This is a genomic window from Mycobacterium parascrofulaceum ATCC BAA-614 (assembly GCF_000164135.1).
GTDB lineage: Bacteria > Actinomycetota > Actinomycetes > Mycobacteriales > Mycobacteriaceae > Mycobacterium > Mycobacterium parascrofulaceum.
This window is the reverse complement of sequence record NZ_GG770555.1, coordinates 860,009-960,128: the sequence shown is the minus strand read 5'-3', so window position 1 is coordinate 960,128 and position 100,120 is coordinate 860,009. Positions and strand designations below refer to the sequence as shown.

The following is a 100,120-nucleotide window of genomic DNA, read 5'->3' as shown; positions in this document are numbered from 1 at the left end:
TTAGCACGGGATTACCCGTCATTCGAAGGTAAAGACCGAACAACGGCACCAATTGGCTCGGCGTCACGCTCACGACCAGATCGTTGTCAGCGACATCATCCCGTCCGGCGGTGGGCGCAGCGGTCACGATGACATCAGCCCCAGTTGCCCCTGATGCGCTTGCTAGGGCTGCGGCACGGTGGCGATCCGCGAGAGTGATTCCAGAGTCGTCGGAGTACCCAGAGCGGGCAGCTTCGTCAAGCTGTGCGTAAACGCTGAAGAAGTGCCCGGAGGTCGCCAAAGTACGTCTGCCGTCCTCGTAGCCGGAAACTCCGACCGTCGATGAGTCCATGAACTTCGGCGCCTCGGTAACCGTCGTGAATGTGAACTGGTACCAACGGCGACATCCGAGCGCCTGCATCCATCTCGTGGGCTCCGACTCGTCGTTCTGGACGAGAAGAAGCGGTTCGACTTCCTCATCCCGAGCAAGGATTCGCACCAGCTCCAGGGTGGGCTCACCCAAGGTCTGCACATCGACGGCGACGCGTAGCTTGCGTGTACTCGGTCGGAGTGGAAACAGTGGCCCAGCCTCACGTTGTGCGCTGGTTCGATCCGCAGGCGGTCGTACGTACCGCATGAAGCGGTGCAGGGGTGCATCATTGGGCACGTCGAGAGTCACAGCGTACTGATAGCACGTGACACCGACATGCTGATCTGTTTCTGCTTTCCCAAAAAACGCTCCCGTGCACAGCGCCAGTGGCTGGCCTGATCCGTTAGGCGTCCACTGTCCACCTGCCTGGAACTGGGTCGCCGGGGGCGATACTGGAGGTCCTGGTCACCCGCAAAGCGCATCTGTGGGAGGCGCGCTGTTACTGCCCATCGCGAGGTTGACCCACATTCTCGGTGCCTGAATCCCGTTCACGCCGTCAACACGAAGCCCAATCGGCATCAGCAAACACAGACACCCACTTCAAACCAGTTCAGACAGATTTTGAATCTGCGTAGCTAAGAAATTGTGTCCGAGGGGGGACTTGTCCGTCTACGACACGGGTCGTGGTCTGGCGATTGGGGCGCTGACCGCTTCGGTCAAGCACCGGTCCACCTTTTTCGCTCAATCGCGACGCCGAGGAGCTCGCCCATCGGGCGGCCAGCCGTCGGTACCGGACTCAAGCGGAATATTCAGAGATCGAAGCAGGATCGAAAAGAGCCGCCAATTGGCGATTGCTCCGACAAGTTCGACCAAAACCGCGTGATCGCTATTGAACGCCTTCTGGCACCCAGCCCAGTTTTCCTCGGAGATGACCCCGTCGCGTACCACATCATCGGTCGCTGCGAGGACCGCACGCTCGACTGGCCCGAGGCTTTCGGAATTCTGCCAGTCGCGCACCGCGAGGAGATCACGCTCAGGCACGCCGAGCAGTGTGGCGATTCGCCAATGTTGAGTCCATTCGTATTCGGAGCCAGTGATCCAGCCGATGCGCAAGATGACCAGCTCGCGTAGCCGCGCGTCAAGGGAACCGCGGAAGAGTAACGCGTCCAGCAGCCCATACAGCGCAACCGCCACACGCGGCTGATGAAGTGCCACGCGGAATACCGACAGCTCTGCCAACTCTTCGGGCAACCCACATTCGGCAGCTCGCAGCTGGGCCTGCTCACGGTCGAGCATCGGTACGCGTTCCGCCATGGTCACGGGTGGCCCTCTCTGTTGAACCTCTGCACCGCCGTTAGGGCGTGGGCAAAAAGACGTTGTGGAGCGCCCCACTTGATCGGGCACTTTCATCTGCAAGCGAAGTGAGCAGCTGTGCGAGCCCAGCGAATCCGGTTGATTCTCTGGTGATCCGGTCGAACGGCCAGCGGCCCATGGCGAGAATCTCGAGGGCTGCCCGGTAGGCGGGATACTCCACGCCGAGTGCGCCTACGACGTGTAATTCTTTATAGACCAACAAGTCTGGTTCAAACCGGGGCGCGCCGCCTCCTCCGCGGGTGCCGGCCACCACAATTGTGCCGCCGGGCCTGGCAAGGCCGACGGCATCGGCGAACGCGGAGGGTGCTTTGGCGGTGACGTCGACGACCACGTCGGCAAGCCGTCCGCCTGTCTCACGCTGAAGCGCGGTCGCTGCATCGTCCTGCGATACATCGATGGGCAGGTCGACACCGAATGATCTGGCGATGGCCAGTCGTTGTTCGTCGCGTGGGCCGACGCCGGTCATCGCGACGAACGCGGCTCCCGCCTCTTTGGCCGCCACCGCCGCACAGATTCCGCGGATGCCGGGCCCCAGGATCGCTACGACGTCCCCGGCCTTGGTGTCGGGAAGAGTCGCCCCCCATTGGATACCGGCCCCGAGAGGGTTGAACAACGTGGCGAGAACGGGGTCCATGTCTTCGGCAATCGGGAGCAGCATCGCGTCCCACGGAAGCTCCACATGGGTGGCGTATCCGCCCCATAAGCCCGCGCCGATCTCCACGTCGACGAACCCGAACATGGTGGCGATGCCGTTCACCGCGCACCGCCGGTATTCGCCGCGGCGGCACTCGGGGCAGTCTCGGCAGGACCGGAACACCTCAACGGCCACGCGCTGGCCGGCTTGTACACCCCAGCGTTGGCCGGCCGCAGCGCCGACATGTTCGACGATGCCGACGATTTCGTGCCCTGGAACGAATGAGAAGCCGGCAGGCAGGTGTCCGGTGAATTGTTCGTGATCTGTTCCGCACAGACCGCATGCTTCAACTCGCAGGATCGCACCCCGGTCGCCGACGTCGGGGATGATCATCTGGCGCCGCTGCAGACTCCGCGGTCCGGTCAGCACCATCGCCTCGGCGATCATGGAAGCTCGAATCCGGTGAACGACCCTGTGTTTCGGAGGCACACCGTTTTACCTACATACATTTCCCCGCCCATCGCCTCGGCAATCTGCGGATCGTCGCTGCGTGCGACGACTCTTCGCCCGTCGGACAGGTGCGCGATGATCGGAGTCCATCGAGGTTGCCCGTCTCGGTCGTAGACGACGGTGTATCCGTCCACTGTCGCGCAACCGGTCGCCTCGTCGACGCCTGCGACACCCAACCTCGATGAATCGATCTGAGCTTGCTCGACCGCCGTGTCGAGCAGTCGCCACCCGGTTGGTGGCGGGGTGGCCGACCACAGACCGACCGAATGCTTCGTCGAATACCACCCGAGGCCGGTGACGAGTCCGACATCGGTTGGGTCGCGTCTACACCGTCGGACCATCTCAACGATCGAGTGGCTGACGTAATTGTTTCCGGGACCGCCGTGATACGGCAGGCCTCCGGTTACTGTGAGGCCTCTGTCGTCGAGGGGGTCCAAGTCGAGAGCCTCGGCAGTCATCTCAATTGCCGACGGGAAGCAGGAGTAGAGATCGAACCACCGGATGTCGTCGATGGTCAACCGCCCCGCATTGAGAGCCTTCCGTGCCGCTACCTCGATACCCGATGAGCGACTGAGGTCCGGCCGTTCCACGGGGAAGTACACGTCGTTGCAAGTCGCTGCTGACCAGGGAAAGACCCAACGATCGCGCGCGACGCCCAATTCGTCCGCCACCTCGGCCGCCATGAGAATGAAGGCGGCAGCCATGTCGACGGACATGATGCTGTTGAGCAACTTGGGATAGGGCAAGCAGACCATGCGGTTTTCCGCGGTGACTTCGCTGAGTTCGGTGGCACTTCGTGCGCGTGGGAACCAGGCCTGTTCCGGATGGCGTGCCGCCTCGGCTGTGAACGGTGCCATCAGCGTGCCCAGCCACTCCCGTTGAGCATCGAAGTCGCGGCCGTGGCGCGCGGCGATCGCGGACTCGAAGATGGGATACACCTCGTGCGGCCAACTCAGACCCACCGACAATTCGGCTTGACTCAGCCCGGGGCGGGCGTCGCCCAGGGATTCGTCGCCGGAGCGGGGTGGGGGCGGCGAGTCGAGAAGTGCCCTGCCCTGAAGCTTGCGTGCGGAATGCCCGCTCTCCGCCCCGACGACCAGGACGACATCTGCACGGCCTTCGCGTATTTCGCCACCCAACACCTCGACGAGATACTGCGGGGTGTTTCCGCCGACGGGACAGCTGATGCGGCGGGCGGGACTGATGTGCATCGCTTCGGCGATCCTGCTGGCGGGATTGTCGCGCGGTATGACCAGGATGCCGGGAGTCGCGACGGTGTCGATGCGCCGCTCGACCGGGCGACCTGCGTCTTTGACCGCGCGGCGTGCGGCTTCTACCGCCAAGTCGATCGGGTCCACGAAGTCGTTCCCGCGATGGGTAACTTCGCCCACGCCGACGACAACCGGGGTACGCGCTTCTACCAACATCGGCATCGGCATCCGCTCAGGGCCACGGGGCTGACTTGAGACATAACTGCGATGGTGTCATGTGCGTGGGCAAGTCACAATGGTGTGCGCGCGCGGCATACTGGCTGTGTGTCGACGAGGTTGTTGAGATGGGGCGCCGCCGCGCCGACAGATCGTGGGTCCGCTCGCGACCGGTTGCTCGATGCTGCCGAGCGGTGCCTCGAGAGTTGCGGTGTGGTGGGCACGACTATGGAGGACATCGGCAGAACAGCGGGTGTGTCCAGGGCAACGGTGTATCGCTACTTCCCCAGTCGGGAGGCGGTGATGTCGGGCGTCATCATTCGCGCCGCCGAGCGCTATCTCGACCGCATCAGCCCGCGGATCGCGGCGCACGCCGACCTGGGCTCCGCGCTCGTCGACTTCGTGGAATACACGGTTGAGGCCGCGCGCCGCGAAGAGATCATCGGATTGTTGTTCGGCAGCGACGAGGAACTAGCCGGCGTGGGTCTCGCGGCGGGGACCTCGACGTCCCTCTTCGAAATCGTCACCGAATTTCTGCGTCCCATCTTCACCAGACACTGGAGTTGCGTGGAACCGGGCGTCTCCGTCGACGACGCCGCCGAGTGGGTTGTCCGCACGATACTGAGCCTGCTGACTGTTCGAGGGCCGCGGGAGCGCAGTCGTGACGGACTCCGGGCGTTTCTGTCGAGGTTTCTCCTTCCGGCGATCCTGGCGGGTGACCACGCTCGACCGATGTGACATCTATGGAGTAATGTCTCGACGGCAGATGAGGTAGGAGGGCCTGTGCAATTCACCACGTTCAACGAACAGGTCGCTGAGCAACTCAAGAGCGCAGCAGAAACCACGGGCGGGTTGGCCGGTTACCTCGGCTTCCGTCACACCGAATTCGCTGCGGGACGGCTCGTCGCGGAGATGGACGCACGCGACGACCTGAAGACGCCGTTCGGCAACCTGCATGGGGGCTGCTTATCGGCCATGGTCGACCACTGCCTCGGCGTGGTGTTTTATCCCGTGATTCCACTGGGATCTTGGGTCGCGACAACGGAGTTCAAACTGAATCTGCTTCGTCCGGTCTCCAGCGGCACCTGTGTAGCCACAGCTGAGATCATCGCGCTGGGCAGAACCAGCGGGGTGGCGCGGATCGACATCTGCAACGACGGCAGAGCGGTGTGTGCGGCCCAGGGAACCGTCACCGTCGTCGCACCGAAGACGAGCTCCTGATGTCGGCAAAGAGAACAGGCGATTCGTCGGCTCCTGTGGTCGAGCGCGTGCCCACGGCAGACGGGCTGGCGCTGGCCGTCGACCTCTACCACTGTGACGCACCGCGGGCGGTCGTGTTGCTCCTTCACGGCGGCGGTCAAAGCCGACACGCCTGGGACGTCACCGCCCAACGCCTGCACCAGCGGGGATACACGGTGGCCGCGTACGACACCAGGGGACACGGGGACAGCGACTGGGACCCCGACGGACGCTACGACATGGACCGGCTGGGGTCCGACCTATTGGCCGTGCGCTCATACGCCGATTCCGGCCGCCCCGTCGCCGCGATCGGCGCATCTCTGGGCGGGTTGACCATTCTCGGAACACACTTGCTCGCCCCGCCGGATCTATGGCAGGCCGTCGTGCTGGTTGACGTCACTCCGAGAATGGAGATGGACGGCGCCCGACGAGTCGTAGCGTTCATGTCGGCACACCCCGAAGGTTTCGACAGCCTAGAGTCGGCCGCTGACGTGATCGCCGCCTACAACCCGCACCGCCCTCGCCCCGAAAACCTCGACGGGCTCCGAAAAGTCCTCGCCCGTCGCGAAGACGGTCGCTGGTCCTGGCGATGGGATCCAGCCTTCGTGACGTCGAATTTCCAGTTCCTGCAGGGTGATCCAGACGAGGGCGCTGAGTACTTCGAGATGATGAGCGCCTTCCTTCTCGATGGTGCGCGGCAGGTGTCCGCGCCAACGCTGCTGGTCCGGGGCCTACTATCTGACATCGTCTCCGAAGAGACAGTAAGGCATTTCCTGACCGTCGTTCCGCACGCGCAAACCGTTGACGTGTCGGGCGCGGGACACATGATTGCCGGCGACAACAACGACGCATTCTCGACGGCGGTCGTCGAATTCCTCGACAGGACCATATGAACCCTGCTGTCGGTTGACTGCCCATGTAGGGCTGGCGCCTATCCTGCTCCTATGCCAACTGAACCAGTGCGGGTGTCTTTCCGCCGGCATGTGCGCGAAAAGGTTTTGAGGGCGACACGAGAACTCGCCATCGAGAAGGGCTGGGATCAGGTCCGGATGAGCGAGGTTGCCGAATCGGTCGGCGTCTCCCGCCCGACGTTGTACAAAGAGTTCGGCGACAAACAGGGGCTCGGCGACGCGCTTGTGGTGTCGGAGGGCCAGCGCTTTATGGAAGGCATTCTTGCCGTCCTTGCCGAACACGTGGGCGACGTGCGGGGCGGCATCACCGCAGCGGTGCAATTCACCCTCTGTGAAGCAGAAGACAGCCCGCTCCTCAAGGCAGTTCTGACGTCCAACGCTTCGGGGAATGATCGCGGTGGCTCGTCGTCTACTGGAGTCCTACCTCTTCTGCCGACGTCGGCTTCCCTGCTTCAGCTCTGCTCCGCGGCTCTGATCACGTGGTTTAACGACCACTTCGACGATCTCGATCCCGAAGACGTTGAGGAGGTCGCAGATGTTCTGGTGCGACTGACAGTGAGTCATGTTGTACTCCCCGCCGCGGACATCGCCACCACCGGTGAGCGGATCTCCCGCGTAGCACTCAGGTACCTGGGAGTTGTCCACAGTTTGTAGCCAGCAAGCTCTCGTGTCAGATCGAGCCGGCGAGGAGCTCTGAGCGGTCAACTCGGAGCTGCTGGCTGATGGCCCGCTTACTGGACATGAAATCGCGAGGACGATTGACGCAGTCGGCGGCGATGAGTTCGCCCTCGCGGAAGTAGAAGCAGCTGAAGTCACGGTCACGCGACGGGTCACCACTGAGCAACAGTTCGTCGTATCCGGCGTTGAGACCGGCAATCTGGAGTTTGAGATCGTACTGGTCGGACCAGAACCACGGAAGCGCAGCGATTGCGCTGTGTTTTCCGCAGATTGTCGCCGCAGCGATCTTGGCCTGCTCGCCGGCGCTCGATACGGATTCCAAACGAATACGCGAGCCGTATCGAGCCATGGTGTGGCTCGTGCAGTCGCCGGCGGCCACGATGTCGGGGTCGCTGGTGCGGGCCTGGTCGTCGATCACGATGCCGTTGTCGACGGATAATCCTGCGGCCGAGGCGAGCTCGGTGTTCGGCACCACACCGACGCCGACGATGACCAAGTCGGCGGGGATCGATTCGCCGTCAGCCAGCACGACCTCCTGCACCCCACCGTTACCGGAGAAGGCTTCGACGAGGGCGTGTGTTCGGATCTCCACTCCCTCGCCGCGGTGGATTCGCGTGTAAAACGCGGAAACCTCCGGCGCGGTGACCCTTTCGAGTACACGCTCGGTTGCCTCGAGGACGGTGACGTTCATGCCGAGCGAACACAGCGAGGCCGCCGTTTCCAACCCGATGTAACCGCCGCCCACGATCACAACCCTCCGACCCGGTGTGGCGGCGGCACGGATCAACTCGACGTCTGCAGCGGTACGCAGGTAGTGAATTCCGGGAAGATCCACCCCTGGTGTGGGGAGTCGTCTGGCCCTTGCGCCGGTGCACAACGCGAGCTTGGTGTACGTCAGCGTGTCGCCGGTGCTCAGAGACACACGCTTGGCACTCCGGTGGATCGCCTCCACGGTCGCATTCAAGAGTCGAATGTGCTGCTTTTCGTAGAAATCAGCGCCGCGAATCAGGAGGTCGTCGAGGCCGTTCTTGCCGGCCAGGTATCCCTTCGACAACGGAGGCCGGTGGTAGGGCAGTCCCCCCTCGTCGCCGATGAGCACGACCTCCCCAGACCACCCCTCCCTTCGAAGATTAGCTGCCAACTGCGCGCCGGCGTGGCTCGCGCCGACGATCACCGCTCGTTCGGGAGTCATGCACTCGGCCTGGGAGTGAGGCGAACCATCAGCTTGCTGATACCCCTGACGAAATTCGATTGCACATACTCGGGTTCGCCGACCACCTCGATGTTCTCAAAGCGAGGGAGCAATTCCTCCCACAGGATTCGAAGCTGCAACTCAGCAAGTCGGTTTCCCATGCACCTGTGCACGCCGAACCCGAACGAGATGTGATTGCGGGCGTTGCTCCTATCGATGATCAACTCATCGGCCCGCTCGAAGACACGCTCATCGCGGTTACCAGAGGCGTACCACATCACGACCTTGTCGCCCTTGCGGATGAATTGCCCGTTCAACATGATGTCTTTTTTCGCGACTCGGCGCATGTACGCCAACGGGGTCTGCCAGCGAATGATCTCGGACACCATGTTGGGAATCAGGTCAGGGTTCGCCTTCAACTTCTCGAACTGATCGGGGAACTGGTTCAAGGCGAGAACCCCTCCGCTCATCGAGTTGCGAGTCGTGTCGTTTCCCCCGACGATCAGCAATACCAAATTGCCGAGGAATTCCATCGGGCGGTCGATGAGATCCTTAGTGTCCTCGTTGGCCTGCAGCATCGTGATCAGATCGAAGCCCGGTCGCTCCCCGTTGGCGGTACGGGCCGCCTTGTCATGCCAGAGAGCGCTGAGCCCCTTCGCCATGTCGACCATGCCACGAAACACTCTGTCGTTGTCGGAAGGACCGCCATTGGCTTGCTCCATGGAGGTGGCGAGGTCCGACCATTCCACGAGCTTGTGCCGCTGCTCGTACGGGAAGTCCAGCAGGGTCGCGAGCATGCGCGCTGTCAGTTCGATGGAGACGTGGTGCACCCAATTGAACGGCTGATCCACCGGTAGATCGTCCAGCACTTCCTGGACACGCGAGCGGATCAGCCCCTCCATCTCGCGCAGGTTCTTCGGCGCGACAACCCCTTGGACGGAAGCGCGCTGCAAGTCGTGTTGTGGCGGATCCATCGCGATGAACATGGCGATGTCCATAAAACGAGGCGGTCTCCCGATGATGATGAACGGCTCTGCGGAGAAAGCCTCGTGGTTCTTGTCGACGGCGATGATGTCCGCGTGGCGGGTCACCGACCAGAACGGGCCGAACGGACTGCGAGCCTGGTAATGCACCGGCGCCTCGTTGCGCACGCGTTCGAAGTAGGACTTCCAGCGGCCTTGGCGGTAGAGGAACGGGTTGCTGAGATCGATGTCGGCGATATCGACGTCCTCGACCGGAGGAATGGGCGTCTCGGTGAAGATCTTCTTACCATTGGTTCCGGTTACCCACCGACGTGTCTTGTCGTAGAGGTGTGCGCCGCGGATTTGCAGCTCCAGAGGCACGGCAGACTGGGCTTTGGCGGCCACTGCCGCGGGAATACTCATTATTGTTTCCTCCAAATCCATGACGTTGTTTCAGAGCTGGAACTCAGGTAGCTCGACCGTCAAGCCATCCCATGCCTCGGAGGCGGCCATCTGGCAGGACAGCCTCGACGTCCGCTGACGCTCGGGGTTCATCGCGAGCATCTCCTCTTCGTTGGCGCCGCAGAGTCCCACCGTGTCCGACCACTCGGGAGCGACGATCACGTGGCATGTTCCGCATGCGGCTTCCCCTCCGCAATCGCCGTCGATGCCGGGCACCGCGTTATTGACCGCAATCTGCATCAAGGACTGCCCTTCGGCCAAGGGGGCTTCGTACTTCTCGCCGTCATGAGAGACGAAGGTGACGACTGCCATGATTAACTCTCCTCAATCTGGAACTTCTCTTTTTAGTGTTGTCGCGCGTGACCAGCGTCGCTAGACTCGCAGGAGTCAAAGAGTTGTGTTTTTAGCTCACGCGCAGGGAGGCACGTGAAACTCGACGACTCGGGTATGCCAGCGCTGGCTTTCCTGCAGATGCTGGACAGTGAGGCGCTGGGGCATGACGCCAGCATTGCGCTGCGCAGCATCATGGTTCGCGAGCACGTCACCGAGTCGATGTTGGTGGGCCGCGACGCGCAGGTCCCCTTACGGTGGTTCAGGGAGATATATTCCGATTTCGATTGTGATCAGGGAACCCGTCTGGGTTTCGCGTTCGCTGAACACGCCAAACTGACGTCCTTTGGGGCACTCAGTGTTCCCTTGGTCAGCGCGGGCTCGGTAGCCGAGGTTGTCGAGTTGCTTGCTTATCTGCCGGTGATCACCACAGCCCTCAGCCCGTCGTTCCATTCGACGGAACGCGGCCTCACGATCGGGCTCACCGGTCGCACCGGTGACGCGGGCCTGAACTGCCTGGCCGTCACCTACGGTGGGCTGGCGCTGTTGCGTCTGCTCGACATGCTCGCGGGTGCCGTACCGAATATTGAACTGCATCTGAGTCATTCAGCGCCGGAGTCGTGGGTTCTTCATGACGAAGTGTTGGCGGGTCGGATCTTCTTCGACGCCCCCAGCTCGTTCGTCCACGTTCCCGCGGCTACGCTGGAGGAGGTCTGTCGATTCTCCGATCCTGTGGCGTACCGGATTGCCGTCACCGATTTGCAGCGAACTCTCGATCAACGACGTGACACGTCGGTCTCCGAAAAAGTAAGGGACCTGCTCGAGAAAGATCCCGGAAAAACGAACATCAGCCGGACGGCGGGCGAGCTCTCGATATCCCCGAGCACGTTGAAGCGGCGCCTGCGCGAAGAGGGGACCACCTTTCGAGAATTACGTCAGTCGTTCTTGCAGGAGCGAGCAATTCTGCGAATTCTCGACAGATCGGTGTCTGTAAGCGAGATCGCGGCAGAACTCGGGTACGCGGACCTCACGAACTTCACACATGCGTTCAAACGGTGGACCGGTCGGTCACCGCGCCACTTCAGAAAAACGCGCGACTGAGCGCGCAAAGTTCCGCCCGGGCGCGTGCCGGGCGTCCACCGGAACCAGCGGGCTTCGCGATCGGCCTCATCTGTCACCTGGACATCGTCGAGAAACGACACGATCGGCGCGGGTTTCGGTCATCGCAGCACCCTCTTGGGAAGAGGCGCAACGACATCCAGAGAATCCATACCGCGCTGGCGGCGGGTGCGGGCCGGGGGTGACGCGGACCCCCTAGTCACGCTATGCTAACCGTCGTTCACGTCGGGACCGGCGTTGAACGCGTGGTCGGAAGGAGTCCGGATGCCACACGACCAGCCGGCCATCATCGGTGCCGCCGAAGTCGCTCCAGGAAGAAACGTTCCGTACACCTCCACTGAATTGCATGTGCGCGCCGCGGTCGCGGCTCTCGCCGACGCAGGGGTGGTCCCAGACGAGGTCGACGGTCTCGTGTGCGCCGGGCCGATGACGAACGAGGGTTCGATCTTCCTGTCCGAGGACCTCATGGACTATCTCGGGCTGCACAACCTGAAACTTCAGATGACCTGTCAGCTTGGCGGCGGGACCCATCTGGCCATGACGCGCATGGCGAGTAACGTCATCGCCCGGGGCGAGGCCGAGACGGTGCTGGTCGTGTCGGCGGGCAAGTTTCCACCGATCCGCGATGGCGGGCGCGAACTGATGGCGCTGGTGTGTGACCACGCGTTCGAGATGCCCTACGGACCCTCCGTGCCGGCGCTGTACGGTTTGATCGCGCAGGCCTGGATGCACGAGACGGGACAGGGCAAGGCGGACATCGCCGAGGTCACCGCGTCGCAGGACCGGTGGGCCGCGCTGAATCCCGCGGCGATCGCGCACCGCTCACAACGCCTGACTGTGGAGGACGTGCTGGCGTCCCGCCCGATCGCCGGGCCGTTCCACTTCTACCACTGCTCGATTCCCTGCGAGGGCGGTGGCGCGCTCGTGCTGGGCTCGGCCCGCCGGGCTCGCGCGGGCAAACACCGGCCGGTACACCTGCTCGGGTTTGGAGAGGGTCACACCCACGGTTTTCTGACCTCGCTGGCCCGCCCGGGTCGTACCGGGGCCGCCCGTTCGGGTCCGATGGCCTTCGAGCGCTCCGGACGGGCGCCGGCCGACATCGACATCGCCTTGCTCTACGACGCCTTCGCCTCAAACCCGGCGATGATCCTGGAGGAGGCGGGCTTCGTGAAGCCCGGCGGGGCAGGCGATTTCTACCGTGACGGCCGCGCCGATCCGGGGGGCGACCTTCCGGTGAACACCGACGGCGGCCTGATCCGGTTCGGGCACACCGGGACCTCCTCTGGCATTTCGCAGATCCTCGAGGGTTATTGGCAGTTGTCCCGGTCGCGCCGAGGGCCGTCAGGTCTTCGGGGCGGACACCGCGTTCGTGCACAGCTACGGCTCGATGCTGTGCAGTCACGTCAGCATGGTGATGGAGGGAGCGTCATGACCGCAGCTTCGAGTTCCCTCGACGGTCTGCACGATCCTGAGGCGCTGCCGCCGCTGACCGATGTCAACCGTCCCTACTTCGCAGCAGCGGCCCGCGGCGTACTCGTCTTCCAGCGGTGCGCGAACGGCCACCCGTTCCTCTACCCGCGGCTGGTGTGTCCCGTCTGCCATGACGGTGAGTTGGCCTGGGAGACCGCGGCGGGTACTGGTGAGATCGTCAGTTTCGCGCCGGTGTACCGCCCCCCGTGGGACTCGTTCCCGCGCAGCGAGCCGTACGTCGTCGTGCTCGTTCGTCTGGACGAGGGGCCGCAGTTGTTGGCCAGTCTCGAGGGCGTGGCCCCCGATGAAGTTGCGATCGGCGCAAGAGTGCGCGCAGTGTTCGAGCGGGTGAACGAGGACCTTGGGCTGGTCCGATTCAGGCCGGCGGCGTCGTGAGCACGTACGGGGTCTCGGTGCTCGGCGCGGACTTGGCCACCCTTGTCGAGACCGCCGAGGCTACCGACCTCGCCGGCTTCGACGCCGCCTGGGCCTCGGAGTTCTACTCGCGCTCCGGCTCGATCTCGATGGCCGCGATGGCCGCGCGCACAAAGCGCTGCCGCATCGGGTCGTCGATCCTGTATGGCGTCGGGCGCAGCCCGCTCGTGCTCGCCACCGAGGCGCGTGACCTCGACGAGCTTTCAGGCGGGCGCGTCGTGCTCGGGCTCGGCAACGGCACACGCCGCATGATGAGCGACTGGCACGGCGTGGAGGACACCTCCGCTCCCGCTCTGCGCATGGAGGAGCTGGTCCCGCTCGTGCGTCGGATCTGGAACCTGCACGAGGGCCCCGTGCGCCATGAGGGTCGCTTCTATCGGATGAATCTCGTCCCGACCGGCGACGTCGCGCCGCCGCAGCGGGCCATCCCGATCATCACCGCGGGCGTGCGTCCGCGGATGTGCGAGGTGGCAGGGCGCGTCGCCGACGGGTTGGCCGGTCATCCGCTATTCACCACGACCTACGTCGAGGAGGTCGCCCGCCCAGCCGTCGTGCGCGGTGCGGAGCGGGCCGGACGCGATCCCGCCGACATTGAGATCGTCTCGATGGTCATCTGCGCGGTGCACGACGACCCACAGATCGCACGCCGTGAGGCCGCGCAGCAGATCGCGTTCTACTCCTCGGTGAAGACCTACGAACACGTTCTCGATGTGAGCGGCTTCGCCAGGCAGGGGGCGGCGATTCGCGACGCGTTCGCGCGGCGTGACCTGCCGGCCATGTTCGCAGCCGTCACCGACGACATGATCGACGCGATGGCGGTGGCCGGCACCGCCGCCGAGGTCCGAGAAGGGCTGCGCCGCTACGAGGGCGTGCTGGACCACATCGTTCTCTACTCACCCTCGATCGGCCTCGCGCCCGAGCGCATCGCCGAGAACCTAGGCAGCCTCATTCGCGATTGTGCACCGGCCTTCGCCGGCGGGAAAGGTGACCAGAGTGGCTGACGCATCGCTCATCGGGACGCAACTCGGGAGCACCACATTTCCCGTCGACCGGTCCAAAGTGCGCGAGTTCGCGCTGTCCCTCGACGACCACGACCCGATCTACCAGGACGCCGCAGCGGCCCGCGCCGCCGGCTTCGGCGCGATCCCCGCTCCGCCGACCTTCGTCGTCTCCTCGGCTCACTGGCGCGCCGACGACGACATGTTCGGCGCCCTCGGGCTCGACCTGCGACGCGTACTGCACGGTGAGTGCGGCTGGGAGTATTTCGCGCCGGTGGTCGTCGGCGACGAGCTCACCGAGACGCGTCGGGTGTCGAACGTGACCAGCCGCGAGGGCAAGCGCGGCGGCACCATGACAATCGTGACGATCGAGACCGACTTCACCAACCAGCGCGACGAACTCGTCGTGCGCCAGACCGACGTCTTGATCGAAACCGGAGGCTCCACCCAATGACGACATCCCCCGCGCCGGTGGCGTTGGCCGCCGGCGACGAGATGCCGAGCTCACAGTTCGGCCCGCTGACGCGCTCGCACATCGTCCGCTACGCCGGGTCCGGCGGCGACTTCAACCCGATCCACCATGACGAGGAGTTCGCCCGCGCGGCCGGCATGCCCGGTGTGTTCGGTATGGGACTGCTGCACGGCGGTGTGCTCGCCCAGCGGCTGACCGCCTGGGTGGGGCTGGCCAACATCCGCTCGTTCCGCATCCGGTTCACCGGTCAGGTATGGCCCGGTGACCTGCTCAGCTTCGGCGGCAGGGTCACCGGCGTGCGCGAGGCCGGAGGGCAGCAGGTGGCAGACCTCGAACTCGTGGTCACGCGCCAGTCCGGCGAACCCGCGATAAAGGGGAGCGCCGTCGTGCAGGTGGCCCGGTGAGCGCGCCAACGAGCGACGTCACCGGCCTCGGGATGACATTCGGGACCTTCGACGAAGGCCGGGCGTGGGTCGGTCATCGCTCCGAACCGCGGCGTGCGTGGTTCCCGATCGACCGCTCGATGGTGTTGTACTACTGCTCGCTCGTCGAGGACGCGAACCCCCGTTACTGGGAGGGTGAGGACTGCCCGCCCGGGCTGCTGATGAGCCTCGGCTTCGCGCCGCAGTGGGTGCCCGGGTACCTAGCGCGTGCCGACATGATGTTCGCGCTCAGCGTCCCGTTGCCGGGCCACCACATCATCAACGCCTCGACGACGACGGAGTTCGAACGCCGGCCCCGGGTAGGCGATCACGTGTCGATCGTGGAGGAGATCGCCTCGATCTCCGAGCCGAAGACGACGCGGGTGGGCACCGGCGTGTTCATCACCACGGTGAGTACGTTCTCCGACCAGCACGGTGAGGTCATCGGCCGCAACACCAACGTGCTCTTCCGATACGACACCGCCGATAGTGAAGGCGCATCATGAACGGATCCACCGAGCACAGCATGGTCCGCTTCCCCGTGCGGTTCGAGGACATCGCCGTCGGCGACACCCTGACGCCCGTCTCGATCGAGATCAGCTACAAGCGCATCTGCATGAACGCGGCTTCGACATGGGACTGGTTCCCCGGTCACCACGACCCCGACTACGCGCGCAGCCAGGGCCAGCGCACAATCTACCTGTCAACCCTCTTCTTCCATGGCTTCATCGACCGCGGCCTCAACGAATGGGCCGGACCCGACGCGCTCATCCGGCGCCGCAGAATCTCAATGATCCGGTCGATCTACCCGGGCCAGACCGCGACCCTGAGCGGCAAGGTCGTGGCCAAACGCGACGATGGCGGACGGCGCCTCGTCGACCTCGAGTTGCTCGTCTCGAGCGAAGATGGTCCGTGCGTGCCGAGTGAAGCCACCGTTGAGCTGGCCGACCCGTTTGTCGAGGTGCCGGGGTGAACTGCCACTCACATGCGAGACGACGGTGAGGGACGGAGGCTCGGTGGCCGAGCAACCGATTCGCTACGAGGTCGTCGACAGCGTGGCCTGGCTGACGATCAACCGGCCCGAGGCGCGCAACGCGCTGAACAACGCTGTGCGCACGGGGCTTATCGACGCGGTACTCCGCTTCAATGACGACGACGCGGCGAAGGTGCTCGTCCTCACCGGCGTGGGCGATAAGGCGTTCTGCGCCGGCGGGGACTTGAAGGAGATGGCGCAGAACGCGCTCAAGGTGCCCCCGAAGGACTTCGCTCCGCAGTTCGGCCGCAACATCGATGTCGCGAAGCCGACGATCGCGGCCGTCAACGGTGTCGCGTTCGCCGGGGGCTTCCTGCTCGCGCAGCAGTGCGACCTGGTCGTGGCCGCCGAACACGCGACCTTCGCCGTCAGCGAGGTCAAGGTCGGCCGCGGTTCGCCGTGGGCGACACCCCTGTCGTGGCTGGTGCCCCCGCGCGTTGCCATGCAAATCCTGCTGACCGGCGACCCGATCACCGCCGCGCGCGCCCACCAGGTCGGCTTGGTCAATGAGGTGGTGCCGGCCGATCAGTTACGCGAGCGTACCCAGCAGTTGGCGCTCAGCATCGCCGCGAACGCACCGCTGTCCGTGCTCGCGTCCAAGCGCACCGTGTACCTCTCGGCGCAGCACCACCTCGCCGCCGCGTACGACCTGGCCGACGAGATATGGGAGCCGGTCTATCTGAGCGACGACGCGCAGGAAGGCCCGGCGGCGTTCCGCGAGAAGCGCGCGCCGCAGTGGAAGGGACACTGACATGGCGGTGAGCATGCAGTCGGTTATCACCGACATCGAAGCGGAGACGGCAGCCCTACGCGGATTGGTCGCGCCGCTGACCGAAGGTCCGCGCGGCTGGGACGCGCCGACTCCGGCCGTGGGCTGGACGATCCGCGACCAGATCAGCCATCTGGCGTTCTTCGACGACGTCGCGGTGCGCTCGGCCACCGACCCCGACGGGTTCAGCAGCGACTACCTGCCGATGATGGCCGACGGAGCCATCTCACCCGACGTCATCGCCGAGCGCTACCGTCAAATGCCGGCTGCCGACCTGCTCGCGTGGTTCGACACGTCGCGTGCCGCCCTCGTTGCGGCGTTCGCGGACATTGACCCGGCGACCCGCCTGCCGTGGTTCGGGCCGCCGATGAGCGCGGTCTCGTCGCTGACAGCGCGACTCATGGAGACCTGGGCGCACGGCCAGGACGTCGTCGACGCGCTCGGCGCGACCCGCGAGGCCACGGCACGGCTGCGTCACGTGGCCCACATCGGGGTGGGTGCACGCGCGTTCAGCTACCTGGCCAACGGTCTGGACCTGCCCGCGGACCCGGTACGCGTTGAGCTGACCGCTCCGGACGGCAGCGTCTGGACGTGGGGGCCAGCCGACGCGGCCAACCGCGTGAGCGGGCCGGCGCTCGACTTTTGCCTGTTGGTCACCCAACGCCGCCACCGCGACGACACCGCTTTGGTCGCCGACGGCCCGCTGGCCGACCAGTGGCTCGCGATCGCCCAGGCCTTCGCGGGGCCCCCTGGCGGCGGGCGCGTGGCGGGCCAGTTTGCAGGGCGTCAGCGGTGAGCGTCCCGGTCCGCATCGGCAACTGCTCCGGCTTTTACGGCGACCGCATCGCCGCAGCCCGCGAGATGGTCGAGGGCGGACCGATCGACGTCCTGTGCGGTGACTATCTGGCCGAGCTGACCATGCTCATCCTGGCCAAGGCCCAGGCCAAAGACCCGTCCGGCGGGTACGCGCGGACTTTCCTCACCCAAATGGAACAGGTGCTGGGCACCTGTCTCGATCATGGCATCAAGGTCGTCGCGAACGCGGGCGGGCTGAATCCCGCCGGCTTGGCCGCCGCGTTGCGCGAGCTGTCCGCCCGTCTCGGCCTCACCGCGCGCGTCGCTCACGTCGAGGGCGACGACCTACGTGGCGACCTCCACGCAATCACGCCGCCCGTCGGCGACATCAAACCGGTATCGGCCAACGCGTACCTCGGCGCCTGGGGCATCACCGAGGCGCTGCGTTCGGGCGCCGACGTCGTCGTGACCGGCCGGGTCACCGACGCATCCCTGGTCGTCGGTCCAGCCGCCTGGTGGCACGCCTGGGCACCCGCCGACTGGGATCGGCTCGCGGGCGCGGTCGTCGCCGGGCACGTGATCGAGTGCGGCCCTCAGGCGACGGGCGGCAACTACGCGTTCCTGGACGAGATCACGGACCGCCGCTACCCGGGGTTTCCGATCGCCGAGGTCGCCGAGGACGGCTCTTCGGTGATCACGAAGCATCCCGGCACCGGGGGACTGGTCTCAGTCGGCACGGTCACCGCCCAGCTGCTCTACGAGACCGCTGAACCTGCCTACCTCGGCCCCGACGTCGTCGCCCACTTCGACACCATCCGGCTGGCTCAACAGGGTGAGCACCGCGTCGCGATCAGCGGTACGAAAGGCAGTCCGCCGCCGGACACGTTGAAGGTGGCGTTGAATGAGGTGGGCGGCTTCCGTAACACAATGACCATGGTGCTCACCGGCCTCGACATCGGGGCCAAGGCGGCTTTCGCCGAACAGCAGCTCTTCGACGTTCTCGGCGGACGCGACGCCTTCGACGAAGTCGACGTGAGGCTGTTGCGTTTCGACGTCTCCGACGCACCGACGAACGAGCAAGCCTGCGCGCACCTGCGTGTGACGGTGAAGGACGCCGACCCGCGCAAGGTGGGCCGAGCCTTCTCCGGGGGGGGGGGTCATGGAGATCGCCCTGGCTGGTTTCGCCGGCTTCCACACCACCACGCCACCGTCCTCGGAGACCGCCTTCGGCGTCTACCGGCCGGCCTACGTAGCGCGGTCGGCCCTCACGCACGTACTCGTCGACGCCGACGGCACACGGCACGAGATCCCCGACCCGCCGACCGGTGCCGTCCCGCCGGCTAGGATCGCCGCGCTCGCGAAGCTGCCAGTGCCGTCCGGGCCGACACGTCGCGCGCCGCTCGGGTCGGTACTCGGCGCGCGGTCCGGAGACAAGGGCGGCAACGCTAACCTCGGCCTGTGGGCACGGGATGACCCTGGGTACGCGTGGGCGCGTGACTACCTCAGCGTCGAGCGGCTGCGCACTCTGCTCGGGCCGGAGACGGCGCACCTGCCCATGGAGCGCTTCGAACTGCCGAACCTGCGCGCCCTCAACGTGGTGGTGCACGGCTTGCTCGGTGACGGGGTGGCCTCCTCGACCCGGCTGGACGCACAGGCCAAGGGGCTCGGGGAATACGTGCGGTCCCGCATGGTGGACATTCCCCAGTCGCTGCTCGACACACACTAAATCCGGTGCGGGGCGCCGTCTACCTGCTGTGTAACCGCGCGGCTGAACAGCGCCGCAACGGCCGCGGCGGCCAGCATCGCCTCAATCGTCGCGTCGTCCAGCGACGCCGGCATGTACGCGGACGCGTTGAGCAATGACAGCACGGCGGCGACCAGGCCCTGTGCGCGCTCACGGTCCAGATCGCCCCGTGCTCGTACGAGTGCCTCGACCCAAAAGGACTCGTAGCTGTGCTGTCGGCGTCGCAGGGCACGGGTCGCCAGCGGCGACAGCGAGCGGTGCTCGCGGGCGTAGACGGCCAACAGGCCGCGTCGTCGCGCGCCGAAGGCCGCGTGCAGGTCGACAAGGGCGTGCAGGACCTCCGTCGGTGTGCCGGCCGTGGTGGCGCGCCGGGCGCCGGCCAGCAGCTCAGTCATGGCGGCGTCGCATAACTCGCGAAGGATCGCGTCCTTGTTCTGAAAGTGCCGGTAGACGGCCGGCCCGCTCACCCCTGCTGCGGCACCGATGTCGTCGATGCCCACGGCGTGAAAGCCTTGCCGCGCGAACAGGTCGGCGGCGGCCTCGAGGAGCAGTTTGCGGCGCAAACCGGCCACTTTCAGGCCTCCTGTCGATTTGTGGTTACGTTGTTCGCCGTCCGATCCGCTGGGCTGGGATCCTACCGACGCTGGGGTTGCCTGCGTCGGCACCCGCCGCACCGAATCGAGGGAGGTGAACGAAACCGCTAGCCCCCGCCGATGCTGTCGATCCTTTTCTCAGTTCATGATTTAGGGGCCCTGCTCCGAACCCGCGATGTGCAGCGGCACGACTCAGCGCAAAACGACTCCGCCCTCGATGCCCGTGAACTGCGCGCGCAGCTCGGTCTTGAGCAGCTTGCCGGTGGCGTTGCGCGGCAGTTCGGCGACGAAGTGCACGTCACGCGGACACTTGAAGTGTGCCAGCCGCTCCCGGCACCACGCCACGATCTCCTCGGCGCTCGGCGCCTGCGTCGCCGGGTCGGCAACCACGACCGCGACGACGCGTTCGCCCCACTTCGCGTCCTTACCGCCGATCACGGCGGCGTCGAACACCGCCGGGTGGCGGAAGAGGACCTGCTCGACCTCGATCGGGTAGACGTTCTCGCCGCCGGAGATGATCATGTCCTTCTTGCGGTCGACGAGGGTGATGAAGCCCTCCGCGTCCATGCGCCCGAGATCGCCCGTGTGGAACCAGCCCCCGCGCAACGCCTCGGCGCTCGAATCGGCCTTCATCCAGTAGCCGGTGAACACATTCGGACCGCGCACGATCAGTTCGCCCACGGTGTCGGTCGCGACGTCGCGGTCGTCGTCGTCGACGATGCGGGCGTCGACATGCATCGCGACGCGGCCGATCGACCCGGCCCGCGTGCTGATGTTCTCGGCGTCGAGGACGGTCACCAGGGGAGCGGTCTCGGTCATGCCGAAGCCCTCGGTGAAGGGCACGCCTCGCTCGCGCATGAAGTCGATGACCGTGAGGGGGACGGGCGACCCGCCGCCCATGGCGAAACGCAGCGCAGACAGGTTGAAGGAGTCGAAGTCGGACACCTGTGTGAGAGCGGTCCACATGGCCGGCACCATGAACTGAACCGTGACGTGGTGGTCGGCCATCGCCTGCAGCGTAGCTCGCGGCTCGAAGGACGGCATGATGACGCTGGTGCCGCCGACGTAGAGCAGCGGCAGGGTGTGTACTCCCAGCCCGCCGATGTGGAACAACGGCGCCACCGCGACGGTGACGTCCTCGCCCCGCAGGCCGATGTCGGTGCCGAGGACGTTGATCGCGTTCCATAGCAGGTTGTCGTGGGTGAGGATCGCGCCCTTGGGTCGGCCCGTCGTCCCCGACGTGTACATGATGAACGCGGGGTCGCTGCCGTCGACGTCACCGTTGAGCGGTTCGGGCGCGGCGCCCGAGACGACGTCTTCGTAGCCGAGCTCGCCCGGCGCCGGCGCCCCACCGGCGCGTACGACATGGCGCACGCGGACTCCGGACTCGGTGACGGCGCTCTTGGCCTGCGCGGCGAACGGCTCGTGGAAGACCAGAACATCGGCGCCTGAGTCGGCCAGGATGTAGCCGATCTCGGGTCCGGCAAGGCGCACGTTGAGCGGAACTGCAAGTGCGCCGATTTTGGCGCAGCCCAGCAGCACCTGGATGAACTCGGTCGAATTGACCAGCAGCATCGCGACCCGATCGCCCTTGCGCACGCCGAGGGCGATGAGTGCGGCGGCGACCTGGTTGGTGCGCCGATCGAGGTCGGCGTAGGTGATGTGCGCGCCGTTGCTGATCAACGCGGTGCGCCCGCCGTTGAGGAAGGCGCGCCGGGTCACCCACTGACCGATGCCGAGTTGCATGCGATTCCCTTTCCGTCCGCGGCGACTCAGTAGGACGCGGGCAGTTTCAGGCTGTGCTGCGCCACGAAGTTGAGGATCATTTCGCGGCTGATCGGCGCGGTGCGCATGAGCCGGGCCGGACCCCACAACGTGGCGAGGCCGTACTCGGTGGCCATGCCGTTGCCGCCGTGGGTCTGAATCGCCTGGTCGAGCGCCAGGATGCCCGCCTCGGCTGCGGCATATTTCGCCATGTTCGACGCCTCACCCGACCCCGGATCGCCGGCGTCGTGCAGGGCGGCGGCACGCTGGGTCATCAACCGGGCCAGCTCGACCTGGATCTTGGCGTGGGCGAGGGGGTGCGATACGCCCTGGTGCGAGCCGATCGGCGCTCCCCACACGTGGCGGTTGCGGGCGTAATCGGCGGCTTTATCCAGCGCGTAACGGCCGATGCCGTTGCCGAGCGCTGCCCCCATGATTCGCTCCGGGTTCAGGCCCATGAAGACCTGGCGCAGGCCCTCGTTCTCCGTGCCGATAAGGTTGGCGGCCGGCACGCGGACGTCATCGAAGAATAGAGTGAACTGCTTCTCTGGAGTGACCGCCTGGACCGGGATGAGTGACTTGGTGAGCCCGGGGACATCGGTGGGCACGACGAGCAGGCTGAGTAGTCCGCGACCACTGTCGTTGGTAGACGTTCGGGTGACGACCAGGATCGCTTCGGCTTCGTCGACACCGGAGATGTAGTACTTGGTGCCGTTGATGACCCAGTCGTCGCCGTCGCGTTTCGCGGTCGTGGAGATGTTGTGCGAGTTCGAGCCCGCGTCCGGCTCGGTGATTGCGAATGCCATGATCGTCTCGCCGCTGGCGATGCCCGGCAGCCACTGCTGCTTGAGTTCCTCACTGCCGAATGCCTGGATGATCGTGCCGCAGATGGTTGGCGAGACGACGGTCATCAGCAGCGGGCAGCCCGCCGCGGCGAGCTCCTCACCGACGATCTGCATGTCGTAGATGCCGCCGCCGCCGCCGCCGTACTGCTCGGAAAGGTTCACCCCGAGGAAGCCCTGTTTGCCCACGGCCTGCCACAGCTCGGTGCTCTTCGCGCCGGCCAGCGATTTTTCCAGGTAGTACTCGTGTCCGAAGTCCTTGGCGATCTCGGCGACCGCCTTGCGCAGGTCCTGACGTTCCTCTGTCTCGTGCAATTCCATGACACTCCTCACATCGGTATCGACGCGCCACCGATCGGGAGCGCGCCGGGTTCATTAGAGCTCGGTGGCGTCCGACGCCACTTCACCGCCGTCCACCGCCTCGACCACGGCGAGGACGTCACCGCTCGAGACCTGATGGCCGACCTGGACCGGCAGGGCGCTCAGCACCCCGTCGATCGGGCTCGCGACGGTGTGCTCCATCTTCATCGCCTCCAGGACGACAAGGGTTTGGCCCGCCGAGACCGTCTCGCCCTCGGCGACCGGTAGTCGGATCACCGAGCCCGGCATCGGCGCGGTGAGCGACCCGGGCGGGTTGAGAGTGCTCGGGTCGACGAAGCGTGGCGCCAGCCGCAGGGCGGAGTAGCCGGCGACCGAGTCGAGGTGGGCAACATCGCCGTCGAGGACGACATCATAAGTGCGGCGCACCCCGTCGACGCGCAGCACCACCCGCTCGCTACTGCCCTCGACAACCTCGACGTCGGCCAACGGCTCGTCGTCGACCTGCAGGCAGGTCCCTGTCGAACCTAACGTGTACCCGACGCGCACTTCGCGCCCACCCTGGGTCTGCCAGGTCGTGGTCTGCGGCTGCGAAGGGTTGTTGCGCCAGCCGGCGGGCAACGTGGCCTGCAGAGTTGCGACGGCACGCCGCGCGGCCACCCCGGCCACGGTCGCCGCGACGGCGTGCAGGCGCTCGGACTGCGTGTCTGGGAGGGCAGCGCCGAGTTGGGCGACGTCGTGTCGGTCAAGGAACCCAGTGTCGGTGCCCCGCCCGGCGAACTCGTCATGGCGCAGGACGCGAACAAGCAGGTTGCGATTGGTGGTCACGCCGTGAATACGGGCGCCGGCCAGCGCCGCCGAGAGGCTGGCAAGTGCCTCGTCGCGCGTTGGTGCCCACGCGATGACCTTGGCCAGCAGCGAATCGTAGTAATGACTGATGACCGAACCGGCACGAAAACCCGAGTCAACCCGCACGCCGGCAAGCGCCGGGACATCCAAGGTGCGCAGGGTGCCGGTACAGGGCCGGTAGTCATCGGCCGGATCCTCGGCGCACAGACGGGCCTCGACCGCGTGACCGCGAATTCGCGGGTTGTGCATCTCCTCAGGCAGCGGGCGGCCCATGGCTACGAGCAGCTGGGCACGCACCAGGTCGAGGCCGGTGATCAGCTCGGTAACCGGGTGCTCGACCTGCAGCCGGGTGTTCATCTCGAGGAAGGCGAAGGAGTCGGCTTTGCCATCCTGAGCGGCGTCGTAGACGAACTCGACCGTCCCGGCGCCTACGTAGCCGACGGCGCGCGCGGCGGCGATGGCGGCCTCGCTCATCCGAGCGCGCAACGCGTCGTCGACGACCGGTGACGGCGCCTCCTCGATCACCTTCTGGTGTCGACGCTGCACGGAGCACTCGCGCTCGAACAGAGAGACGACGTTTCCGTGCGTGTCGGCCATGATCTGGATCTCGACGTGGCGTGGGCGCTGGACGTAACGCTCGAGGAAGACGGTGCCGTCGGCGAACGCGGCGGCGGCCTCACGCGAAGCGGAGGTGACCGCTTCGTCGAGCTCGTCCGGCGACGCGACAATGCGCATGCCTCGGCCACCGCCGCCGGCGCTGGCCTTGACCAGCACGGGGTAGCCGACGTCGGCGGCCAGCTTCGCCAGCTGCTCGGCCGATAGCCCCGTCGTGTCGCCACCGGGCAGCACAGGCACCCCCGCGTCGGACATCGTCTTCTTGGCCTGCAGCTTCGAGCCCATCGCGTCGATCGCCCCGGGCGGCGGACCGATGAAGACGAGGTCGGCGGCGGCACAGGCGCGCGCGAACCCGGCGTTTTCCGAAAGGAAGCCGTAGCCGGGGTGTACTGCGTCCGCGCCGGTGAGCGAGGCAGCGGCGATGATCCGGTGGATGTCGAGGTAGGTCTCAGCGGCAGACGAGCCGGGAAGGTGCACGGCCTCGTCGGCGTCGGCGACGTGCCACGCGTCGGCGTCGGCGTCGGAATAGACCGCGACGGTGGCGATGCCGAGATCGCGGCAAGTGCGGAACACCCGCCGCGCGATCTCGCCACGGTTGGCGACCAGGACCTTGCGGATCTTGGGCATCGCCATCACATCCGGAACACGCCGTAGCCACGCTGGCCACGGACCTCGCCGTTGTGGATCACCGACAGGCAGAACCCGAGAACGGTCCGCGTATCGCGGGGATCGATGATCCCGTCGTCGTAAAGTCGGCCGCTGTTGGCCAGTGCGACGGATTCGCGCTCGATCTGTTCCTCGACGGCGGCGCGCATCTGGGCGTCGGCCTCCTCGTCGAAGGGCAGCCCGCGGTCGGCGGCGGACTCGCGCGCCACGATGGACAGCACTCCGGCCAGTTGCGCCGGACCCATCACGGCCGACTTCGAGTTAGGCCAAGCGAATAGGAAACGCGGCGAGTACGATCGCCCGCACATGCCGTAGTTCCCGGCACCGTAGGACGCACCCATGGTGATGGTCACGTGGGGGACCGTGCTGTTGGATACGGCGTTGATCATCTTGGCGCCGTCCTTGATGATGCCGCCCTGTTCGTACTCGGCACCGACCATGAAACCGGTGGTGTTCTGCAGGAAGATGAGGGGGGTGTCGATCTGATTTGCCAGTTGGATGAACTGCGAACCTTTCTCGGCCTCCTCACTGAACAGGATGCCCCGTGCGTTGGCGAGGATGCCGACTGGGAAGCCGTGGATCGAGGCCCAGCCGGTGACGAGTGACGTGCCGTAGAGAGGTTTGAACTCGTCGAAGGCCGAGCCGTCGACCACTCGGGCGATGACGTCGCGGGGGTCGAAGGGCACCTTCGGATCGACCGACGCGATGCCGAGCAGCTGATCGGGGTCGTGCACCGGTGGGTGCGGCGGCGTGGTGGGTCCGGGGCCGTTCTTCCGCCAGTTGAGCCGCGCCATGATGCGACGGCCGATGCGGATCGCATCCTGCTCGTCCTCGGCCATGTAATCGGCCAGCCCCGAGGTGCGGGCGTGCATGTCGGCGCCGCCGAGCGACTCGTCATCGGAGACCTCGCCCGTGGCCATCTTGACCAGCGGCGGACCCCCGAGGAACACCTTGGAACGGTTGCGAACCATCACGACGTAGTCGCACATGCCCGGGACGTACGCACCTCCAGCGGTGGAGTTGCCGAAGACCAAGGCCAGTGTCGGCAGCCCCGCTGCGCTGTGCTGTGTCAAGTCGTGGAACAGCTGTCCGCCGGGCACGAAGATGTCTGCCTGTGTGGGCAGGTCGGCGCCGCCAGACTCGACGATGTTGATGATGGGCAGTCGGTTCTCCCGCGCGATGGCCATGCCGCGGAACACCTTGCGGAAGGTATAGGGGTTCGATGCGCCGCCGCGGACGGTGGGGTCGTGGGCGATGATCATCGACTCGATGCCCTCGACTACGCCGATGCCGACCACCACGCTACCGCCGACGGGGAACTTACTGCCCCAGGCGGCGAAGGGACATAGTTCGAGGAACGCCGTGTCGGGGTCGAGCATCAGCTCGATGCGCTCGCGGACGAGCAGCTTGCCCCGCTTGCGGTGGCGCGCAACGTATTTCGCGCCTCCGCCGCCGTTGACCAGCGCCAGTTGCTCCACGATGGTGTGGAGTTGCGCGCTCAGTCCTTCGCGGTTCTTGAGATACCCGGGCGCGGTGTCGTCGACCCGGTCGGGCAAGACCTGTACCAAAATTTTCCCTCCGGGCGAGCATCGACGTCATCTGCTAGGCGCTGATGTTAGCCGCAATTAACATCAGGTGACAACGGCGGCAGGGCTTGCGTCAGATTTGTTTCCCGCGCCGCGATTCCGTCGAAGCGCGATGGATCGAAGCGGTGCGCTTCGCTGCAGATCGAGCGATCAAAGGAATTGACTGCGGGCGCGACGGCACACACAGGGCCCTTGCTAGGTCGTATCGAGTTCCTCGTCCGGCGCGCGTGGAGTCTACGGTCGCGATCTCGGGTGAACGCCAGCAGTGATTATCAGCGTCGCGCCATGCGCCTCAGCCAACCGAGTCGTATATAAATCCGGGTCGGTCAGAATCTATCGGGTCTCGTCAACTGCGGCCAGCCGCGGAGCGGCCTGATCAGGCGCCTGCCCGAGGGTATATAGGCCGAGACTGCCGAGAAAACCCGCACAGTGCTCGATAAGCATTTCAGTCGAGAGGTTCAGTTGTCCGTCTATCCAGCGACGGAGTATCTCGAACAGGCCCCCGACACCGTAGGTGGCGGCGAGATCTGCGACTTGAAGCACCTCGCTGGGTATATCGAGGTGCAAGCGGGCCTCTCTGAGCACCAGCTCCGCAAAATCGGTCATCAGCTCGCTTCGCAGCTGCCGAAGGAGGGGTTCTGCGCCCGATTCGACAAACAGTATGCGGGCCATGCTGGGATCGTTCTCGATCACCTGAACCAGGGCCTTGATCGGAGCGTAAGCGAGTTCTTGAGGAGCAACCGTGTCGTCCGGAATGGCGCTGGTTATCACCGCCTGGAAGGTGGCGGAGATCTTGGCAAATACCGCGCGCAAGAGTGCGTCTCGGTCGCGAAACTGCTGGTAGAAGTACCGGCTCGTCACTCCTGACTTCGCACACACGGCGGTCACGGTGCACGCGGTAGCTCCGTGGGTGCCCATGATTGAGACCGCGGCATCAATCAACATCACGCGGCGCTGCGCATCGCGTTGAGCTGCGGACAGCCCGCCATAAACACGTGCTGGACTCATGTCCTACAGTCTGGCAGTCTTATCTGACAAGGCATAAAGTCAGATCCAACTTCGAGGAAGGACCTCCAGTGTCGGAAGATCAAGCCCGGACCAGGACCCGCGTGCTGCCAAAACCCAGGCGTGTTCGTTTTCCGATGCCGACCTCCACGAAGCGGCAACACTTCGTGGATGGCGACCTGGTGATGAGCCATTTCATCTCGGTGCTTTCTGCGACGTTCCCGGAAGGCGAGGATTTCTTCATCCGATCGGTCAGGAACTTCCAGAGCTCCATCGACGATCCCCAATTGGATACAGCGGTCAAGGGTTTCATCGGACAAGAGGCCACACATCGACACCAGCATCGTCTCCTCAACGAGCGACTCCAGGTCATGGGGTATCCGACGGCGCGAATCGACCGTCATGTCGCACGCCTGATCAAGCGATTGGAACGGCGCTTTTCGCCGGAAATGCGGCTGTCCATGACCTCCGCGTTGGAGCACTACACCGCTACGCTGGCAGAAATCATTCTTACCAGCGAAGACGCCCAGAAGCTCATCGGACAGACAGAGGTTCGACCGATTCTGCTGTGGCATGCCTTCGAGGAGTCGGAGCACAAAGCGGTTGCCTTCGATGTCTATCGGCTCGTGGGAGGAACCGAGCGCACCCGTGTACGCGGCATGCGGATCGCTTCAGTAATTCTGTTCGGCGAACTCATTCTGCAGACTGCCCTGTCCATGGCCGCTGACAAAGCCTCATATAACCCGGTCACGTTGGTGCGCAGTCTGTACCGCTTCAGTCGCACCCCGATGTTCACCGCCGATGCGCTGCGGCGTTTCCGTTCCTACAATCGCCCGGGTTTCCATCCTGATGATTGGGACAGCGCCGCGGTCCTGGAGCATTGGAGCAAAGAACTGTTCGACCAAGACGGTTCACAGCGAGTTATCGCTTCGTCGGGATAGCAAAGATGCGGAAGTGCGGCGACGCAGGAGCACCGTTCCTGCGTCGCTCCTTCCGAACAGGGTGCGACGCGTCGGTCGACTCACGGATTCGGTGCTCGGTGGCCGGTGAAGGTGGCGGTCGGACCCGCAAATGCGGTTCGCAGCGATCGCCACGGGGCTGGCTGGCCCTGTTGTGAGCCTCGATCAGTCGCTGATGACATAGCGTTGAGCCAGGGTTTCAGCAAGTCTGCTGGTGTGCGCGACCACTTCTTTCTCGGTCACCGCAAGCAAACCGGAGTGCCAGGCGGTGATGACTTCGACGAATCCCCCGACAGCGATCAGGGTGTCCATGCGAAGGGCTATCTCGTCGGCATCTTGTCGGAGGTGTGGCCGGCTTGCCTCAACGACCAACTGCGTTGCTTCCTGTAGCGCCACGGCGCGGCGGTCTTGTAGCGGTGAGCTACCGACATGCTGAGCGAGGAGGATGCGTGCCCGGCCGGGATCGCGTGCGATCCGGTCGACCACGATGGTGATCGCCGCGGTGATGGTTTCGATCGGCGGCCGATTCGCACGCTCGTTGAAGAGCGCGGCGACCTCGCCGAGCATGTCATTGCGGACGCCATCCCACGCAGCAACGAGCAGCTCATCGCGCGTCTTGAAGCCCTCGTAGAAGTATCGATCGTTCAGCCCTGTGCGGGCGCATACGCCGCGCATAGTGACCGCGGCCCAACCGCTCTCACTCCAAATCTCGGTTGCGGCCTCGATCAATTGCTGCCGTCGCTCGGCACGACGCTCGGCCCCGGTCCGACCACCCCAGCGCTTGTTTCTCGACCGCACCTCTCCATCTTGACAAGGTGCTCGTTCCACCACCAAACTGGTGGCATGCGACACCAATGGTGGCTGGTGCCCCCAGATGAGAGTTTCCCCACAGCAGACGTCCATGTCGCGACCCGAAAGGCAGACGGATGAGATTGCTGCCCTTCGGCGGCGCACCAGGCAGAACGCACCGCGCCGATGCAGTCGTCACGGGCGCAGGAAGCGGTATCGGCCGCGCATTCGCCGTGGAGCTTGCGCGCCGAGGTGGACGCGTGGTGTGCGCCGACAAAGATCCCGTCACTGCAAAAGAGTCGGCAGAGTTGGTGAGGCAGGCTGGCGGCGAGGGCTTCGACATCGCATGCGATGTCACCGATCTTGAGCAGGTCCGCAACCTCGCTGATGTGAGCGAAGACTGGTTCGAGAAGGCTGCGAGCCTCGTCATCAACAACGCCGGAATCGGTGCGGGCGGCAACCGCATCGGCGCGACGTCGATCGAGGACTGGAACGCGGCGATTTCTGTCAACCTCTGGGGCGTTATCTACGGCTGCGAGACTTTTGTGCCTCGGCTCCGCAGCAATGGGCATGGCGGAGTCATCAATGTGGCGTCGGCAGCGAGCTTTGGCTCGGCCCCTCGGATGGCGGCTTACAACGTGAGCAAGGCCGGGGTGCTCGCTCTGTCGGAGACATTGGCGGCCGAACTGAGCGGTACTGACATCAACGTCACAGTGCTTTGCCCCACCTTCGTGAAGACGAACATCGTCAACAATCCTCAAATCGACGAGGCGGCTGCAAGACTCGCGGCCAACCTGATGAAATGGACCGGCATTTCGCCACAGCACGTTGCTCGAACGACGTTGAACGCGCACGATCGCGGACAAATTTATGTAGTACCCCAACTCGATGCCAAAGTCTTGTGGCAACTCAAGAGAGCCCTACCCGGCCCCTTTACTCGCACGCTGGGCCTCGTGGAGCGCATGGCCTCATGGAACGATTCAGCCGAGTAGAGGAGCAGGGAAAATGGCTTTCGCATACAGTGACATGCTCGAGACAATCAAAAACAAGCAATGGGCTCTTGCCGATATCGATTGGAACGCCCCTGGCGCGGAACTGATCACCGATGAACAGCGTCCCAAACTCAAGCAATTCATGTCCGACGTGGTGTGGATTGAGCATGTTGGAGCACGTGCCTTCGCCGCGATGGCTCCAAAGGCGCCATTCGAAGCGCTCGGAGACATTTACCGTTACTTTCACGCCGAGGAGCAGCGTCACGCCAATGCCGAACTTGCCTTGATGCGTCGCTGGGGCATGCTCGAGGAAGGCGAGAAACCGGTCCCGAACAAGAATATTCGGCTGGTCATCGAATGGCTGGACCGTTATGCGGAAGCCCTGCCCCTGACCGTCATCGGGGCCGCGATTCCGGCACTGGAGACTGCGCTCGATGGAGCGCTGCTGAAGTTTCTCCTCGATGAGGTTGACGACCCTGTGTGCGGGGAGGTGTTCAACAAGGTCAACAGCGACGAATCAAGGCATCTCGCGGTTGGCTTCCAGGTCTTGAATGACCTGGGCGCCAGCCCGATGCGAATCCACGCCATTCAAACTGCGGGTGCTCTTGTCGACCCGCGAATTCTCACCGGCGCTTTGCTGTATATCCCGCTCCTGACGCGCATGTTGATGAATCTCAACGCTATGGGTCTGTCCGAGGAGAAGTTATACAACGCAGTGACGCGGTATGCCAATGTCGGCGATCGCAGTGAGCATACGCGGAGGGTGCCCGGCTATCACATCTTGAAGGCGCACATGTCGTCGTCCATCAAGCGGTCCCAGCCTCTGCACTTCGTGTCTCAGCGCCTTGGCAATGCGATCGATGTTTTCCCTGTTCAGATTTTCGGTCGGCCGCCATCCTGGACGGACGAACTGACCTACGAACCGGTTGCCAAATGACAGGCACCACGACGACGTTGATCGTCGGCGCCGGGTTCGCAGGTATCGGTGCGGCGATCAGACTGCTTCAAGAGGGCACGGATGACTTGGTCATCCTGGAACGGTCAGATCGCGTCGGAGGCACCTGGCGAGACAATACTTATCCCGGTGCGGCCTGCGATATTCCCTCGCTTCTCTACTCCTACTCGTTCGAGCCGAATCCGGGCTGGACTCGTACCTACTCGGGGAGCGCTGAGATCCTCGAATATATCGACGATATGGTCGCCAAGTACGATCTTGCCCGGTTCATCCAGTTTGATACCGACGTGACTGCCTTGGAATTCGATGAGAGTGCCGGCATCTGGATGGCCGACACGGCAGATGGAAAGCGGTATCACACCCGGTCAGTTGTGATGGCCAGTGGACCACTTGCCAACGCCAGCTTTCCCGATATTCGGGGTATTGACTCGTACGGTGGAAAAAAGATCCACAGCGCTCGATGGGACCATGGCTACGATCTCGGCGGTAAGAGGGTTGCAGTCATCGGGACAGGCGCGAGCGCGGTTCAGATCATTCCCGAGCTCGTAAAGTCGGCTGCCTCGGTCAAAGTCTTCCAGAGAACGCCCGGCTGGGTGTTGCCCAGGGTGAACTTCAGGCATCCGGCCTGGGCGCGTTCGACCTTCACACACCTGCCGGTGAGCGAACAAGCGCTCCGCGACGCGTGGTTTTGGGCCCACGAAGTGATGGCAGTGGGTATGGTCTGGAACACCGCCGCGACGTCCGCGATACAGCTGGCGGCCAAGGCTCATCTCCGTCGGCAGGTGAAAGACTCCTGGTTGAGACGTCAGTTGACGCCCCATTTCAGGCCTGGATGCAAGCGCATGCTCATGACCAGTGATTATTACCCTGCGCTACAGGCGGATAACTGCAAGCTGATCAGCTGGCCGATCGCCACATTGTCACCCAACGGTGTTCGGACCGCCGACGGTGTCGAGCACGAAGTGGACTGTATCGTATTTGCCACTGGCTTCGATGTGGCCAAACGTGGCACCCCGTTCCCGATTAGCGGCCTCGGCGGTCGGAAGCTCGGCGATGAATGGTCTCAGGGGACATTTGCCTTCAAGAGCGTGAGCGTGGCCGGGTATCCGAACTTATTCTTCACTTTCGGACCGAATTCGGGGCCAGGCCACAACTCGGCGCTCGTATATATGGAGGCTGCAATTGACTATATAGTCAAGGCGATCAAGCTCCTTCAGCAAAATGACATCGGCACTTTGGATGTGAGGGAGGATCGTCAGGACCGCTATCACTCCGAAATTCAGCGCCGCCTTCGACGAACGACTTGGAATTCGGGGTGCAGCAGTTGGTATTTGACCGAGGACGGCTACAACGGCACGATGTACCCAGGTTTCGCGACCCAGTTTATGAGAGAACTATCCCGCTTGGATCCTCATGATTACGTGATAACCCGGCGCGACGATACACACGTCGAGCTGACGCAATCACTCTGAATACAAGTTTGCAAGGCTGACCGTCAGAACGGTGAAATACAGGAATGGATCGCAAGTCCGACCGTAATTACGAGATAATTATCATAGGAGCTGGATTTTCCGGCATCGGGTCTGGCATTAGCTTGATGAAGGCGGGATTTACCGACTTCTTGATGGTTGATGACGCCGATGGCGTAGGTGGTACGTGGCACTGGAACACCTACCCGGGTATCGCTGTCGATATACCGTCGTTCAGTTATCAATTCTCATACGAAATGCGGCCCTCTTGGTCGCGCACGTACGCCCACGGCAATGAGCTCAAAGCCTATGCCGAGCGATGTGTTGAAAAGTATCGGCTCTGGGACCATATTCGTTTCAACACAACCATTACCGAGGCTTGTTTCGACGAGAACGCAACACGGTGGCATTTGACCAGTGCCAATGGTGAGGAGTTCACGGCACGCTTCGTGATAAATTGCTCCGGCGTTCTCAGTCGGCCAAAGTGGCCTGAAATCAAGGGGGTGCGAGATTTCGCCGGCGTTACGCTCCACACGGCTAGATGGGACAATGCCAAAGATCTCAGCGGGAAGAGGGTTGCAGTAATCGGTACCGGTGCATCGGCGGTGCAACTGATACCCGAAGTCGCAAAGAAAGCAGAGAGTCTGACGGTATTTCAGCGAACTCCAATTTATTGTCTGCCGAAGCCAGACTTCCCCATACCGACGTGGGGTGGAAGGCTTCTACATTTCCTGCCGGGGGCACAATTGGCGACCCGGACCGCCAGCCAGGCGTTCGTGGAAATCACTTTCCCAATCGCCGCTCACTTTCATACGGTGATACCGTTCGCCGATGTCATGGAGAGCGCCGCAAAGCGGTACATGCGGCGTGAGGTCCATGACCCGACGACGAGAGAACAACTCATTCCGCGCTACTCGTTGGGCTGTAAACGACCCAGCTTCCACAATTCCTATCTCGCAACCTACAACCGGTCCAACGTTTCGCTCGAGACGAGCGGCATAACCCATATCGACCATGCATCCGTCCATACTCGAGACGGCAAAGCTCATCCCATTGACGTCTTGATCCTGGCCACCGGCTTCAAAGTGATGGAGTCGGGCAACATGCCTACTTACGTATTGAAGGGACGCGGCGGGCTGGAGCAGGCTACATGGTGGGGCGAGCATCGACTGCAGGCCTTCGAAGGGGTGAGCGTCCCGGGATTTCCGAATCATTTCAACATCTTCGGCCCGTACGGCTACAACGGTTCCTCGTACTTCACGCTCATCGAGGCGCAGAGTCGGCACATCGTCCGGTGTCTTCGTCGCGCGCGGGCGCTGGGTGCTAACTGGGTGGAGGTCAAGAAGGAGGCGAACGACCGTTATTTCGCCGAAGTGCTAAGGCGGCGTCACAGACAGGTTTTCTGGCAGCCGAGCTGTTCCAGTGCCAACAGCTACTACTTCGACAGGCACGGTGACGTTCCACTCCGTCCATCAACGACTCTGGAGACCTATTGGCGGAGCCGCACCTTTCGCCTCTCGGACTACCGATTCGAGAATCGGCCCGAAGAGGTGTGTCCCCGGTGACCAGAATGGATGCCCCTGACTGGCAGCCCAGTCTTGCCAGTCATCTCGTCGCGATGTCCTCGCGAACCACGCTGCGGCCACTGGCGCAGCTGATGCCATCAAACGCCTACGGACTTGCGGTGATGGATCGCGTGCTTCGAACAGCGCTCGTAGCCTCACGGCCTCGGCGCGGCGTCACAGTGCGCAAGGTTGACACTGTATTCGCCGGAGGCCCGGTTCGTGGGGACTGGATCACCACGCCTGCCATTAATCCGCATGCCAACCCTTTGCTGTACATCCACGGCGGCGCCTATTCTATGTGCTCGCCGGAGACGCACCGCGGTCTTCTTGGTGAACTCGCCTCGGCGAGCGGGCGCCCCATCTTCGCAGTGAAGTATCGTCTTGCCCCGCGGTATCCCTATCCCGCAGCCGCGGACGATGCGCTGAATGCGTATCGCTGGCTTACCAGCGGAGGGTCCCCGGGTTCTTGTCAGCGCACCGTCGCGGTTGCCGGCGATTCAGCGGGCGGTCAGCTCACGATGGCCACGGCCTTGGGCGCTCGTGCAGTTGGATTGCCGCTCCCTGATGCGATGCTGCTGATGTCTCCCGTCCTGGATCTCAGGTGCGAACTTGCCAGAGCGCGTGAACTTCGCCGCCGGGATCCTTTTGCCTCCGCTCAATCAGCGGCGCGCGCTCTTGACCTCTACGTAGGTGGCGCAGATCGCGGAGATCCGCGCCTCAGCGTGCTTGACGCGGACCTCACCTCGATGCCGCCGATCCTCATTCAGGTGGGCGGGAGAGAAATGTTGATCGATGACTCGCGCCGTCTCGCCGAGCGACTTCAATCAGCTGGATCCCACGTCGACATCCAGGTATACCGGGGACAGATCCATGTATTCCAGGCTATGTTCCGGATTCTTCCCGAAGCCCGAGACGCGATTCATCGAGCGGGACGCTTCCTTGAAGCCTCGGAAGTCAGGTGAAAGTGTCCGAACAGGCAATGCTCCTACACCTACACCACCTCGACCGCCGCAGCGTGAAGTCAGTCGTCTCTGCCTCATGAGCAGCAACTTCGCGACGGCCTGTCGCGCGTACGATCCGTCGATCGTGATCATCGGGGCCGGCTTCGCCGGGGTTGCGATGGCCCACCGGCTGAAGAAGGACGGGTTCACGAACTTCACGATCCTGGAAAAGGCTGCAGACATCGGGGGTGTTTGGCGTGACAACACCTATCCGGGAGCGGCCTGCGACGTGCCGTCAGCGTTGTACTCACTCTCGTACAAGCCCAATCCTCGTTGGTCACGGCGATATGCCGAGCAGCCCGAGATACTCAAGTACCTCCAACAACTCGTGGAGAGTGGCGGACTGGCCGCGCATCTGCGTACCCAGACCGAAGTTGTCGCAATGACCTTCGATGACCAGCCAGGGCGTTGGACCCTGGTTACGAACTCGAACGAGACAATAACCTGCGATGTCGTCGTCTCGGCCGTGGGTCAGCTCTCCTTGCCCCACGTACCCGTTATTGCCGACGCAGACACCTTCCAGGGGCCGCGCTTTCATTCGGCGCGTTGGGACCGATCGGTTTCGCTTCGCGGCAAGCAAGTAGCCGTCATCGGCACAGGAGCTAGTGCCATCCAATTCGTGCCACACATCGCCCAGGAGGCGGAGCATGTCACGCTATATCAGCGCACGGCTCCGTGGATCTTGCCGAAGTGGGACAGCAGGTATGGAGTCCTTCACGACAGGGTGAGCGAGTTATTGCCGATGGCGCTGCGCCTCGAGCGTTTCGCGGTATGGCTAATTTTCGAGTTGCTCGCTGTGACGCTAGTCGACGCGAAGCCCCTCTCACGCGTCCTCGGTGCGATCGCGCGCCGCCACCTACATCGGCAGGTTGCTAGCCCATCTTTGCGCGAGCAATTGATGCCTTCGGACGCGCCAGGGTGCAAGCGAGTGCTGTTCTCGAATGATTACTATCCAGCAATCGCGAGTGATCGCGTGTCGTTGGTGCCGAAGGCTATCGCAGAGCTCTGCGACAACGGTGTCAAGACCGTGGATGGAAAGTTTCGTCCTGCAGATGTCGTGATCTACGGAACCGGGTTTCGCGCCACCGATTTTCTCGCCCCGATGTCCGTGCGCGGCTCTCGCGGAGTCTCCTTGGCCGAGGGTTGGAAGACCCAGGCGTACGCATATCTGGGCATCACTGTCCCCATGTTCCCGAACCTGTTCCTGCTTTATGGTCCCAACACGAATGTGGGCTCGGGGTCGATCCTCTACATGATCGAGTCACAAGTCCGTCACATCGCAACGCTCATCAAAGCCGTGGCTGCTCATCCGGGTCATGCGATCGATGTCAGGGCGGAGAGCGCGCAACGCTACAACACGCGCTTGAGAAGGCGACTACGGAGGTCGGTGTGGGCGCTGTGTGCGAGCTGGTATCGAACCTCGAGCGGGGAAATCCCGACGAACTGGCCGGGGCCTACCTTGGTTTATCGACTCCTTACCCGGAAGCCGCACAGCGGCGATTACGTCTTGAGAAACGTCGGGCGTCTAAAGGTCGGAGACCCTGCAGAACCGAGCCTGGCCGACTAAGGGCACGAGACGCGCACTTAACCGCTAGGCCAATAATGTCTAGATATTGACATCAATGGCATCTTTGTAAAGACTGGTGGACGCCGTCAAAGCGGCCCAGCGTCCAGGAGGAACCATGACGAATCACCTTCTCGCACCTGCGCACCACGTGAAGGAGCGGTTGTCCTCTGTGATCATGGTCCCCGCGCCTCACGCCGTCGACGACAGATGGCGTCGATGGAGCCGGGACTGGCCGGTTCGTGAACTGGCACCGGCACCCGCGGGCAGTGGATTGAAAGCCGTCCGGGGGGATGCCGGACTGCCCTTCGTAGGTCACACGCTCGACTACATCCGATTCGGCTCGGATTTCAGTCGAGAGCGCTACGACCGTCTGGGTTCGGTGTCGTGGATGGGCGCGTTCGGCACCAAGATGGTGGTCATCGCCGGCCCTGACGCCACTCGAGAGGCGTTCACGAGCGAAGCGAAGGCATTCTCTCAGGATGGCTGGTCCTTCCTGATCGACGCCTTCTTCCATCGCGGTTTGATGCTCATGAGCTTCGACGAGCACTTGATGCACCGGCGCATCATGCAGGAGGCGTTTACGCGTCCGCGCCTGACCGGATACGTCGAACAGGTAACGCCATGCGTTCGCTCGGCAGTGCCTGCGTGGCCGGTGGGCCCGTCGGTTCGAATCTACCCACTGTTGAAGGAACTCACCCTCGACATCGCTACCGACGTCTTCATGGGCGGCCGCGGCAAGGACGAGAGCGATGCTGTCAACAAGGCGTTCGTCGCTACGGTCCGGGCGGCGAGTTCCCTTGTGCGTGCTCCGCTTCCGGGAACCAGATTCCGCGCTGGTGTGCAAGGGCGGCGCGTTTTGGAGGACTACTTCTTCCGGCATCTGCCGGCCGCGCGAGCCGGTGAAACGGAGGATCTGTTCGCTGCTCTCTGTCAAGCCACGACCGAAGACGGGGAGCGGTTTTCCGACGAGGATGTGGTGAATCACATGATCTTCTTGATGATGGCGGCCCACGACACCTCGACGATCACCACCACAGCGGTCACCTATTTCCTTGCCAAGTATCCGCAGTGGCAGGAGGCTGCGGCTGCGGAAGCCGCGGCCATCGGTGACGGGTTGCCGGACATCGAGGCCCTGGAGAAGATGACGGTCATCGACCTCGTGATCAAGGAAGCGCTCAGACTGCTTGCACCTGTTCCGCTGGTGATGCGCAAGACGGTTCGAGATGTCGCCATCGATGGATATCACATCCCCTCGAACACGTTATGCGCTATAACGCCTGCCGTAAATCACTTCGATCGAACGATCTGGAGTGATCCGGGGCGGTTCGATCCCTCACGTTTCGACGAGCCTCGGCGCGAAGACCAACACCACCGATTCGCCTGGGTTCCGTTCGGAGGTGGAGCGCACAAGTGCATCGGCATGCAATTCGGGACGCTCGAGGTCAAAGCAATCCTGCACAGGATGCTGCGTTCGCTCACCTGGACGGTGCCGGAGAACTATCACGTCCGATGGGACAACACCTCCCTGCCCATTCCGGTGGACGGACTTCCGTTGCAGTTGAAGCGCCGATGACCGTCGACCACAGGCCCTACCTCGAACCCACGGAGTTTCTTGACTGGCAACAAGATTCGGTACGTGACTTCGTGTCATCGACGATCCGTGATGCCTGCGGCGACACCGAGAAGGCCATCGCCATCTTCACCGCGGTCCGTGACTCCATTTGGTACGACCCCTACACGGTGACCGACAACCCGCACGCGTATCGCGCCAGCACCGTCGCGACCGCAGAACGGGCCTACTGCGTCCCGAAGGCCGTGCTCTTGACTGCAGCGTGCCGAGCGGCGGGAATCCCGGCGCGGCTGGGGTTCGCCGACGTCCGAAACCACCTCCAGACCAAGGCATTGCGCGAGCGGATGGGTGGTAGCGACGTTTTCGTCTACCACGGCTACAGTCTCATGTTCCTCAACGGTGCGTGGGTAAAGGCCACCCCGGCGTTCAATCGCGAGCTGTGCGCACGCTTCGGTGTCTCGCCGATCGAGTTCGACGGCCGTAGCGACGCGCTACTCCATGGTTTCACCGCTGACGGCACCCAGCACATGGAGTATCTGCGCGACCGGGGAGCCTACGACGATCTACCCCTAGCAGACATCCTGCAAGCACTGAGAACGCATTACGGCACATTCATCGATCAGCCGAACAGCCGTCCCGACCTCTTCGCCTGAAAGGGCACTACACGATGCAAAGCACAATGCAAAATGTTCCGCTCACGGTGTCGGCGATCGTCCAGCATGCGGCAGCCATACACGGTGACAGCGAGGTCGTCACTCCGACCGGAAATGGATATCGGAGAACGCCTTACCGCATTGTGCTGGCGCGAGTGGCTCGCCTTGCCAATGCGCTGCGCAGTCTTGGCGTCACGGCAGACCAACGCGTGGCCACCTTCCAGTGGAGCAACCAGGAACATCTGGAGGCCTACTGTGCGATTCCCTCCATGGGCGCGGTCCTGCACACGCTCAACATTCGTTTGGCCCCAGAGCAACTGGCGTACATCGCCAACCACGCGAGCGATCAGATCGTCCTAGTCGACGCTTCGGTTGCCCCGTTGTTGGCGCGCGCGCTCCCAGCGATGGCGTCGGTGCACACCGTCATCGTCACCGGAGAGGGCGACCTTGCCCCGCTACAGGGATGCGGGAAGACCGTTCTGCGTTACGAGGAAGTGCTTGCCGGCCAAGAAGAATCATTCGACTGGCCTGAGCTCGACGAGCTGTCCGCCGCGGCCATGTGTTATACGAGCGGTACCACCGGAGATCCCAAAGGCGTCGTCTACAGCCACCGTTCGACGTACCTTCACTCCCTGACCGCCTGCACAGCTAACGCTTTGTCAGTCAGCGAGGCCGACCGTCTGCTGGCCATCGTCCCAATGTTTCACGCCAATGCGTGGGGGCTTATTTACGCAGCGTTGATGTCCGGTGCGGATCTGGTACTGCCTGACCGGTATCTCCAAGCCGAACCGTTGGTGTCGATCATCGAAGACACCAGACCGACCTTGGCCGGTGCAGTGCCGACGATCTGGAACGATGTCGACCGATATCTGGATTCGCACCCTGAGCGGGACATTTCTTCGTTACGGCTGGTCGCGTGCGGGGGGTCTGCTGTTCCGCTTTCGTTGATGCGGGCATTCGAAGAGAAGTACGACGTGCCCATTGTGCAGGCCTGGGGTATGACCGAAACCTCTCCGTTGGCGACCGTTGCACGTCCGCCTCACAGAGCCGACGCGACGCGGCGCTGGGAGCTGCGCGCATCCCAGGGCCGGCCGATCTGCGGTGTCGAAATCCGGTTGCGGGACGACGACGGGAAAGACGTGCCGTGGGACGGGCAATCAGTTGGGGAGATCCAGGCGCGCGGTCCCTGGATCACCGGGTCCTATTTCGGAGACAACGATACGGAGAAGTTCGACGAAGGATGGCTGCGTACCGGTGATGTGGGCAAGATCGAGGCCGAGGGCTATCTGACACTGACCGACCGCTCGAAAGACGTCATCAAGTCAGGTGGCGAATGGATCTCCTCGGTGGAGCTGGAAAACACGCTGATCGGCCACCCTGCCGTGTACGAAGCGGCGGTAGTCGGCGTCGCGGACGATAAATGGCAGGAAAGGCCGTTGGCGCTTGTCGTCGTCCACCCCGGAACCGATGTTGACATTGACCAACTCCGATCGTTCCTTGCGGACAAAGTCGCCAAATGGTGGATTCCCGAGCGATGGAGCTTCGTGTCCGATATTCCGAGAACGAGCGTCGGAAAGTACGACAAAAAGGCCATCCGTGCGCGCCACTCTGCCGGCGAATACCTCATCGAAATCGAAACGTCATAACGTCAAATCCCTGAAATTCCAACTGTCGGAAGGTAATCATGTCCTCACCAATCTCTCCCTGGATGAATGCCGAATTACTCGAGCTTCGTGACCTCGCTGCGAAGTTCTTCTCGGCCGAATTGGCGCCGCATGCGAACCGCTTTGCAGACCAGCACCACGTCGACCGAGAACTGTGGAACCGAGCAGGCGAGCTGGGCCTGCTCTGCATGTCTATACCTGAGGAATACGGCGGAGGCGGTGGCACTTTCGCGCACGAAGCGGTCGTGCTTGAAGAGCAGGCCCGCATAGGTGACAGCTCATGGGGCGCGGGACTGCACAGCGGAATCGTCGCCCACTACATCCTGCAGTACGCGACTGAAGAGCTGCGCGCGCAGTGGCTTCCCAAGATGGCGTCCGGTGAAATGATCGGGGCGATCGCCATGACAGAACCGGGGACCGGGTCCGATCTGCAGAGCGTCAAGACAAAAGCCCTCCTGGACGGTGACGAGTACGTGATCACCGGCTCCAAGACTTTCATCACCAACGGCCAACAGGCCGACCTCATCATCGTTGTTGCCAAGACAGATCCGAGCCAGGGCGCTGCGGGCATCTCTTTGATCGTTGTCGAGGCTGACCGGGCGGGATTCCGGCGCGGCAAGGTTCTCGACAAAATCGGCCAGCGCGGCCAGGACACCTCCGAGTTGTTCTTCGATGAAGTGAGAGTTCCGCGCTCGCATCTACTGGGCCAGTCTGAGGGACAGGGCTTCATTCAGCTGATGACGCAGCTGCCACAAGAGCGACTCATCGTCGCGGTGGGGGCTGTCGCAGCGATGGAACTTGCCCTGGAGCAGACGCTCAAGTACACCCGTGAGCGGGAGGCGTTCGGTCGGCCTGTCTTTGGCTTTCAGAACACTAAGTTCACGCTGGCTGAAGCCGCGACAGAAACGCGCATCGCACGAGTGTTCCTCGACTACTGCATCGACCTGCACCTTGCGGGTCAACTCGACGTGCAGACCGTCGCCATGGCGAAGTGGTGGACCACTGAGCGAGCGATGAAGGTACTCGATGACTGTATGCAGCTTCACGGCGGATATGGCTACATGACCGAGTACCCCATCTCGAGGTTGTGGGTGGATCAGCGCGTGCAAAAAATCTATGCCGGCACGAACGAGGTGATGAAGGAAATCATCTCGCGTTCCCTATGACTCAGAGGAGTTGCCGCCCGCACGTTAGTCATCTAGAGGAGGAGGACTGATGGCATCGATGGTGGTGCCGTATCGCCACGACATGGGCGGCCACTGCGGATCGGGGGCTCTTCGGGATTTGACCGAATGGGCCGGGATCCGTTGGGGTGATGACACCCCGGACGAAGGCATCGTGTTTGCTCTCGGCGGGGCCCTCGACTTCTCGTATGTTCGCTCGGCCCACCTACGTCCACCGATCTACCTCGTTGGACGCAGCGCGGACCTCGAAGACGAATACTTGACCCGGTTGGGCGCGCGCTTCGAGTGTCGTTCGACAGACGACCCCGATCTCGGGTGGAAATGGGTGACCGAACAGATCGATGCCGGTACGCCGGTCATGGTGTGGACTGACATCGCCGAATTGCCCTATCTGAGAACGCGTCTGAGTATGAGCCGGCACGATGTCGTGATCGTAGGGTACGACGACGACGAGGAACTCGCCTTCGTGGTCGATAACGATCGCGATACACCTCAAGCCGTGCCTTACGAGAATCTACGGAAGGCGCGGGCATCGACGGGATTTCCCGTCCCCACGCGGCACACCACCTACGTAGTCGAGTGGCCCGGCGCGGCACCAGATCTCGGCAATGCTGCCCGGTCGGCCTTCCGTAGGTCCGCGGACGCGATGCAGGGTTCGTGTGTGAGCGCGCCGATCACCGAGGACTCCGATTGTGAAATTCAGGTGCGTGGGCTACCAGGGGTATCGACTTTTGTGGAGGATCTCAAGCGGTGGCCGAAGATCTTTGACGACGACACCCTCGACGGAGCCTTGTTTGCGCTGAGCGCCTTCATCGAAAAAGCCGGAACCGGAGGCGGTCTGTTCCGAGATCTGCAAGCACGTGGATGTCGGCGCGTCGCTGAAGAGTTGAGTTTCGAACCTGCGTTTAAAGCAGCGGAGGCTGCAAAGACCGCATCTGAGTTGTGGACCGCGGTTGCGCACGCCGCTTATGACCGCGGTGCAGATCCGCACCGAAGAGCGAGCGGCGCCGCGTCCGTGGCTGCGCAATTGCCGACAGCCGAACGTCGACTCGCGGAGGCGCTGAGGGAGGCAGGAGATCTACTCCTATGAGTTCTGATTGCTTCGGAGCAAGCCGAACTGGTTGCGACCCAGCAGATTTATTTGAGCGCTTTGAATTGTGTCATAAGAAGGGAGAATCACGATGGCTGTCTTCGCTGATGCGGAAGAGGTTTACCGCTACCTCGCCGGCATCTTTCGACGAGGTTTGGAGAACGAAGACCTTGCGAACAGACTTGCCGGGTCCGGGGTGGTGTTACGGATCCACTACACCGATCCGGATGCGGTACTAACCGTGGATATGCCGGAGAAGGTCGTAGAGACCGGCGCGGACAGTGGCGTTACACCGAATGTCGAATTGTTCATGTCCGCGGATACCGGCAACAGGTTCTGGTTGGGGAAGGTGAACTTGACCATGGCGATGGCGAAAGGAACTGTACGAGCGAAAGGTCCTGTCACCAAACTGATCAAGCTCATACCGCAGGCAAAGAACCTCTTTCCGGAATACCGGGCAATCCTTGAGGCCGACAAGCGTCACGACCTGCTCAATGTGTGATGTCGGTGCGGTACCGCGCCCGGGCACGGGTGAGCGGCGCGGGCCTCTGGGCGATGTGCCCGGAGATCATCCAGGACAGTTCGCGCGACCACCGTGCGCGGTCGGGATAACTACTCGAGAAGCGTAATTCGATAGAAGGGACTTCAACATGAAGACACGTGCGGCTGTTTTGTGGGGCTTGGAGCAGAAGTGGGAGGTCGAAGAAGTCGATTTGGATCCGCCAGGTCCCGGGGAGGTCCTCGTGCGGCTGGCGGCCACCGGCTTGTGCCATTCCGACGAACATCTGGTGACCGGCGACCTCCCGATCCCATTGCCGGTAGTGGGGGGTCATGAGGGTGCTGGCACAGTCGTGGAGTGCGGCGAAGGGGTTGAGGAACTGTCCGAAGGTGATTCTGTCATCTTGACCTTCCTTCCCTCGTGTGGGCGCTGCTCGTACTGCGCGCGCGGCATGGGCAATCTCTGTGAGTTGGGAGCGGCGCTCATGATGGGACCGCAGATCGACGGCACCTATCGCTTTCACGCACGAGGCGAGGACGTCGGGCAGATGTGTTTGCTCGGGACGTTTTCCGAGTACACAGTGGTGCCGCAGGCGTCCGTGGTCAAGATTGACGGCGGAATCCCCCTGGATCGGGCAGCCTTGATCGGTTGCGGCGTCACGACCGGTTACGGATCTGCGGTGCGGACTGGGGAGGTGCGCGCCGGGGACACCGTCGTGGTAGTGGGAGCGGGCGGAATCGGAATGAATGCGATTCAGGGCGCGCGAATCGCGGGAGCGCTGGCGATTGTGGCGGTCGATCCGGTGAAGTTCAAGCGAGAGCAAGCGAGCGGGTTCGGTGCGACGCACACCGCGGCCTCGATGGATGAAGCTTGGTCGCTGGTCAGCGATATGACGCTGGGCAAGCTGGCTGATGTCTGCATCCTCACCACCGATGTGGCTGAGGCCTCCTACACCGCGGAAGCGCTGGCCTTGGTCGGAAAGCGCGGGCGCGTCGTGGTCACGGCCATCGGGCACCCCGACGACTCATCGATCTCAGGATCACTGCTTGAAATGACGCTTTACGAGAAGCAGATTCGTGGCGCTTTGTATGGCTCATCCAATGCGCCGCACGATATTCCGCGACTGGTCGAGCTGTACTCCGCTGGGTTGTTGAAGCTCGATGAATTGGTCACCCGCGAATACTCCCTCGACCAAATCAATGAGGGCTACGAGGATATGCGTTCAGGAAAAAACATCCGAGGGCTGGTCCGGTTCTGAAGAGCATCATGCCCACTGCTGGTCTTCATGTCCTTGCGTCGCTGCAGATCATGCGGCCGGGCCGCTTGGGTGGTTGGCGTCGCGTCCTTCTTTCCCGTCGTGAGGACGGCAAGCATCAGACACCTCATAGATCATTTATCAAATTCTCTGGAGGCTGAGATGACGGACGCTGGCACGACCACGGCAAGCGGGGATGGGGCTGCTCGTTTCGCTATCGCCCCGGAGGTGTGGACCACGCCGGAGCGACGAGCGCTGAGCCAAATGGCGCGGTCTTTCGTGGAACGTGAAATCGCGCCGAAGCTAGCGGAATGGGAGCACGTGGGTGAGATTCCGCGCGACCTGCATCTCAATGCTGCCGAGGTGGGGCTTCTCGGAATCGGGTTCCCGGAAGAAGTCGGCGGCAGCGGCGGCAATGCGATTGACTCTGCACTGGTCACTGAGGCCATCCTGGCCGCAGGCGGGTCCACTGGCGTCTGCGCCGCCTTGTTCACCCATGGCATTGCCCTTCCCCACATTGCCGCCAATGGCTCCGACGCCCTGATTGAACGATATGTCCGTCCGACGCTCGCAGGAAAGATGATCGGCTCGCTGGGCGTTACCGAGCCTGGGGCAGGTTCAGATGTCGCGAATTTGCGCACACGCGCAGTGCGCGACGGCGACACCTACGTGGTCAACGGAGCAAAGACGTTCATCACCAGCGGAGTTCGGGCGGACTTCGTTACTACGGCGGTACGCACCGGCGGACCGGGTTACGGTGGAGTTTCATTGCTCGTGATCGACAAGAATTCGCCTGGATTCGAAGTGTCCCGCCGGTTGGACAAGATGGGATGGCGATGTAGCGACACCGCCGAGTTGTCTTTCGTCGACGTTCGCGTACCGGCTGAGAACCTGGTGGGGGCAGCAAACAGCGGGTTTTTGCAGATCATGCAGCAATTTCAGGCTGAACGGCTCGGCATCGCCGTCCAGGCGTACGCGACGGCGGGTCGGGCTCTCGATCTCGCCAAGAGTTGGGCGCGGGAGCGTGAAACGTTCGGTAGACCCTTGACGGGGCGCCAGGTCATTCGCCATAAGCTCGCGGAGATGGCTCGACAGGTCGACGTGGCGTGCACCTATACCCGTGCGGTCATGCAGAGGTGGCTAGCGGGGGAGGATGTCGTTGCCGAGGTGTCGATGGCCAAGAACACCGCTGTGTATGCGTGCGACTACGTGGTCAATGAGGCGGTTCAGATCTTTGGTGGGATGGGCTACATGCGTGAGTCTGAGATCGAGAGACACTACCGAGACTGCCGGATTCTCGGAATAGGCGGCGGCACCAACGAAATCATGAATGAGATCATTGCCAAACGTATCGGACTCTAGTTCTTGATACCAGTAAAGAAAGTTCTCACATCGCAGGTCAACGACGGTCAGGCGGCTGTTGGTCCAGCCTGCCGCTCGCGGCGTCTCGATGCGGCGAGGAGCGAGGGCAGCTGCGCTTCGTCGTGATGCCAGAGCTGTGGTGGCCTGCGACTTAGTTCCGGCGCCGGTCGTGGGTGCATGTGTGCGTGGCGGCGGACGGAGGGCGAAGCGCAGGGAGCGGCGCGGACGGGAGCGCCAGCGTACGGGAGCAGAGCGAGCGTAGCGAAGCCTGCAGGTAGCCGCCGTTCCTCGCAGATCCTGGCCTCCAGGATCTACGTCATAAGCTGCGAGGGGGCTGCGTCATGGTGCTGTGGCTCGTAAGCTGGCGGCTGTGAGCGGGGTTCTGACGCAGCGTGCACGGCGCGAGACCGAGACGCGGCTGGCTGAGCAGCCGCGGCGGTTGGCGCATGTCCGGGGCGTCGCGGCGACTGCCGAGCGGTTGAGTCGGCGTTTCGATCCCCAGACAGCGGACTGTCTGGTCGCAGCGGCGTGGCTGCACGATATCGGTTACGCATCGTCGTTGCGCCGGACCGGGTTTCATCCGCTCGATGGAGCGGAGTACGTGCGAGCGGCCGGCTTCGGGGAGCTGGCCGCCTCCTTGGTGGCCTTTCATACCGGAGCGCACGCGGAGGCTGCCGAGCGGGGCTTGTCAGGCTTATCCGCGTTCAGTGATCCGCCCAGCGATTTCCTTGATGTGCTGACTTTTTGCGATCTGACGACCGGACCTGACGGGGCGCCGATATCACCGCGCGATCGGTTACGCGACGTGCTGTCGCGTTATGGATCCGAGGACCCGGTGCACCGGGCGGTCGACGCGGGCCGCGACGAATTGTTGGCGGCCGTCCGGCGAGTACGCGACTGGCTATAAACCCAGCCGGTTAGCCGAGGTAGGGGCCGTCGCGGTGTTGCAGGTAGTGCTCGATGCGCAGCCTCATCGACGGATGCATATCCAGGTTAGGGATCTCGTCGGGTGCAGTCCAGGCGATGTCCGTGCTTTCGTGGTCGATGGCAAGGGTGCCGCCGAGCACCGTGGTGGTGAACAGGAGCGAGAATTGCTGGCGGACTTCGCCATCGGTGAACGCGACCACGTGGCGGGGATTGGTGTAGACACCGACCAGACCCGTGACTTTGACGTCAAGCCCGGTTTCCTCTTTGACTTCCCGCACGGCGGTGTCGGCGATAGTTTCGCCGATGTCGTGGCCGCCGCCCGGTAGCGCCCACAGGGTGTTGTCGCGGCGTTTGATCAGCAGAATGCGACCGTGTTCGTCGGTGACGATGGCCGAGGCCGACGGAACGACACTGTTGGGCGCCGGGGCGTTGGGGTCGTTGTAGTAGTCGGTGCGCATCGGGGTCAGCCTTTCGAGGTCAGCGGTCTGGCATGGTCCCAGACCTGGGTGAAAGCGTCTTCAAGGGTGGCCCAGAGCCGTGGCTCGTGGTGACGTGACAGAACCAGCACAGGGTTGTTGCGCCCGGCTGAGCCGTAGATGTGGAAGTTGACGATCATGGCGTCATCGACCCGAAAGATCGACGTGTAGAGCGCGGTGTCGTGGGTGCGGATGTCCAGCCCCGGGGTGCCGGCGTGAGGGGCGAGCAGTTCCACGGACGTGCGGCAGCGGGCGATGACGGCCTCGCCGATCCCTTCCTCCTCGCCGCGCAGGATCGTGGTGGGGGTGTCGGGGTCCCCGACGAGAAACCGCACCGTCACACCGCGGGCGGCGGCGGCGAGCAGGGTGTCGAGGAATCCGTCGAGGGTGTCGAACAGGAACGTGGCCGCCAGGACGAGGATGTCGATGCCGGTGGTGGCGTCGGCGAAATGCTGCTGCCACATGGTGATGGGTAGCTGGGTGCGGCTGGCATACAGGGTCGCGGTGAACGGCCCACCCGCAGACGCTGTTGCCACTGCGCTCGCGGTGGAGGGTGGGTACTGGTTGGGCCACAGGTCATGCGGGGTGCAGTCGAGCACCTCGCTGGCTCTGTGGGCGTTGTGTTCGCGAATTCTGTAGTCGCTATCGGCCAGCCAGCGTCGCACCGACTTGATATCGACACCCACCGCGGTGGCGAACCGCTGCGAGGACAGACCTTTGGCGTGTAGCCGCTGCACGAGGCGATCGTTGGGAGTGATGGCGGCCTCGGTGCCGTCCTGCTCGTCCATCGTGCCAGCGCACATCTTCCCGTGTCGTCCGTATCCATCCCTCAGCGCGTGGTGTCTAGTTTGCCATGCGACTGCCGCCACCCGGCGGCGATAGTGCCGGTGTGATGTCCGTGGGTATGTCCGGGCCGTGTCCGAAATGCCCGTGGATGTGTCGGAAATGTCGGCATATGTCTCTCGCAACGTCCGTGATGTCCACGTGAACTGAGTCCAGCGCCGGACCGGCGTCAACAGCTCACGAAAGGACCAGTAGGACAATGCGTTTGAGAATCGATACGTCTGGGACTCGTTTTATCGTCACCCGCGCTCCTGAGCCACGGCTGAACTTCGAAACCGGCGCCCCGAAAGTCGACACCGCCACCGGGATGCCGATGTACGCCACCCAGGTCCTCGCGCTGGATGACTCCGGCGGCGAAGTGCTCATTGTCACTGTGGCAGGAGACCCCAAAGTGACAGTCACGCAGCCTGTTTCGGTAGTTGGTCTGGTGGCCATCCCGTGGGCCCAAGGTGATCGCAGCGGGGTGGCGTTCCGTGCTGATGCCCTCACCGCCGCCACCGCCAGTGGTGCTGCGCCGAGTGAGCAGACACGCCCGCAGAAGTAACAACCCCCAAGCGGGTGTGGGGTGCGGTGAGCAGATCATCGCACCCCGCCACCCCGACACCCCGGGCATTGCTGTTGACCACACGCTCACGGAGGGCATCTCTCATGACATCGAACAAGAAGAACACCACCAACAGTGGATCAGGCGATGACGACTGGTTCGGAGAACTGGTCATGTCGCTGTTCACCGCATCCGGGTATGTGCTGTGGTGGGCGGTGCTGTTCCCGGCGATCAGCGTGCCCATCATCGCCAGCCTCGTCCTTGCTATCAGCCACGGCCCACGCGTGGGCCTGATCTGCGCGATCGTGTGCAGTGCCGGGTATGCGGGCTGGGCCTGGCTCCAACCGGGGTCATTTCGCGCCTGGGTGACCGAACCGGTACGGCGGCGCTGGCTCACGTGGTCGCGCTACACCCGCACCTGGGAATCGACCTGCACCTTGCACGGCCTGACCGCCACCCTCGGCGGACGCACTCTCACTCCCACCCTGCGCACGGTGACGATCGGTAAAACCACCGATGTGCTCGTGGTGCGGATCGTCACCGGCCAGTCCGTGGCAGATTGGCATAAACAGTCCGACGCGCTGGCCGCCGCGTGGCGCGCCGGCCGCATCAGCATCACCGCCATCTCGCCCGGCGAACTGCGCATCACGTTAATGCGCGCAGACGTGCTGGCTGAACCGATCGCCCTGCCCATGCCAACCCCGGCCACCCCGGTCGATCTGGTGTCGGTGCGGGTCGGGATCACCGAAACGCGACATTGGTGGCAGGTGCCGCTGCTCGGTCACCACGTGCTGATCGCCGGGGCAACCGGCGCAGGCAAAGGCTCAGTGCTGTGGTCGTTGATCGCCGGCATTGCCCCCGCGGTGAAGACCGGGCTGGTCCGGTTGTGTGTCATCGACCCCAAAGGCGGCATGGAACTCGGTGCCGGAGCACCCCTGTTCACCGTGTTCACCCACGACGCCACCGACACCACCCTGGAGTTGCTACGCCAGCTCGTCACGGTGATGCACGCCCGGGCGAATCGTCTGCGCGGCCACACCCGCCTACACACCCCCACGACGTCGGAGCCGTTGTTCGTTGCGGTGATCGATGAGATCGCCGCACTGACCGCATACGTGACCGACCGCAAGGTCCGCACCGAAGTCGAACAACTCCTGGGCCTGCTGCTCTCCCAAGGCCGCGCAGTCGGCATCAGCGTGGTCGCCGCGGTCCAAGACCCGGCCAAAGACACCCTGCCGGTACGGCAGCTGTTCACGGTGCGGATCGGGTTGCGGCTGACCGAAGCCACCCAAACCACCATGGTCCTCGGCCAAGGGGCGCGCGATGCCGGGGCAGAATGCGACCGCATCCCCGACACCACCCCCGGGGTGGGCTACATGATGGTTGACGGCACCGCCCACGCCCAGCGGGTGCGGGCCTTTCACGTCACCGACCACGACATTACCGCCCTGGCCAGCCGGTTCCGCCGAACCGCGAGGCGACCGAACAAGCCCCACCAGCCACACAACACCGATACCGGCCACACCGCGAGTGAGGGCAGCGGTGAATAGCTCCACGACATCGGCGCAGCTTGTCCTACCGGGTGTTCCGGATACAGCTGACACCGCCCGGGTGGTCGAGCAGATGGTGCGGCGCGCCGCCTCGATGGGATACGAATCCTGGTGGCGACGAGCAGAATCCGTCGGATTCTGCGCCCACCCCATCCAGCTGATCGGTGCCGATGAGTACGGGCGTCAGCGGGTGGTATGGACGCGCTGCAACAACCGTCGCGCCCACATCTGCCCCTCCTGCTCGGATCTCTACGCCCGCGACACCTGGCAACTCGTGCACGCCGGTGCCGCTGGCGGTCACCACGGCATGCCCACCACGGTGGCCGATCATCCGCAAGTGTTTGTCACTCTCACCGCACCGAGCTTCGGGGCCGTCCACACCGCCACGAAGTCACGGGAGAAGGCAGCGCAGGTGTGCCGCGACCAGCACCGGGTCGGCGGCTACCGACGCTGCCCGCATGGAAAACAATTGTGGTGCAGCATGTCCCATGATCATGGCGACGAGCGGGTCGGCCAGCCGCTGTGTCCGGAGTGCTACGACTATGCCGGGCATGTGCTGTTCACGTGGCACCTGCCCGAACTGTGGCGACGCTTCACCATCACCCTGCGGCGCGCCCTACGCAAAAGCCTGAAAGCCGCCGGAGTTGACCCGGATACGGTGCGAGTGAGCTTCATCAAGATCGTCGAACTGCAAGCCCGCGCTATCCCACACATCCACGCACTGATCCGCCTGGATCCCCACGACGACCTTGACCGCCCCGGGTGGGAATCACCTATCGGTGCAGTCGAACTCGCTAAGGTCATCCAGTACGCCATCCGCACCGTCACACTCACCGTCAACGACCCGACAGCCGATGGCGGTGGGCAGACGATACGGTTCGGCACACAGATCGACACCCAACCGCTAACCGCATCGGTGGATCCGCCGCCAAATGAGCACAATTCAGGCTCAAGCCGGTCCATGTCTAGCCGGCTGGTGGCGCGCTATCTCGCCAAGTATGTCACCAAATCCTTGGCAGCCCTCGGAATCAGCGCACGCCGCCTATCTACGGAAGCCATACCCGACCTGGACGTGTCCGAGCATGTGCGGACCATCCTGACCACCATCAGCGATCTCGCGGACAAAGGACTGTCCGGCATCGGGCGGTGGTTGCACACCCTCGGATTCCGCGGCCACATCACCAGCAAATCCCGCCGTTATTCGACTACCATGACCGTGCTGCGCGAACAGCGCGCCATTTGGACGCGTCAGGAAAGCTCGAAAAGCACTGCATACCAATACGATCCCGACTGTGACTTCGCCGGTGGCGATGATCTGGTGGCGTGGGAGTTTGACCGTGCCGGCCCCGGCAGCCTCGGCGATCGCAGTCTCGTCTATTCCGCGGCCCTCCAACGTATTCACATCCGCCGCATCGGACTAGTGGAAGCCCGTCGCCACACACGCAGCCAGCATTGGGATCCACCAGGGGCAAGCGATGGCTGAACGATGCCCAACCCCACATGCTCGCTCCGAATGTGACGCTCGAATTAATGCACCGAGCATGTCAGAGGGAGGTGTTCAAATTGACCTGCCGAACCGGAATCGGCTTCCGCGCGAGGCCAACCGCGCGCTGGTAAACGTCATACTGGCTGTGCGGGACCGGACCCGCGGATCACGAAGGGAAGTGGCATGAGCCTCAGGTTCGCTTTCTATGGCCGAGTGAGTACCGAGGACGCTCAAGATCCCGAGGCGAGCCGCAGCTGGCAGAAACGTCGTGCCATCGATCTGATCACTCCGCATGGCGGAGTCCTCGCTGTCGACTACTTCGATATAGGTCAAAGCCGTTCGCTTCCCTGGAAACGCAGACCGGAGGCTTCACGTCTGCTTGCAGATGTCACTTCTCGTGACCGTGGCTTCGATGCCGTGGTGATCGGGGAACCTGCTCGCGCGTTCTACGGACCGCAATTTGCGCTCACTTTCCCGGTGCTCACGCACTACGGGGTTGGCCTATGGGTGCCTGAAGTCGGCGGAGCGGTTGATCCCGGATCCGAGGCACACGACCTCGTGATGACGCTCTTCGGCGGTATGAGCAAGGGAGAACGCGCACGAATCCAGATGCGCGTCCGTACCGCGATGTCGGCACTCGCGCAGGACACAACCAGATACCTCGGCGGTCGCCCACCGTACGGGTATCGACTCGTCGATGCCGGCCCGCATCCCAACCCTGCCAAGGCAAGTCTTGGGCAGCGGCTCCATCGTCTCGAACCCGACCCCGCGACATGTTCGGTCGTCGAGCGGATCTACCGCATGTACGCCGATGGTGCTGGCTTGCGCTTCATCGCACAGCAGCTCACCGACGATGGAGTGCCATCACCAAGCCAATATGACCCGGAGCGGAACCGGCACCGTGATCCGCGCGGATGGTCCCATTCGGCGATCCGCGCAATCCTCGACAACCCGGCGTACCGCGGTATTCGTGTGTGGGGCAAGCAGGAGAAATACGAGGTCTTGGTCAACCCCGACGATGTCGCTGCCGGGTACGAGACTCGCATGCGGTGGCGTGACGAGGTCGACTGGATCGCACCTGACCGGCGAACGCACGAAGCGCTGATCACTGACGAGCTGGCGCGGGCTGTCCGACTTCGGATGCAGGCGCGGCGGGGTCCGGGTCTTGTGTGTAGCAGAGAATCGACGGTGCCATATGCGCTGCGCGGGCTGCTGTTCTGTGCCGCATGTGGACGCCGCATGCAGGGCGCCGCCCGGCCGGGGAAGCAAACAACGCGGATCCTCTACCGTTGTGAGTTCGGCAAGTCACGTTCTGTACCTGTGGACCTGAGTGATCATCCGCGCACCGTCTATCTCCGCGAAGACGCAGTGACAGCGCGACTCGACGAATGGATCGCCACTCTGGCCGATCCAGAAGACCTCGCACGCGGGCAAGACGTGGACCCGGCGGCCGGACCTGGCTACGCCGCCTTGCAGCGCCAGCTGAGCGAGGCGAATGCCAAAGTGGCTGCCTTGATCACCGCCGTGGAGTCTGGCGTGGCCGTTGAGGATCTAACTGCTGCGTTGCGTCAACGTACCGCCGAGCGCGACGAGCTGAGGGCACGCGTTGAGCGAGTGGCGCGGCCCCGCGCCATGTGTGCCGCCGAGATCAGTGAGTTAGTTAAGGAGTTAGGCGGACTGTCGGTCATCCTCGGCGCGGCAACCGGAGCTGAGCGCGCCGAGGTGTACGCAAGCTTGGGCCTGCGTCTCGACTACGACCCGCATCTTCGGCGAGTCACGGCGACTGCCGACCTGAGTCGTGTCGCCGGATGTGTCCGAGGGGGGACTTGAACCCCCACGCCCATTAGTAGGGCACTAGCACCTCAAGCTAGCGCGTCTGCCATTCCGCCACTCGGACAGGACCAACCGCATGGGTTGGCAGCTAAGGCTATCGGATTGTCGCACGCGCGCCCAATCCAGTCGGGCCGCGCAGCGCCGCGCCCGGCGGCCTTGGCAATGGTAGGAAAGGTGGTTGTGACCGCGCGCACCGAGAACCCGAACGACCCGAGTGACGATGTGGTCGAGGTCGTCAGCCGGCTGATCCGGTTCGACACCACCAACACCGGCGAACCGGAGACGACGCGCGGCGAGGCCGAGTGCGCGCAGTGGGTCGCCGAGCAGCTCGCCCAGGTGGGCTACCTGCCCCAATATGTGGAGTCGGGTGCGCCGGGCCGCGGGAATGTGATCGCCCGGCTCGCGGGTGCGGACAGTTCGCGCGGCGCACTGCTGATTCACGGGCATCTCGACGTGGTGCCCGCCGAGCCGGCCGAGTGGAGCGTGCACCCGTTCTCCGGAGCGGTCAAGGACGGCTTCGTCTGGGGCCGCGGCGCCGTGGACATGAAGGACATGGTCGGCATGATGATCGTGGTGGCCCGGCAGCTGAAACGGGCCGGGATCGTGCCCCCTCGCGATCTGGTGTTCGCCTTCCTCGCCGACGAGGAGCACGGCGGCAGCTATGGGGCGCAATGGCTGGTCGACAACCGGCCCGACCTGTTCGAGGGCGTCACCGAGGCGATCGGCGAGGTGGGCGGCTTCTCGTTGACCGTGCCGCGCCGCGACGGGGGCGAGCGCCGGCTCTATCTGATCGAGACGGCCGAGAAGGGCCTGTCGTGGATGCGGTTGACCGCCCGCGGTCCGGCCGGACACGGGTCCATGGTGCACGACCAGAACGCCGTCACCGCCGTCGCCGAGGCGGTCGCCCGGCTGGGCCGGCACCAGTTTCCGCTCGTGCTGACCGACACGGTCGCCCAGTTCCTGGCGGCCGTCAGTGAGGAGTCCGGGCTGACGTTCGACGTCGAGTCGGGCGACCTGGCGGGCGTCATCGAAAAACTCGGCCCGATGGCCCGCATGCTCAAGGCCGTCCTGCACGACACCGCGAACCCCACGATGCTCAAGGCCGGATACAAGGCGAACGTCGTCCCGGCCGTCGCCGAAGCGGTGGTCGACTGCCGCATCCTTCCGGGCCGCAAGGCGGCGTTCGAGGCCGAGGTCGACGAGCTGCTCGGCCCGGACGTGACGCGCGAGTGGATCAAGGACTTCTCGTCGTACGAGACGAGTTTCGACGGTGACCTGGTGGACGCCATGAACGCCGCCGTGCTGGCGCTCGACCCGGACGGTCGCACGGTGCCCTACATGCTTTCCGGCGGTACCGACGCAAAGTCGTTCGCGCGCTTAGGTATTCGGTGTTTCGGCTTCAGCCCGCTGCGGTTGCCGCCTGACCTCGATTTCACCGCGTTGTTCCACGGCGTCGATGAGCGGGTACCCGTGGACGCGCTGAGGTTTGGCACCGATGTGCTGGCTCACTTCCTGACACACTGCTGAACGACACTCAAAACGAAAGGATTCGCCATGAGCACCGCGCCCGACCCGTACGCCGCGCTGCCGAAGCTGCCGACGTTCACCCTGACGTCGGAGTCCGTGACTGACGGCCAGTCGCTGGCCATGCCCCAGGTCAGCGGGATCATGGGCGCCGGCGGCGAAGACGTCAGCCCGCAGCTGAGCTGGTCCGGATTCCCGGGGGAGACCCGCAGCTTCGCCGTCACCGTCTACGACCCCGATGCGCCGACGGCCTCCGGGTTCTGGCACTGGGCGGTGGCCAACCTGCCGGCCGACGTCACCGAACTGCCGGCCGGCGCGGGCGACGGAAGCAACCTGCCCGGCGACGCGCTGACGCTGGTGAACGACGCCGGGATGCGCCGCTACATCGGTGCCGCGCCGCCGCCGGGACACGGGCCGCACCGGTACTACATCGCGGTGCACGCCGTCGACGTCGACAAGCTCGACCTCGACGAGGACGCCAGCCCCGCCTACCTCGGTTTCAACCTGTTCCAGCACGCGATCGCGCGCGCCGTCATCCACGGGATTTACGAACAGAAGTAGGGCGGCGGGCCCAGGCCCGAAATCACTTGCGCCACTTTCGTCCCGGTGCTTTCGCCGTGGCGAGTTCCTGTCGGTGGGCGGGCTTAGTATTCGAACATGCGTTCGATAGATGCTTACTGCTTGTTTGGGTGCCGGGTTGGGCGGCGCGCATGGGGTTGACCGACCGTGAGCAGATTGCGGCCGACGTGGAGGCGTTGTGCGCGGCGGCGGCTCGTTTGCAGGGGCATTCGTATGCGGCGTTGACCACTCCGGAGCGCTTGGGGATCTTGGAGACACTCGAAGGTGTCACTCGCAAGCTTCAGGCGCCGAGTCATGAGTTGATCAATCAGCTTGGTGAGCAGGCGGATTCGGCGGAGTTGGGTGGCAGGTTGTCGTGGGCGTTGGCCGATCGGCTGCACATCAGTCGCGGGGAGGCCAGCCGTCGTGTCGCCGAGGCCGCCGAGCTGGGTCCGCGCCGGGCGCTGTCGGGTGAGCCGTTGGCGCCGGTGCTGGCGGCGACCGCGGCGGCCCAGCGCGCCGGGGCCATCGGCGCCGAGCATGTGGCGGTGATCCGGCGGCTGTTTCGCCGGCTGCCCGAGTCGGTGGACCTCGACACCCGTGAGCACGCCGAAAGACACCTGGCAGCCGAGGCCCGGCACTATCGCCCCGATCAACTGGCCACGCTGGCCCGCCACCTGATGGACTGCCTCAACCCCGACGGCCACTACACCGATGCGGACCGGGCACGGGCGCGCGGACTGGTGCTGGGCAATCAGCAGGCCGACGGCATGTCGAAGCTGAGCGGGTGGCTGACGCCCGAGGCCCGCGCGACGTGGGAGGCGGTGCTGGCCAAGCTGGCCGCGCCCGGGATGTGCAACCCCGACGACGAGGCGCCGGTCAGCGATGGCGCCCCGAGCGAGGAGGCGGTGCAGCGCGACACCCGCAGCCCCGCCCAGCGCAACCACGACGGCCTCAACGCCGCGCTGCGCGGAATGCTGGCCAGCGGCGAGCTGGGTCAGCACAACGGGTTGCCGGCGGCCATCGTGGTGACGACCACGCTTAAGGAGCTGGAGGCCGCGGCGGGTAGAGGCTTGACCGGCGGGGGCACCATCTTGCCGATGTCCGACGTGATCCGCCTGGCCCGCCACGCCCACCACTACCTGGCGATCTTCGACAACGCCAAACCAGTGGCGCTCTATCACACCAAGCGCCTGGCCTCACCGGGACAACGAATTGTCTTGTACGCCCAGGACCGCGGCTGCTCGCACCCAGGCTGCGACGTGCCCGGCTACCTCTGCGAAGTCCACCACGTCACAGACTGGGCCCACACCCACCGCACCGACATCGACCAACTCACACTGGCCTGCGGACCCCACCACCGCCTCCTCGACAACGGCTGGACCACCCGAAAACGCGCCAACGGCGACACCGACTGGATCCCACCACCCCACCTCGACCACGGCCAACCCCGCACCAACACCTTCCACCACCCCGAAAAAATCCTGGCCGAAAACAATGAAGAGGATGACGAGGCGGGCGCGGCTTAACTCGCCGCCCCGCCGGCCCTAGGCGCCGCCGAGCCGACTGCATCGCTGAGCGAGGCGAAGCCGCCCTCGCGCAGCCGGCGCGCGATGCCGTCGTGAATGCGCTTGGGCCACAAGCCCCCTCCGTAGATGAAGCCGGTGTAGCCCTGCAGCAGCGACGCGCCCGCGGTGATCCGCTCCCACGCGTCGTCGGCCGTTTCGATGCCGCCGACGCTGATCAGCACCAGTCGATCACCCACCCGGGCGTAGAGCCTGCGCAACACCTCGGTGGCGCGCCGCGCGACCGGCGGCCCGGAGATGCCACCGGGTCCCAGCGCGTCGACCCCCGGCGTCTTCAGGCCGTCACGCGACACGGTGGTGTTGGTGGCGACGATCCCGGCCAGCCCGAGCTCGACGGCCAGGTCGGCCACGTCGTCGAGGTCGGCGTCGGATAGGTCGGGCGCGATCTTCACCAACACCGGTGTGGAGGTGACGGAGGCCTCGGCGAGGACGGCCGACAAGATGGGCCGCAGCGACTCGACGGCCTGCAGGTCGCGCAGCCCTGGCGTGTTGGGCGAGCTGACGTTGACCACCAGGTAGGACGCCAGCGGCCCGACCAAACGGGCGCTGGCCCGGTAGTCGCCGACGGCGTCCGCGGCCGGCGTCGTCTTCGTCTTGCCGATGTTCACCCCGATCGGGATGTCGGGTCGATGCCGCGCCAGCTGGACCGCCAGCGCGCCCGCCCCCAGGTTGTTGAAGCCCATCCGGTTCAGCAACGCACGGTCGGCGGGCAGCCGGAACATGCGCGGGGGCGGGTTGCCGGGCTGGGCGTTGGCGGTGACCGTCCCCACCTCGGCGTAGCCGAACCCCAGTGCGCCCCAGGTCATCAACCCTTTGCCGTCCTTGTCGAACCCGGCGGCCAGCCCGAGCGGCCCCGGGAATCGCACCCCGAACACCGTGCTCGCCAGCGCCGGATCGCCGGGGCCGAGCAGCCGGTGCAGCAGCCGCCGTTTGAAGCCGAGGACGGTGGCGCCGCGCAGCACCGCGAAGACCATGGTGTGGATGCGCTCGGGCGGCAGCAGGAAGAACAGCCGCCGCACGAGGCCGTACACCACGCCTTCGCGCGGTGGGGTCGCCGTCACAGTTCCGGTTGGTCGGGCCGCCGGTTGTCCAAACGAGACTTCTTGCGGCGCAACAATACTCGTCGGCTGCCGTCGGTGTAGAGCCGCACCCGGGTCAGCTCCCAGCCGCGGTACTCGGCCTCGATGGACAGCCGGATGGACGCGCTGAGGCGGGTCACGTCGGGCGGCAGGCGCAGCGGCACCCACTCGTATTCGTCGGACAATTCGGTGTCCCAGCCCGCGGGCAACTGACTTCGGCGCGACGCGGTCAACGCGGACCCGCCGCGTGTTCGATCACCTGGACCCCCGCACCGGACCCCGACACCACGTACAAGGTGTCTGACGCTTCGCCGAAGGCCAGTGAGTTCGGTTGCTGCACGGTTGGGTAACGCACCTTTTCGACGGGAATTCCGGTGGACAGATCGTAACCAATAACGATATTCGAAGCGGTCTGGGTAACCCAGCTCAACGCGCGGGATCCGGCCAGACCGTATGGCGCCCGGGGCACCGGATAGGCCTGGCGCAGGATCAGCGGGTCGACGCCGTACACCAGCAGCTGGCCGCCCCGGGTGTCGGCGACCAGGATCCGGCCCCACGGGTCCGCGACCATGGTGGTCGCGCCCTCTCCCGCCCGCAGCGCCTGGCGGGCTTGACCGTCGGGGCCGACCGTGGTCACCGAGGTCTGCCCCCGGTCCAGGACCGCGGTCGTATTCCCTTGCGTGGCAAGCGCATCCACGCGCGCAAAGATCTTGTTCCGGCTGTCGACGGTCGCGCCGGCGACGGCGCCGGGCGTCGTCGAGCCAAGGGTGTAGACGGCCCCGTCGGCGCTGCCCAGCACCAGCTTGCCGTCGGCGCGCTGGGCGACCGCGGTGAAATCCGTCTGCTGCGCGTCGTCGACGTTCACCTGCCTCGTGTGGCCGGTGGCCACATCGACCACGAAATAGCCGCCCCGGGTGGCCAGGTAGAGCGTGCCGTGGGCGTCGTCGCTCATCGCCGTCGCGGGCCCGGGCAGGCCGATGACGCGCGGCGCGGCGCTCGGGTCGCCGAAGACGGTGACGCTGGCAGGCCCCGTCGGGTCGGCGCCGGGCGCGAGCACCGCCAGCTGGTGCGTGCCGCCGTCGAAGGCAGCCGCGACCGCGTGGCCGGGGAGGGGAAGCACCCGGCCGGCGGGGTGCTGCGACACCGGGGGAGACACGGCTGCCGCGGCCGGTTCGATGGTGGGCGGCGCGGATTTGAATGTATTCGACGAACATCCCGCGACCGCGCCCAGCAAAAGCGCGAAGCTGAACGCGGCCCGATGAGCTGTTGATCGGTAACGCTTCTGCCGTGACAGCAATTATTTTCCTTCGCGTAACGACGGTGGACTTCCCAATCTAAGGAACGCCTTCGCATCCAATATCGCCATGTCTCCCACATCAAGTCCCGCGGGCGAGGTATCGTCGGCTCATGGCCGTCATCGCTGACCGGCATATCGCTGAGAAAGAGTTTGCTGTCGAGGACTTCTCGACAGGAATTTTCGCCAGCGGTTACGGACAAGTCGGTGATGGACGCAGTTTTTCCTTCCACATCGAGCACCGTTCGCTCGTCGTCGAGATTTACCGCCCGCGCCTCGCCGGGCCGGTTCCGCAGGCCGAAGAGGTGGTCGCCACCGCGGTCCGCAGCCTGGTCGACATCGACCTCACCGACGAACGCAGCCTGATCGCCGCCGTGCGCGACTCGGTGGCGCACGCGGTGCCGGTCTCGCACTAGTCACCCGCCGGCACGCGCTGGTCAAAGAGTCACACCGGGTACGGTCGTGGTCGTGGTCCTGATCGTGGTTGCCCCGACGTCTCGGACGTCCCGGTCGGGCGTCGCGGCATGACGGTCATCCTGTTGCGCCACGGTCGGTCCAGCTCGAACACCGCCGGTGTCCTGGCCGGGCGGTCCGAGGGCGTCGACCTGGACGACAAGGGCCGCGGCCAGGCCGCCGGGCTGATCGACCGGCTCGGTGATCTGGCCATCCGCGGGCTGGTCAGCTCGCCGCTGCTGCGCTGCCGGCGCACCATCGAGCCACTCGCCGAGGCGCTGTGCCTCGACCCGGTCATCGACGACCGGCTCGCCGAAGTCGACTACGGGGAGTGGACCGGCCGCAAGCTCGCCGAGCTGGCCGGCGAGCCGCTGTGGCGGGTCGTGCAGGCCCACCCGAGCGCGGCGGTGTTTCCCGGCGGCGAAGGGCTGGCGCAGGTGCAGGCGCGCGCCGTGGCCGCCGTCCGGGAACACGATCGACGGCTGGCCCAGGAATACGGGGGAGAGCACGGCGGCGACGCGCTGTGGGTGGCCTGCACGCACGGCGACGTCATCAAGGCGGTCGTCGCCGATGCGTACGGGATGCACCTGGATTCCTTCCAGCGGGTCACCGCCGACCCGGCGTCGGTGAGTGTGATCCGCTACACCGAGTTGCGCCCGTTCGTGGTGCACGTCAACCACACCGGCGCGAAGTTGGCCGCGGCGCTGCGGGCCGGCCCGCCCCCGCCCCCGGACCAGGCGCAGGACAAGGGCGAGGACAAGGCGCAGGACAAGGCGCAGGACGGGGCGCACGACAAGGGGGAGTCGAAGACCGACGGCGAGTCCCCGGCGGCCGCAACGGAACAGGCGGCCGCGGCCGTGCCGTCGGGCGACGCCGTGGTCGGCGGCTCGACGGATTAATTCCGCTGTTGCGGGGCAATCGAATCGCACGGCGAAGGCAACAGCCGGTATTTTGGAGGTGCCATGCCCCGCGCAATCCACGTCTTCCGCACACCCGACCGCTTCGTGGCCGGGACCGTCGGCCAGCCGGGAAACCGCACGTTCTACATCCAGGCGGTGCACGATTCCCGGGTGGTGTCGGTGGTGCTGGAGAAGCAGCAGGTTGCGGTGCTGGCCGAGCGCATCGGTGCGCTGCTGCTCGAGGTGAATCGCAGGTTCGGCACGCCGGTTCCCCCGGAACCCGCTGAGGTCGAGGATCTCAGCCCACTCATCACCCCGGTCGACGCCGAGTTCCGGGTCGGCACCATGGGGCTGGGCTGGGATTCGGAGGCCCAGACCGTGGTGGTCGAGTTGCTGGCGGTCACCGACGCCGAATTCGACGCGTCGGTGGTGCTCGACGACACCGAAGAAGGTCCCGACGCGGTGCGGGTGTTCTTGACGCCGGAGTCGGCGCGGCAGTTCGCGACCCGCTCCAATCGCGTCATCTCAGCGGGGCGCCCGCCGTGCCCGCTGTGCGACGAACCGTTGGATCCCGAGGGCCATATCTGCGCGCGCGCCAATGGTTATCGGCGCAGCGCGCTGCTCGGGCCTGACGATGAACTTGAAGGCTGACGACCGTGAGGTGTTGCGGAACGGCGAGCTGACGGTCCTCGGACGCATCCGCTCAGCCAGCAACGCCACCTTTCTGTGCGAGTCCGCGCTCGGCGAAACGACCGTGCACTGCGTCTACAAGCCGGTCTCCGGTGAGGCGCCGCTGTGGGACTTTCCCGACGGAACGCTGGCCGGCCGCGAACGTGCGGCGTATCTGGTCTCGACGCAGTTGGGCTGGAACATCGTGCCCTACACGGTGATTCGGCACGGTCCGGCCGGCCCGGGCATGCTGCAGCGTTGGGTCGACCAACCGGGCGACGCGGCCGACTCCGAACCGAGGCCCGGCCCCGACCTGGTCGACCTGTTTCCCGCCCACCAGCCGCAGCCGGGCTACCTGCCGGTGCTGCGGGCCTACGACTACGCCGGCGACGAGGTCGTGTTGATGCACGCCGACGACATCCGGCTGCGGCGGATGGCCGTCTTCGACGTGCTGATCAACAACGCCGACCGCAAGGGCGGCCATGTCCTGCGCGACGTCGAGGGCCACATCTACGGCGTCGACCACGGGGTGTGCCTGCATGTCGAGAACAAGCTGCGCACGGTGCTGTGGGGCTGGGCGGGCAAGCCCGTCGACGAGAAGATGCTGGAGGCGGTGGCCGGGCTCACCGAGGCGCTCGACGGCTCGTTTTGCGACGAGCTGTCCGAGCTGATCACGCGGGCGGAGATCGCGGCGCTGCGGCGGCGCGCGCACGCGCTGCTGAACGACCCGGTGATGCCGGGACCCAACCGGCACCGGCCCATTCCCTGGCCGGCCTTCTGAGGCGATGGCAAGCGCGGCGGAGCCGGGCGCGGCCGGTCGCCGCCACGGGTTCGAGCCCCGCGCGGGCGTCGGAGATACTGGACCGGTGAGCCAGGGCCCGGACGAGCTGACCGACGCGGAACTGGCCGCCGAACTCGCCGCGGACGCGGGGGAGCTGCTGCTGAAGGTGCGCGACGAGATCGGCTTCGGTTACCCGTGGGCGCTGGGCGACGCCGGCGACAGCCTGGCCAACGAGCTGATCCTGCGGCGGCTGCGCGCCGAGCGGCCCGACGACGCGGTGCTCAGCGAGGAGGCCTACGACGACCTGGTCCGGCTCAAGCGCGACCGGGTGTGGATCATCGACCCCCTGGACGGCACCCGGGAGTTCTCCACGCCGGGGCGGGACGACTGGGCGGTGCACATCGCGTTGTGGCAGCGTCCCGCCGGCGACCCCACGAACGGCCGGCGCGAGATCACCGACGCCGCGGTGTCGCTGCCGGCCCGCGGAAACACGGTGTACCGCACCGACACCGTGACCGCCGACGCCGCCCGGGTCGGCATCCCGCACACGTTCCGCATCGCCGTCAGCGCCACCCGGCCGCCCTTCGTGCTGCATCGCATGCGGCAGTCGCTGGCGATTCAGCCGGTGGCCATCGGGTCGGCGGGCGCCAAGGCGATGGCCATCATCGACGGCGAGGTCGACGCCTACCTGCACGCGGGCGGCCAGTGGGAATGGGACAACGCGGCGCCGGCCGGGGTGGTGATGGCCGCGGGCATGCACGCCTCCCGGCTGGACGGCTCGCCGATGCGCTACAACCAGTCCGATCCGTACCTGCCGGACTTCGTGATGTGCCGCGCCGAGGTGGCGCCGATCCTGCTCGCGGCCATCCGCGACGCGTGGCGCTGAGTTGGCGCGTTTAGAGTCGTGGGCATGCAGTCGTGGGATTCTCCGCCGGTTCCGGTGGTGCCGGGACGCGGCCCGGAGCTCCGGCTGTACGACACCTCCGACCGGCAGGTGCGCCCGGTGGCGCCGGGATCCACCGCGACGATGTACGTCTGCGGCATCACGCCGTATGACTCCACCCACCTCGGCCACGCGGCCACCTATCTGACGTTCGACCTGGTCTACCGGCAGTGGCTGGACCTGGGCCACGACGTGCACTACGTCCAGAACGTCACCGACGTGGACGATCCGCTGTTCGAACGGGCCGAGCGCGACGGAGTCGACTGGCGCGAGCTGGGCGATCGCGAGGTCGCGCGCTTCCGCGAGGACATGGCGGCGCTGCGGGTCCTGCCGCCGCGCGAGTACGTCGCGGCCACCCAGGCGATCCCCGAGGTGGTCGAGCTGGTCGAGAAGATGCTGGCGTCGGGCGGGGCCTACGTCATCGACGGCGACTACCCGGACGTCTACTACCGGGCGGACGCCACGCCGCAGTTCGGCTACGAGTCCGGCTACGACCGAGAAACGATGCTGCGGCTGTTCGGGGAGCGCGGCGGCGACCCGGAGCGGGCCGGCAAGACCGACGAGTTGGACGCGCTGCTGTGGCGGGCCGCGCGCCCGGGCGAGCCCAGCTGGCCGTCACCGTTCGGTGACGGGCGGCCCGGCTGGCATGTCGAGTGCGCGGCGATCGCGTCCAGCCGCATCGGCAGCGGCCTGGACATCCAGGGCGGGGGCAGCGACCTGATCTTCCCGCATCACGAATTCACCGCCGCACACGCCGAATGCGTCCGGGGCGAGCGCAGATTCGCCCGGCATTACGTGCACGCGGGGATGATCGGCTGGGACGGGCACAAGATGTCCAAGAGCCGCGGCAACCTGGTGCTGGTGTCGACGTTGCGGGCCCAGGGCGTCGAGCCGGCGGCCATCCGGCTGGGCCTGCTGTCCGGCCACTACCGCGCCGACCGGTTCTGGAGCCCGCAGGTGCTCGAGGAGGCCAACACCCGGCTGGGGCGCTGGCGCAGCGCGACCGGGCTGCCCGCCGGCCCGGACGCCGCCGACGTGATCGCCCGCGTTCGCCAGTACCTGGCCGACGACCTGAACACGCCCAAAGCCCTTGCGGCGCTTGATGGGTGGGCTACCGACGCGCTCGAATACGGCGGTCACGACACCGACGCGCCGCGATTGGTGGCCACCGCGATCGACGCGCTGCTCGGGGTGGAACTGTAAAACTGGACCGCTGGAAGCGGTACCTTATCGGCCATGACGTCGCTGCAGGACCAAGTCGTTTTCATCACCGGTGGTGCCCGGGGCATCGGCGCCGAGGTCGCGCGTCGGCTGCGCAAGAAGGGCGCCAAGCTCGTGCTCACCGACCTCAACGACGCCGAGCTGACCGCGCTGGCCGCCGAACTCGGCGAGGACCACGTGCTGACCGCGGTCGCCGACGTGCGGGACCTGCCGGCCATGCAGGCCGCCGCCACCCGAGCCGTCGAACGCTTCGGCGGCATCGACGTCGTGGTGGCCAACGCCGGAATCGCCAGCTACGGGTCGGTGCTGCAGGTCGACCCCGAGGCGTTCAAGCGGGTGCTGGACATCAACCTGCTCGGCGTCTTCAACACCGTGCGCGCCACCCTGCCGGCCGTGATCGAACGCCGCGGCTACGTGCTGATCGTGTCGTCGCTGGCCGCGTACGCCGCTTGTCCCGGCCTGGCGCCCTACAACGCGTCGAAGGCCGGCGTCGAGATCCTCGCCAACGCGCTGCGGCTGGAGGTCGCCCACCGCGGCGTCACGGTGGGCTCGTCGCACATGTCGTGGATCGACACCGCCCTGGTCCGCGACAGCGAGGCCGACCTGCCCGCCTTCGGGAAACTGCTCTCCAGCTTCCCGTGGCCGCTGAACAAGACGACCACCGTCGCGAAATGCGCCGACGCGTTCGTCAAGGGCATCGAGGGACGCCGGAGCCGCGTCTACTGCCCGGGCTGGGTGGCCCTGTTCCGCTGGATCAAGCCGGTGCTGTCCACCCCGGTCGGGGAGCTGCCCCTGCACAAACCCACGGCGGAGCTGCTGCCCCAACTCGACGCTCAAGTCGCCGCACTCGGGCGCTCCACCAGCGCCTACAACCAGGACTTGGGCAAGAAGGCTTAGCGGCGGGGGCTTAGCGGCGGGGTTTACCGGCCGAACCCGGGCCGGCGACGACGCAGGTAACGCTCGAACTCCGCGGCCAGCGCGTCGCCGTCGATCTTCCCCAGGGCCTCGTTCATGTCGACCTCGGCGTCGCCGCGCTGTTCGAGCGACAGCACGTATTCCGCCAGGTCCTCGTCCTCGGCGGCCATCTCGGTGATGGCCTGCTCCCACTCCTCGGCATCCGTCGGCAGATCGCCCAGCGGAACCTCGATGTCGAGCACGTCCTCGACGCGGCGCAGCAGCGCCACGGTCGCCTTCGGGTTCGGCGGCTGCGACACGTAGTGCGGCACCGCCGCCCAGAACGTCACCGCCGGGATCCCGGCCGCGACGCAGGCGTCCTGAAACACCCCGGCGATGCCGGTCGGGCCCTCGTAGCGGCTCTCCTCGAGCCCGAAGCGTTTGGCCGACTCGGGGGAGTAGGCGGCGCCCGAAACCGGGACCGGCCGGGTGTGGGGAGTGTCGGCGAGCAGGGCGCCCAGGATGACCACGGTGTCCACGTTGAGCTTGTCGGCGATGGCGACCAGCTCGGCGCAGAAGGTGCGCCAGCGCATGTTCGGTTCCACGCCGTGCATCAGCACGACGTCGCGGTCGCTGCCCGGCGGCCGGCAGTGCGAGATGCGCATCGCGGGCCACACCAGTTCCCGGGTGACCCCGTCGACCTGCCGTATGACGGGCCGATTCACCTGGTAGTCGTAATAGGCCTCGTCGTCGATCTCCAGGATCGGATCGGCTTCCCAGATCGCCTCCAGGTGCTCGAGGGCGTCGCTGGCCGCGTCACCGGCGTCGTTCCAACCCTCGAACGCCGCCACGACGATGGTGTTGTGCAGTTCGGGCAGGGCGGCTTCGCCGAAAGGAGGGCCGTCGGGCGGGGTCACAGATTCAGCGTACGGCCTAAGACTCGATTGTTCGGGCGTCGGTGTAGGCGATCTTCGGACCGCCGGCCACTTCACCGGGGGCTTTAGATAGGACGGCTATTCTTATGGGTGCCGGCTTGCAGGGCGCCGACGAGCGGGTCTGCGCGGGCGAGACGAAATACGCGCGGCTGCAAACTGGTTACCCTTGGTAACTACGGCAAGTACGTTAAATACGACATCGACTACCACATCGACTACCACATTGACTACGACATCGACTGCGACATCGCCGACAAGGCCCGCGAGCCGGCGCGCAAAGGGCACCGCATCGCCGAGCGGGTCGGGTCGGACAGGGCGTCCAGACGTCGGCTGACGACGTAGACTTTCCACCGTCGAGAGGCGTTGCAACGGCTATTTGGGGGACCGGGGTCCCCTGGTATCCGCCACGCTCGGCAGAGTCAAGGACGCCTTCCGCTACGGAAGGAATTACGTGAACGCCGCTGAGTCAGACTTTGCACCGAACATCCGTCCCGACTGCACCGACGAGCTGTCGGCTGCCCTGCGCCGGCGGATCATGGTGATCGACGGCGCGATGGGCACGGCGATCCAGCGGGACCGGCCGGATGAGGCGGGCTATCGCGGCGACCGGTTCACGGAGTGGCCGACCGCTCTGCAGGGCAACAACGACCTGCTCAACCTGACGCAGCCGCAGATCATCGAGGGGATCCACCGCGAGTATCTCGAGGCGGGCGCCGACATCCTGGAGACCAACACGTTCAACGCGAACGCGATCTCGCTGTCCGACTACGGCATGGCGGACCTGGCCTACGAGCTGAACTACGCCGGTGCCGCCCTGGCCCGCAAGGCCGCCGACGAGTACAGCACCCCGGACAAGCCGCGTTACGTGGCCGGCGCGATCGGGCCGACCACGCGCACCGCGTCGATCTCGCCGGACGTCAACGACCCCGGCGCCCGCAACATCTCCTACGACGAGCTGGTCGCCGCCTACCTCGAATCCGCCAACGGCCTGGTCGACGGGGGGGTGGACCTGCTCATCATCGAGACGATCTTCGATTCGCTGAACGCCAAGGCGGCGGTGTTCGCGGTCGAGACGCTGTTCGAGGAGCGCGGACGCCGCTGGCCGATGATCATTTCGGGCACCATCACCGACGCCTCCGGGCGGACGCTGTCGGGCCAGGTCACCGAGGCGTTCTGGAACTCGATCAGGCACGCCAAGCCGATCGCCGTCGGCCTCAACTGCGCCCTCGGTGCGCCGGAGATGCGGCCCTACATCGCCGAGGTGTCGCGGATCGCGGACACGTTCGTGTCCTGCTACCCCAACGCGGGCCTGCCCAACGCCTTCGGCGAGTACGACGAGTCTCCGGAGCGCCAGGCCACCTACATCGCCGACTTCGCGGAGGCCGGTCTGGTCAACCTGGTCGGTGGGTGCTGCGGGACGGCGCCGCCACACATCGCCGAGATCGCCAAGGTCGTCGAGGGCTTGAGACCGAGGGAAGTGCCGCACATTGCCGTGGCCACCCGGCTCTCGGGGCTGGAGCCGCTCAACATCACCGACGACTCGCTGTTCGTGAACATCGGTGAGCGCACCAACATCACCGGCTCCGCCCGCTTCCGCAACCTGATCAAGGCCGAGGACTACGACACCGCGCTGTCGGTGGCCCTGCAGCAGGTCGAGGTCGGCGCGCAGGTCATCGACATCAACATGGACGAGGGCATGATCGACGGTGTCGCCGCCATGGACCGGTTCACCAAGCTGGTCGCGGCCGAGCCGGACATCAGCCGCGTCCCGGTGATGATCGACTCCTCCAAGTGGGAGGTCATCGAGGCGGGCCTGAAGAACGTGCAGGGCAAGCCGATCGTCAACTCGATCTCCATGAAGGAGGGCGAGGAGAAGTTCATCCGTGAGGCGCGGTTGTGCCGCAAGTACGGCGCCGCCGTCGTCGTGATGGCCTTCGACGAGCAAGGGCAGGCCGACAATCTGGAGCGCCGCAAGGAGATCTGCGGGCGGGCGTATCGGATCCTGACCGAACAGGTCGGCTTCCCGCCCGAGGACATCATCTTCGACCCCAACTGCTTCGCGTTGGCGACCGGCATCGAGGAGCACGCGACCTACGGCATCGACTTCATCGAGGCCTGCGCCTGGATCAAGGAGAACCTGCCGGGTGTGCACATCTCCGGCGGCATCTCGAACGTGTCGTTCTCGTTCCGGGGCAACAACCCCGTCCGCGAGGCGATCCACGCGGTCTTCCTGTACCACGCCATCAAGGCGGGCCTGGACATGGGCATCGTCAACGCGGGCGCGCTGGTGCCCTACGACTCGATCGACCCCGAGCTGCGGGACCGCATCGAGGACGTCGTCCTGAACCGTCGTGACGATGCGGCCGAGCGGCTCCTGGAGATCGCCGAGCGGTTCAACAAGACGGACAAAGCCGAGGATCCGAAGGCGGCCGAGTGGCGCAGTCTGCCTGTCCGCGAACGGATCACGCACGCGCTGGTCAAGGGGATCGACGCCCACGTCGACGCCGACACCGAGGAGTTGCGGGCCGAGATCGCCGCCGCCGGCGGGCGCCCGATCGAGGTGATCGAGGGCCCGCTGATGGACGGCATGAACGTCGTCGGTGACCTCTTCGGCTCGGGCAAGATGTTCCTGCCCCAGGTGGTGAAGTCGGCCCGGGTGATGAAGAAGGCCGTCGCGTACCTGCTGCCGTTCATCGAGGCGGAGAAGGAGCAGAACGGCGCCTCCCAAAATGGAGGAGCGGGCAAGGACACCAACGGCACGATCGTGATGGCGACCGTCAAGGGCGACGTCCACGACATCGGCAAGAACATCGTCGGGGTCGTCTTGCAGTGCAACAACTTCGAAGTGATCGACCTCGGTGTGATGGTGCCCGCCGAGAAGATCCTGGCCGCGGCCAAGGAGCACGACGCCGACATCATCGGGCTGTCCGGCCTGATCACCCCGTCGCTGGACGAGATGGCCAACTTCGCCGTCGAGATGGAACGCGAAGGGTTGGAGATCCCGCTGCTGATCGGTGGCGCGACCACCTCGCGCGCGCACACGGCGGTGAAGATATCGCCGCGGCGCAGCGGTCCGGTGGTCTGGGTCAAGGACGCGTCCCGCTCGGTGCCGGTCGCCGCCGCGCTGCTCGATGACAAGCAGCGTCCGGCCCTGCTGGAGGCCACCGAGAAGGACTATGCATCGCTGCGCGAACGGCACTCCCAGAAGAACGAGCGGCCGATGGTGACGCTGGAGAAGGCCCGCGCCAATCGGACGCCGATCGAGTGGGACGGCTACACGCCGCCGGTGCCCGCTATGGGTGCGGGAGTACGGGAATTTCAGGACTACGACCTCGCCGAGTTGCGCGAGTACATCGACTGGCAGCCGTTCTTCAACGCCTGGGAGATGAAGGGCCGGTTCCCCGACATCCTCAACAACCCGGGCACCGGCGAGGCCGCCCGCAAGCTGTACGACGACGCCCAGGAGATGCTCGACACCCTGATCAAGGAGAAGTGGCTGACCGCCAACGGGGTGATCGGTTTCTTTCCGGCCAACGCGGTCGGTGACGATATCGAGGTCTACACCGACGACACTCGCACCGAGGTGCTGACCACGCTGCACAACCTGCGCCAGCAGGGCGAGCACCGCGACGGCATCCCGAACCGGTCGCTGGGCGACTATATCGCGCCCAAGGACACCGGCCTGGCCGATTATGTCGGCGCCTTCGCCGTCACCGCCGGGCTCGGCAGCCAGGAGAAAATCGCCGAGTTCAAGGCAGCCCTGGACGACTACAGCGCGATCCTGCTGGAGTCGATCGCCGACCGGCTGGCGGAGGCGTTCGCCGAACGCATGCACCAGCGGGTCCGCAAGGAGTTCTGGGGATTCCAGCCCGACGAGCAGCTGGACAACGACGCACTCATCGACGAGAAGTACGTGGGAATCCGCCCGGCCCCCGGCTATCCGGCCTGCCCGGAACACACCGAGAAGGTGACGCTCTGGAAGTTGCTCGACGTTCGCGAGCGGACCGGCATCGAGCTGACCGAGTCGATGGCGATGTGGCCCGGTGCCGCCGTCAGCGGTTGGTATTTCTCGCACCCGCAGTCGCAGTACTTCGTGATCGGCCGGCTGGCCCAGGACCAGGTCGCCGACTACGCCAGGCGCAAGGGCTGGACCCTGCAGGAGGCCGAGCGCTGGCTGGCCCCCAACCTCGGCTACAACCCGGAGGACTGACCCCCCCGGCGGCGCTAGATGCGCAGCACGGGCGCCAACGCCGAGAGCGGGATGTGCGCCTGTACCGTGCCGCCGTCCATGTACCACTGCATGACGCCCGGCGTGAAATTGAGCGGCTCGTCGTGGCCCACCGGATAGTCCGGCATGTACAGGATCAACTCGTCCGGAGTCATCGCCCACGCCTTGTACGCACCGGAATACACCTTGTCCGGCGTCCAGCGGTCGACGACGAAGGGGTAGGTCCCCGGGTCGTGCGGCGGCGGCGCCTGGTCGAGCGCGGTTTGGATAAACGGTTGGGCGAGTGGGGGAATCGCTGTCAACGGATTCGACGTCGTCAGATCGGCCAGCTGCACCCGCCGGCCGCTTGCCATGTCGAAGGTGAAGGTCCGGTAGGCGTTGTTGAACTTCGGTCCGTCGGCGTGGTAGTCCTCATGGAACACCGCGCTGAGCAGGTTGCCGTGCCGGAACACCTCGAAGTTCTCTTCGCCATAGCTGTCCGCGGCCATGCTGCCGTTGGCGCTCTTCCAGTTGTCGACCAGGGTGCGCAGGTAGTCGCGGATCACCGGCCCGGTGGTCGGGTTGTCGACCAGGTCGTCGGGGACCGCGACCTTGATGTCGCGCACGGCGTTGCGCTCCGACGTGACCGAGGTGTGGCAGTACTGGCCGTCCCAGTCACCGCCCAGCTCGCCGCAGAACGACGGGGCGGACGCGCGGGCGGTGGCGGTGCCGGGAATCGTTGCGGCAACGGCCAATACGGCCGTCGCGAGGAGCGCGCGCATCACAGCAGCTGGACTTTGCTCGCCCGCCAGCGACCGTCGACCTTTTCCATCGTCATCTTGACCCTGCTGCGGTCGATGCGCGGGTCGGGCGCCGCCGTGTTGGTGACGGTCTGGTCGATGAACACAAGCACGACAACCTTGTTCGTGGATTCGGACTGGATCGCCGAGTCCACCACCACCCCGTGCGCGGTCGCCTTATTGTCGATCAGCAGCTGCCGAAGCTTGACGCTGGACTGCGTGTACATGTCCTTGAACTCGCCCGTCGCGCCATCGAGGACCTGCCTGAAGTTGTCGTCGACCTTGTTCGAGTCGATGCTGGTCAGCACCTGCGCGTAGGCGATGGCCGCCTGCTGGGCCTGTTCGCCGGCCAGCTTGACCTGATGGTCTTGCCACTGCCGCCAGCCGAGGAATCCCGAAACGGCAAGTGAGGCAACGAGTAAAACCGGTAGCGCGCCGCGACGCAGATAGCGCCCCCACTGGCGCCCGCCGTGCTCCGCCCCGGGGCGCTTGCGTTTGAGCAGCGCACCGCCGCCGCTCTCGTCATCGCCAGCCTCGTCATCGCCAGCCCCGTCATCGCCAGCCTCGTCGCCAGCCTCGTCATCGACAGCCTCATGGGCCCCTTGGCCGGATTCTTCGACGCGCGCGTCGTCGGCGGCTTCGGTTGCGGCGGGCGGTGTCTCGGGGTCCCGCTCCGCTTCCGCGTGCGCCTTGGCCCTGGGGTTCTTCTTGGTAGTCACGATCATGATGGTCTCCTCGCGGTCGGTTCAGCGGGTCAGTGCGGCGGTTCGATCGGCAGCTGCGGGCCGCCGTAGGGGGTGGGAATGGTGTAGCGGCCCCGCGGGGTCGGATCGGTCCGGCGGCCGAGGTCCGCGCCCGGCGGGGGGCCGGCCGTGTCGTCGCCCCCCGGCCGCGGCGCGTTCTTGGCCCCGCGGATCGAGACCGCGGGGTCGTCGTCGCGGCAATAGGTGTACATGAAGGGCTCGTAGTAGTCGGCGGCCGAGGAGGCGTGTGCCGGTGTCCCGTAGTCGCACACGTAGCGCGGGTACAGGTCGGCCGTCGCCCAGACTCCGTGATCGTGAAAGGCGCTCGTCACCGCGTCCAACACCGATCCGCGGTAGTCGGGGAACAGCGCGTTGAGAGCCGGCACCCGCAGATAGAGCAGCTGCGACATGGTGGCCATGCTGCCCAGCAACTGCACCATCGTGTCCGAATTGTCGGCGAACAGGTTGTCCACCGCCGAAAGTGTGCGCGGCGTCTGCGCGGTCAACCGCCGATAGCCGGCCTGCATCCGGGCCACGCCCCTCAGCGTGTGGTTGAGTTCCGTTGCGGCGGCGCCCAGTCCGGCGTTCTTGTCGCCGGCCAGCGTGAGCACGACGCGGCTGGTCTTGAGGACGCTGGTGGTTTGGGGCAGCACCGAATCGAGCGTGGACAGCAGGAAGGTGCCCCCGTCGACGATGGCGGTCAGCTTCGCGGGGCCCTCCTTGCTCAGGCTCAGTTCCTTCTTGATCAACTCGACTTTGTGGGGGTCGACTTGGGCCAGCAGCCCGTCGGCGTCGCCGAGCAATTGTGCCAGGCTGACCGGGACGCTCGTGTGGTCGGAGGTGATGATGCTGCCGTCGTGCAGATACGGCCCCGCATCGGATGCGGCCTCGAAGTTGATGAACTGCTCCCCGGCCGGCGAGAGCGCCGACACGTGCACGACGCTGTTCGCCGGGATCCGCACCTTCGACGTGATTCTGGCGATGGCGTTCACCCCGTTGTCGGTGATCTGCAGCGACTCGACGCGCCCGACGCGCACTCCCCGCTGCGAGACATCCTGGTTTGGCAGCAGGCCGCCCGATTCGGGCAGCTGCACGGTGACCCGCTAGGACGAGGCGAACGGCTGCACCCGCAATGCGCCGATCAACAGGTAGGCGGTCGCGACGACGAGAATGAGCACCAATCCGGCGACCGACAGCCAGACCTGTCGCCGGTGCGCCGCGCGCACCGCACGGACGATGAGAGTGGCGGCCTCGCCGATGGCGCGGTTCACCGTTGCGGTCCCGGCGGTGGCCCGGGGGCGACATCGATCTGGCCCGGGATGTTCGGGTCGGGAATGACCGGGACCTGTGGCGAATTCGGGCCGCGGCCCACCACGCGCTCCTGTAGCCGCCACAGGGTGTATTTGAGGGTGCCCACGAGCAGGTTGACGTTGTAGTGGTGCGGCCCGTGCAACCCGATGTCGCCGGGGAATCCGATATCGGGGATCGATCCGAGCATGATCTTGTCGACGCTGACGTTCACCGAAATCGAGTTTCCCGCCGTCGATTTGACCAGCGGGGGAATGAGGCGGTTCAACGCCAGCCAGCTGGTCTCCGGGCTCACCGCCACGTCGTTGGCGGCGGCGGTCACCGTGTTCAGGTCGCGGATGATGCTGCGGCCGCAGGTGTCCGTGCCGCCGATGGACGGGAATCGGGCCAGCAACCGGGAGGTGGCGCCCACCTGCATGGCCAGCTCGGAAAGCTCGGCGGTGTTGTCGGCCAGCGCCGATGTCGCGGGGCCGGCGGCCGTCATCTAGTCGCTGATGGTCTGGTTCTTGGCGTCCAATTCGTCGGCCAGGCCGGACAATTGGGCCAGCGCGTTCGAGATCTGATCGGATCGCGAGTCCAGCCTGCCCAGCAGCTCGTTGGACTTGCGGATCATGTCCCCGAACGCCTGGCCCTGGTCGCCGGTCGCCTTGCCGAAACCGTTGATGATGTTGGTGAAATTGCGAATTGCCCCGCCGTTCACCAGGACCGCCGCCGAGCTCAGCACCGACTCGACCGTCGCGGCGGCCGCCGTCGACTCCAGGCCGATGGTGTCGCCGTCCTTGAGCAGGGGGGCGCCGGGATCGCTCGCCGACGGCGGCTTCAGCGCGACGAACACGTCGCCCAGCGGTGTCGCGGTCCGCAATTCGGCGGTGCTGCCCCGGGGCAGTTGCACGCCGTCCCTGATGCGCAGCCGGGTGACCGCGGTGTAGTTGCGCGCGACCATCGATTCGAGCTGCCCGACGTCGGCGCCGGCGAGCTTCACCTTGGCGTTCATCGGCAGGTTGAGCGCGTTGGAGAAGACCGCGGTCAGGGAGTAGCCGCCCGAACCCAGCCCCGGCGCCGGAAGGGGCAGGCTGGCAAGGCCATTCGTGGCGCATCCCGCGGTGGCGGCTGCCGTGACCATCGCCGTGGCTATCGACGGGACCATCGCCTTAGCCACGACCGCGAGCCTGCCCCGCCCGCGCTCCGCGCCCGTGACCCTCATTTCTGCCCCATGGCGGCCATGCCGTCCAGCACGTAGGTCAGGCCGAAATCGGGGCCGAAGTCCTGGATCGTCCCGGTGCTGCAGCCCAGCTGGCGAAGGCCCATCAGGTTGCAGATCTCCTTGGTGTACTGGCTGTCGAAGAGCAGCCGATCGGTGAGGAAGCGGGCACGCACGCTGCCGTTCGCGCGGTCGATCATGTTGTAGGCGTTGTCGGCGACCAGCGGAGCCAGGTCGAGCAGTTCGGCCAGGTCGCGTCGCTGGTCGGTGACCGTCTGCAGGGTGGCGTTGCCATTCAGGGCGGTCTGCTTGATGTTGTCCCGGTTGGCGTCGAGCAGGTCGCCCGCCCGCTGGATCAGCTGGTCGAGTTTGCGTCCCGTGCTGCCGCTACCCAGGTCCTCGTCGGCCATGATCTGGCTGACTTGGTGGATGGTGGAGGCGAATTCGCGCAACTTGGTGTCGTTCGCGGACACGGCGTCGAACAGGGTGCTGATGTTTTTCACGATCGTGGTGATCTGCTCGCGCGTCGTCGCGCCGCCGTCGCTGGACAGGCGCAGCGCCTTGGCCAGCTCGCCGAGCGCCGCTTTGATCTTTTCGCCGTTCCCGCTGACCACCGCGGTTCCGCCGTTCAGCACGTCGGCGATCGGGCCGCCGCCGCGACCGTCGCCCTCGAGCGACTTGGTCACCTTGTCGAGAACGTTGAGGACGCTGCTGAATTCGACGGGGGTCTTGGTCCGGGGCAAGCCGATGGTGTCGTGGTCTTCCAGCGTCGGTCCGCCGTGATACGGCGGCGTGAGTTCGATCTGCCGGTCGGTGAGGATAGAGGTCGACACCGTGACCGCCTGCGCGGCGGCGGGAATTTTCACGTGGCGATCGACGGTGAACTCGACTTCGACGTAGCCGCCCCTGGGGGTGATCCTGGTGATCTTGCCGACCGGCATGCCCAGCACCGCCACCTCGTTGCCCTCGTACAGGCCGGCGGCGCTGTCGAATTGGGCGGTCACGGTGATCGTGTCCTCGCCGGCACCCAGGTACCACCAACCGGCGCCGACCACCGTGGCTATCACCGCGAGGACCGCGATGACGGCCACCGCTCTGCGGGCGGGGCCCCTCACTTGCAGTCCTTGAAATATTGGATCATGCCGAACTGCTTGGCGCGCCCACTGATTGCGCACATCCACGAGTCGATCAGCGGAACGTTGGGGGCGTTGAAGTTGATCGCGTTGCCGTCGCCGGTGAGGTTGGCCGCCTCGCGGAAGAAAATCGGGCTGGTTTGCAGCATGCTGCGCAGCAGGTCGTCGTGTTTGGACATCAAATCGGTGAAGTCCCGCATGTCTTTGATCAGCGAGTCCAAACCCGACCGGTCGTTGACCACGACCTGGCTCATGATGTCGATGAGGCTGGACAGGGATTGCATCATCGCGTGGAACACCGCGCGCCGGGCGACGAATTGCCCCAGCAGGTCTTGGCCCTGGTTGACGAGGGTGCCGATCCCGGCCTGCTGGCGCCGCAGCGTGTTGGTCACCTGCTCGGTGCTGCGCAGCAGTTGCCCGAGCTGGTCGCGCCGTAAGGCGATGATCGACGACAGCGTGTGGATGTTCGAAATCGCCTGCGGCACAACCGCGGGCAGGCCTTCGAGCTGCTTGCCGAGCACCGCGAGCGATTGCGCGAACCGGTCGGAGTCGACCTGCTCGAAAGTGGTGGTGGCGTCCTGCAACGCCGCTTGCAAGTCATAGGGGACCTCCGTGTGCGCGAGGTCGAACGTGTTGTCGGGCAGACGGCCCGGGCCATTGGGTTCGATCGCGAGGTACCGCGAGCCCAGGATGGTGGTGACCTTGATCTGCGCCCGGGAATCCTTGCCCAGCGCGATGTTGTCCCGGATCTTCAGCCCCGCCTCGACGTGGTCGCCCACCAGCTTCATGCTGGTGACGTTGCCCACCGGGATGCCCGCGACGACGATGGGGTTGCCGGCCCGCAGCGACGCGGCTTGCAGGAATTCCGCGCTGTAGTGCCGGTATCCGGCGCCCACGGCGTGCACGAGCAGCATGACGCCGATGATCACCGCGACCACCGCGACGGCGATGAAGCCGAGCCACGTCTTGTTGTAGCTTTCCAGCGGACGCCTTTTCATCCGCTCCCATACGGACGCGTCAGCCATCAGCCGTGCTCCTGCATCGGGGGGAGTGCCACGCCTTGTTGCCCGGCGTGGCGGCGTTGACGATGATCGGCACCACGTCGTTGAGGCCGGGGAAGAACCCCATGAAGTTCACGTCGCACACGTAGGCGTTGCCGTACGCGCCCTGGTTGCCGACGCGGGTGAGCCCCTTCAGCAGCAGCGGGATGTTGTCGCCGAAGAAGGCCACCTGCGGTTCGACGTCCATGATGTGCTTGGTGACTCCCGGCCGGCGGTCGATGAATTCGCGCAGTGCCGGGTACACGTCGGTGGCCGAGGCCGACAGCCGGCCGCTCACCCGGGCCAGCGACCCCACCGAGGCGACCAGGTCCGGGCGGCGCGCGTCGAGCTGGCCGACGGCGCTGCGGGCCTGGGTGATGACCTCGTCGAGGTCGTCGTTCTGCCGGGCCAGGTTGCCCATCACCTTGTCGAGATTGGTGATGACACTGCCGAGGGCCTGGTCCCGGCCCGCGAAAGTTTCGGTGAGCGTTGACGTCTGGGCGACCAGTGTGGTCAGCGAGGACGTGTCGCCCTGCAACGAGGCGATGATGCCCTTGGTGAGGTTGTCCGCGTCGTGGGGGTTCAGCAGGCTGAACAGCGGTTCGTAGCCGTTGAGCAGCGTGGTGACGTCGAACGACGGTTCGGTGCGCTCCAGCGGGATGGTGCTGCCCGGGGGAAGTTCCGGGCTGCCTTCCCTGCCCAACGACAGTCCCAGGTACCGCTGCCCGACGATGTTCTGGTACGTCACCGAGGCGAGGGTGTTGCCGAACAACCGCTGTTCGGACTGCACCACGAACCAGACTTCGCCAGTTTCCCGTCGAGCTCGATCTTTTCGACCCGGCCGACGCGCACCCCGGCCATCCGGACGTCGTCGCCTTCGCGGAGGCCGTACACGTCGCTGAACACCGCCGAGTATTTGGCGGTGTTGCCGGCCACGTCCCTACGCAGGCTGACGTACACCAGCCACGTCAGCGTCAACGAGACGACCATGAACAGCGTCAATGCGATGAGCGGGCCGCGAAACCTCATTTGGCCTCCCCGGCGGGCGGAGCCGGCGGGTGAGCCAGCGACACCGTGGTGCCGCGGGCGACGGGACCCAGCAGGAGTTCGGTGGCTTCGGTCGCGGGCGCGCCGGTGATCACGCCGAGCATGTTCCGTTCGTACTGGCTCCCGACGGGTCCCACGTTCCCCCCGAAGCGCGAGACGCCGAAGGAGGCCTGCGGAATCCACGGCGCCTTGGGGGCCACCGGCGCGACCCACGGTTCGTGCGGTTGGGGCGCCGCGGGGGCGCCGGGTGACGGGTTGTCGGGGTTGGCGCTTCCCGGCACGGGCGGCGAGGGCGTGATCCCCGGGGCCAGGGGCGGATTGGGATCGGTCAAGTTGGGGTTCGGGTTGATCAGCGGCGGCCCGACGGCGACGAGGTTGCCGTCCGGGCCGATGACGGTGCCCGGCGGCGGGGCCAGATCCTTGGGCGGCTGGTAGTTCTGCGGTAGCAGCACGTCGGGCAGGTCGGGACGCACCGGAATCAGCGGAGCGGTAAAGCAGCTGGGCCCCTTCAGTTCGCCGTAATGGGGGCAGTCCGCACGGGTGTAGGTGGAACTGGGCGTGAACGTCAGCATCGCGCGCATGTTGCCGAGGTTGGTCCGGGGGTTCCAGACCTGGTCCATGAATGTGTTGGCCAGGTTGTCCAACTTGGCGACCGCGGGCACGAAGTTGTTCGACTTCTGCGCCAGCACACCGAGAACCGGCGTGAAATCGGTGGTGATCCGAATGAGTTGGTCGATGTGGTTGCCCAACGACTGGCGCGTCGTGCCGACCGTGTCGTCGGCGCCCGACAGCAGCGAAGCCAGCTGCCCGCGTGTCTCGGCAAAGGTCCGCATCGGCTCGACGGCCTGGTGCAGCGCGTCGAGGAGATCCGGGGCGGTCTGTGCGAGCCCTCGCGTCGCGTCCAGCAGCGCCGACAAGGTCGACGGGCCGGCGTCGGTGCCGACGATCGAATTGAGCTGATCGAGAAGGCGATTCAGCTGCGCGCCGGCGTTGAGCAGGCTGACGCGGCGGTGGTCGGTGGCGGCGGCCAGCGCGGCCAGAATGCCGACGGACCGGTCGTCGCGGTCGCGGCCCGCGGCGGCGAGCAGGTCGCGCAACTTGGTGACGGTCGTCTGAAACAACACGGTCGGGAGCCGCCGGTCTTCCGGATTGTGCGCGCCCGCACGGATGCTCGCGCCGGCGCCCCGCTGGTTTGGGGGACCGACCAACTGAACCGAGGACACGGCGAAGACGTTGCTGGGCACCACCCGGGCGGTCACGCCGGCCGGAATGGCTTTGGCGAATTCCTGCTTGAGGTCGATGTGGACGTAGTTGGGCTTCCCGTGCGCCGCGGGGACGACGCCGTCGACCATGCCGACAAGGACGCCGTGGTATTTGACGTCCGACTTCTGCGGAAGGCCGTCGCCGACGTTCACCAGATCGGCGACCACTCGCACGTAATCGTTCAGCCTGCCAGTGGATTTGAGCAACATCGGTGGTCAGCAGGGCGCTGACCACAACGACGGCAATGCCGATGCCGAACAGCTGGCGGTCGGAGGGGCCGCGGCCGTCCAGCTCAAAGGAATTGGGCATGTTCCACCGACCTAGCCGCCGAACCTTGCACCGGAATCGACGCCCCACAGCGCCATGGTGAGCAGCATGTTCACGATGATCACCACGGTGATGCTGGCCCGCATGCCGTGTCCCGCGGCGACCCCGACGCCCTCGGGCCCGCCGCTGGCGTAGTACCCGTAGTAACACTGGATCGTGGAGGCGATCCAGACGAAGATGACGGCCTTGATCAAGGAGTAGACGATGTCCTGCCCGGCCAGCATCAGCGTGAAGTAGTGCAGATAGGAACCGGTCGAGCCGCCGCTGCCGATGCCCACCACCAGTTGCGTGCTCAGGTAGCCGATCGCCAGGCATGCGGCGTACAGCGGGACGATCGCCACCACCGACGCGATCAGCCTGGTGGTCACCAGGTACGGGATCGGGCGGATCGCAATCGATTCCATCGCGTCGATTTCCTCGGCGATGCGCATGGATCCCAGCTGGGCGGTGAAGCGGCAGCCGCCCTGCATGGCGAACGCCAGCGATGCCATCAGCGGAGCCAGCTCGCGGGTGTTGACCAACGAGGAGACGAACCCGGTGGCGGGCCCCAGGCCGAGCAGGTTCAGGAAGTTGTAGCCCTCGATGCCGACCAGCGCGCCGACGGTCACGCCGAGCACAACGGCCACCCCGGCCGTCCCGCCACCGACCACGATCGAGCCGTTGCCCCAGGTGATGTTCGACAGCAGGCGCAAGAACTCCCCGCGGTACTGGCGCAGCGCGAGCGGCACGGCGGCCAGCGCTCGCACGAAGAAGACCAGCAGATGGCCGAGCCGGATGATCGGCACCTTGCCGCGGCGGTAGAGCCGGACCAGCGGCACCGAGATCGGTGCGAACGGTTGGTAGGCGGAGGCGGTCACGTCACAGCCCCGTCCTGGGCGACAGCATGATGTAGAGCTGGCTGATGGCGACGTTGACGATCATCAGCAGCAGGATCGCCTCGACGACCGCCGCGTTGACCGAGTTCGCGACGCCCGTGGGTCCGCCCTTGGTGGACAGGCCTTTTGGCTGGACACGACGGCGACGATGGCGCCGAACACGATCGCCTTCACCAGCGCCAGGATTATGTCGCCGGTCGTCGCGAACGACGCGAACGTCGACACGAAGCTGCCCGGCGCCCCGTTCTGAAAGTAGACGTTGAACATGTAGCTCGCGAAGAATCCGGCGAAGCACACGACGCCGGTGAGGGCCACCCCGATCATCACCGCCGCGGCGAGGCGGGGGACCACCAGGCGGCGGATCACCGACACGCCCATCACCTCCATCGCGTCGGTTTCTTCACGCATCGTCCGCGAGCCCAGGTCGGCGGTGATCGCCGACCCGACGGCCGACGCCATCAGCACCGCGGCGACCAGGGACGCGCCCTGCCGGATGACCGCGAGCCCGCTGGCGGCCCCGGCCAGCGACGTCGCACCGACCTGCCCGGCCAGCAGTGCGAACTGGATGGACAGGGTGACGCTGATCGGCAGCGACACCAGGATCGTGGGCAGCACGGCGGTGCCGGCCATGAACGCGCCCTGGCGGACGAATTCCTGCCATTGGAATCGCCCCGTCAGCAGGTCGAAGAAGAAGTACTGAACGGTGCGCACACCCAAAACGAACTGTTCGCCGACCGTCGTCAGCGAGGCGACCGGGTGACGCTTGACGTACCCGGCCGACCAGTTGCGAACGGCGACGACACCCTCGAGTTGTGCCGTCATAGCGGCGTGCGCTGGAGCGCGTCCAGCAAACTCATGGCACGGGTCATCGCGTACCGGCTACCGCGTTCATCGGCCCTCTTCCCACCCCGTTGAAATCGTGAGTGCCGAGCAGACGACTTCGGAGGCCACCGACGCCAATGTTATTAAAATAGTGTCAACAGCCCCCGAAATCCTGCAGTTCATCGGTGTGTGCGGCATCACATTAGCCTACTTGATAGGCACTTTCAATAGTGTAGAGTCACTCATCTCAGTTCGTCGCTGGACGGCACCATGGGGTTGGAATGTCGGATTGACGAAGGTGATGGCATGCCCTCAGCAAACACCGGATCGCTGCGGGCCCGACGGCGTGCCGCGCTGCTCTCCCAGATTCAGCAGACCGCGCACCGGCTGTTCGCCGAGCGCGGCTTCGAGGCGGTGACGACCGAGGACATCGCCGCGGCCGCCGGGGTGTCCATCAGCACCTACTTCCGGTACGCGCCCACCAAGGAGGGCCTGCTGGTCGACCCGGTCCGGGAGGCGGCCGCCGAGATCGTGGGTTCCTACAGCGCGCGGCCGCAACACGAGTCGCCGGTGGAGGCGCTGATCCAGCTGTTCGTCACGCACGCCCGGGATGTCAGCGAGGTTGACGACCTCGACCCGTGGCGGCACGCCGTCGCGACGGCGCCCCACCTCCTGAGCAAATCCGTGCTGGTCAGCGAAACCGACCACGCCACGCTGATCGAGCAGGTCGCCCACCGGATGGGTGTCGATGCCGTGGCCGACATCCGGCCCGCGTTGTTGGTCCATACCAGTTTGGCCACAGTGCAATTCGTCCTCGACGGGTGGCTCAGCTCGGACATCGGCGCAAGCCCGCCTTTCCACGTGCAATTGGAGGAGGCGCTGCGGATCACCCTCGCCGGCTTCGACTGACGGGCGGCCCCAATCGTCGCCCCGGCGAAACCGAGATGACTTTGCTCGCCACCGCGTGAAACAATCGCTGGCCGTGAAGACCTTCGAGGACCTGTTCGCCGAGCTGGGGGAGCGCGCCCGCACCCGGCCGACCGGCAGCGCCACGGTCGCCGCTCTGGACGGCGGCGTCCACGGGCTGGGCAAGAAGATCCTCGAGGAGGCCGGCGAGGTCTGGCTCGCGGCCGAACACGAACCCGACGAGGCGCTGGCCGAGGAGATCAGCCAGTTGCTCTATTGGACGCAGGTGCTGATGATCGCGCGTGGCCTGTCCCTCGACGACGTCTACCGGAAGCTGTGAGCGTGCTGCGGGTCGCGGTTCCCAACAAGGGCACGCTGAGCGAGCCGGCCAGCGAGATTCTCGCGGAGGCGGGTTACCGGCGTCGCACCGATTCCAAAGACCTCACCGTCATCGACCCGGTCAACCAGGTCGAGTTCTTCTTCCTGCGGCCCAAAGACATTGCGATCTACGTGGGTTCGGGGCAGCTGGATTTCGGCATCACCGGACGGGACCTGGTCCGCGACTCGGACGCGCCGGTGCGCGAGCGGCTGGCGTTGGGGTTCGGCTCGTCGAGTTTTCGCTACGCCGGCCCGGCCGGGCGGGACTGGACGACGGCCGACCTGGCCGGCAAGCGGATCGCCACCGCCTACCCGAACCTCGTCCGAAAAGACCTGGCGGAACGCGGTATCGAGGCGACGGTCATCCGGCTCGACGGGGCGGTGGAGATTTCGGTGCAGCTCGGCGTGGCCGACGCCATCGCCGACGTCGTCGGTTCGGGCCGCACGTTGAGCCTGCACGACCTGGTGGCCTTCGGCGAGCCGCTGTGCGACTCGGAGGCGGTGCTGATCGAGGGCGCCGACCCGGACGGCCAGAACGGGACCCGGGCGGCGCGCGACCAACTGGTCGCGCGGATCCAGGGCGTGGTGTTCGGCCAGCAGTACCTGATGCTCGACTACGACTGCCCCCGTTCCGTCCTGGACCGGGCGACGGCCATCACGCCGGGACTGGAGTCGCCGACCATCGCGCCACTGGCCGACCCGGATTGGGTCGCGGTCCGCGCGCTGGTGCCCCGGCGGGGCGTCAACGAGATCATGGACGAACTGGCCGCCATCGGCGCCAAAGCGATCCTGGCTTCCGACATCAGGTTCTGCCGGTTCTGACCAAAGCCGCCTCGAGCGTCACGCCAGCGTGGCGCTCGACGCCGGCGGTCACGCTGGCGTGACGCTCGGCGCCGGCGGTCGGCGCCGGCGGTCGACGCCGGCGGTGACGTTCGAGGCGGGTGCCGCGGGCGCGGCTGTGTTAGCGTCCGCCTAGGGCTGCTTGCCCGTGTCACCCCATGGGCCGTCATACTCACCGTTGCCGGGCTGTTCGTTCCCCAGGAGGGTCTTCGTGACACACGCGCTTGTCTTGCTGCTGGCTTTACTGATCGGTGTCGTCGCCGGGTTGCGATCGCTGACGGCTCCCGCCGTGGTCGCCTGGGCCGCCTGCCCCGCCGCTCTTGGCTGGATCGACCTGCACGGCACGTGGGCCGCCTGGATGGGCAACATCATCACGGCCGTCGTTTTCACCGTGCTCGCCGTCGGCGAACTGGTCAACGACAAGCTGCCCAAGACGCCGGCACGCACCGCGGCGCCGATCTTCGCCGCCCGGATCGTCATGGGCGGGCTGGCGGGCGCGGCGCTCGGGGCGTGGCCGCACTGGACGTTTTCCGCGCTCGGCGCCGGCGTGATCGGCGCGGTGCTCGGCACCCTCGGCGGCTACCAGGCGCGCAAGCGGCTGGCCGCCGCCACGGGCAAGGACTTGGCCGTCGCGCTGCTGGAGGACGCGGTCGCGATAGTGGGCGGCTTCGCGATCGCCGCTGTCACGGGTCACGTGCTCACGGAGTACCTGCTGACGGCGGTTAAGTGACAGCGCATTTCGACGCGGTCATCGTCGGCGCCGGGCAGGCCGGCCCACCGTTGGCGGGACGCCTGACGGCGGCCGGGCAGCGCGTCGCGCTGGTGGAACGCAAACTGATCGGCGGCACCTGCGTCAACACCGGGTGCATCCCGACCAAGACGCTGGTCGCCAGCGCGTACGCGGCCCACCTGGCGCGCCGGGGCGCGGACTACGGCGTGACGACCGGGCCGGTCGGCGTCGACATGGCGAAAGTCAAGGCGCGCAAAGACGAAATCATGCTCGCGGACCGCAAGGGCGTGGAGGACTGGTTGACGGGCATGGACGGCTGCACCGTCTTTCGCGGGCACGCGCGTTTCACCGATCCGCACACGCTGCTCGTCGACGGCCATGAGCTGCGGGCCGACCGGGTGTTCCTGAACGTCGGCGGCCGCGCGGTGGTGCCCGACATCCCGGGGCTGTCCGGTGTCGACTACCTGACCAACGTCTCCATCCTCGAACTCGACACGCTGCCAAGCCATCTCGTGATCCTGGGCGGCAGCTACATCGCGCTGGAGTTCGCGCAGATGTATCGGCGCTTCGGCGCGCGGGTGACGGTCGTCGAGCGGGGTTCGCGGCTGGCGTCCCGTGAGGACGAGGACGTCTCGGCCACCGTGCGGGAGATCCTCGAGGACGAGGGCGTCGACGTCGTCGTCGGCGCGGACGACGTGCGAATCGCCAAGACGGACAACGGCTTCGAGCTCACCCCCAGCGCCGGTGCCGCGCCGATCGCTGGAAGCCACCTGCTGTTGGCCGTGGGCCGCCGCCCCAACACCGACGACCTGGGCCTCGATGCGGCCGGCGTGCGGACGGACGCCCGCGGCTACATCGTGGTCGACGACCAACTCAAGACCAACGTCGACCACATCTGGGCGATGGGGGACTGCAACGGCAGGGGCGCCTTCACCCACACCTCCTACAACGATTTCGAGATCGTCGCCGCCAACCTGCTCGACGACGACCCGCGGCGCGTGAGCGACCGCATCACCACCTACGCGCTCTACATCGACCCGCCGCTGGGGCGGGCCGGCATGACCGCCAAGCAGGTTCGCGCGTCGGGGCGCAAGGCGCTGGTCGGCAAGCGGCCGATGACACGAGTCGGCCGCGCGGTGGAAAAGGGTGAGACGCAAGGATTTATGAAGGTGGTGGTGGACACCGACACCCGGGAGATCCTGGGGGCCGCCATCTTCGGCGTCGGCGGCGACGAGGCGATCCACGCCATCCTGGACGTCATGTCGGCCAAAGCGTCCTACACCACCCTGGCGCGCACCATGCACATCCATCCCACCGTCAGCGAGCTGGTCCCCACCATGCTGCAGGAGATGACCCCGCTGCAGTGACCGCTTACCGCGACGCGGCGGCGGGGCGGCGGGAGCGCCGTCTCCGGCCGCGTGCGGCGGCCGGTCCGCGGGAGGCGGCCGGGGCGGGCCCGGGCCGCTGCGGCGGCACCGAAACCGGCGCCGTGACCTGACGCGCGGAGGCCTGTCCGGCCAGCGCCTGGATGACGGGGGAGGCCGCGGTCACCTGCTGGGGGACGGCGCGGATGGCCGCCTTGCGCATCATCGATTCGGTGTCCCGGCGTTGCTCGGGCAGGACGATCGTCACAACGTCGCCCGAGGCCCCCGCCCGGGCCGTGCGGCCGGAGCGGTGCAGGTAGGCCTTGTGCTCCGGGGGCGGGTCGACGTGCACCACCAGCTCGATGTCGTCCACGTGCACGCCGCGCGCGGCGATGTCGGTCGCGACGAGCACCCGGGCGTCTCCGGCGGCGAACGCCGCCAGGTTCCGGTCGCGCACGTTCTGGGAGAGGTTGCCGTGCAACTCCACCGACGCGATGCCGGACTGGGTGAGCTGGCGGGCCAGCTTCCGGGCCTGGTGCTTGGTCCGCATGAACAGGATTCGCCGGGAGTCGCCCGCGGCCAGCCGGTGCACCAGCTCCTTCTTGGCCTGCGGGCCGTCGACGCAGAAGAAGTGATGCGTCATCGCGGGAGCCACCGACTTTGGTTCCGCGATCGATCGCGTCACCGGGTTGGTGAGGAACCGCTTCACCAGGGTGTCGACCGCGGCATCCAGGGTGGCCGAGAAGAGCAGCCGCTGGCCCCCGGCCGGGGTGGCCGCCAGGATGCGGGTGACTGTGGGCAGGAAGCCAAGATCGGCGAGGTGATCGGCCTCGTCGATCACCGTGACCTGCACCGCGCCCAGGCTCACGAGTTTTTGCTTCATCAGGTCGTCCAGGCGCCCCGGGCAGGCGACGACGATGTCGACACCCGACTTCAGCGCCGCGACCTGCTTGTGCTGCGAGACCCCGCCGAAGACGGTGACCACGCGCAGGCCCCGAACCGCGGCGAGCGGCGCGATGGTGGCGGCGATCTGTGTCGCCAGTTCGCGGGTGGGCGCGAGCACCAGCCCGGTCGGCTTGCCCGGCCGCCGGTCACCGGCATCGAGCCGGCTCACCAGCGGGATCGAGAACGCGAGCGTCTTGCCGCTGCCGGTCTTGCCGCGGCCCAACACATCACGGCCGGCAAGAGTGTCCGGCAGGGTCTCGATCTGGATCGGGAACGGCCGGTGAACGCCGCCCTTAGCGAGCGCGTCAACCAGCGATGGGCTCACCCCGAGGTGAGCAAAAGTCTTGTCTTCAAGCATGTTTCAATGTCCCTACAGCGTCAGTGGTAGCGAGGTCTTTGGTCGCTAGGTCAGTGGTAGCGAGATTGCCCGTCTGGCAACATCGATCGCCGCGACTCGAGGCTGTGCGGTGCGCACCTGGTCATCTCGGACTCGGCGCCCCGCGGGGATCTGAGAGGAAATAACGAATCGATCACGACGTGCTGGCGACCCGTTCGGCGCCAACGTTGACAACAGCCTACCGCACCCGCCGGCGAACTATTGCGTCCGGGCGGTCACGCCGCAATGACCCTGGTCACATCGGCGCGCCGGCTCGCCGTCACGCCGCCGGCTCTGTGGCCCGCGAAAGCTCTTGCGCCGCTGAGTAATCCGGCCAGCCGGGGTAGGCCGGGGGCGTTCCGCCGAACAGCGGACAGTGCTGCTGATGGGGGCACCAGTCGCACAACCGCGACTGACTGGGACGGAAATCACCCGTCCGGCCCGCCGTTTGGATGGCCCGCCAGATCGCGGTCAGCGTCTTCTCGAAGCGCAGCAGCTCGTCGTGGTCCGGGGAATAGTCCAACACCTGGCCGTCGGCGAGGTAGATCAGCCGCAACCGGGTGGGCGGTACCCCGCGCGTGCGCAGCAGGGCCACCGCATAGAACTTCATCTGGAACATCGCCTTGAATTCGGCCAGGGCCCGGGCGGCCGGCGGCGCCTTGCCCGTCTTGTAGTCGACCACCCGCAGCTCCCCGGTGGCGGCGACGTCGATCCGGTCGATGAAGCCGCGCAGCAACGTGCCGTCGGCGAGCTCGACCTCCACCCGCTCTTCGCAGCACTGCGGGTCGAACCGGGTCGGGTCCTCCAGCCGGTAATAGCCGGAGAGCAACGCGCGGGCCTCGGCGAGCAACTGGCCGCGCTGCGCGGGTTCGAACTCGCCGGCCAGCTCGGGCGCCGCGGCGACGACCTGGTCCCAGGCCGGCTCGAGCAGCGCCAGCGCGGTGTCGGGGCCGCGCTGAGCGGCGGGCAGCGCGTAGAGCTGCTGCAGGGCCGCGTGCACCACCGAGCCGCGCAGCTGTGCCGCGGACGGCGCCTCGGGCAGCCGGTCGATCGCCCGGAAGCGGTACAGCAGCGGGCACTGCTTGAAGTCCGCCGCCCGCGACGGCGACAGGGCCGGTTTCGAAGCCGGTTTCGAAGCCGGTCTTGCAGCCGGCCGCGCGAGGGTCTGCGGCTGGTCGGTCATGTCCGCAGCGTAGAACCGGGTGCCGACAACCCCGGGCACCGGACGCGGCGAGTCGGCTGGCACGCTAGACGGCGTGTCCGCAACCGGCCCGTTCACCGTCGGGGAACGCGTCCAACTCACCGACGCCAAGGGCCGGCACTACACGATGTCGCTCACGCCGGGGGCGGAGTTTCACACCCATCGCGGCTCGATCGCGCACGACGCGCTGATCGGGCTGGAGCAGGGCAGCGTGGTCAAGTCCAGCAACGGCGCGGCCTTCCTGGTGCTGCGACCGCTGCTGGTCGACTACATCATGTCGATGCCCCGCGGGCCTCAGGTCATCTATCCCAAGGACGCCGCCCAGATCGTGCACGAGGGGGACATGTTCCCGGGTGCGCGCGTCCTCGAGGCCGGCGCCGGATCGGGGGCGCTGACCTGCTCGCTGCTGCGCGCGGTCGGCCCCGGCGGGCGGGTGGTCTCCTACGAACAGCGCACCGATCACGCCGAACACGCCCGCCGCAACGTCTCGGTGTTCTTCGACGGGCTGCCGGACAACTGGGAGCTGATCGTCGGCGATGTCGCCGACTCCGACCGGTCCGACGGCTCCTTCGACCGGGCCGTGCTCGACATGCTCGCGCCGTGGGAGGTCCTCGGCGCGGTGTCCCGGCTGCTGATCCCCGGCGGTGTGCTGATGATCTATGTCGCCACCGTGACCCAGCTCTCGCGGGTGGTGGAGGCGCTGCGCGCCCAGCAGTGCTGGACCGAGCCGCGGTCGTGGGAGACGCTGCAGCGCGGCTGGAACGTCGTCGGCCTGGCCGTCCGGCCGCAGCACTCGATGCGCGGGCATACCGCGTTCCTGGTCTTCACGCGCCGGCTCGCGCCCGGCGTCGTCGCGCCGGCGCCGCTGGGGCGCAAACGCGAGGGCCGCGACGGCTAGTTAGCCGATGCCTAGTCGTCGCTGCGCCGCAGGCCCCGCCGCACCGACAGCAGCTCGAACTCCGGGTGCGCGGCCACCAGGCGTTCGGCCGCGTCCAGGACGTCGACGGCATGACTGCGGTCGCCGGACACCGTGGCCACACCGATGCCCGCGCGCCGATACAGCTCGTGTGACCCCGTCTCGGCCGCCGACACGCTGAACTTGCGTTTCAGCTCGGCGACGACGGGCCGGACCACCGAGCGCTTCTGTTTGAGTGATCGGACGTCGCCCAGCAGCACGTCGAACTCGAGCCAGCCGATCCACATGCCGGGGGTCAACCGGGCGGGCCCGGGGTGGGGCCGGGCCCGGGGGCCGGCTCGGGTTGTGGCGCGGGCGCCGGCGCCGCCGGCGACTTGCCCAGCGCCAAGAGCATTTCGGCGGTTCGCCGGGACAACTCCCAACCGCCTTGGAACGGCGTGAATTCCATCGGGAAGTGGAAGCTGGCGTTGGCCGGCTGGGCGGTGTTGACGTCGATCGTGGCTACCACGTTGGACGGCGTCTTGTCCGACCAGGCGATGTCGCGCGCGACGAAGCTCATCGGCAGGTAGCCGTTGTCGCGCAACGCGTTGGTGAAGTTGTCCAGGGTGCCCGCGCTCTCGGGGGTAGCGCCTTCGACCAGACCGACCTTGTTGATGCCGGGTACGTTCGGGTCGGCCAGCCGGGCCAAGATGTCGGTGAGCGCTTCGGGCGTCGGCAGCGGGGTAGTCGGTGAGATGACAACCGTGCTCGACGTGGGCGGGGCCGCCGGAGGCGCAGAGGAGGCGATTCGGGGTTGCTGATGCGACGAACATCCCGCGGTGCCGACCACCGCCACGACGACGGCGGCGCCCAGGGCTGCGAACAGGTGTCGGTGCATTCAGTCGATCAGGCCGGCCGGTGGTTAGGTGCGCATTGCGAACCGGGCGTCGGCCGTGCGGTGGGGCCAACGGGTGCAACTGAACTCACACCCGCGGGCGCCACGCCGATGCGGGTTGCGCCGGCGAAGCCCGTGGCGAGGCCTTTTGCGGTCACCCTGCCACCTCCTAGGGCCCTTTCGATCAGCGGGATTAGTGGCCGAGATTACCAACGAGACGAAAATCTTAACTTTTCGTGGGTATTTGACTCCGCACATCATTGGTCAATCGCCGGTAGCTTTGAAGTATCCACCGCGCCAATTCGGTGTGGGAAAGGAGCGCAACATGGGTAGCTCAGAGCGTTCTGAAGCATTCGGTACCCCCCGTGAGTCGGGCATATCCAGCGGCGATGCTGCCGAATTGGAAGAACTGCGCCGTGAGGCGGCGCTGCTGCGCGAGCAACTCGAGCACGCGGCCGGGGCGCAAGGCGGCGCCCGCTCCGCGCGCGACGTGCATCAACTCGAAGCGCGCATCGACTCATTGGCGGCTCGCAACTCGAAGTTGATGGAGACCCTCAAAGAGGCGCGCCAGCAACTGCTGGCGTTGCGGGAGGAAGTCGATCGGCTCGGGCAGCCGCCGAGTGGCTACGGCGTGTTGCTCGGCTCGCACGAGGACGACACGGTCGACGTGTTCACCTCGGGCCGCAAGATGCGCCTGACCTGCTCGCCGAACATCGAAGTTGCGTCGCTGCGGAAGGGACAGACCGTCCGCCTCAACGAGGCGCTGACCGTCGTCGAGGCCGGCACGTTCGAATCGGTCGGCGAGATCTCGACTCTGCGTGAACTGTTGGCCGACGGACACCGGGCGTTGGTCGTCGGCCACGCCGACGAAGAGCGCATCGTCTGGCTCGCCGAGCCCCTGGTGGCCGAGGACCTGCCGGAGGGCCACCCCGACGCCCTCAACGACGACACCAGGCCCCGCAAGCTGCGCCCGGGCGACTCGTTGCTGGTGGACACCAAGGCGGGCTACGCGTTCGAGCGCATCCCGAAGGCCGAGGTCGAGGACCTGGTGCTGGAGGAGGTGCCGGACGTCAGCTACGAGGACATCGGTGGCCTGACCCGTCAGATCGAGCAGATCCGCGACGCCGTGGAGCTGCCGTTCCTGCACAAGGAGCTGTACCGGGAGTACGCGCTGCGGCCGCCCAAGGGTGTGTTGCTGTACGGCCCGCCCGGCTGCGGTAAGACGCTGATCGCCAAGGCGGTGGCGAATTCGCTGGCCAAGAAGATGGCCGAGGTCCGTGGGGACGACGCCCGCGAGGCGAAGTCGTACTTCCTCAACATCAAGGGCCCGGAGCTGCTGAACAAGTTCGTCGGTGAGACCGAGCGTCACATCCGGCTGATCTTCCAGCGGGCGCGGGAGAAGGCATCGGAGGGCACGCCCGTGATCGTGTTCTTCGACGAGATGGACTCGATCTTCCGCACCCGCGGCACCGGGGTCTCCTCGGACGTCGAGACCACGGTCGTCCCGCAGCTGCTGAGCGAGATCGACGGGGTGGAGGGGCTCGAGAACGTCATCGTGATCGGCGCCTCCAACCGCGAGGACATGATCGACCCCGCGATCCTGCGGCCCGGCCGCCTGGACGTGAAGATCAAGATCGAGCGGCCCGATGCCGAAGCGGCGCAAGACATCTTCTCGAAGTACCTGGTCGAGTCGCTGCCGCTGCACGCCGACGACCTCGCCGAGTTCGACGGCGACCGGTCGGCCTGCATCAAGGCGATGATCGAGAAGGTCGTCGAGCGGATGTACGCCGAGATCGACGACAACCGGTTCCTGGAGGTCACCTACGCCAACGGTGACAAGGAGGTCATGTACTTCAAGGACTTCAACTCCGGGGCGATGATCCAGAACGTCGTCGACCGGGCGAAGAAGAACGCGATCAAGTCGGTGCTGGAGACCGGGCAACCGGGTCTGCGCATCCAGCACCTGCTGGACTCGATCGTCGACGAGTTCGCCGAGAACGAAGACCTGCCCAACACCACCAACCCCGATGACTGGGCGCGGATTTCGGGCAAGAAGGGCGAGCGGATCGTCTACATCCGCACGCTGGTCACCGGCAAGAGCTCGAGCGCTTCGCGGGCGATCGACACCGAATCCAACCTCGGCCAGTACCTGTAGGGCTCCGGGCGCGGCGCCGGGCGCCGCGCGGGGTCAGTCGGTCACCAGCGAATAGCTGTTGGTCAGGTTGTCCTGCAGCACCTGGGCCGCGCGGGTCCTGGTGTCCACCCGCAGCTCCTCGGTGAGCACCCTGGGCTGGTAGCTCCACCCCGCCGGCAGGTCGAGCCGGTCGGCGAGCCGCGGCAAGTCGGCTTGCGACAGGTTGGGGTCGGAGACCTGGCTCAACGTCTGCATCACCCAGTGCTGCCCGTGGGGGTCGATGAGCTCATAGATCTGTTGGCCGGCGTTGAAGACGAACACCGTGTGGCGGTTGACCTTGTTCGGGACGTACGGCGCGGGATTCGTCGACGACAGCAAAACCGTGGCCTGCTGGATCATCTCGATGCCGCCGAAGGTCTTCGTCACCTGCGGCCCCTGGGCTTCCTTTTCGATCGCGTTCATCAGCCAGTACCGCGGGCCGTTGAGCAGGGCGGCGGCCACCCCGTTTTCGGCGGCGATGGCGTGCGGGTCGAGGGCGGACCACAGTTCGGCGGGGCAGTCGTTGAGCGGGAAGCTGTTGTAGACGGTCGCCTGGGGGCCGGCCTCGCCGGAGGTTACGAGCAGCACTTCGCCGTAGCGTTTTCCGGCCAGGTCGAGTGCGTGTTTGCCGACGGCGTGGTCGGATTCGGGGGCGGACACACGGTGAAGTTAGTCACTGCCGTCGGTGCCGTCAACAGCAGGCGGGGACGGCGCGACGGCGCCGCGGTAGCGGTTGCGGGCGATCAGGGTGGCGTGCAGGTCGCCGATCAGCGGGTCCAGGAAGGTGGAGCGGTACTCGGCGTCGCCGGCCGCGCGGGCGCTGATGTACATGAAGGTCAGCGCGCCGAGGAAAAGACTCATGTGCACCAGCGAATCCGGCACCGGCAGCGTGAATCCCAGCACCGTCGCCGTGCTCTTGTAGGTGTGGGTCCATTCGTTGAGCAGATCGGGGCTCAGCACGATCAGTCCCAGAACCAGGTAGATCGCGGCGGTGACCACCGTCACCACCAGGATCTGCGCCAGTTGGGAGGCGGCCAGGACGAAGACGACGTTGAGGCGTTCCGCCCTTCTCAGGGGCGCGCACTCCGGGGCGTCCGGCATGGCCGCGAACGGCGTGCCGGCGAGGTGGTCTGTCTCCCCGGGCGGGGCGGCCGTCGACCTCAGCATCGGCCGGACCCGTTCCACGGTCGCGGAGACGACGAAGGCCGCCGCGATGGAGACCAGGAACGCCATGGCCAGACCCAGCCGGTTCCCGCTGATGGTGGCCGCCATCAGCCAGACGTAGGTGTTGAAGAACACCAGCGCGGTCAGCAGCACGACCGGCAGCGCCCGCACCGCCAGCGCGCCCACCATCGCGAAATGGGACAGCATCATGCGCACCGCCCAGCCGACCACCGAACCCACACCGAGGCCGGTCAGGATCAGCACGACGGCGACCACCGCTGCCTGCTGCGGCAGTTGCGCCACGTCCGCCGTCATCATCGAGACGCACGCCACCACCAGAACCGACACGGTGGCAATCGCCGCGCGCGTCCGCCCGTTTCGTGACCGGGACACCAGCCAGCCCACAAGGACCATCAGCGGGAGGCTGAGGCCGACGATCGCCAGCACGACCAGTTCGGAACCCGTTGGCGTACCTGTGATTTCGACATCGTGGCCGCCGGTGATCAGATAGATCGGCAGGATGCAGGCCTGCAGCGTCGCGTACGCCGCAAGCATGGGCGCCGAACGCGGCCACAGGCGACGCCACCGCCCGCGCCGGGTCAGCACGGAGGGCAAACCCCGCTGCAGGAACCAGCTTTCGGCCGCACCGCTTTCCGCACCTCGGCGGCGCGGAGTTACGTCCATGCCGGCTCACCCTACGGCGGCCAGGTCACCCGCGCTGGTCCTTCAGCGACTACGGGCATCGGTTGTTGGCCGCCCCGCCCCGTGGGGCGCATCGTCGCCCGGCCTACGCTTAGGTCATGCAACGGATTATCGGGACGGAGGTCGAGTACGGCATCTCTTCACCATCGGACCCGACGGCCAACCCGATCCTCACCTCGACACAGGCGGTGCTGGCCTATGCGGCCGCCGCCGGCATCCAGCGCGCGAAGCGGACCCGCTGGGACTACGAGGTGGAATCGCCGCTGCGGGACGCCCGCGGTTTCGATCTGAGCCGTTCGGCCGGGCCGCCGCCGGTGGTCGACGCCGACGAGGTCGGCGCGGCCAACATGATCCTGACCAACGGGGCGCGGCTCTACGTCGACCATGCCCACCCCGAATACTCGGCGCCCGAGTGCACCGACCCACTGGACGCGGTGATCTGGGACAAGGCCGGCGAGCGGGTCATGGAGGCCGCCGCCCGGCACGTCGCCAGCGTGCCCGGGGCCGCGAAGCTGCAGTTGTACAAGAACAACGTCGACGGCAAGGGTGCGTCCTACGGCGCGCACGAGAACTACCTGATGTCGCGGCAGACGCCGTTCTCGTCCATCATCGCGGGACTGACCCCTTTTCTGGTGTCCCGGCAGGTCGTGACCGGCTCTGGGCGGGTCGGCATCGGGCCCTCGGGTGACGAGCCCGGCTTCCAGCTGTCCCAGCGCTCCGATTACATCGAGGTCGAGGTCGGCCTGGAGACCACCCTCAAGCGCGGCATCATCAACACCCGTGACGAACCCCACGCCGACGCCGACCGGTACCGCCGGCTGCACGTCATCATCGGCGACGCCAACCTCGCCGAGACGTCGACCTACCTGAAGCTGGGCACCACGGCGCTGGTGCTCGACCTCATCGAGGTCGGCCCGGAGCACGGGATCGACCTGAGCGACCTGGTGCTCGCCCGGCCCGTGCATGCGGTCCACGCGATCAGCCGTGATCCGTCGCTGCGCGCCGTCGTGGCCCTGGCCGACGGTCGCGAATTGACGGCCCTTGCGCTGCAACGGATTTACCTCGATCGGGTGGCGAAGCTGGTCGACAGCCGCGACCCCGACCCCCGCGCGGCCGACATCGTCGAGACGTGGGCGCGTGTGCTCGACCAACTCGAGCGGGATCCGATGGAATGCGCCGAGGTCCTCGACTGGCCCGCCAAGCTGCGGCTGCTCGAGGGATTCCGCCAGCGGGAGAACCTGAGCTGGTCGGCCCCCCGGCTGCACCTCGTCGACCTGCAGTATTCCGATGTGCGGCTGGACAAGGGCCTGTACAACCGGCTCGTCGCTCGCGGCTCCATGAAGCGGCTGGTCACCGAACACCAGGTGCTGGAGGCGGTCGACAACCCGCCGACCGACACCCGCGCGTACTTCCGCGGTGAATGCCTGCGCAGGTTCGGCGCCGACATCGCCGCCGCCAGCTGGGACTCGGTCATCTTCGACCTGGGCGGCGATTCCCTGGTGCGCATCCCGACGCTGGAGCCGCTGCGCGGCAGCAAGGCGCACGTCGGAGCCCTGCTGGACTCGGTGGACAGCGCCGCCGAACTGGTGGAACAACTCACCAGCTAAGCCGGTTAGACCGGGGAATGTCGCGGTCGACCGGTAGGGTAGAGAATTACCAGCGGGGCAGTGTGGCTTTGGAAGCAAGCAAGCCGCTGAACAAGTTCAGATGAAGCAGGAGGCCGGCGATGGCTCAGGAGCAGACCAAGCGTGGCGGTGGTGGTGGCGACGACGACGACTTCGCCGACAGCACGGCCGCGGGCCAGGAGCGCCGCGAGAAGCTAGCCGAGGACACCGACGATCTGCTCGACGAGATCGACGACGTCCTCGAAGAGAACGCCGAAGACTTCGTCCGGGCATACGTCCAAAAGGGCGGACAGTGACCTGGCCCTTCTCCGATCGCCTGTCCACCAACTCCGCACTCCCGGGCTCGGCCCTTTCCAGAAATCCCGCCGTCGACCTGTCGTCGTTCGCTGACTTCCTGCGCCGCCAGGCTCCGGACCTGTTGCCCGCGAGCCTCGGCGGCGGCGCGCACGGCGACGGAGCCGGCGCGCAGCTGCCGCACGGCACCACCATCGTCGCCCTGAAATATCCCGGCGGCGTCGTCATCGCCGGGGACCGGCGCTCGACCCAGGGCAACATGATCGCCGGGCGCGACGTGAAGAAGGTGTACGTCACCGACGATTACACCGCCACGGGCATCGCGGGCACCGCAGCCATCGCCGTCGAGTTCGCCCGCCTCTACGCCGTCGAGCTCGAGCACTACGAGAAGCTCGAGGGCGTGCCACTCACGTTCGCCGGCAAGGTGAACCGGCTGGCGATCATGGTGCGCGGAAACCTGGCCGCCGCGATGCAGGGACTGGTGGCGCTGCCGCTGCTGGCGGGCTACGACATCGGCGCGCCCGACCCCGAGGGTGCCGGCCGGATCGTCTCCTTCGACGCCGCCGGCGGCTGGAACCTGGAAGAAGAGGGCTATCAGTCGGTGGGGTCGGGCTCGATCTTCGCCAAGTCGTCCATGAAGAAGCTGTACTCGCGCGTCGTCGACGCCGATTCCGCCGTGCGCGTGGCCGTCGAGGCGCTCTACGACGCCGCCGACGACGATTCCGCCACCGGCGGACCCGACCTGGTTCGCGGTATCTACCCGACGGCGGTCACCATCGGCGCCGAGGGGGCGGCCGAGGTGCCCGAGAGCCGGATCGCCGAACTGGCCCGGGAGGTCATCGAAAGCCGTTCGCGCGCAGACACTTTCGGCCCCGACGGCGGTGAGAAGTGAGCTTTCCGTATTTCATCTCGCCCGAGCAGGCGATGCGCGAGCGCAGCGAGCTCGCCCGCAAGGGCATCGCGCGCGGCAAGAGCGTGGTGGCGCTGGTCTACGCCGGCGGGGTGCTCTTCGTGGCGGAGAACCCGTCGCGGTCCCTGCAGAAGATCAGCGAGCTCTACGACCGCGTGGGTTTTGCGGCCGCGGGCAAGTTCAACGAGTTCGACAACCTGCGCCGCGGCGGAATCCAGTTCGCGGACACGCGCGGCTACGCCTATGACCGCCGCGACGTCACGGGACGCCAGCTGGCCAACGTCTACGCGCAGACGCTGGGCACCATCTTCACCGAGCAGGCCAAGCCCTACGAGGTGGAGTTGTGCGTCGCCGAGGTCGCGCATTACGGCGAGACGAAACCGCCTGAGCTGTACCGGATCACCTACGACGGGTCGATCGCCGACGAGCCGCACTTCGTCGTGATGGGCGGTACCACCGAGCCGATCACCACCGCGCTCAAGGAGTCCTACGCCGAGAACGCCGACCTGCGCGAGGCGACGCAGATCGCCGTCAAGGCGCTGCGCGCCGGCAGCGCGGACGGGTCCGGTGGGGATCAGCCCTCTCCGGACGTGGGCAGCCTGGAGGTCGCCATCCTCGACGTCAACAGGCCGCGGCGGGCCTTCCGCCGGATCAACCGCGCGACCCTGGAAAACTTGCTGCACGAGGGGGATTCGCAACAGCCGGAAACCAACGGCGACGGCCCCGAATCCAACGGCGACTCCGTGGGCTGAATCGGGCCGAGTCGGTCCGGCCTCGTGTTCGCTACGGGTGAAACACCGGGCGGTTCCGAGCCGGCCGGGGTGACGCGCCGGAGCGCCGCCACGTCCCGCGACGGTCGCCCCGGGCGGTTCTCGCGCGGGCGCCGGCGGGGCCTCGCGAAACTCGTCGGGACCCATAGGCGCGGCTTCCGCACCGTCCCGGTCGGACAACCAGTACCCTCGATTACGTGCAGCGACGAATTATGGGCATCGAGACCGAGTTCGGTGTCACCTGCACCTTCCATGGCCATCGCCGCCTGTCCCCGGACGAGGTCGCCCGCTATCTCTTCCGGCGCGTGGTGTCCTGGGGGCGCAGCTCCAACGTTTTCCTGCGCAACGGCGCACGCTTGTATCTGGACGTGGGCAGCCACCCCGAGTACGCGACGGCCGAGTGCGACAGCCTGGTGCAGCTGGTCACCCACGACCGGGCCGGCGAATGGGTGCTGGAAGACCTGCTCATCGACGCCGAACAGCGGCTCGCCGACGAGGGCATCGGCGGCGACATCTACCTGTTCAAGAACAACACCGACTCGGCGGGCAACTCCTACGGCTGCCACGAGAACTACCTGATCGTGCGGGCCGGTGAGTTTTCCCGGATCTCCGACGTACTGCTGCCGTTCCTGGTCACCCGCCAGCTGATCTGCGGGGCCGGCAAGGTGCTGCAGACGCCCAAGGCGGCGACGTTCTGCCTGTCCCAGCGCGCCGAGCACATCTGGGAGGGCGTCTCCTCGGCGACCACGCGCAGTCGCCCGATCATCAACACCCGCGACGAGCCGCACGCCGACGCCGAGAAATACCGGCGGCTGCACGTGATCGTCGGCGACTCCAACATGTGCGAGACCACGACCATGCTCAAGGTCGGGACCGCGGCACTGGTGCTGGAGATGATCGAGGCCGGCGTCCCCTTCCGCGACTTCTCGCTGGACAACCCCATCCGCGCCATCCGCGAGGTCAGCCACGACGTCACCGGCCGGCGGCCGGTGCGGCTGGCCGGCGGGCGGCAGGCCAGCGCCCTGGACATCCAGCGCGAGTACTACAGCCGGGCCGTCGAGCACCTGCAGACGCGCGAACCCAACGCCCAGATCGAGCAGGTCGTCGACCTGTGGGGGCGGCAGCTCGACGCGGTCGAGAGCCAGGACTTCGCCAAGGTGGACACCGAGATCGACTGGGTGATCAAGCGCAAGCTGTTTCAGCGGTACCAGGACCGGTACAACATGGAGCTCTCCGACCCCAAGATCGCGCAGCTGGACCTGGCCTACCATGACATCAAGCGCGGGCGCGGCGTGTTCGACCTGCTGCAGCGCAAGGGGCTGGCGGCGCGCGTCACCACCGACGAGGAGATCGCCGAGGCGGTCGACCATCCGCCGCAGACCACCCGGGCGCGGCTGCGCGGCGAGTTCATCAGCGCCGCCCAGGCGGCGGGCCGCGACTTCACCGTCGACTGGGTGCATCTCAAGCTCAACGACCAAGCGCAGCGCACCGTGCTCTGCAAGGACCCCTTCCGGGCGGTCGACGAGCGGGTCAAGCGGCTGATCGCCAGCATGTAGCCCGGCCGCTCCGGTCGCACCCGAAACAGCGGTCACACCAGCCCCGCCCTCGTGGGGCATTCCGAACCCGCACATTTGATAGCGCCGGCGCCATCCAATTCGCGACGCGGTGGTGCCCGCCGACCCGTGGCTGCTGTGGCGATTGTGAATTCTGCGACTCGCCAGCCGGTGCAGGCGCGCGAGGGGGGCCGGCTATAACCTGGTGCGAATGGCGACCTCGAAAGTCGAGCGGTTGGTCAATCTCGTCATCGCCCTGCTGTCCACCCGCGGCTACATCAGCGCGGAGAAGATCAGAACCAGCGTGGCCGGATATGCGGACAGTCCCACCGCCGAGGCGTTCTCCCGGATGTTCGAGCGGGACAAGAACGAGCTGCGCGATCTGGGCATCCCGCTCGAGGTCGGCAGGGCGTCGGCCTGGGATCCCACCGAGGGTTACCGGATCAACCGCGACGCCTACGCGCTCCCGGCGGTCGAGCTGACCGCGGACGAGGCGGCCGCGGTCGCCGTCGCGACGCAACTGTGGGAGTCGCCCGAACTCATCACCGCCACCCAGGGTGCGCTGCTCAAGCTTCGCGCCGCCGGGGTGGACGTCGATCCCGTGGACATCGGGGCGCCGGTGGCCATCGCCTCGCCGCCCGGCGTGCCCGGGCTGCGCGGCTCGGAAGAGGTGCTCGGGATCCTGTTGTCGGCCATCGACTCCCGGCAGGCGGTGCAGTTCCCGCACCGGCCGTCGCGGGCCGAACCGTACAGCACGCGCACCGTGGAGCCGTGGGGCGTCGTCACCCAGAAGGGCCGCTGGTACCTCGTGGGCCACGACCGCGACCGCGACGCCACCCGCACGTTCCGGTTGTCGCGGATCGGGGCCGAGGTGAGGCGGATCGGCCCGCCCGGGGCGGTCGCGGTGCCCGAGGGCGTGGACCTGCGCCGGATCGTGGCCCGGACGATCGCCGAAACGCCCACGGGTGCGCGGGCGCGGGTGTGGGTCGCCGACGGGCGGG

Annotated in this window: 88 protein-coding genes, 1 tRNA gene and 8 pseudogenes; 60 read left to right on the top strand and 37 right to left on the bottom strand. The window is 65.9% G+C overall.

All coding sequences use genetic code 11. From position 1 onward, the window contains the following. The 4 genes and pseudogenes from HMPREF0591_RS33180 to HMPREF0591_RS19925 form a co-directional block, all read right to left on the bottom strand. Positions 1 to 511 (bottom strand): annotated as a pseudogene (locus HMPREF0591_RS33180) (hypothetical protein); the annotation flags it as partial. Between the two features lie 579 nt (positions 512 to 1,090). After that, the gene (locus HMPREF0591_RS19935) at positions 1,091 to 1,669 is read right to left on the bottom strand and encodes a carboxymuconolactone decarboxylase family protein (protein WP_005086626.1); all 579 of its coding nucleotides are present in this window, start codon (positions 1,667 to 1,669) and stop codon (positions 1,091 to 1,093) included. A gap of 34 nt (positions 1,670 to 1,703) precedes the next feature. Further along, entirely contained in the window at positions 1,704 to 2,804 is a 1,101-nt protein-coding gene (locus tag HMPREF0591_RS19930; RefSeq protein WP_005086624.1) for a zinc-dependent alcohol dehydrogenase, read from the bottom strand. After that, entirely contained in the window at positions 2,801 to 4,294 is a 1,494-nt protein-coding gene (locus tag HMPREF0591_RS19925; RefSeq protein ID WP_005110545.1) for an acetyl-CoA acetyltransferase, read from the bottom strand. The genes HMPREF0591_RS19930 and HMPREF0591_RS19925 overlap by 4 nt, the downstream gene beginning before the upstream one ends. An 84-nt stretch (positions 4,295 to 4,378) precedes the next feature. Here HMPREF0591_RS19925 and HMPREF0591_RS19920 point away from each other — a divergent pair, with 84 nt between their 5' ends. The 4 genes from HMPREF0591_RS19920 (at position 4,379) to HMPREF0591_RS19905 (ending at position 7,098) form a co-directional block, all read left to right on the top strand. Beyond that, complete coding sequence (locus HMPREF0591_RS19920; RefSeq protein WP_369816234.1) at positions 4,379 to 5,032, top strand: TetR/AcrR family transcriptional regulator; 654 nt, start codon at positions 4,379 to 4,381, stop codon at positions 5,030 to 5,032. Between the two features lie 45 nt (positions 5,033 to 5,077). Beyond that, positions 5,078 to 5,515 carry a PaaI family thioesterase gene (locus HMPREF0591_RS19915; protein ID WP_005086620.1) on the top strand — a complete coding sequence of 146 codons (438 nt, stop codon included), beginning with the start codon at positions 5,078 to 5,080 and terminating at the stop codon, positions 5,513 to 5,515. Beyond that, positions 5,515 to 6,426 carry an alpha/beta fold hydrolase gene (locus HMPREF0591_RS19910; RefSeq protein WP_005086619.1) on the top strand — a complete coding sequence of 304 codons (912 nt, stop codon included), beginning with the start codon at positions 5,515 to 5,517 and terminating at the stop codon, positions 6,424 to 6,426. The genes HMPREF0591_RS19915 and HMPREF0591_RS19910 overlap by 1 nt, the downstream gene beginning before the upstream one ends. Positions 6,427 to 6,516: 90 nt before the next feature. Beyond that, the gene (locus tag HMPREF0591_RS19905; RefSeq protein ID WP_005116470.1) at positions 6,517 to 7,098 is read left to right on the top strand and encodes a TetR/AcrR family transcriptional regulator; all 582 of its coding nucleotides are present in this window, start codon (positions 6,517 to 6,519) and stop codon (positions 7,096 to 7,098) included. 16 nt (positions 7,099 to 7,114) lie between these two features. Here HMPREF0591_RS19905 and HMPREF0591_RS19900 read toward each other — a convergent pair whose 3' ends face one another. The 3 genes from HMPREF0591_RS19900 to HMPREF0591_RS19890 are packed head-to-tail and all read right to left on the bottom strand — an operon-like array spanning position 7,115 to position 10,050. Continuing rightward, positions 7,115 to 8,314, bottom strand: a complete 1,200-nt coding sequence (locus HMPREF0591_RS19900) for an NAD(P)/FAD-dependent oxidoreductase (protein WP_005086617.1) — start codon at positions 8,312 to 8,314, stop codon at positions 7,115 to 7,117. Then, entirely contained in the window at positions 8,311 to 9,699 is a 1,389-nt protein-coding gene (locus HMPREF0591_RS19895; protein ID WP_005086616.1) for a cytochrome P450, read from the bottom strand. Before HMPREF0591_RS19895 ends, HMPREF0591_RS19900 begins: the two co-directional genes overlap by 4 nt. Before the next feature lie 30 nt (positions 9,700 to 9,729). After that, on the bottom strand, positions 9,730 to 10,050 hold the full coding sequence (locus tag HMPREF0591_RS19890; RefSeq protein ID WP_005086615.1) for a 2Fe-2S iron-sulfur cluster-binding protein: 321 nt from the start codon (positions 10,048 to 10,050) through the stop codon (positions 9,730 to 9,732). A 114-nt stretch (positions 10,051 to 10,164) separates the two neighbouring features. Between HMPREF0591_RS19890 and HMPREF0591_RS19885 the strand changes: the two genes are divergently transcribed. From HMPREF0591_RS19885 to HMPREF0591_RS19835, 11 genes and pseudogenes are all read left to right on the top strand, one after another. Continuing rightward, positions 10,165 to 11,169: a helix-turn-helix domain-containing protein gene (locus HMPREF0591_RS19885; RefSeq protein WP_005086614.1), complete on the top strand. Its 1,005-nt coding sequence runs from the start codon at positions 10,165 to 10,167 to the stop codon at positions 11,167 to 11,169. A gap of 282 nt (positions 11,170 to 11,451) precedes the next feature. Next, a pseudogene (locus tag HMPREF0591_RS34570) lies at positions 11,452 to 12,619 on the top strand (thiolase family protein). After that, a complete protein-coding gene (locus tag HMPREF0591_RS19875; RefSeq protein ID WP_005061010.1) occupies positions 12,616 to 13,053 on the top strand; it encodes a Zn-ribbon domain-containing OB-fold protein in 438 nt (145 codons plus the stop codon). Before HMPREF0591_RS34570 ends, HMPREF0591_RS19875 begins: the two are co-directional and overlap by 4 nt. Next, entirely contained in the window at positions 13,050 to 14,093 is a 1,044-nt protein-coding gene (locus HMPREF0591_RS19870) for an LLM class flavin-dependent oxidoreductase (protein WP_005086613.1), read from the top strand. Before HMPREF0591_RS19875 ends, HMPREF0591_RS19870 begins: the two co-directional genes overlap by 4 nt. Next, positions 14,086 to 14,544: an FAS1-like dehydratase domain-containing protein gene (locus HMPREF0591_RS19865; protein WP_005086612.1), complete on the top strand. Its 459-nt coding sequence runs from the start codon at positions 14,086 to 14,088 to the stop codon at positions 14,542 to 14,544. Before HMPREF0591_RS19870 ends, HMPREF0591_RS19865 begins: the two co-directional genes overlap by 8 nt. Beyond that, positions 14,541 to 14,966: a dihydroxy-acid dehydratase gene (locus tag HMPREF0591_RS19860; RefSeq protein WP_005086611.1), complete on the top strand. Its 426-nt coding sequence runs from the start codon at positions 14,541 to 14,543 to the stop codon at positions 14,964 to 14,966. Before HMPREF0591_RS19865 ends, HMPREF0591_RS19860 begins: the two co-directional genes overlap by 4 nt. A 32-nt stretch (positions 14,967 to 14,998) precedes the next feature. After that, positions 14,999 to 15,490 carry an FAS1-like dehydratase domain-containing protein gene (locus tag HMPREF0591_RS19855; RefSeq protein WP_005115562.1) on the top strand — a complete coding sequence of 164 codons (492 nt, stop codon included), beginning with the start codon at positions 14,999 to 15,001 and terminating at the stop codon, positions 15,488 to 15,490. Beyond that, a complete protein-coding gene (locus HMPREF0591_RS19850) occupies positions 15,487 to 15,957 on the top strand; it encodes a hotdog family protein (protein ID WP_005086609.1) in 471 nt (156 codons plus the stop codon). Before HMPREF0591_RS19855 ends, HMPREF0591_RS19850 begins: the two co-directional genes overlap by 4 nt. Positions 15,958 to 16,000: 43 nt before the next feature. Next, the gene (locus HMPREF0591_RS19845) at positions 16,001 to 16,768 is read left to right on the top strand and encodes an enoyl-CoA hydratase/isomerase family protein (protein ID WP_005086608.1); all 768 of its coding nucleotides are present in this window, start codon (positions 16,001 to 16,003) and stop codon (positions 16,766 to 16,768) included. A 1-nt stretch (position 16,769) separates the two neighbouring features. Next, positions 16,770 to 17,582, top strand: coding sequence for a TIGR03084 family metal-binding protein (locus tag HMPREF0591_RS19840; RefSeq protein WP_005116473.1), 813 nt, complete (start codon positions 16,770 to 16,772; stop codon positions 17,580 to 17,582). After that, positions 17,579 to 19,307: pseudogene (locus HMPREF0591_RS19835) on the top strand (acyclic terpene utilization AtuA family protein). Before HMPREF0591_RS19840 ends, HMPREF0591_RS19835 begins: the two are co-directional and overlap by 4 nt. Here the strand turns inward: HMPREF0591_RS19835 and HMPREF0591_RS19830 are convergent. The 6 genes from HMPREF0591_RS19830 to HMPREF0591_RS19805 form a co-directional block, all read right to left on the bottom strand. Continuing rightward, on the bottom strand, positions 19,304 to 19,897 hold the full coding sequence (locus HMPREF0591_RS19830) for a TetR/AcrR family transcriptional regulator (protein WP_005086604.1): 594 nt from the start codon (positions 19,895 to 19,897) through the stop codon (positions 19,304 to 19,306). The pseudogene HMPREF0591_RS19835 and the gene HMPREF0591_RS19830 overlap by 4 nt on opposite strands. A gap of 213 nt (positions 19,898 to 20,110) precedes the next feature. Continuing rightward, positions 20,111 to 21,664 (bottom strand): acyl-CoA synthetase, encoded by a 1,554-nt coding sequence (locus HMPREF0591_RS19825; RefSeq protein WP_005086603.1) that lies wholly within the window; start codon positions 21,662 to 21,664, stop codon positions 20,111 to 20,113. A 26-nt stretch (positions 21,665 to 21,690) separates the two neighbouring features. Then, positions 21,691 to 22,845, bottom strand: a complete 1,155-nt coding sequence (locus HMPREF0591_RS19820) for an acyl-CoA dehydrogenase family protein (RefSeq protein WP_005086601.1) — start codon at positions 22,843 to 22,845, stop codon at positions 21,691 to 21,693. Between the two features lie 54 nt (positions 22,846 to 22,899). Beyond that, on the bottom strand, positions 22,900 to 24,933 hold the full coding sequence (locus tag HMPREF0591_RS19815; RefSeq protein ID WP_005116476.1) for an ATP-binding protein: 2,034 nt from the start codon (positions 24,931 to 24,933) through the stop codon (positions 22,900 to 22,902). Positions 24,934 to 24,938: 5 nt separating this feature from the next. Beyond that, positions 24,939 to 26,540 carry an acyl-CoA carboxylase subunit beta gene (locus tag HMPREF0591_RS19810; RefSeq protein ID WP_005086599.1) on the bottom strand — a complete coding sequence of 534 codons (1,602 nt, stop codon included), beginning with the start codon at positions 26,538 to 26,540 and terminating at the stop codon, positions 24,939 to 24,941. A 351-nt stretch (positions 26,541 to 26,891) separates the two neighbouring features. Next, positions 26,892 to 27,566, bottom strand: coding sequence for a TetR/AcrR family transcriptional regulator (locus HMPREF0591_RS19805; protein ID WP_005086598.1), 675 nt, complete (start codon positions 27,564 to 27,566; stop codon positions 26,892 to 26,894). A 68-nt stretch (positions 27,567 to 27,634) separates the two neighbouring features. On the opposite strand from HMPREF0591_RS19805, the gene HMPREF0591_RS19800 reads away from it, so the two are divergent. Continuing rightward, entirely contained in the window at positions 27,635 to 28,504 is an 870-nt protein-coding gene (locus HMPREF0591_RS19800) for a metal-dependent hydrolase (protein WP_005086597.1), read from the top strand. Positions 28,505 to 28,687: 183 nt separating this feature from the next. On the opposite strand, the gene HMPREF0591_RS19795 is transcribed toward HMPREF0591_RS19800, so the two are convergent. Beyond that, on the bottom strand, positions 28,688 to 29,320 hold the full coding sequence (locus HMPREF0591_RS19795) for a TetR/AcrR family transcriptional regulator (RefSeq protein WP_005086596.1): 633 nt from the start codon (positions 29,318 to 29,320) through the stop codon (positions 28,688 to 28,690). A 128-nt stretch (positions 29,321 to 29,448) separates the two neighbouring features. On the opposite strand from HMPREF0591_RS19795, the gene HMPREF0591_RS19790 reads away from it, so the two are divergent. From HMPREF0591_RS19790 to HMPREF0591_RS19720, 15 genes are all read left to right on the top strand, one after another. Continuing rightward, positions 29,449 to 30,303 (top strand): SDR family NAD(P)-dependent oxidoreductase, encoded by an 855-nt coding sequence (locus HMPREF0591_RS19790; RefSeq protein ID WP_005086595.1) that lies wholly within the window; start codon positions 29,449 to 29,451, stop codon positions 30,301 to 30,303. Positions 30,304 to 30,316: 13 nt separating this feature from the next. Then, positions 30,317 to 31,240, top strand: coding sequence for a hypothetical protein (locus HMPREF0591_RS19785; protein ID WP_005086594.1), 924 nt, complete (start codon positions 30,317 to 30,319; stop codon positions 31,238 to 31,240). Next, positions 31,237 to 32,730 carry a flavin-containing monooxygenase gene (locus HMPREF0591_RS19780; protein WP_005086592.1) on the top strand — a complete coding sequence of 498 codons (1,494 nt, stop codon included), beginning with the start codon at positions 31,237 to 31,239 and terminating at the stop codon, positions 32,728 to 32,730. The genes HMPREF0591_RS19785 and HMPREF0591_RS19780 overlap by 4 nt, the downstream gene beginning before the upstream one ends. 44 nt (positions 32,731 to 32,774) lie before the next feature. Beyond that, positions 32,775 to 34,292 carry a flavin-containing monooxygenase gene (locus tag HMPREF0591_RS19775; RefSeq protein ID WP_005086591.1) on the top strand — a complete coding sequence of 506 codons (1,518 nt, stop codon included), beginning with the start codon at positions 32,775 to 32,777 and terminating at the stop codon, positions 34,290 to 34,292. Beyond that, positions 34,289 to 35,254, top strand: a complete 966-nt coding sequence (locus tag HMPREF0591_RS19770; RefSeq protein ID WP_016895701.1) for an alpha/beta hydrolase — start codon at positions 34,289 to 34,291, stop codon at positions 35,252 to 35,254. The genes HMPREF0591_RS19775 and HMPREF0591_RS19770 overlap by 4 nt, the downstream gene beginning before the upstream one ends. 76 nt (positions 35,255 to 35,330) lie before the next feature. Next, the gene (locus HMPREF0591_RS19765; RefSeq protein ID WP_005086589.1) at positions 35,331 to 36,860 is read left to right on the top strand and encodes a flavin-containing monooxygenase; all 1,530 of its coding nucleotides are present in this window, start codon (positions 35,331 to 35,333) and stop codon (positions 36,858 to 36,860) included. Positions 36,861 to 36,975: 115 nt separating this feature from the next. Beyond that, a complete protein-coding gene (locus HMPREF0591_RS19760; protein ID WP_005086587.1) occupies positions 36,976 to 38,433 on the top strand; it encodes a cytochrome P450 in 1,458 nt (485 codons plus the stop codon). Beyond that, a complete protein-coding gene (locus HMPREF0591_RS19755; RefSeq protein ID WP_005086585.1) occupies positions 38,430 to 39,083 on the top strand; it encodes a transglutaminase-like domain-containing protein in 654 nt (217 codons plus the stop codon). The genes HMPREF0591_RS19760 and HMPREF0591_RS19755 overlap by 4 nt, the downstream gene beginning before the upstream one ends. A gap of 26 nt (positions 39,084 to 39,109) precedes the next feature. Beyond that, on the top strand, positions 39,110 to 40,729 hold the full coding sequence (locus tag HMPREF0591_RS19750; protein ID WP_005118169.1) for a fatty acid--CoA ligase: 1,620 nt from the start codon (positions 39,110 to 39,112) through the stop codon (positions 40,727 to 40,729). Between the two features lie 38 nt (positions 40,730 to 40,767). Continuing rightward, on the top strand, positions 40,768 to 41,913 hold the full coding sequence (locus tag HMPREF0591_RS19745; RefSeq protein ID WP_005086582.1) for an acyl-CoA dehydrogenase family protein: 1,146 nt from the start codon (positions 40,768 to 40,770) through the stop codon (positions 41,911 to 41,913). 49 nt (positions 41,914 to 41,962) lie between these two features. Continuing rightward, the gene (locus HMPREF0591_RS19740; protein ID WP_005086581.1) at positions 41,963 to 43,021 is read left to right on the top strand and encodes a BtrH N-terminal domain-containing protein; all 1,059 of its coding nucleotides are present in this window, start codon (positions 41,963 to 41,965) and stop codon (positions 43,019 to 43,021) included. 91 nt (positions 43,022 to 43,112) lie between these two features. After that, positions 43,113 to 43,523, top strand: coding sequence for an SCP2 sterol-binding domain-containing protein (locus tag HMPREF0591_RS19735; protein WP_005086579.1), 411 nt, complete (start codon positions 43,113 to 43,115; stop codon positions 43,521 to 43,523). 148 nt (positions 43,524 to 43,671) lie between these two features. Then, complete coding sequence (locus HMPREF0591_RS19730) at positions 43,672 to 44,778, top strand: NDMA-dependent alcohol dehydrogenase (protein ID WP_005086578.1); 1,107 nt, start codon at positions 43,672 to 43,674, stop codon at positions 44,776 to 44,778. A gap of 159 nt (positions 44,779 to 44,937) precedes the next feature. Continuing rightward, on the top strand, positions 44,938 to 46,137 hold the full coding sequence (locus tag HMPREF0591_RS19725; RefSeq protein WP_005086577.1) for an acyl-CoA dehydrogenase family protein: 1,200 nt from the start codon (positions 44,938 to 44,940) through the stop codon (positions 46,135 to 46,137). Between the two features lie 370 nt (positions 46,138 to 46,507). Then, positions 46,508 to 47,044: an HD domain-containing protein gene (locus HMPREF0591_RS19720; RefSeq protein WP_005116484.1), complete on the top strand. Its 537-nt coding sequence runs from the start codon at positions 46,508 to 46,510 to the stop codon at positions 47,042 to 47,044. A 10-nt stretch (positions 47,045 to 47,054) separates the two neighbouring features. Here the strand turns inward: HMPREF0591_RS19720 and HMPREF0591_RS19715 are convergent, their stop codons facing one another. Beyond that, positions 47,055 to 47,522: an NUDIX hydrolase gene (locus tag HMPREF0591_RS19715; protein ID WP_005086575.1), complete on the bottom strand. Its 468-nt coding sequence runs from the start codon at positions 47,520 to 47,522 to the stop codon at positions 47,055 to 47,057. Positions 47,523 to 47,527: 5 nt separating this feature from the next. After that, the gene (locus HMPREF0591_RS19710) at positions 47,528 to 48,328 is read right to left on the bottom strand and encodes a hypothetical protein (protein WP_005086574.1); all 801 of its coding nucleotides are present in this window, start codon (positions 48,326 to 48,328) and stop codon (positions 47,528 to 47,530) included. A 254-nt stretch (positions 48,329 to 48,582) separates the two neighbouring features. On the opposite strand from HMPREF0591_RS19710, the gene HMPREF0591_RS19705 reads away from it, so the two are divergent. The 4 genes from HMPREF0591_RS19705 to HMPREF0591_RS31120 all read left to right on the top strand — a co-directional run bounded on the left by HMPREF0591_RS19705 (position 48,583) and on the right by HMPREF0591_RS31120 (position 53,793). Continuing rightward, complete coding sequence (locus tag HMPREF0591_RS19705; protein WP_005086573.1) at positions 48,583 to 48,927, top strand: SCO3933 family regulatory protein; 345 nt, start codon at positions 48,583 to 48,585, stop codon at positions 48,925 to 48,927. A 104-nt stretch (positions 48,928 to 49,031) separates the two neighbouring features. Beyond that, positions 49,032 to 50,477 (top strand): FtsK/SpoIIIE domain-containing protein, encoded by a 1,446-nt coding sequence (locus HMPREF0591_RS19700; RefSeq protein WP_005086572.1) that lies wholly within the window; start codon positions 49,032 to 49,034, stop codon positions 50,475 to 50,477. Next, positions 50,470 to 51,960 carry a replication initiator gene (locus tag HMPREF0591_RS19695; protein WP_005086571.1) on the top strand — a complete coding sequence of 497 codons (1,491 nt, stop codon included), beginning with the start codon at positions 50,470 to 50,472 and terminating at the stop codon, positions 51,958 to 51,960. The genes HMPREF0591_RS19700 and HMPREF0591_RS19695 overlap by 8 nt, the downstream gene beginning before the upstream one ends. A gap of 186 nt (positions 51,961 to 52,146) precedes the next feature. After that, on the top strand, positions 52,147 to 53,793 hold the full coding sequence (locus HMPREF0591_RS31120; RefSeq protein ID WP_005086570.1) for a recombinase family protein: 1,647 nt from the start codon (positions 52,147 to 52,149) through the stop codon (positions 53,791 to 53,793). Here HMPREF0591_RS31120 and HMPREF0591_RS19690 read toward each other — a convergent pair. Further along, a tRNA-Leu gene (locus HMPREF0591_RS19690) sits at positions 53,775 to 53,860 on the bottom strand. The genes HMPREF0591_RS31120 and HMPREF0591_RS19690 overlap by 19 nt on opposite strands. Positions 53,861 to 53,958: 98 nt before the next feature. On the opposite strand from HMPREF0591_RS19690, the gene HMPREF0591_RS19685 reads away from it, so the two are divergent. From HMPREF0591_RS19685 to HMPREF0591_RS19675, 3 genes are all read left to right on the top strand, one after another. Next, positions 53,959 to 55,323: a M20/M25/M40 family metallo-hydrolase gene (locus HMPREF0591_RS19685; protein WP_007170413.1), complete on the top strand. Its 1,365-nt coding sequence runs from the start codon at positions 53,959 to 53,961 to the stop codon at positions 55,321 to 55,323. A 27-nt stretch (positions 55,324 to 55,350) separates the two neighbouring features. Then, positions 55,351 to 55,881 carry a YbhB/YbcL family Raf kinase inhibitor-like protein gene (locus HMPREF0591_RS19680; RefSeq protein WP_007170412.1) on the top strand — a complete coding sequence of 177 codons (531 nt, stop codon included), beginning with the start codon at positions 55,351 to 55,353 and terminating at the stop codon, positions 55,879 to 55,881. A gap of 149 nt (positions 55,882 to 56,030) precedes the next feature. After that, entirely contained in the window at positions 56,031 to 57,407 is a 1,377-nt protein-coding gene (locus tag HMPREF0591_RS19675) for an HNH endonuclease signature motif containing protein (protein WP_007170411.1), read from the top strand. On the opposite strand, the gene HMPREF0591_RS19670 is transcribed toward HMPREF0591_RS19675, so the two are convergent. The 3 genes from HMPREF0591_RS19670 to HMPREF0591_RS19660 are packed head-to-tail and all read right to left on the bottom strand — an operon-like array spanning position 57,404 to position 59,777. Then, positions 57,404 to 58,495 carry a quinone-dependent dihydroorotate dehydrogenase gene (locus HMPREF0591_RS19670; RefSeq protein WP_167310165.1) on the bottom strand — a complete coding sequence of 364 codons (1,092 nt, stop codon included), beginning with the start codon at positions 58,493 to 58,495 and terminating at the stop codon, positions 57,404 to 57,406. The two genes, HMPREF0591_RS19675 and HMPREF0591_RS19670, sit on opposite strands and share 4 nt — an antisense overlap. Positions 58,496 to 58,521: 26 nt before the next feature. Beyond that, positions 58,522 to 58,776 (bottom strand): DUF5703 family protein, encoded by a 255-nt coding sequence (locus tag HMPREF0591_RS19665; protein WP_040623163.1) that lies wholly within the window; start codon positions 58,774 to 58,776, stop codon positions 58,522 to 58,524. Further along, on the bottom strand, positions 58,773 to 59,777 hold the full coding sequence (locus HMPREF0591_RS19660) for a YncE family protein (protein ID WP_040623161.1): 1,005 nt from the start codon (positions 59,775 to 59,777) through the stop codon (positions 58,773 to 58,775). The genes HMPREF0591_RS19665 and HMPREF0591_RS19660 overlap by 4 nt, the downstream gene beginning before the upstream one ends. Positions 59,778 to 59,950: 173 nt before the next feature. Here HMPREF0591_RS19660 and HMPREF0591_RS19655 point away from each other — a divergent pair, with 173 nt between their 5' ends. The 7 genes from HMPREF0591_RS19655 to HMPREF0591_RS19625 all read left to right on the top strand — a co-directional run bounded on the left by HMPREF0591_RS19655 (position 59,951) and on the right by HMPREF0591_RS19625 (position 65,700). Next, positions 59,951 to 60,253, top strand: coding sequence for a hypothetical protein (locus tag HMPREF0591_RS19655; RefSeq protein WP_007170407.1), 303 nt, complete (start codon positions 59,951 to 59,953; stop codon positions 60,251 to 60,253). A gap of 108 nt (positions 60,254 to 60,361) precedes the next feature. After that, the gene (locus HMPREF0591_RS19650) at positions 60,362 to 61,189 is read left to right on the top strand and encodes a histidine phosphatase family protein (protein WP_007170406.1); all 828 of its coding nucleotides are present in this window, start codon (positions 60,362 to 60,364) and stop codon (positions 61,187 to 61,189) included. Positions 61,190 to 61,252: 63 nt separating this feature from the next. Beyond that, the gene (locus tag HMPREF0591_RS19645) at positions 61,253 to 61,840 is read left to right on the top strand and encodes a DUF3090 domain-containing protein (protein ID WP_007170405.1); all 588 of its coding nucleotides are present in this window, start codon (positions 61,253 to 61,255) and stop codon (positions 61,838 to 61,840) included. After that, the gene (locus HMPREF0591_RS19640) at positions 61,824 to 62,639 is read left to right on the top strand and encodes an SCO1664 family protein (protein WP_007170404.1); all 816 of its coding nucleotides are present in this window, start codon (positions 61,824 to 61,826) and stop codon (positions 62,637 to 62,639) included. The genes HMPREF0591_RS19645 and HMPREF0591_RS19640 overlap by 17 nt, the downstream gene beginning before the upstream one ends. A 4-nt stretch (positions 62,640 to 62,643) precedes the next feature. Further along, positions 62,644 to 63,525: a 3'(2'),5'-bisphosphate nucleotidase CysQ gene (locus HMPREF0591_RS19635; RefSeq protein ID WP_007170403.1), complete on the top strand. Its 882-nt coding sequence runs from the start codon at positions 62,644 to 62,646 to the stop codon at positions 63,523 to 63,525. Between the two features lie 24 nt (positions 63,526 to 63,549). Continuing rightward, positions 63,550 to 64,785, top strand: a complete 1,236-nt coding sequence (gene mshC / locus HMPREF0591_RS19630; RefSeq protein WP_007170402.1) for a cysteine--1-D-myo-inosityl 2-amino-2-deoxy-alpha-D-glucopyranoside ligase — start codon at positions 63,550 to 63,552, stop codon at positions 64,783 to 64,785. A 33-nt stretch (positions 64,786 to 64,818) separates the two neighbouring features. Next, positions 64,819 to 65,700, top strand: a complete 882-nt coding sequence (locus HMPREF0591_RS19625) for an SDR family oxidoreductase (protein ID WP_007170401.1) — start codon at positions 64,819 to 64,821, stop codon at positions 65,698 to 65,700. Positions 65,701 to 65,723: 23 nt separating this feature from the next. Here HMPREF0591_RS19625 and HMPREF0591_RS19620 read toward each other — a convergent pair whose 3' ends face one another. Beyond that, on the bottom strand, positions 65,724 to 66,614 hold the full coding sequence (locus HMPREF0591_RS19620) for a PAC2 family protein (RefSeq protein WP_007170400.1): 891 nt from the start codon (positions 66,612 to 66,614) through the stop codon (positions 65,724 to 65,726). Positions 66,615 to 66,722: 108 nt separating this feature from the next. Between HMPREF0591_RS19620 and HMPREF0591_RS19615 the strand changes: the two genes are divergently transcribed. Together HMPREF0591_RS19615 and metH are read left to right on the top strand one after the other, a co-directional pair. Then, complete coding sequence (locus HMPREF0591_RS19615) at positions 66,723 to 66,974, top strand: hypothetical protein (RefSeq protein WP_007170399.1); 252 nt, start codon at positions 66,723 to 66,725, stop codon at positions 66,972 to 66,974. Between the two features lie 109 nt (positions 66,975 to 67,083). Next, on the top strand, positions 67,084 to 70,842 hold the full coding sequence (gene metH / locus HMPREF0591_RS19610; protein WP_040623157.1) for a methionine synthase: 3,759 nt from the start codon (positions 67,084 to 67,086) through the stop codon (positions 70,840 to 70,842). A gap of 14 nt (positions 70,843 to 70,856) precedes the next feature. Here metH and HMPREF0591_RS19605 read toward each other — a convergent pair whose 3' ends face one another. The 10 genes and pseudogenes from HMPREF0591_RS19605 to HMPREF0591_RS19555 all read right to left on the bottom strand — a co-directional run bounded on the left by HMPREF0591_RS19605 (position 70,857) and on the right by HMPREF0591_RS19555 (position 81,398). Next, a complete protein-coding gene (locus HMPREF0591_RS19605; protein ID WP_007170397.1) occupies positions 70,857 to 71,621 on the bottom strand; it encodes a mannan-binding family protein in 765 nt (254 codons plus the stop codon). Beyond that, complete coding sequence (locus tag HMPREF0591_RS19600) at positions 71,621 to 72,364, bottom strand: tetratricopeptide repeat protein (protein WP_007170396.1); 744 nt, start codon at positions 72,362 to 72,364, stop codon at positions 71,621 to 71,623. The genes HMPREF0591_RS19605 and HMPREF0591_RS19600 overlap by 1 nt, the downstream gene beginning before the upstream one ends. Before the next feature lie 29 nt (positions 72,365 to 72,393). Continuing rightward, a pseudogene (locus HMPREF0591_RS19595) lies at positions 72,394 to 73,653 on the bottom strand (MlaD family protein). Beyond that, positions 73,650 to 74,894, bottom strand: a pseudogene (locus tag HMPREF0591_RS19590) (MlaD family protein). Before HMPREF0591_RS19590 ends, HMPREF0591_RS19595 begins: the two co-directional pseudogenes overlap by 4 nt. Next, entirely contained in the window at positions 74,891 to 76,006 is a 1,116-nt protein-coding gene (locus HMPREF0591_RS19585; protein WP_040623155.1) for an MCE family protein, read from the bottom strand. The pseudogene HMPREF0591_RS19590 and the gene HMPREF0591_RS19585 overlap by 4 nt, the downstream one beginning before the upstream one ends. Next, positions 76,003 to 77,049, bottom strand: coding sequence for an MCE family protein (locus HMPREF0591_RS19580; RefSeq protein ID WP_007170390.1), 1,047 nt, complete (start codon positions 77,047 to 77,049; stop codon positions 76,003 to 76,005). Before HMPREF0591_RS19580 ends, HMPREF0591_RS19585 begins: the two co-directional genes overlap by 4 nt. Further along, a pseudogene (locus tag HMPREF0591_RS19575) lies at positions 77,042 to 78,093 on the bottom strand (MlaD family protein). The gene HMPREF0591_RS19580 and the pseudogene HMPREF0591_RS19575 overlap by 8 nt, the downstream one beginning before the upstream one ends. After that, a pseudogene (locus HMPREF0591_RS19565) lies at positions 78,090 to 79,683 on the bottom strand (MlaD family protein). Before HMPREF0591_RS19565 ends, HMPREF0591_RS19575 begins: the two co-directional pseudogenes overlap by 4 nt. An 11-nt stretch (positions 79,684 to 79,694) precedes the next feature. Continuing rightward, entirely contained in the window at positions 79,695 to 80,558 is an 864-nt protein-coding gene (locus HMPREF0591_RS19560; protein ID WP_007170386.1) for an ABC transporter permease, read from the bottom strand. A gap of 1 nt (position 80,559) precedes the next feature. Further along, positions 80,560 to 81,398, bottom strand: a pseudogene (locus tag HMPREF0591_RS19555) (MlaE family ABC transporter permease). 306 nt (positions 81,399 to 81,704) lie between these two features. On the opposite strand from HMPREF0591_RS19555, the gene HMPREF0591_RS19550 reads away from it, so the two are divergent. The 5 genes from HMPREF0591_RS19550 (at position 81,705) to HMPREF0591_RS19530 (ending at position 85,619) form a co-directional block, all read left to right on the top strand. Then, positions 81,705 to 82,307 (top strand): TetR/AcrR family transcriptional regulator, encoded by a 603-nt coding sequence (locus HMPREF0591_RS19550; protein WP_040623153.1) that lies wholly within the window; start codon positions 81,705 to 81,707, stop codon positions 82,305 to 82,307. Positions 82,308 to 82,362: 55 nt separating this feature from the next. After that, positions 82,363 to 82,644, top strand: a complete 282-nt coding sequence (locus HMPREF0591_RS19545; protein WP_007170383.1) for a phosphoribosyl-ATP diphosphatase — start codon at positions 82,363 to 82,365, stop codon at positions 82,642 to 82,644. A 2-nt stretch (positions 82,645 to 82,646) separates the two neighbouring features. Next, positions 82,647 to 83,504, top strand: coding sequence for an ATP phosphoribosyltransferase (hisG, locus tag HMPREF0591_RS19540; RefSeq protein ID WP_040623402.1), 858 nt, complete (start codon positions 82,647 to 82,649; stop codon positions 83,502 to 83,504). Between the two features lie 229 nt (positions 83,505 to 83,733). Then, the gene (locus tag HMPREF0591_RS19535) at positions 83,734 to 84,252 is read left to right on the top strand and encodes a membrane protein (RefSeq protein WP_040623151.1); all 519 of its coding nucleotides are present in this window, start codon (positions 83,734 to 83,736) and stop codon (positions 84,250 to 84,252) included. After that, entirely contained in the window at positions 84,249 to 85,619 is a 1,371-nt protein-coding gene (locus HMPREF0591_RS19530; RefSeq protein WP_007170379.1) for an FAD-containing oxidoreductase, read from the top strand. The genes HMPREF0591_RS19535 and HMPREF0591_RS19530 overlap by 4 nt, the downstream gene beginning before the upstream one ends. Before the next feature lie 4 nt (positions 85,620 to 85,623). Here HMPREF0591_RS19530 and HMPREF0591_RS19525 read toward each other — a convergent pair whose 3' ends face one another. Both HMPREF0591_RS19525 and HMPREF0591_RS19520 read right to left on the bottom strand, forming a co-directional pair. Beyond that, positions 85,624 to 86,919, bottom strand: a complete 1,296-nt coding sequence (locus tag HMPREF0591_RS19525; RefSeq protein ID WP_007170378.1) for a DEAD/DEAH box helicase — start codon at positions 86,917 to 86,919, stop codon at positions 85,624 to 85,626. Positions 86,920 to 87,217: 298 nt separating this feature from the next. Further along, complete coding sequence (locus HMPREF0591_RS19520; protein WP_040623149.1) at positions 87,218 to 88,120, bottom strand: RecB family exonuclease; 903 nt, start codon at positions 88,118 to 88,120, stop codon at positions 87,218 to 87,220. Between the two features lie 73 nt (positions 88,121 to 88,193). Between HMPREF0591_RS19520 and trmI the strand changes: the two genes are divergently transcribed. Further along, complete coding sequence (gene trmI, locus HMPREF0591_RS19515; RefSeq protein ID WP_040623148.1) at positions 88,194 to 89,036, top strand: tRNA (adenine(58)-N(1))-methyltransferase TrmI; 843 nt, start codon at positions 88,194 to 88,196, stop codon at positions 89,034 to 89,036. Between the two features lie 11 nt (positions 89,037 to 89,047). Here the strand turns inward: trmI and HMPREF0591_RS19510 are convergent, their stop codons facing one another. Together HMPREF0591_RS19510 and lppK are read right to left on the bottom strand one after the other, a co-directional pair. Continuing rightward, positions 89,048 to 89,341, bottom strand: coding sequence for a DUF503 domain-containing protein (locus tag HMPREF0591_RS19510; protein ID WP_007170375.1), 294 nt, complete (start codon positions 89,339 to 89,341; stop codon positions 89,048 to 89,050). A gap of 8 nt (positions 89,342 to 89,349) precedes the next feature. Further along, the gene (gene lppK, locus HMPREF0591_RS19505) at positions 89,350 to 89,931 is read right to left on the bottom strand and encodes a lipoprotein LppK (RefSeq protein WP_007170374.1); all 582 of its coding nucleotides are present in this window, start codon (positions 89,929 to 89,931) and stop codon (positions 89,350 to 89,352) included. A gap of 322 nt (positions 89,932 to 90,253) precedes the next feature. Between lppK and arc the strand changes: the two genes are divergently transcribed. After that, positions 90,254 to 92,083, top strand: a complete 1,830-nt coding sequence (gene arc / locus HMPREF0591_RS19500) for a proteasome ATPase (RefSeq protein ID WP_040623401.1) — start codon at positions 90,254 to 90,256, stop codon at positions 92,081 to 92,083. A gap of 33 nt (positions 92,084 to 92,116) precedes the next feature. Here the strand turns inward: arc and HMPREF0591_RS19495 are convergent, their stop codons facing one another. Continuing rightward, entirely contained in the window at positions 92,117 to 92,761 is a 645-nt protein-coding gene (locus tag HMPREF0591_RS19495) for a hypothetical protein (RefSeq protein WP_007170372.1), read from the bottom strand. 9 nt (positions 92,762 to 92,770) lie between these two features. Beyond that, positions 92,771 to 93,949: a hypothetical protein gene (locus HMPREF0591_RS19490; protein ID WP_007170371.1), complete on the bottom strand. Its 1,179-nt coding sequence runs from the start codon at positions 93,947 to 93,949 to the stop codon at positions 92,771 to 92,773. A 116-nt stretch (positions 93,950 to 94,065) separates the two neighbouring features. On the opposite strand from HMPREF0591_RS19490, the gene dop reads away from it, so the two are divergent. The 6 genes from dop to HMPREF0591_RS19460 all read left to right on the top strand — a co-directional run. Further along, positions 94,066 to 95,574, top strand: a complete 1,509-nt coding sequence (dop, locus tag HMPREF0591_RS19485; protein WP_007170370.1) for a pup deamidase/depupylase — start codon at positions 94,066 to 94,068, stop codon at positions 95,572 to 95,574. Between the two features lie 119 nt (positions 95,575 to 95,693). Then, on the top strand, positions 95,694 to 95,888 hold the full coding sequence (locus HMPREF0591_RS19480) for a ubiquitin-like protein Pup (protein WP_007170369.1): 195 nt from the start codon (positions 95,694 to 95,696) through the stop codon (positions 95,886 to 95,888). Beyond that, positions 95,885 to 96,778 (top strand): proteasome subunit beta, encoded by an 894-nt coding sequence (gene prcB, locus HMPREF0591_RS19475; RefSeq protein WP_007170368.1) that lies wholly within the window; start codon positions 95,885 to 95,887, stop codon positions 96,776 to 96,778. Before HMPREF0591_RS19480 ends, prcB begins: the two co-directional genes overlap by 4 nt. After that, positions 96,775 to 97,548, top strand: coding sequence for a proteasome subunit alpha (prcA, locus tag HMPREF0591_RS19470; protein ID WP_007170367.1), 774 nt, complete (start codon positions 96,775 to 96,777; stop codon positions 97,546 to 97,548). The genes prcB and prcA overlap by 4 nt, the downstream gene beginning before the upstream one ends. A gap of 215 nt (positions 97,549 to 97,763) precedes the next feature. Further along, positions 97,764 to 99,122, top strand: a complete 1,359-nt coding sequence (gene pafA, locus HMPREF0591_RS19465; RefSeq protein ID WP_085981665.1) for a Pup--protein ligase — start codon at positions 97,764 to 97,766, stop codon at positions 99,120 to 99,122. A 208-nt stretch (positions 99,123 to 99,330) separates the two neighbouring features. Continuing rightward, positions 99,331 to 100,120 (top strand): helix-turn-helix transcriptional regulator (locus HMPREF0591_RS19460; RefSeq protein ID WP_007170365.1); only part of this gene is annotated, 790 nt, incomplete at its 3' end.

Bases quoted from the DNA above. Each gene is read 5' to 3' on its own strand.
- HMPREF0591_RS19930 (WP_005086624.1), bottom strand. From the start codon at position 2,804: ATGATCGCCGAGGCGATGGTGCTGACCGGACCGCGGAGTCTGCAGCGG.
- HMPREF0591_RS19925 (WP_005110545.1), bottom strand. From the start codon at position 4,294: ATGTTGGTAGAAGCGCGTACCCCGGTTGTCGTCGGCGTGGGCGAAGTT.
- HMPREF0591_RS19910 (WP_005086619.1), top strand. From the start codon at position 5,515: ATGTCGGCAAAGAGAACAGGCGATTCGTCGGCTCCTGTGGTCGAGCGC.
- HMPREF0591_RS19900 (WP_005086617.1), bottom strand. From the start codon at position 8,314: ATGACTCCCGAACGAGCGGTGATCGTCGGCGCGAGCCACGCCGGCGCG.
- HMPREF0591_RS19895 (WP_005086616.1), bottom strand. From the start codon at position 9,699: ATGAGTATTCCCGCGGCAGTGGCCGCCAAAGCCCAGTCTGCCGTGCCT.
- HMPREF0591_RS19890 (WP_005086615.1), bottom strand. From the start codon at position 10,050: ATGGCAGTCGTCACCTTCGTCTCTCATGACGGCGAGAAGTACGAAGCC.
- HMPREF0591_RS19875 (WP_005061010.1), top strand. From the start codon at position 12,616: ATGACCGCAGCTTCGAGTTCCCTCGACGGTCTGCACGATCCTGAGGCG.
- HMPREF0591_RS19860 (WP_005086611.1), top strand. From the start codon at position 14,541: ATGACGACATCCCCCGCGCCGGTGGCGTTGGCCGCCGGCGACGAGATG.
- HMPREF0591_RS19855 (WP_005115562.1), top strand. From the start codon at position 14,999: ATGACATTCGGGACCTTCGACGAAGGCCGGGCGTGGGTCGGTCATCGC.
- HMPREF0591_RS19850 (WP_005086609.1), top strand. From the start codon at position 15,487: ATGAACGGATCCACCGAGCACAGCATGGTCCGCTTCCCCGTGCGGTTC.
- HMPREF0591_RS19840 (WP_005116473.1), top strand. From the start codon at position 16,770: ATGGCGGTGAGCATGCAGTCGGTTATCACCGACATCGAAGCGGAGACG.
- HMPREF0591_RS19825 (WP_005086603.1), bottom strand. From the start codon at position 21,664: ATGCAACTCGGCATCGGTCAGTGGGTGACCCGGCGCGCCTTCCTCAAC.
- HMPREF0591_RS19820 (WP_005086601.1), bottom strand. From the start codon at position 22,845: ATGGAATTGCACGAGACAGAGGAACGTCAGGACCTGCGCAAGGCGGTC.
- HMPREF0591_RS19815 (WP_005116476.1), bottom strand. From the start codon at position 24,933: ATGCCCAAGATCCGCAAGGTCCTGGTCGCCAACCGTGGCGAGATCGCG.
- HMPREF0591_RS19805 (WP_005086598.1), bottom strand. From the start codon at position 27,566: ATGAGTCCAGCACGTGTTTATGGCGGGCTGTCCGCAGCTCAACGCGAT.
- HMPREF0591_RS19790 (WP_005086595.1), top strand. From the start codon at position 29,449: ATGAGATTGCTGCCCTTCGGCGGCGCACCAGGCAGAACGCACCGCGCC.
- HMPREF0591_RS19785 (WP_005086594.1), top strand. From the start codon at position 30,317: ATGGCTTTCGCATACAGTGACATGCTCGAGACAATCAAAAACAAGCAA.
- HMPREF0591_RS19780 (WP_005086592.1), top strand. From the start codon at position 31,237: ATGACAGGCACCACGACGACGTTGATCGTCGGCGCCGGGTTCGCAGGT.
- HMPREF0591_RS19775 (WP_005086591.1), top strand. From the start codon at position 32,775: ATGGATCGCAAGTCCGACCGTAATTACGAGATAATTATCATAGGAGCT.
- HMPREF0591_RS19765 (WP_005086589.1), top strand. From the start codon at position 35,331: ATGAGCAGCAACTTCGCGACGGCCTGTCGCGCGTACGATCCGTCGATC.
- HMPREF0591_RS19760 (WP_005086587.1), top strand. From the start codon at position 36,976: ATGACGAATCACCTTCTCGCACCTGCGCACCACGTGAAGGAGCGGTTG.
- HMPREF0591_RS19755 (WP_005086585.1), top strand. From the start codon at position 38,430: ATGACCGTCGACCACAGGCCCTACCTCGAACCCACGGAGTTTCTTGAC.
- HMPREF0591_RS19750 (WP_005118169.1), top strand. From the start codon at position 39,110: ATGCAAAATGTTCCGCTCACGGTGTCGGCGATCGTCCAGCATGCGGCA.
- HMPREF0591_RS19745 (WP_005086582.1), top strand. From the start codon at position 40,768: ATGTCCTCACCAATCTCTCCCTGGATGAATGCCGAATTACTCGAGCTT.
- HMPREF0591_RS19740 (WP_005086581.1), top strand. From the start codon at position 41,963: ATGGCATCGATGGTGGTGCCGTATCGCCACGACATGGGCGGCCACTGC.
- HMPREF0591_RS19735 (WP_005086579.1), top strand. From the start codon at position 43,113: ATGGCTGTCTTCGCTGATGCGGAAGAGGTTTACCGCTACCTCGCCGGC.
- HMPREF0591_RS19730 (WP_005086578.1), top strand. From the start codon at position 43,672: ATGAAGACACGTGCGGCTGTTTTGTGGGGCTTGGAGCAGAAGTGGGAG.
- HMPREF0591_RS19725 (WP_005086577.1), top strand. From the start codon at position 44,938: ATGACGGACGCTGGCACGACCACGGCAAGCGGGGATGGGGCTGCTCGT.
- HMPREF0591_RS19715 (WP_005086575.1), bottom strand. From the start codon at position 47,522: ATGCGCACCGACTACTACAACGACCCCAACGCCCCGGCGCCCAACAGT.
- HMPREF0591_RS19710 (WP_005086574.1), bottom strand. From the start codon at position 48,328: ATGGACGAGCAGGACGGCACCGAGGCCGCCATCACTCCCAACGATCGC.
- HMPREF0591_RS19705 (WP_005086573.1), top strand. From the start codon at position 48,583: ATGCGTTTGAGAATCGATACGTCTGGGACTCGTTTTATCGTCACCCGC.
- HMPREF0591_RS19700 (WP_005086572.1), top strand. From the start codon at position 49,032: ATGACATCGAACAAGAAGAACACCACCAACAGTGGATCAGGCGATGAC.
- HMPREF0591_RS31120 (WP_005086570.1), top strand. From the start codon at position 52,147: ATGAGCCTCAGGTTCGCTTTCTATGGCCGAGTGAGTACCGAGGACGCT.
- HMPREF0591_RS19685 (WP_007170413.1), top strand. From the start codon at position 53,959: ATGGTAGGAAAGGTGGTTGTGACCGCGCGCACCGAGAACCCGAACGAC.
- HMPREF0591_RS19680 (WP_007170412.1), top strand. From the start codon at position 55,351: ATGAGCACCGCGCCCGACCCGTACGCCGCGCTGCCGAAGCTGCCGACG.
- HMPREF0591_RS19675 (WP_007170411.1), top strand. From the start codon at position 56,031: ATGGGGTTGACCGACCGTGAGCAGATTGCGGCCGACGTGGAGGCGTTG.
- HMPREF0591_RS19655 (WP_007170407.1), top strand. From the start codon at position 59,951: ATGGCCGTCATCGCTGACCGGCATATCGCTGAGAAAGAGTTTGCTGTC.
- HMPREF0591_RS19650 (WP_007170406.1), top strand. From the start codon at position 60,362: ATGACGGTCATCCTGTTGCGCCACGGTCGGTCCAGCTCGAACACCGCC.
- HMPREF0591_RS19645 (WP_007170405.1), top strand. From the start codon at position 61,253: ATGCCCCGCGCAATCCACGTCTTCCGCACACCCGACCGCTTCGTGGCC.
- HMPREF0591_RS19640 (WP_007170404.1), top strand. From the start codon at position 61,824: ATGAACTTGAAGGCTGACGACCGTGAGGTGTTGCGGAACGGCGAGCTG.
- HMPREF0591_RS19635 (WP_007170403.1), top strand. From the start codon at position 62,644: ATGGCAAGCGCGGCGGAGCCGGGCGCGGCCGGTCGCCGCCACGGGTTC.
- mshC (WP_007170402.1), top strand. From the start codon at position 63,550: ATGCAGTCGTGGGATTCTCCGCCGGTTCCGGTGGTGCCGGGACGCGGC.
- HMPREF0591_RS19625 (WP_007170401.1), top strand. From the start codon at position 64,819: ATGACGTCGCTGCAGGACCAAGTCGTTTTCATCACCGGTGGTGCCCGG.
- HMPREF0591_RS19605 (WP_007170397.1), bottom strand. From the start codon at position 71,621: ATGCGCGCGCTCCTCGCGACGGCCGTATTGGCCGTTGCCGCAACGATT.
- HMPREF0591_RS19600 (WP_007170396.1), bottom strand. From the start codon at position 72,364: ATGATCGTGACTACCAAGAAGAACCCCAGGGCCAAGGCGCACGCGGAA.
- HMPREF0591_RS19580 (WP_007170390.1), bottom strand. From the start codon at position 77,049: ATGGCTGACGCGTCCGTATGGGAGCGGATGAAAAGGCGTCCGCTGGAA.
- HMPREF0591_RS19550 (WP_040623153.1), top strand. From the start codon at position 81,705: ATGCCCTCAGCAAACACCGGATCGCTGCGGGCCCGACGGCGTGCCGCG.
- HMPREF0591_RS19525 (WP_007170378.1), bottom strand. From the start codon at position 86,919: ATGCTTGAAGACAAGACTTTTGCTCACCTCGGGGTGAGCCCATCGCTG.
- HMPREF0591_RS19520 (WP_040623149.1), bottom strand. From the start codon at position 88,120: ATGACCGACCAGCCGCAGACCCTCGCGCGGCCGGCTGCAAGACCGGCT.
- HMPREF0591_RS19510 (WP_007170375.1), bottom strand. From the start codon at position 89,341: ATGTGGATCGGCTGGCTCGAGTTCGACGTGCTGCTGGGCGACGTCCGA.
- lppK (WP_007170374.1), bottom strand. From the start codon at position 89,931: ATGCACCGACACCTGTTCGCAGCCCTGGGCGCCGCCGTCGTCGTGGCG.
- arc (WP_040623401.1), top strand. From the start codon at position 90,254: ATGGGTAGCTCAGAGCGTTCTGAAGCATTCGGTACCCCCCGTGAGTCG.
- HMPREF0591_RS19490 (WP_007170371.1), bottom strand. From the start codon at position 93,949: ATGGACGTAACTCCGCGCCGCCGAGGTGCGGAAAGCGGTGCGGCCGAA.
- dop (WP_007170370.1), top strand. From the start codon at position 94,066: ATGCAACGGATTATCGGGACGGAGGTCGAGTACGGCATCTCTTCACCA.
- HMPREF0591_RS19480 (WP_007170369.1), top strand. From the start codon at position 95,694: ATGGCTCAGGAGCAGACCAAGCGTGGCGGTGGTGGTGGCGACGACGAC.